The sequence below is a fragment of the Streptomyces sp. HUAS MS02 genome, assembly GCF_055702265.1.
Map to the genome: position 1 here is coordinate 9,348,622 of NZ_CM146747.1, position 115,343 is coordinate 9,463,964.

Consider the following 115,343-nt stretch of genomic DNA (forward strand, 5'->3'; position numbering starts at 1 on the left):
CGCAACCGGCCGCGAAGGAGCAATCGGATTTGGATCCAGGCGGTTTCACGAGAGGACCCCCGACGACACAGCACTACACGCCCTCCACCGGGAATCCCGACACTGGCAGCGGGACCGTCCCATTGGCTCCGCATCCGAGCGAAGCCCAACTGGGGCCACGGCCACCGCCGTGGGCGTTACGTACGACGATTACCTCGTGCCTGCGAATGCACTGATGTCGGGTGCTCTCACCCTCTGAGGAATGGACCGAACACAACGGGGCGCCAGAAAGTGGTACACGGCACAACATCTTCGACTCTGACGCTCGCATCAAAGACTTCAATTCTTTTGCCGACGCCGTGCTCGTCCCTGAGGGTGGGTGATGAGGCAGCAGGCGAGTTTGAGGTGGATGTCGGCTCGCCGTTCCCATCGGGTGCGCAGACGTGGGAAGCCGTGCAGCCACGCAAAACTTCGCACGACCACCCAGCGGTAGGTGCCCAGTCCCGTGTCGTGCAGGGTGCTGCGGGTGCAGGTCCTCCAGCGCTGCCTCCGCCCTGGGGTTGGGCCGAAGGGATGCCACAGGCGCCATCCCAGCATGGTGAGCGACTGGAGGGCTTCCCAACATGCCCTCGTTTTCCCGGTTGACGAGCTGCCGACCAATATCAGCATCCGACTGTGGCCTTTCGTGGCATCCCGCACGGCGACGTCCAGGGCCTGGTCGTGGGTACTGTCTGGCCCGAATACGCCGACCAGTACACCGCGCTTCCATCACCTGGTGACCCGGACCCCCACAGCAGGGTCCGAGCTCGGCAGGGGATTCCGAGCGGGCCGAGGCCCTGGCGCGACAGGCCGCCGACGCCGGCAGCGGTTGGGCCCTCGCCCGCCTGGCCAAGTGCAGGGCGAGCATCGAGGTATCGGCGTGCTCCTTGTCCGGGCCGGTCAGGGCGCCGTCCTTGCCCTACTGGAGCACCGTGTTCGCGCTGTTCCGGTTCTCCACGAACCGGAGGCCGCCGTGGATCTCGCGGCGCAGGTCGGGGCTGGCCGGGTGGTCGCATACGAAGGTCGTGCGCACGGCGGCGGACAGATCCCAACGTCGTCGGAGGAAGAAACGATTGAGCAGGTCGACACGTGTCCACGTAGTCCATACGGGTGATGGATCTTCCCTCAAGGCGACTCACCGTTCGAAGGTCGGGGTTGAGCGACTTCCCGCCATGTGCGCCGGACACCGGCCACGGGGGCCGACGCGCTTGACCTGGCTCGCGCGACGGAACGAGGATCGCGGCAGCACCTGGACGAAGGAGAGCGGGACATGACGGCTGGTCGCAGCGTGACGGTCGACGGGACGCTGCGGCGCAGCGCCCGGCGGACCCCCGCCCGCACCGCGATCCACTACGGCGAACGGTCCTGGACCTACGCCGAACTGGACGACGCCGTCTCCCGTGCCGCCCGTGCCCTGCGCGACGCCGGCCTCGCACCGGGCGACCGGGTCGCCGCCTACGGCCACAACTCGGACGCCTATCTGATCGCCTTCCTGGGTGCCGCCCGAGCCGGCCTGGTGCACGTCCCGGTCAACCAGAACCTCACCGGGGACGACCTCTCCTACATCCTCGACCAGTCGGGCAGCACCCTCGTCCTCACCGACCCGGACCTGGCCGTCCACCTCCCCGGCGGCACCCGCACCCTGGCGCTGCGGGACGCGGACGACTCGCTCCTCACCCGCCTCGCGGCCACCGAGCCGTACGACGGCGAGGAGCCCCGCGCCGAGGACCTCGTCCAGCTCCTCTACACCTCGGGCACCACCGCGCTCCCCAAGGGCGCGATGATGACGCACCGCGCCCTGGTGCACGAGTACCTCAGCGCGATCGCCGCCCTGGACCTCCAGGCGGGCGACCTGCCCCTGCACTCCCTACCGCTCTACCACTCGGCACAGATGCATGTGTTCCTGGTGCCGTACCTCGCGGTCGGGGCCACCAACACGATCCTCGACGGACCCGACGGCGACCGGATCCTGGACCTGGTGGAGGAGGGCCGCGCCGACAGCCTGTTCGCCCCGCCCACGGTGTGGATCGCCCTCGCGAACCGCCCCGACTTCGACACCCGTGACCTCGGCGGGCTGCGCAAGGCCTACTACGGGGCGTCGATCATGCCGGTGCCCGTCCTGGAACGTCTCAGGGAGCGTCTGCCGAAGCTGGCCTTCCACAACTGCTTCGGACAGAGCGAGATCGGCCCGCTGTCCATGGTCCTCGGTCCCTACGAGCACAAGGGCCGGATGGACTCCTGCGGGCGTCCCGTCATGTTCGTCGAGGCCAAGGTCGTCGACGAGGACGGCGAGGAGGTGCCCGACGGTTCTCCCGGCGAGATCGTCTACCAGTCGCCCCAACTCTGCGAGGGCTACTGGGAGAAGCCGGAGGAGACCGCCGCGGCCTTCCGCGACGGCTGGTTCCACTCAGGGGACCTCGCGGTTCGTGACGCCCACGGGTTCTTCACGGTCGTGGACCGGGTGAAGGACGTCATCAACTCCGGTGGCGTCCTGATCGCCTCCCGTCAGGTCGAGGACGCGCTCTACACCCACGACAGGGTGGCCGAGGTCGCGGTGATCGGCCTGCCCGACGACCACTGGATCGAGGCCGTCGCGGCGGTCGTCGTCCCCCGGGGCGAGGCGACCGAGGACGAACTGATCGCCCACGCCCGCGAGAAGCTCCCCCACTTCAAGGCACCGAAGCGGGTCTTCTTCGTGGACGAACTACCGCGCAACGCCAGCGGAAAGATCCTCAAGCGCGAGCTGCGGGACCGTTTCGCGCGCCCCTGACCGGACGCGCTCCCGACGGGGCCGCGACGAAGCAACGGCGCGGGGGCACCACCCGTGACCGTCTCACGGACGGGTCACGCGTCCGCCCCCCACGGACGGCCCAGGCGCCCCCCCAGGGGTGGCCGGCTCACGCGTCCGCCGCCACCGCCACCGAGCGCGCCCAGCGGTAGTCCGCCTTGCCGCTGGGGGAGCGCTGGATGGCGTCGGTGAGGACCAGCTGGCGGGGGATCTTGTAGCCGGCGAGCCGGGTGCGGCAGTGGGTCTGGATGTCCTCCAGCGACGGCCGGGCGGCCCCCTCGCGCAGCTGCACCACGGCGGCCACATGATTGCCCCACCGGACGTCCGGCACCCCGGCGACCAGCGCGTCGTAGACGTCGGGATGGGCCTTGAGCGCCTGCTCGACCTCTTCCGGATACACCTTCTCGCCACCGGTGTTGATGCATTGCGACCCCCGGCCGAGGACCGTGACGACACCCTCCTCGTCGACGGTCGCCATGTCGCCGAGGAGCACCCAGCGCTCGCCGTCCCGCTCGAAGAAGGTCTCGGCGGTCTTGCGAGGGTCGTTGTAGTAGCCGAGGGGGACATGGCCCCGCTGCGCCACCCGGCCGGGCACACCGACCGGGACCGGCTCGTACGTCGCCGGGTCCACGACCCGCGTACGGGAGTGCACGCGGATGCGGAAACCGTCGCCCGCGCCCGCGTCCTGGGTGGCCGTGCCGTTGAAACCGGACTCCGACGAGCCGAAGTTGTTCAGAAGCACCGCGTTCGGCACCAGGGCCTGGAACTGCCGCCGGACCGTCTCGGACATGATCGCCCCGGAGGACGACACACTGAACAGTGACGAGCAGTCGGTGCCCTTCAGCGGCCCGTCGAGCGCGTCGATCAGCGGGCGCAGCATCGCGTCGCCGACCAGGGACACACTGGTGACCTTCTCCCGCTCGATGGTGCGCAGGACCTCCTCGGGCACGAACTTGCGGTGGATCACGACCCGTTGCCCGAAGTTGAACCCGATGAACGCGGTGAGCGTGGACGTCCCGTGCATCAGCGGGGCCGTGGGGAAGAACGTGATCCCGTCGCCCCCGGCGGCGACCCGCTCGGCCAGCTCCTCCGGGGACTTCACCGGTTCCCCGGTCGGTGCGCCGCCGCCCAACCCCGAGAAGAACAGGTCCTCCTGACGCCACATCACCCCCTTGGGCATGCCCGTGGTGCCGCCGGTGTAGATGATGAACTGGTCGTCGCCCGAGCGGGCCGGGAAGTCCCGCCCGTCGGACGCGGCCGCCTCCGCCTCGGTGAAGGCGACGGCGTCGAGGGCGGACGCGTCCGGCGCGGGGGTCCCCACCCGCACCAGGTGCCGCAGCTTCTCCGTCCGCGGCAGCGCGGCCGCCACCCGCCCCGTGAACTCCGCGTCGAAGACCAGCCCGGCCAGGTCCGCGTCCCGGTAGAGGTAGACCAACTCCTCTTCCACATAGCGGTAGTTGACGTTGACCGGCACGATCCGCGCCTTGAGGCAGCCGAGCGCGGTCTGCAGGTACTCGACGCCGTTGTAGAGGTGCAGGCCGACGTGCTCGCCGGGCCGTATCCCGCCGTCGAGCAGATGATGGCCGATCCGGTTCGCCGCCGCGTCCAGTTCGGCATAGGTCAGCCGGCGTTCCGCGCCCGTACCGGGGATGTCGAGGTACGCGAGCGCCGCCCGGTCGGGGACGACGTCGACGACCGACTCGAACAGGTCGGCAAGGTTGTACTCCACCGCACTCCTCCTGACCTCGCTGCCCCTCGGTTGCCGGTCATCAGAGCAAAGGGCGGCACAACTGTGAAGAGTCCACGCACAGAAATCTGACTGTCTGTCAGAAAACCCTTGAAGTGCCGACCCGGCTCCTGCAACCTGTTCTCGTTTCCTGTGGACGGAGGACACCGGATGGGCGGCACCGAACACCTCACCGTGCGACGCGAAGGCGCCACACTGGTGCTCACGCTCAACAGGCCCGAGGCCAAGAACGCGCTCTCGCTGCCGATGCTGGTCGGCCTGTACGACGGCTGGGTCCAGGCCGACGAGGACGAGGAGGTCCGCTCGATCGTCCTCACGGGAGCCGGCGGTGCCTTCTGCGCCGGGATGGACCTGAAGGCCCTCGCGGGCAAGGGGATGGAGGGGCAGCAGTACCGGGACCGGCTCAAGGCCGACCCCGATCTGCACTGGAAGGCGATGCTGCGTCACCACCGGCCGCGCAAGCCGGTCGTCGCCGCCGTCGAGGGCCACTGTGTCGCCGGCGGCACGGAGATCCTCCAGGGCACGGACATCCGTGTCGCGGGGGAGTCGGCGACGTTCGGCCTCTTCGAGGTCAGGCGCGGGCTCTTCCCGATCGGCGGCTCCACGGTCCGCCTCCAGCGGCAGATCCCCCGGACGCACGCGTTGGAGATGCTGCTCACTGGTCGGCCCTACAGCGCGCAGGAGGCGGCCGGGATCGGTCTGGTCGGTCATGTGGTGCCCGACGGCACAGCCCTGGCGAAAGCCCTGGAGATCGCTGAACAGATCAACGCGTGCGGGCCGCTGGCCGTGGAGGCGGTGAAGGCGTCCGTGTACGAGACGGCCGAGATGACCGAGGCGGAGGGGCTGGCCGCCGAGTTGAAGCGGGGGTGGCCGGTCTTCGACACGGCCGACGCGAAGGAAGGGGCTCGGGCGTTCGCCGAGAAGCGGGCGCCTGTTTACAGGCGGGCGTAGGCGTACCGCCAGGTCGTGTTTCGGCTGCGGGTCCGTCGTGGCTGGTCGCGCGGTTCCTTGCGCCCCCGAAAACGTACGTGACCCTCTGTTCAAGGAGGCAAGCTTCGATGTCCGTGATCCTCAAGGCCCCCCTCACCGTCGAGTTTCCGTTCACCCGGTCCGTCGGCCCCGTGCAGAGCGCCTTTCTCACCGGGCTGCGGGAGCGGGTCGTCCTCGGGGTGCGCACGGGGGACGGCAGGGTGCTGGTGCCGCCCGTCGAGTACGACCCCGTCACCGCCGAGGAGATCCGGGACCTCGTCGAGGTCGCCCCCACCGGAACCGTCACCACCTGGGCCTGGAACCACGAACCCCGTCGCGGGCAGCCCCTCGACACCCCCTTCGCCTGGGTGCTGGTGAAACTCGACGGCGCCGACACGGCCCTGTTGCACGCCCTTGACGCGCCCGGCCCGGACACCGTCCGCACCGGTATGCGGGTCCGGGTGCGGTGGGCCGAGGAGCGGTCCGGCGCCATCACGGACATCGCCTGCTTCGAACCGTACGACGGCGGACCGGTGGAACCGGCGGGCCACAGTGGAGAGTTCCAGGAGGCGATCACGGGCATCGTCGCCGCCGCCCGCCTCGACTACACCTACTCGCCTGGACGCGCCCAGACCGGCTACATCGAGGCCCTCGGCGACCGGCGCATCGTCGGCGAACGATGCCCGTCCTGCCGCAAGGTGTACGTCCCGCCCCGTGGCGCCTGCCCGACCTGCGGGGTCGCCACGCGGGAGCGCGTCGAGGTCGGTCCCGGCGGCACGGTCACCACCTTCTGCATCGTCAACATCAAGGCGAAGAACCTGGACATCGAAGTCCCGTACGTCTACGCCCACATCGCCCTCGACGGCGCCGGGCTCGCCCTGCACGGCCGGATCGCCGGCATCCCCTACAACCAGGTGCGCATGGGGCTGCGCGTGGAGCCGGTGTGGACGCAAGGGGCCCGCTACCCCGACCACTACCGGCCCACCGGCGAACCCGACGCGGACTACGACATGTACAAGGAGCTGCTATGACGCGCGAAGAAGCCCCGGGAGCCCGTGACATCGCCGTCGTCGCCTTCGCCCAGACCGACCACCGGCGCACCACCGACGAGGTCTCCGAGGTGGAGATGCTCATGCCGGTGCTCCACCAGGTCCTGGAGCGGACCGGGTTGAAGACCGCCGACATCGGCTTCACCTGCTCCGGCTCCAGCGACTACCTCGCCGGCCGCGCCTTCTCCTTCACCCTCGCCCTCGACGGCGTCGGCGCCTGGCCGCCGATCTCCGAGTCCCACGTCGAGATGGACGGGGCGTGGGCGCTCTACGAGGCCTGGGTGAAACTCCGCACGGGGGACGCCGACACCGCGCTCGTCTACTCCTACGGCAAGTCCTCGCCGGGCTCCGTACGGGACGTCCTCACCCGGCAGCTGGACCCGTACTACGTGGCCCCGCTGTGGCCCGACTCCGTCGCCCTGGCCGCCCTCCAGGCCCAGGCCCTCATCGACGCGGGAGCCACGGACGAACCGGCCCTGGCGGCGGTCGGGGCGCGCAGCCGCGCGGACGCGACCGCCAACTCCCATGCCCAGCTGAGGGGTTCGGTGCCCCAAGGCGACTACCTCGTCCGGCCGTTGCGCACCGGGGACTGCCCGCCCATCGGCGACGGGGCCGCCGCCGTGGTCCTCGCGGCGGGGGAGCGGGCCAGGGAACTGTGCGAGAGGCCCGCCTGGATCCGGGGCATCGACCACCGCATCGAGGCTCATGGCCTTGGTGTGCGCGACCTGACCGACTCACCGTCCGCCCGGCTCGCCGCCGAGCGGGCCGGAGCCTACGAACGGCCCGTCGACACCGCCGAGTTGCACGCACCGTTCAGCTCCCAGGAGGTCGTCCTGCGCAGGGCCCTCGGGCTCGACGAGACCGTGCGCGTCAACCCGTCGGGCGGGGCCCTGGCCGCCAACCCGATCATGGCCGCCGGGCTCATCCGCATCGGCGAGGCCGCCGCCCGCATCCACCGGGGCGAGTCCGACCGGGCGCTCGCGCACGCCACCTCCGGCCCGTGTCTCCAACAGAACCTGGTCGCCGTACTCGAAGGGGATCCCCGATGAGCAAGGAGCCCGTGGCCGTCGTAGGGGTCGGCCAGACCAAGCACGTGGCGGCGCGCCGGGACGTGTCGATCGCCGGGCTCGTCCGGGAAGCCGCCCGCAGGGCCCTCGACGACGCCGAGTTGGGCTGGGCCGACATCGAGGCCGTCGTCATCGGCAAGGCGCCCGACTTCTTCGAGGGCGTCATGATGCCCGAGCTGTACCTCGCGGACGCGCTCGGCGCGGTGGGCAAGCCCATGATGCGGGTGCACACGGCCGGCTCGGTCGGCGGCTCGACGGCACTGGTCGCCGCAAGCCTGGTCGCGGCCCGTGTCCACGGCACGGTGCTCACCCTCGCCTTCGAGAAACAGTCCGAATCCAACGCCATGTGGGGGCTGTCCCTGCCGATCCCGTTCCAGCAGCCGCTGCTCGCGGGCGCGGGCGGCTTCTTCGCCCCGCACGTGCGCGCGTACATGCGGCGCAGCGGTGCGCCCGAGACCGTCGGTTCCCTGGTCGCGTTCAAGAACCGCAGAAACGCGCTGAAGAACCCGTACGCCCATCTCCACGAGCACGACATCACGTTGGAGAAGGTGCAGGCCTCGCCCATGCTGTGGGACCCGATCCGCTACTCGGAGACCTGCCCGTCCTCCGACGGGGCCGTGGCGATGGTCCTCACCGACCGGGCGGGCGCGGCGCGTGCCCCCCGGCCCGCCGCGTGGATGCACGGCGGCGCGATGCGCAGTGAACCCACCCTGTTCGCGGGCAAGGACAGCGTGTCGCCGCGTGCGGGGCGGGACTGCGCGGCCGACGTGTACCGGCAGGCGGGCATCGTCGATCCGCGCCGGGAGATCGACGCGGTGGAGATGTACGTGCCGTTCTCCTGGTACGAGCCGATGTGGCTGGAGAACCTGGGTTTCGCCGCCGAGGGGGAGGGCTGGAAGCTCACGGAGTCCGGGGTCACCGAGCTGGACGGGGACCTTCCGGTCGACATGTCCGGTGGGGTCCTCTCCACCAACCCCATCGGTGCCTCCGGCATGATCCGGTTCGCCGAGGCCGCGCTCCAGGTGCGGGGTCTCGCCGGAGAACACCAGGTCGAGGGCGCCCGACGGGTCCTGGGGCACGCCTACGGCGGCGGCTCGCAGTTCTTCTCGATGTGGCTCGTGGGCGCCGAGCCACCCGTCTCCTGAACCCTTCCCCTCGCACGGCCTGTGCGCGGTGGGGGCCGATCGCTAGTCTGGCGGGCGGACGACGAACCGGGAGGAGCACGGACGTGGCCGAGACCACCATGCAGCAGCGATCCCTCGATGGCTGGCACAAGCCGGCGGAACTGGACCTGAGCAACGCGGACTGGCGGTCGAGCAGCCAGGGGCGGGGAGATGTCCAGATCGCCTTTGTCGAGGGTTTCATCGCCATGCGCAACAGCGGCAGCCCCGAGAGCCCCTCGCTGATCTTCACCCCCGCGGAATGGGGCGCCTTCGTGTCGGGGGCCCGTGAGGGCGAGTTCGACCTGACCTGAGCCGCCGTACGTGCCGTGGGGTGGGCGGTCCGGCCGCCCACCCCACGGCGGCGTCAGCGCAGGGTGACCTCGCGCGGGCCGTTGTAGGGCGCCAGCGACAGCACGGTCCGCGGTGTCCGCAGCCCCTCACGTTCCGCGAACAGCTCGCGCGCCGCGGCGAAGCGCACCTCGTCGCCCACCACCGGGGCGACCTCGTCGTACAGTTCGCGGACCGGGTCGACGAGTTCCTGGCCCGCCTCCGTCTCGGTGCCCCAGATGTCCCACAGCAGCGTCTCGACCTTGTTCAGCGCCGCGAGATCGAGCCGGACGTTCCCGGCCACGAACCACTCCCCGTTCAGCGGCCCGTCCTCCGGCGGGTGCAGGCCGAACGTCCGGGCGTCCGCCTCACCCGCCCGGACGGCCCGCCACGCCTTGCCCGCCACCAGGAAGCGGTCGCGCGGTACGTCCATCGGGTCGAAGTCGATCCCCCACTCGTCGGCGACCAACGGCTCGGCCAACTGCGCGTCGGCGAACAGCCAGCCCCGCGCCGGGTCCCAGTACTCGGTGACCACATGGTCGCAGTGGAATCCGTTCTCCCCGAAGTACGTGGCGAAGCCCGAGCGCAGCCGGGCCGGCACGCCGAAGTGCCGCAGCAGCGAGCAGTGCAGCAGCGAGAAGTCGCGGCACACACCGACGAACCGGTCCCCGGGCTCACGGCGGTGCGTCAGCGGCGCGTCGTTGCGTTCGACGATGAGCCGCAGGATGTCGTCCAGGTAGCGCGTCTCGGCGTCGTCGTGCAGCCGCTCCCGCGCCACGGTGTGGCCGAACGTCCCGCCCTCGCCCCGATGGATCATCAGATCCCGTGCCACGCGGGCGAGTCGGGCCGGATCGCGCGGGAGGCCGGCGTAGAGCGGGGCGAGGTCGCCCGGGTCGGTGAACGCGCTCTGCTCGGTGTAGAAGGCGGCGACGTCCGGTGCGAGCTGTACGGGTGGCATGAGCGAACCCCCAGAAAGAATCGGCCGCGTGTTCGAATTACGGGCCGCTCCGCCTCACCGTGCCAAAATTCACCCGCAATTGTCCAGAATTCACGGGGGAATGCGGGGAAACGCGGGGAATGCGGGTGCGCGGAATTCTCCGCATGCTCCGCGCGCGTCACTCGGCAAGAATTAATGGATGTGGGCTCCTCTATCATTAGCGGCATGGAGTACTCGACCAGCGGGGACGCGCGGCTCGCCCTGGACCTCGCCCTGACCGTCCGCCACGACGGCAGCGGCGGTGTCGCCGACGACCTGACCGATGTCATGGCGCTCGCCACCTGGGTCCGCGCCCACACGGACGACCTCCCGGCCACCCTCGGCCCGGCCGTCGACGAGGCCATGCTCACCTCCGTCCGCGACCTCCGCGGCGCCGTCCGCGCCCTCTTCGCCCGCGCCGTCGCCCCCGGCGAGCCCAGCCCCGCCGACGCCACCCGCCTGCTGCCCGTCCCCGAGGCCCTGGCGCGCCTCAACGAGGCCGCCGCCCTCACCCCGACCGTCCCGGTCCTCACCTGGGGCCCCGGTGCCGACCCCGTCGTGCACCACCGGCCCGCCACCGGCGAGGACCCGCTCACCGCCGCCCTCGCCCGCGCCGCGCTCGCCTTCCTCGCGAGCCCCGAACGACATCGGCTGCGCGCCTGTCACGCACCGCGCTGCGTGCGCTACTTCCTCAAGGAGCACCCCCGCCAGGAGTGGTGCAAACCCGCCTGCGGCAACCGGGCCCGGGTGGCCCGCCACCACGACCGCCACAGGAAGACCTCGGCCTGACCGCACGGACGGTTCTCCCCGGCGCTCCCTCGGCTCCACCGTGGGACGACACGCCGTACCATTGCGGCATGTCCTTCCTCCGCCGCCGCAGCGCCACTCCCGCCGGGCCCGATTTCGACGTACTGGCCATGGATCCGGGCGACTGGCCGGGCAATCTCGGTGCCGGTCTGCTGCCCGCCCCCGACGGCAGCTGCCAGGGCGTCTTCCTGCGCTACGACCTCTACGGCGGCCGCGGCCCCGCGATGATCATCGGCAACCTCCCGGAGGGCTCCCCGGCGCGCGAGGTCGCCGACGGCGAGATCCCCTTCGAGGTCGCCCAGCTGCTGGTCGCCCTGGAGAACGAGGAGGACATCACCGTCGTCGGCTCCGAGGACCTCCCGGTGATGCAGGGCGACAACCTGCTGATCGTCCGCCGCCTCAAGCTCTCCGAGTCCCGGATCTCCTGCGTCCAGTTCGACCGCAGCGACAACGTCCTGGTGACCATCGCCGCCTGGGACCGCCCCATCACCGACGACCTCTACGCGCTGCTCAAGCCGCTCCCGGCGGAGCTGTTCCAGCAGGGCTGAGAGCGCGCACACGACGGACGTGCAACGCTCCGCCGGGCCGAAAACCCGGTGAGGACGAGCACGAGAAAGGGCCGGGTACGCACCCGGCCCCTCTTCGTGCCCTCGGGCGTCCCGCCGCTCACCCGGCCGGCAGCACCCGCACATCCGCCGCCTTGACGAACGCCACCCGGTGACCGAACTGGATCTCGTAGTAGAGGTCCTTGCCGACCACGACCCGGTGTCCGCTCGTGTCGAAGGTGACGGCGTAGTAGTACTCGCCGGGCACCAGGCCCCCGGTGACGTACTTCTGCCCCTTGAGGAGCTTGTACGGCCACGGGGACACCGCCTGCGCGGGCACCCCCGCCGGGTACGCGGACGCCTCCGGGTAGGCGCGGCCGTACACCGGGATGTCCGCCAGGCCGTCCCGGGGCGTCACGACCAGCCCGGTCGCGCCGACCGCCGTCGGCTTGCCCGGCGGGTTCTGGAACCAGGCCTTCTGCCCCAGGAACCAGATCGCCGTCCAGTCGCCCTGCCGCTCCGCCACCGCGTACTGCTGCCCGGTGGAGACCCGGGACCCGAGGTCGTTCACATTGGTCGTCGAACCGCTGCCGTCCGGCCGCAGCCCGATGTCCTTGATCAGGGGCGAGGTCACGTCGGGGCGGCTGTAGAGGCGTACGGCGCTGGAGCCGTGCACCGCGCAGGTCGCGCCGCCGGACCCGCAGCCGGTGAACACCGGCCGGTTGGCGGCGTAGTCCGGGAGGATCGTCACCATCGTGCTGTCGGCGCCGGACGTCGCTCCGAGCGGCTTGCCCAGCAGCTCGAAGTAGTGCCGCCAGTCCCAGTACGGACCCGGGTCGGTGTGCATCCCCGGGATCGTCGCCGTCGTCGGACCGGGCACGGTGTCATGGCCCAGGATGTGCTGGCGGTCCAGCGGGATGCCGTACCTGTCGGCCAGGTACCTCACCAGCCGCGCCGACGAGCGGTACATCGCCTCCGTGTACCAGGCGTCCGGCGAGGCGAGGAACCCCTCGTGCTCCAGACCGATCGAGCCCGCGTTGACGTACCAGTTGCCGGCGTGCCAGGCCACGTCCTTGTGCTTGATGTGCTGCGCGATGTGCCCGTCCGTGGAGCGCAGCGAGTACTGCCACGACACGTACGTCGGGTCCTGGACCAGTTCGAGCGTGGTGTCCCAATAGCCCTCGGTGTCGTGGACGACGATGTACCGGATGGGCTGCGAGTTCGGCCGGTCGGCCAGGTCGTGGTTGCCGTAGTCGTTGTCCCCGAACTCCTGGTACGGCGCCGGGATCCACTCACAGGCCACCGTGGTCGGGCACTCCGCCCCGGCGGCCGCCGCGCGCAGTCCGGACCGGGACAGCTGCCCGGTGTCGGGCGCGAGGTCCGGGTCGGCCGCCAGGGCCACCCGCTGACCGGCGTCCGTGACGCGCACGGCGCCGGCACGGATGACCGCGAACACCTCGTTCGCGTACGCCGCCGCCGTGGCCCGGTCGTCGGCACCCGAGAAGCGCGCCACCGCCCCGTACCAGTCCGCGGGATCGGCGCTCGGTTCCGCGCCGAGCTGCCGCTGGGCGGCGGCGAGCAGCGCGGCACCCCCCGCCACGTTCGCCTCGGCGTCCGTGCGCAGCTCCCGCGCGGGCAGACCGGTCAGCTCGGCCGCCTTCGTCAACGTCCGCAGCCGGTCCGGGAGTTCGGAGGGCTCCGGCAGCTTCGCCTCCGGCACGGTCAGCGGGCGCGACTCGTCGCCGCGCGCGTCCTCCGTGCCCTCGCTGTGGTGCGGGGCCTCGGCCAGGGCCGTGCGCGCGTCGGTGAGATGCATGGGTCCGTAGCCGCCGGTCACACTGGGCGCGCCGCCGTGCTCGTCCCAGCGGGACTGGAGGTACGAGACGCCGAGCAGGACGCTGCGCGGTACGCCGTACCTCTCGGCCGCGGCGGTGAACGCGCTCTGCAGACCGCCGGAGGAGGAACCGCTCTCCGGCGGGGCCGCGCCCAGCAGGGGCAGCAGCAGGACGGCGGGAGCCGCGGCGAGCGCCGCTCGGCGGACACGTCTGGGACGGGTGGTGGGCCTGCGATCGGTGGGGGATCCTCGCAAGGCGGCCTCCTCTGACGGTGGGGCGTTGGCGGAGTGGCAGACCAAAGGCTCCTCCCGCGGGCGAGGCCCGTGTGCGGAGGAGCGCTTCCGTGCTATCGGTCGGCCGACGATCCGTCAATCATGCCCCCGGAAGGCCGCTTCCCCGGTGATTGCCGGGCGCACGACCACCCCCGGGTCATGACGAAGGCCCGCGGCGCGGCCCTTGCGCAGGCACACCGCGGACCTTCGTATCCCCTCAGCGAGTACCGACCGCCGCCCGTACGGCCTTGCGGGCCAGCTGGCAGTCGTCGTGCAGCCGCCTGAGCAGCAGCCGCTGTTCCTCGCCGGACGGCGCAGCAGCCGGGTGGGCCTGACCCGGTGCCGCCGGGGTCGAGTCGTGCATCGAACGCTGCACGGCCGTCTCGTAGGTACGGATCTCACGGGTCAGTACGAGCATCAGGTTCACCAGGAACGCGTCCCGGGAGGCCGGACCCGCCGACTGCGCCAGCTGGCTGATCTGCCGCCGTGCCACCGGTGCGTCCCCGAGCACCGCCCACAGCGTCGCCAGGTCGTACCCCGGCAGATACCAGCCCGCGTGCTCCCAGTCCACCAGCACTGGACCGGCCGGTGAGAGCAGGATGTTCGACAGGAGGGCGTCGCCGTGACAGAACTGGCCCATGCCCTGACGGCCGGACGCGTGCGCGATGCCGTGCAGCAGCTTCTGCAGATCGCCCATGTCCCGGTCGGTGAGCAGGCCCAGCTCATGGAAGCGGGAGATCCGCTCCGCGTAGTCCAGCGGGGCGTCGAACGTCCCCACCGGCGGCCGCCACGCGTTCAGCCGGCAGATCGCGCCGAGCGCCGCCCGGATGTCGGCGCGCGGCGGCGCCTCCACCGGATGCCGCTGCAGGGCCGCCACCCGGCCCGGCATCCGCTCGATGACCAGGGTGCAGTTGTCCGGGTCCGCCGCGATCAGCCTCGGCGCCCGCACGGGTGGGCGGTGCCGGACGAACGAGCGGTATGCGGCTATTTCGTGCCGGAGCCGGTCCTCCCAGATGGAGGAATGATCCAGTAAACACTTGGCGACGGCCGTACTTCGCCCTGTGGTACCGACGAGCAGCACCGAGCGGCCGCTGCGGCGCAGCACCTGGACCGGAGTGAACTCCGGACAGATGCGGTGCACCGAGGCGATCGCCGTGCGCAGCTGCGCGCCCTGAGGGCCGGACAAGTCGATTCTCCCGCTGAGCGGTTGGGTGCCGAGCCCCGGCACGCGCCGCGGCCGGCCGCCGAGCACCGGGGCCGCCGTACGCGTGGGGTCGAGGTAGGGGCCGCCGCTGCCCGGCTGGCGGGGGTGCAGCGACCGGGGAGGAGCGGACACGGAGGACGATGCTGCGTACATGGGGGAGGACAGATCCCTTCGTGTGCCGGCAGGTCACGTGCCACCCGTCCCGGCCGTACCGGGGACACCCTGGGGAGTGCCCGTCGGGGCGACCGGGTCGGGGTGGCGCTTTCCTACCTGACACCGGATGGGCCCTGGCACACCATGTAGCGCACCCTGGCGAAGCCTGGCGAATAGTCCCCGAGCAACTGACAGCGGGCTACATTCAACTCAGCCGAGAACCTGGGGGCTTGACGTGAGCGGACAACCCAACACCCGACTCGCAGACCTGTTCGGCCTGGCCGGCTGGTCGAAGGGAGAGCTCGCGAGGCTGGTCAACCGGCAGGCGGCGGCCATGGGCCACCCCCAGCTGGCGACCGACACCTCACGGGTACGGCGGTGGATCGACATGGGAGAGATCCCGCGCGATCCCGTGCCACGGGTGCTGGCGGCGCTGTTCACCGAGCGTCTCGGCCGTGTCGTGACCATCGAGGACCTCGGTCTGGTCCGGCACGGGCGTACGGGGAAACGGCAGGGCGGCGGGAATGTGGAACATCCCGACGGCGTGCCGTGGGCGCCCGAACGGACTGCCGCGGTCCTCACCGAATTCACGGGAATGGACCTCATGCTCAACCGACGCGGCTTGGTGGGTGCGGGCGTCGCGCTCACCGCGGGATCCGCACTCAGCAGCGCCATGCACGACTGGCTGCACACCGACCCGGCCCTCGCGGCCGGCGCCCCCGACCTCGACAACCCCCTGCACGCCGACCCCGCCGGGTTCGACCGATACGAGGCCGCCCCCATCGGGTCGCAGGAGATCGAGGAACTGGAGCGCTCGGTCGAGGTGTTCCGGGCCTGGGACGCGGCCCGCGGCGGCGGGCTGCAACGCAAGGCTGTCGTGGGACAGCTCAACGAGGTGGGAGGCATGCTCTCCTACCGTCACCCCGAACACCTCCAGCGGCGCCTGTGGGGCGTCGCCGCCAACCTCGCCGTCCTCGCCGGCTGGATGTCGCACGACATCGGCCTCGAACCCACCGCCCAGAAGTACTTCATCATCGCCGCCCACGCCGCCAGGGAGGGCGGTGACCGGCCCCGCGCCGGCGAGGCCCTCTCCCGGGCGGCCCGACAACTGGTGCACCTCGGGAAACCCGACGAGGCGCTGGACCTCATGAAACTCGCCCAGTCCGGGTCGGGCGACCAGGTCCTGCCGCGCACCAAGGCCATGCTGCACACCGTCGAGGCCTGGGCGCAGGCCTCCATGGGCAAGGGCCAGGCCATGCGCCGCACGCTGGGCCAGGCCGAGGACCTGTTCGTCTCCGACCGTGGGGACGTGCCGCCGCCGAGCTGGATGCAGATGTTCAACGAGGCGGATCTGTACGGCATGCAGGCCCTGGCCTACCGCACCCTCGCGGAGCACGAACCGGCGGCGGCGCAGCACGCCCGGCACTACGCGGAGAAGGCGTTGGACCTCAGGACGAACGCCCAGGGGAGGTCGCAGATCTTCGACTACCTGTCGATGGCCTCGGCCTGCTTCATCGGCGACGACCCGGAGCAGGCGAGCGGGTACGCGCGTCTGGCGCTGGCGTCGATGGGCTCCAACTCCTCGCACCGCACCTGGGACCGGCTGCGTGAGATGTACCGGCTCACCGGTCAGTACGCCGGCTATCCGAAGATCCAGGATCTGCGGGAGGAGATCCAGCTCTCCCTGCCCAAGCCCCAGCCGAGGGCCTCGCTGCCGAAGAACAGGGGCGACATCGCCCCGGCGTGAGGGCATCACCCCCGGCGTGAGGGTGAGGGGCGGCGTGCGGGTGAGTGGCCCGTTCCTCAGGAGCTGACCCGGGCGACGAGCACGCACGCGTCGTCCATACGCTCCCTCTCGCCGAACTCCTCCACCACCGTCCGGACACATTCCTGGGCCGTACGCGCCTCGCCGAACCGGGGGGCCAGGTCCAACAGCCGCTGGACGGCTGCCTCTCCGTCCCGCCGGGGGACCAGTCCATCGGTGTGCAGGAGCAGCAGATCGCCCTGTTCGAGCGTCACTTCGGCCTGCCCGTAGACGGCTCCGGAGGTCGCTCCGAGCAGGACTCCGTCCGGCGGGGGCAGCACGCGCCCCGTCCCGTCGCGGAACAGCAGCGGGGCGGGGTGCCCGGCCTGCGCCCAGACGAGGGTGCGGGTCGCCGGCCGGTAGCGGCAGCAGACCGCGCTGCCGAGCGCCGGCTGCACGGTGGAGTCCAGTAACTGGTTGAGACAGGCCATCAGCCGGCCCGGTTCGGTTCCCGACATCGCCATGCCGCGGAGCGCGCCGATCAGCATCGCCATGCCCGAGGTAACGGTGACACCGTGACCGGTGAGGTCACCGACGCTCAACAGGCTGTCACCGCCCGGCAGTTCGAGGGCGTCGTACCAGTCGCCGCCGATCAGCGCGCTCGTCGAGCAGGGCAGGTAGTGGGCGGCCAGGTCCAGCATCTCGGGGCCCCGCTGCGGGAGCCGCAGAGGGCCGCGCCACGGCGGCAGCACGGCCTCCTGCAGCTCGACCGCGAGCCGGTGCTCGGTCTGCGCGATGTGCCGCTCACGGTGCAGCGAGTCACGGGTCTCGCTCACCGCCCGCTGGCTGCGCCGCAGTTCGCTGACGTCCCGCAGGACGGCCCACATGGAGGCCGTACCGCCGTCGTCGTCGAGCACGGGCTCGCCCATCATGTGCACGGTGCGCACCCCGCCGTCGGGGAGCACGATCCGGAACTCCCCGTCGATGCGCTTGGCGTCGATGAGGCAGTCCGTGACCATCGCCGTCAGCCGCGGACGGTCCTCGTCGTGGACCAGCGACGGCAGTTCGTCCAGGGTGAGCGGCGGGGCGGCCGGGTCGCGGCCGAGGATCTGGAACAGCTCACCGGACCAGCTCGCCTCGTCCGTCAGGAGGTTCCACTCGGCGCTGCCGACGCGGCTGAGCAGCGATTCGCGCCGGGAGGCCGGGGGTGGCGCGACCGGGAGACCGGCCGTGGCCGCGGGGGCGGGCGGCGGGGCAGGGCCGTCCCGCAGCTGCGCCAAGTGGTCGTCGAGGTCGCTCAGTTGATGCAGGGCCAGCTCGTAGAGCGCCCGCTGCCAGCGGATCTCGGGATCGGCTTCGTCGGCGGCCGCGTCGCGTCGTACGGCGTCCACGTCGCCCCGCAGCCGTCGCGTCTGCGAGATGAGCGCGTCGACCGTGCCGCGTCGGGGCGGCTGGGCGGCGGGACGATCCGCAGAGAGAGGGGACGGCATCACGTACTCCGATGGGGGACGGTACGACCAACGCTGACGTAAGGGCCGATTACGACTGTTGCACAGGCCCGCACGCGCTGTAAGGGATTTGGCAAGACACGATACGGCGGTGCTTCCGGCATATGCCACCGTCCTCGCGGTCGGGGGTGCCCACTGCGGTTCGATACGCGTCCCGAGGGTCCAAGTCGTAGGAATCGTAAGCGACTTGACGGGTCGTCGACCGCACTCACCTGTCTTTCATTCCCCTGTTCGAGGGGCGTATGTGCGAGCGCTTCCCCGGGTTCGCGAGTGACATGGGTCACAGAGATGAATCCAGGAGGTCGCGTCCTGCGAAACCTCTCGGCAGGAAGAGCTTCATCCGAAACGGAGACCGTTCATGACCGTCACGCTGGAACAGCCCGCCCGCGCGCTCCTCGTCACCGAGGAGGACCGGGAGATCCCGGTGCCCGCGAGCCTGCGCTATTCCTCCGACGATCCGCTGGCCGTGCACCTCGACTTCCCGGCCGACATCTCGCTGAACGGCTCCATGGTGACCTGGACGTTCTCCCGCGGACTGCTGGAGGAGGGCGTGCGCGCCCCCGCGGGCGCCGGCGACGTGCACATCCGGCCGGGCGGCCGGTTCCGCACGGTGGTGGAGCTGCACTCCCCGTACGGCATGGCGCTGCTCCGGTTCGAGAAGGCGGCACTGCAGCGCTTCCTGCTGCGCAGCTACACCGTCGTCGCCGCCGGGAGCGAGGAGGTGGGCCCCGCGCTCGACCGGGGACTGACGTCCCTCCTGCGGGGGGTCTGACATCCCTCCCGGTGGCGCCGCGGTGGACGCGGGGTGTGGCTCAGTAGCGCAGGACGCCCGCGATGCCCCGGGCGTCGCCGAGCGCGCCGTCGGGGACGAAGCGGACCTCGGCACCGGTGTCCAGACAGCGCTCGACGATCTCGTCCACGATGTCCTCGCGGACGTCGAGGTCGCCGCTCTCGGCCGGCACGAGATGCCCGTCCGTGCTGCCGCCGTCCGCGCGCACGGCCGCCTGGAAGTTCTCCTCGACGGCCAGGAGCTGGATCCGGCCCTGCCGCGCGTTCTGACGGACCTCGTCGACGCCCGCGGCGAACGTCTTGTGACCGCGCGCCGCTTCGAGCCGCCGTGCCACGGTGTCGACGCTCCTGCGGTCCTCGGCGGCGATCACGGGCCCCACCGCCTGCCACACGGCCTCCGGGGTGCCGTGCGCGAGACCGCCGTGGGGGACGTGGGTGGCGTCCCTGGTGACCGTGCCGATCTCGTCGAGCAGGGACAGCGCCGCCGTCTCGCCGGTGACGTAGAGGGGCCGCTGCCGGGTGCGCAGCACCCGGGCGAACGCGGTGTCGGCGTCGCGGAGGAAGTGCCGGGTGTCCTCGTCGCGGTAGGCGGACGGCAGGTCACCGATCCGTTCCTGCCGCTCGGCGTCGAAGTTGTCGCGGTCCCTGGTCATCGGGAACCCGCCGACGTGCGCCTCGGTGACACGGTCGCCGCCGCCGTTCCACAGGGTGACGCGGTCGGCGGAGACCGCGAGCACCCAGAACGGCCGCTCGGCGGCCTGCGCCGCCACCAGGTTCCGGGTGAGGAAGGTGTCCGAGAGCACCACGCGCTCCGGCACCGGGCGGGTCAGCGACCAGACCTGGTGCTCACCGGGCGCGGCGAAGATCACCAGGCCGTCCTCGGCGTGCGTCAGGTCCACTTCGGCCAGCGCCCGGTCCAGCTGTTCGACGACGTCGTGGCGCCGCTCCCGGGTGACGGCGGGATCGTGCTCCAGTCGCTTCTTGGCCTCGGCCACGACATTGCGCAGCCGGACCGGGTCCTGGGCGTTCTCGGGCTCTCGGCGGTGCGTCGGCGTCAGTACCGAGACCGCCGGGTAGGGCCGCGGGCGGCGCAGTTCGATGAGGGTCGCGGGGCTGAGGGCATGCTCCATTCCTTCACGATAGGACTGATTCGCGTATCGGGCATTTGGGGTATCGGATCCTCCGTCCGGACCTCCTCGACAGGCGCGGCGGAGCAGCGAACGAGCCCGCCGGAGCGCACCGGTGAGGGTGCGCGCCGACGGGCTCCGCGGCGCGGCGGCCGCCGTGCGGGTCAGCCCACTTCCTTCTTCAGTGCTTTGTCGGCGGCGGCCTTGGACGGCTTCCACCAGGTCGTCACCGGCTCCCAGACCTTCACCTTCCTGGTGGCGCCCAGCTGCTTCAGCGTGAACGTGCGGCCGTAGAGGTTGGGGTTGGCCGACACGGTGATCGTGCCGACGCGACGCGCCTCGGGGTCCTTGAGGTCGGCGATCGTGCGGACCGCGGCGTACACCGTCTTCCCCGCGCCGACCTTGTACGGGCCGCTCTGGCCGGACGGCACCGGCTGGGCCGCCCCGTCGAGGTCGCCGAAGTTGACGACGGGAAGGCGGTCGATCGTGCAGGTGCGGCTGCTGGTGTTCTTGACGCTGATGTGCACGATCCGCGTGTCCTTCGCCTGCTTGGCGCCCAGCTTGAGGACCTTCGACTTGCAGACCGGTGTCTTCGCGGCGGGCTGGGTGGCGAGCCCCTGAGGGGCGGCGGTGAGCAGGAGCGCGGCGCCGGCGGTGGCCACGGTGGAGACGGTGAGCAGGGAACGGATACGCATCGGTGGATTCCCCCAGGTTCGGTCACATACGGGTACGGCACGCGCAAACGTGACGTCTGCCCAGTGTGACGAGCAAGATGCGCCCGGGGTTGTACCGATTGCGCCCGTGTCGCGCGCCCGATGCTCAGTCGTCGACCCCGCAGGAACTTCCGTCGTCGGGCAGTGTCCCGAACAGCAGGAAGTCGTCGACCTTCGCGTGCACGCACTTCGACGACCCGTAGCCGGTGTGTCCCCTGCCCTTGTTGTCCAGGACGACCGCCGAGGGGCCGAGCCGCTTCGCCGTCTCCACGGTCCAGCGGTACGGAGTGGCCGGATCGCCCCGGGTGCCCACGAGCAGCATCTTCGGGGTGTCGACGTCCCGTACCTCCTCGCGGATGTAGTCGCTGCCCGCGGGGCGGCCGTAGCACATCAGCACCTGGGTGAGCCGGTACCGGCCGAACACGGGGGAGGCGTCCTCGTAGGCGGCGCGCAGGTCCCGCAGATTGGCGGTGATCTTTTTGGCGGAGGGCCGGTCGGGGTCGTCGGCGCAGTTGATCGCCATGAGCGCGGCGGGGAGGTTGTCCAGCGGGATCTCCTCGATGTCGACCAGCCCGTCGTGCGGGGTCGCGGAGGCGGACGGAGTGGGATCGGGGGGTTCGTGCGGGCGGCCCGGTGCCGCGACGCGGTACGGGGTGGCCGGCGCCGTGATGCTGTACGGGGTGGCCGGCGCCGTGACGCTGTACGGGGTGGCCGGCGGGGCGATGCGGTACGGGGTGGTGGGCGGGGCGAAGCCGCCGCCGGTGAGCGCCATGACGCCGCGCGTGTCGCCGTCGTGGACGAGCATGTTCAGCGCCTGGGTGAGCATGGGCCACAGCTGTTCGCTGTAGAGGGCGTGGCCGATGGCGCCCACCAGGTCCTGGCCCGTGAAGTCCGGCCCGAAGTCCGACGGCAGGGGATGCTCGTCCAGCGAGTCGACCAGCGCCACGACCTGCTCACGGGCGGAGCGGGCGTCCTGCCCGAACGGGCACGTCAGCTCCTCGGTGCAGGCGTCGAGGTAGTCCTCCAGCGCCTTCTGCTGGCCCTGGGCGCCCACCAGACCCTGCTCGGTCAGCGGTTCGCTCAGGGTGTCCACCCCGTCGAGCGCCATCCGGCCCACCCGCTGGGGGAACTGTGCGGCGTACACCGCGCCCAGCCGGGTGCCGTACGAGAAACCGAGGTAGTTGAGCTTCTTGTCGCCGAGGGCGGCGCGCATGACGTCGAGGTCGCGGGCGGCGTTGCGGGTGCCTATGTGCGGCAGCACCGGTCCCGAGTTCTCGCGGCACTCGGCGGCGGCCCGCCGCAGCCTTGCGAGCGCGGTCCCCGGGTCGTCGGCGTCCTCACCGCCGTCGGTGGCCTCCAGGGCCTCGTCGGTGCCGTCGCCGCAGCTGACCGGGGAGGAGCGGCCCACTCCGCGCGGGTCGAAGGTCACGACGTCGTAGCCCTTGGTGAGATCCATGAAGTCCTCGCCGCCGTAGGCGAGTTCGGGGACCCCCGGGCCGCCGGGGCCGCCGAAGTTCAGCAGCAGCGAGCCGCGTGCGTCGCCGGTGGCCCGATAGCGGGCCATCGCCAGGTCGAGGGTGCCCGCCTGGGGCCGGTTGTAGTCGAGCGGCACGGTGACCTTGCCGCAGCGCAGATCCCGGGGCATCTCCACGCCCTCGCACTTCGACCACTTGATCTTCTGGTCGTAGAAGCGGCTCAGGTCGGGCCGGGCGTCGTCCTGGTCGTCGTCGGCGCCCGCCGTCAGGGCGGGCAGCCCGGCGCCCAGCAGGGCGAGCACGGCGACCGCGGCTCCGGTGAGAGGGCGCCGTCTGTGCGTGGACCGCATGCGTGCCTCCAGGGAAGCCCGGCCGGGGCGGCCGGGGACGACCCCCGGATCACCATAGGCGGCCCCCCGGGGCCACGCCTCCCGGCGGGCGGACCGTCCGGGAGTGCCGTACTCTGCGCCGCGCCAGGAGGTCCCACCGGCGGTGCGCGGGGTCGCTCGTAAGCGTGAAACCGGCCGCCGGACCGGCCAAGCCGCGCCGCGAGGTCGGCCGTTTCCGGCGTCGCGGGCGTGAACGGGCTTCGGCGAGGATGCTGCGGGGCACGGCCGACCACCGTTGCCCGCGGTCGCACGGCGGCCGCGCACTCGCGACCTCAGCGAAGGAGCGCAGAGATGACCTCTCCGGGCCATCAGGACCTCGTCGTCACCCGGGCCGGCGTCGACGACTGGGCGGTGGTCGCCCGATGGGCGGGGGACGAGGGCTGGAACCCGGGTCTGTCGGACCCGGCGTGCTTCTTCGCACAGGACCCCGAGGGCTTCTTCATCGGCCGGCTCGGCGGGGAACCGGTCTCCGCCGTCTCCGTCGTCACCTACGGCGACGACTACGCCTTCCTCGGCTTCTACCTGGTCCGCCCGGACCTGCGCGGCCAGGGCCACGGCCTCACCACCTGGAAGACCGCGCTCGCCCACGCGGGCGACCGCACCGTGGGCCTCGACGGCGTGGTCGCGCAGCAGGACAACTACCGCCAGTCCGGCTTCGAGCCCGCCCATCGCACCTTCCGGTACTCCGGCGTGGTGCCGCGGACCGCCGTATCGGGCGATGTACGGCCCGTCGACGACGCCCGGCTCCTCGCGGCGTACGACAGCGCCTGCCACCCGGCCGACCGCCCCCGCTTCCTGGAGCGCTGGCTGACCGCCGACGGACACCGGGCCCTCGCGCGGATCGTCGACGGGCGGCTGACCGGCTACGGCGTCATCCGGCCCGGCCGGGACGCCCTGCGCATCGGACCCCTGTTCGCCGACACCGCCGCGGACGCCCGCGCGCTGTTCGCCGGGCTCGCCGCCGAGGCCGACGGCCGTGAGCTGGCCGTCGACGTGCCGGAGCCGAACAGGGCCGCCGTGGCGCTCGTCGAGGAGTACGGGCTGACGCCGTCCTTCGAGACGGCCCGTATGTACACCGGCCCGATCCGGCCGTACGCGGCGGAGCGGGTCTTCGGGGTCACGACCCTGGAGCTCGGCTAGGGGCCTCCTGCCGGGCCTCAGGGGAAGCCTCCCGCCGGGCCTCAGGGGAAGCCTCCGGTCGGGCCTCCGTGGAGGCGGGAGCGGCGTCGCCCGGCGGGGCGGCGTCGCTCTTCCTGAACGCCCACTCCATGCGTGGCTCGACGACACAGCGGAGCGCGGCCCGTACGGGGGAGGTGCACAGCAGCGTGATGCCGCCGACCGCCACCGCCGTGACCGTGAGTTCCCCGAGCGGGGTGTGCAGCCACTCGACGGCGTACCAGTCCCGGAAACGCGCCCACTTGATCACGAAGCCGTGCAGCAGATAGCCGTACATCGTGCCCGCGCCCAGCGCCGTGAACCACAGGTGCCTACCCGGCACCCAGGCCAGGAAGCATGCCGTCAGCAGCACCGCCAGAGCGAACAGGGCGGGCGTGGTCAGCAGGCCGGCCCAGCGGGTGACGCCCTGGCCGGTGACGCTGCCCCGGTGGTAGAACCAGCCCGCGTCGAACCACGGAGCCACCCCGTACGCCACCACGAGCGCCCCGAGACCGACCGGGAGCAGCGACAGCCGTACCCGGCGCGTGCGCAGCCGTTCGAAGTGCGAGGGCCGCAGGGTCAGGCCCAGCACGAAGAACGGCAGGAAACCCAGCACCCGCTGGATGGAGACGTCGCCGCCGAGATCCGGTGAGACCGCCGCCAGCGTCGCCAGGGCCAGCGCGACCGGCAGGGGGTGACGCAGCATCAGCCACAGCGGTGTGGTCAGCCGCCAGACGAAGAGCGCGACCAGGAACCACATCACGTACCAGGGGTCCAGCAGGCTCAGCGGATAGCCCGGGTCGTCCTGCGCCCACCGGTAGAAGAGCGTGTACGCCGTCTCGAACACGACGTACGGCAGGGCCACGCCCGTCAGCAGCCGTTTCAGCCGGCCGGGCGCCATGTCGAAACTCCGCGAGAAGTACCCGGAGATCAGGGCGAAGGCCGGCATGTGGAACGCGTAGACCGTCAGGTAGGCGGCCGTGGCCGCCCGACTGCCGTACGTCAGCGGCTCCCACGCGTGCCCGCAGGCCACCAGGACGATGGTGAGGTACTTCGCGTTGTCGAAGTACGGGTCCCGTGAGGTCCGCCCCGCCCGGGGTGCCTTCCCCTCGGGTGGGGCGGCGGGGGAGGGGCGGGGGTGCTGCACCACGTCTTCGGGCATCGCTGCGAGGTCTCCGGACGACGACGACTGAACCCGGACCGCCTGCCCCCTCCCGCCGGTCCCAGTCGTCCTCGACCGCATCACCGAGGGTTTTGGCGTGGAACCGCCGGTGGGATTCCCGCCCGCCCGACCGCCTCGGGCTCCGGGACCCGCCCCTAGCACCACCGAGTGGCGAGAAAGCGGATGAATTCCGTTGCCAGGGCGAACGACTGGTGATGGAGTGAGCACCATGGATCACGCTGCTGTGCTGGCACTGTTCGACCGGGACATGCGAGAGGGCGCCCGCCCCGACGGGCCCGGGGCCCGGATCGAGCGCGTGGGCGGGGTGGTGCGCCAGGTCGGTTCCGAGCAGGGCTGGAGCGGTGTCGTCTGGTCCGACCTGGACGAGACGGGCGCGGACGCGGCGATCACCGAGCAGATCCGGTACTTCTCCGGGCTCGGACGCGACTTCGAATGGAAGCTGTACGGCCACGATCTCCCCGTCGACCTGGGCAGACGCCTGCGCACGGCCGGTTTCACGCCCGCTCCGGAGGAGACGCTGATGGTCGCCGAGGTCGCCGACCTGACCCTCGACGTCGAGCCGCCCGAGGGCGTACGGATCCTGCCGGTCACCGACCGCGCGGGCGTGGACCTGGTGGCCGACGTCCACGAGAAGGCCTTCGGCACGGACAGCTCCCGGATGCGTCACCAGTTGCTGGCCCAGCTCACCGGCGACACCGAGTCGGTCGTGGCCGTCGTGGCGCTCGCCGGGGACGTACCGGTGAGCGCTGCCCGGATGGAGCTGCTGCCCCACACCCGTTTCGCCGGGCTCTGGGGCGGTGGCACCGTCGAGGGCTGGCGCGGCCGGGGTGTCTACCGGGCCCTGGTCGCGCACCGGGCCCGCGTCGCGGCCGACCGCGGCTACCGCTACGTCCAGGTCGACGCGTTGGCCCGCAGCCGCCCGATCCTGGCCCGCCTGGGGTTCGAGCCGCTCACGACCACCACGCCGTACGAGTACGCGGTGGGCAGCGCGGCCGCGGCCTGAGTACCGGTCACAGGTCGAGCTGGTACTCGATCGCCGAGTGCGTCGGCCGGTGGCCGAGCGCGTCGTTGACCTGGCGCATGGGGAGGTTCTCCTCGGCGGTGTCGGTGAGCAGAGCCAGGTCCGGGGCCAGGGCGTGGCCGATCGCCTCCGCCTTCATCCGCGGCCCGAGACCGTGGCCCCGGTGCTCGGGCAGCACGGCCGTGCCGTAGTGCTGCCCCTCGCCCTTGCCGTCACCCCAGGACCAGCTCCGAGAAGCCGACGACCGTGCTGCTCGACGTGTGCACGGCGGCCACCGGGTGCAGCGTGTCGCCGCGCCGCGTGATCGCCTCGGCGGCCGCCACGACCCCCTCGACGTCCCAGACGACCTTGCCGTAGTCGGTGTCGCCCATCGGCATGTTGTCCATAGCGCGGCGCGGGGCGGCGTAGGCGCGGGCGACCTCAGGCGGTACGACGCCCGGCCCCCGGGTCAAGTGGTGGCCCGGGCAGGGTTGTTCGAGGATCCGGGTGAGGTGGTCCGGGTCGATCCCGGCAAATTCGAGCCGGGCGTACGTCAGGGTCGGCACCCGGCGAAAGCCGCGCGCCGCGAGGAACGCGTCGCAGGGGGAGCCCCGTTCGGCCTGGGCGATGACGGCGCGGCGCCGGTCGTACCGGGCCGAGACGATCGCCGCGTCGAGCAGCGCCGTGCCGACGCCCCGCCGCCGCTCGGCCGGGTGCACGGAGACGTCCAACTCCGCGAGATGGGTCTGGCCCTCCTTGGTGAACAGCCGCAGGAAGGCCGTCCCGAAGGGAGTGCCGTCCTCGCCGGTCGCCAGCCAGGCGAGCCGACGGCTCGACGGCTCGACGGCTCGACGGGGTGACGGCTCGACGGGGTGACGGGGTGACGGGGTGACGGCGGGGTCGGTGAGGTGGGTGACGCCCGGGACAACGGGCCTCCGGGAAGGTCGGGGCGAACGGGCGGCGCCCGGCGACGCCAGCCGCCGGGCGCGATCACCCGCAACGAGATTCCGGGCGCCCGCCGTCGCTCCCGGGCCGCTCAGCGGCGAGCCCGGCCGCGGTCCAGTGCCACGATTCCCAGGGCCGCCAGGGCGATCTGGATCAGCCACTCGATCCAGTCGACGCCGCCGGTGTCGGCCACACCGATCCCCGCCGCGATCGCAGTGCCGATCAGCGCGGCGACGATGCCCACGAGGATCGTCAGCAGGATGCCGACGCGCTGCCGACCCGGTATGACGAGCCGGCCGAGCACGCCTATGACAATGCCGATGACGATGGCGCTGATGATGCCGTCGATCTCCATATGAACTCCGCCCCTTGTCGTCGGGATCCCCGCAACCGTGCGAGTGCCCTTCGAACGCGAGTGCAGTCCGTTTCCGTTTCACCTTCTTCACGGGCCCGGCACCCATCCCGTGACGGCGAGCGCCTCCGCCGCGATGTCCATGACGGTGCGCCCGTCCGTCGGGACGCGGACGGTGTCCGCCGGCGCCCGTTCGTCCAGCAGTCGTGCCTTGCGCGCGCTGCCGGTCAGCTCCCGCTCCAGCTCGGAGCCGATCTCCCGCCCCCGGAGCCGTCGCTCGGTCGTCTCGTCCGAGGCGGTCAGGAGCACCCGCATGATCCGGACGTCGGCGCCCATGGCCCGCCGGAACGTGTCCGCCGTCCCGGAGAGCACGCTCAGGGTGTTCGTGTAGACGAGCCGGCGGTGACCGAGGGCCGCGTAGTTGCCCCACACGGCGGTGAGGTTGCGCTCCACGATCGCGGCGCGCTGCGGATCGTCCGCGGGCGCCGGGTGCACCTGCCCCATGAAATCGCCCTCGATGAGGGCGTGCGGGACCTCGGCGACCCGCAGCCGGTCGGAGATCTCCCAGCCCACGGTCGACTTGCCGACCCCGGCCCGGCCGCCGATGAGCAGCACCTCGGCACGATCCATCTGGTCCACCATCTCCGTGAAGCCGAGGCTGGGATGCCTCTGGCAGTGCAGGGCCCTGCGGATCACCGCCGCCGGGTCGCCCTCGTGGTACGGCCGTTCCGAGGGCACGATGCCGTCGAGGACCTCTTGGTAGCGCACAGCTTACGGACGTCGACGGGGAAGGGGCCGGTGACGCCCAGCAGGTCCGAACCCGAGGTCACCAGGGCGCTGAAGGTTCGGCTCACGGCGACAGTGTGCGGTGGCCCTCGACGATTGACATGCAGGTAATTACCTGCATAACGTGGGGTGTGCGATCAGAGAGCGATCCCGGTATGGACAAGGTCTTCAAGGCGCTGGCCGACGAGACCCGCAGGAAGCTGCTGGACCGGCTGCACGAACACAACGGCCAGACCCTGGGTGAGCTGTGCGCGCGGATCGACATGGCGCGGCAGTCGGTGACGCAGCACCTGGGCGTCCTGGAGGCCGCCAACCTGGTCAGCACGGTGCGGCGGGGGCGGGAGAAGCTGCACTACCTCAATCCGGTCCCGCTCCACGAGATGCAGGAGCGGTGGATCGACAAGTTCGAGCGCCCCCGGCTGAGAGCGCTCGGTGCCGTGAAACGACGAGCCGAGGAAGCCATGACCGACAAGCCCGCATTCGTGTACGTCACCTACATCGCGAGCACGCCCGAGCAGGTCTGGGAGGCACTGACCAGTGCCGATCTGACCGCCGACTACTGGGGGCACCGCAACGAGTCGGACTGGCGGCAGGGCTCGCGCTGGGCCCATGTCCGCACCGACGGCTCCGGTGTCGAGGACGTCGTCGGCACGGTCGTGGTGAGCGAGCCCCCGACCCGGCTGGTCACCACCTGGGCCTCCCCGGAGAACGAGGGCAAGGAGGAGACCTGCTCACGGGTCACCTTCGACATCGAGCCGCACGCCGACATCGTGCGGCTCACCGTGACCCACGAGGATCTGCAGGACGAGGGCGCGCTCGCCGAGGTGTCCTTCGGCTGGCCCGCGGTGCTGTCCAACCTCAAGTCGCTGCTGGAGACCGGCCGTGTCCTGCCGCAGGAGCCGTGGAAGGTGCCGGCCCGAGGGTGAACGGCGACGGCCGGTCCGCCTGAGCGGATCGGCCGCCGTTACCCCTCGCGGGCGTTCTGGTCACCCCTACGGGGTGCGGCCCCCTCGGGTGCCGCCCTTGGCCGCGACGCCGGCGCACATCAGGCCCAGCAGCAGGGTCAGGCAGCCGATGATGATGTTGTTGACCACGACACCGGCGTCCGGGCTCTCGCCCACGATCCATGGCGAGATGATCATCCACACGCCCAGCACGCCCATGGCCCAGCTCAGGCCGTACATCCTCTCCGGCGCGGCGGTGAAGCCGAGGGCCAGCAGTCCGATCGCGATGCCCACGATGAGGTTGTGGGGCACGAGCGCGGGCTGGCTCGTGGTGAAGTGGAGTATCCACGGGGACACGGCGCAGTACAGACCGAGCAGGAACACCGGTCCGTCCACGAGCGCCACGTCGCGACCGCCGAGCATGCGGGCGTACCGGGCCTGCATTTCGGGTGCGTCGGGGTGACTGGAGATGTCACTCCTGTGTGAGAGGTTGGCCATGAGTCGACTCCTTTGAACTCCGCAGGCCTGACCGCGTCTGGTGGGGTATGCGGTAAGCGCCGCGTACGTTCATTCTGCGCTTATTTTGCCTTTATGTGTAGTGGTCGGGACGGAGTGGACCATGGGGATGACGGCCGTCCCCGAGGGGCGCCGACCGCACCTCGGGGACGGGCCTGGACGGGGCCGCGCCCTCGACCGGCAGTGGCCCGGTCGTTCGGCCCCGCCCGTTCACCACTTCCGTGGGAACCGGCCCTTCGGATGCAGGGGCGGCGATCTCGCCGTATCGGGCTTCAGTTCGCACCGCTTCTGCATCGTATAGTCGCCCGCATGGGTGCATACGGGGAGGAAAACCCTGCCGATCCGGGACTCACCAGCGGGGCCCTCGCCCGCAGGCTGGGCGTGTCGCCGACCACCTTGCGTTCCTGGGACCGCCGCTACGGCATCGGGCCCGCGGTGCGCGCCGACGGCCGGCACCGGCGCTGGAGCCCGCGGGACGTGACGGTCGTCGAGGCGATGTGCCGGCTCACCGCGGCGGGGGTGCCACCGGCCGAGGCGGCCCGCGCGGCGAAGGAGGGGGCCGGGGGCCGCAGTGCGGAGGAAGACCCCGAACGTACCCGGACGCCGGACGGCGGGCGGCCCCGGCCGTCCCGCGCCGCCGGCCCGCCCGCCCCGGGGGACCTCCGCAGGGAGTGCCGGGGCCTCGCCCGCGCCGCCGTACGCCTCGACGCCCCGGCGGTGGAGGAGCAGCTGGCCGAGGCCGTCGAACGGTACGGGCTGACGGTCGCCTGGCAGGAGGTGATGGTGCCGACCCTGCACGCGGTGGGCCGCAAATGGGCCTCCTCCGGGGACCGCTACGTCGAGGTCGAGCATCTGCTGTCCTGGCACGTCTCCACCACTCTGCGCCGCCACACCCGGCCGCCCGCGCCTCGGCACGACACCACCGCGCCCGGACCGGTCGTGCTCGCCTGCGTGCCCGGCGAGCAGCACACCCTCCCGCTGGAGGCCCTCAACGCCGCCCTCGGCGAACTCGGCCTGCCCACCAGGATGTTCGGCGCGGCCGTCCCCGCCGAGGCGCTCACCTCGGCGGTCGACCGGCTCGGCCCGGTGGCGGTCGTCCTGTGGGCCCAGGCCCGCTCCACGGCGAGCCTGCCCCTCGCCCGTCATGTCGCCGCCGCGCGCTGGGGCGTGAAGGGCGCCCGACGGCAGCCGCTCGTCGTGCTGGGCGGCCCCGGCTGGTACGGGCACCCCGCGCCCGGCACTGTCCGGCCGTCCTCGCTGGGCGACGCGGTGGAGGTGCTGTCGGGGCTGCGGGGACAGGTGGACCGGCCGGAGCGGCGGTCCTCCGGCGCCGGAGCGGCCGATCCGGAGCGCCGGGAGCCGGAGCCTCGGGAGCCGACGTCTCGTGATCCGGGCGCTCGTGATCCGGAGGCTCGGGAAGCGGAGCCTCGTGATCCGCGGCGTCAGGATGCGCGTCCCCGGAGGAACCGTTCCCGTCCCTCGGCCAACTCCACGATCGGCTCCGGATAGTCCAGCGCCGCACGGTCCAACCCGAGCAGCTTCCACGGCTCGTGCACCGCCGGCCCCGCGACGTCCGCCAGCTCGGGCACCCAGCGCCGTACGTACTCCCCCTCCGGGTCGTACCGCTTCGCCTGGGTGACCGGGTTGAGGATCCGGTTGGGGCGGGTGTCCGTGCCGGTCCCCGCGACCCACTGCCAGTTGAGCTGGTTGTTGGCCACGTCGCCGTCGACGAGAAGATCCAGGAAGTGCCGGGCGCCCACACGCCAGTCGACGTACAGCGTCTTGGCCAGGAAGCTCGCGGTCAGCAGACGGCCGCGGTTGTGCATCCAGCCCTCGTGGCGCAGCTGGCGCATGGCCGCGTCGACCACCGGATACCCGGTGCGGCCCTCCCGCCACGCCTCGACCTCGTCCGGAGCGGATCGCCAACGGTCGTGCCGGGCCCGGTAGTCCACGGACGCCGCCGCCGGCCGCACGGCCAGCACCTGACGGTTGAAGTCCCGCCACGCGAGCTGCCGTACGAACGCCTCGGCACCCGGGCCGCCCGCCCCGCGCGCCCGGTGGACCAGTTCGACGGGGGAGAGGGTGCCGAAGTGCAGATGCGGTGAGAGCCGCGAGGTCGCGTCGCCCGCCAGGTCGTCGTGCCGGTCCTCGTACGCCGCGATGCCGGACCGCAGCCAGGCGGTGACCCGCGCGCGGCCCTCCGTCTCACCGCCGGCCGCCAGCTCCGGCGACAGGCCGGACAGTTCCGCCCGCGAGGGCGGTTCCTCCGAACCGATCCCCTGCGGCACCCGTACCGTCCGCGGCGCGGCCAGCGGGTCGCGCAGCCGCTGCCGGGACCAGTGCCGGAAGTACGGCGTGAACACCGAGAAGTGGTCCGACGAGGCCGGAGTCACCGCCCCGGGATCCACGGCGGTCGTCACCGTCTCGTGCACGTGCAGCCGTACGCCCTCGGCCTCCAGGGCGCGCCGCAGCCGCTCCTCGCGCCGCTGGGCGTACGCGCCGGCGTCGGCCGCCAGATGCACCTCGTCGGCGTCCGCCTCGGCGGCCACCTTGCACACCTCCTCCACCACGTCGCCGGAACGCACCACCAGCCGGCCACCCCGCTCACGCAGTCCCGCGTCGAGGTCACGCAGACAGTCGGCGAGGAACGCGAGCCGGTTGGGCACGGCGAACCCGGCCGCGGCCACGGCCCGGTCGCGCACGAACAGCGGGACCACCTGCCGCGATCCGTCGAGCGCCGCGCGCAGCGGCGGATGGTCGTGCAGCCGCAGATCGGAGGTGAACAGGACGACCGAGACGTTCATGGACGGGCTCCGGAGAAGGGAAGCGGGAGAGGAAGAGGATCGAACGGGTTGGGCGCATCGGATGGATCGAATGGATCGGGTGGAATCGGATGGATTGGACGGATCAGGCGGATCGGATGGATTGGATGGATACGGATCGGGCGCTCACGGCCGTGCCGCCGCGCACGACTGCGTCGCGGGGGCGCGCCCCACCGGAGCGCGGTCGCGCGCCCCGCGTCCGGCGTCGCGGCCCTCGACATCACTTCCACCGCGACGGCCGACACGGATGCGCCCGGGGGCATCGCCGCGCGTTCGGGTGATCGGTACGGCGACTACGCTGACCGCGTGGCCACAGTGAACGATCCCGCTCGGCAGCCGGGGAACGACGGGGGCGCCGCCTCCGGGGCGCCGACCGACCTGCACGCCTTCGCCGTGGCGCTGCGCCGGATGAACGGCGAGATCAACCGGCTGGTGCACGCCTTCGCGGGCGACCACGGACTGCACGCGACGGACGTCCAGGCGCTCGCGGCGATCCTGGACGCGGAGGCGCCCATGACGCCGAAGCGGCTGCGTGAACACCTCGGGCTGACCTCCGGCGCGGTCACGGCGTGTGTGGATCGGCTGGAGCGCGCCGGGCACGTCCGCCGGGTCCGGGAGAGTGCCGACCGCCGGGTGGTCCACCTGTACTACGCGGCCGACGCGCGAGGGGCGGCCCGCACCTACTTCCGGCCCCTCGCGGCGGCGACCGAGGCCGCGCGTTCCCGGTTCACCGCCGAGGAACTGGCCGTCGTCCTGCGCTTCCTCGCGGCGATGAACGAGGAGCTGGGCGCGGGCGCCGAGCACTCCCACTGAACCGGCCCCCGCCGGGCCGACCACCCCCTGCTGAACCGGGCGACCGCCGGTGCCTCTACGATCAGGCCGCGAAGTAACTCAATGATTGAGATTGTTTTTCGTTGAGTCATCTGTTTGGGTCATTCGTCGAGGCAACACCGCCCGGACTCTGGAGCACCATGTCCCCCACCCCGCGACGCGCCCGTCGGCTCGTCCCCTTCCTGCTGATCGTCGTCTGGCTCGTCGTCGGAGGAGTCCTCGGCCCGTACGCCGGACGTCTCGGCGAGGTAGCCACCAATGACCAGGCCGCGTTCCTGCCGCACAGCGCCGAATCCACCGAGGTCGTCTCCGCCCAGCGGGCCTTCCGGCAGGACGAGACGCTGCCGGCGGTCGTCGTGTGGACGGGCGACGGCCTCGCGGAGCGGCGCGCCTCGGCCGACCGCGTGCTCGCCTCCCTCGCCGACATCCCCGGGGTCACGGGAGAGGTCTCGCCCGCCCTCCTCTCGGAGGACGGCGAGGCGATGCGGGCAGTGGTCCCGCTCAGGCCCGACCTCGGCGACAGGCTGCCCGAGACCCTCGACCGGATCCGTGCCGCCGCCGAACGCCTGCCCGGCACCACCGTCCACCTGGCAGGTCCCGCCGCGAGCCAGGCGGACCTGTCCGAGGCCTTCGCCGGCATCGACGGCCTGCTGCTCGCCGTGGCGCTCCTGACCGTGCTGGTGATCCTGCTGCTCGTCTACCGCAGCGTGCTGCTCCCCCTGGTGATCATCCTCGGCGCGGTGTTCGCCCTGGGCCTCGCCTGCGCGGTCGTGTACGCCCTCGCCGACCGGGGCGTGGTCCGCGTCGACGGGCAGGTCCAGGGCATCCTGTCCATCCTCGTCATCGGCGCCGCCACCGACTACGCCCTGCTCCTCACCGCCCGCTTCCGTGAGGAACTCGCCGACCGCGCCGACCGGTTCACGGCCATGCGGGCCGCGCTGCGGCAGTCCTGGGGCGCGATCGTGGCCAGTGCCGCGACCGTCGCGCTCGGCCTGCTCGCCCTGTTGCTCAGCGACCTCACCAACAACCGGGCGCTCGGGCCGGTCGGCGCCATCGGCATCGGCTGCGCCGTCCTCGCCACGCTCACCTTCCTGCCCGCCGTCCTGGTCGCCCTCGGCCGCGCCGCCTACTGGCCCGCCCGGCCGGGCGCCCGCACGGCCGCCGCGCGCCGCGGCGAGGGGGTGTGGCTGCGGGTCGCGGACCTCGTCGACCGCGCGCCGCGCCGGGTGTGGGCCGTGACCCTGGTCGTCCTCCTCGCCGGCGCCGCCTTCGCCCCGACCCTCACCTCCAAGGGCGTCCCCCTCGACGAGACCTTCGTGGGCGGCGCCCCCTCCGTCGCCGCCCAGAAGACGCTCGGCGAGCACTTCCCCGCGGGCTCCGGCAACCCCGCCGTGGTCGTGGCGGACGCGGACCGGCTGGAGCGCGTGCTCGTCGCCGCCCGCGACACCGACGGCGTCGCCGCGGCGACGGCCGTCGGCGGGTCCGGCCGCCCCGGCGGCGAGCCGCTGGTCGTCGACGGTCGGGTTCGCGTCGACGTCACCCTCGACGCCGCCGCGGACAGCGACGCCGCGAAGCGGACGGTGGCCCGGCTGCGGACGGCCCTGCACGCCGTGCCCGGCGCGGACGCCCTCGTCGGCGGCTACACCGCACAGCAGTACGACACCCTGCGCACCGCCGAACGCGACCGCACGCTCATCGTCCCGGTCGTCCTCGCCGTCATCCTCCTCATCCTGATCGGCCTGCTGCGCTCGCTGCTGCTGCCGGTGCTGCTGGTCGCCACGGTGGCCCTGAACTTCCTCGCCACGCTGGGCGTCTCCGCCCTCGTCTTCAAGCACCTGTTCGGCTTCACCGGGACCGACCCGTCCGTCCCGCTCTACGGGTTCGTGTTCCTGGTGGCACTGGGCGTCGACTACAACATCTTCCTCATGTCCCGGGTCCGCGAGGAGTCACTGCGGCACGGCGTACGCCAGGGCGTGCTGCGCGGGCTGGTCAGCACGGGCGGGGTCATCACCTCCGCGGGCCTGGTCCTGGCGGCGACCTTCGCCGCGCTGGGCGTGATCCCCCTGGCCTTCCTCGCCCAGATCGCCTTCATCGTGGCCTTCGGCGTCCTCCTGGACACCCTCGTGGTGCGCTCGCTGCTGGTGCCGGCACTGGTGCGGGACATCGGGGAGCTGGCCTGGTGGCCGGGGAGGGTGGGCTCCGGCGAGGCGGCCGACGGTGGCGGGACGACCGTCGACGGGGGTACGACCGACGGAGGCAGGACGCCCGACGACGGCAGGACGCCCGAGGACGGCGAGTCCGCGGACCGCGACGAGGCGGGTCACCACGCCGGCCGGTGAGACTGGATCGCGCCCGGGCGGGTCATGAGCCCGCCCCGGGCCGGGTCATGAGCTGGCCCGGGCGCCCAGCGTCCGCGCCCTCCGGACGAACGCCTCGTGCAGATCCCGCGCCCCCTGCGGTACGGAGTCCGCTCTGCGGCGCTGGAGCATCAGCAGCACCCGCGTCGTGTCGTCGGCGATCGGCCGGTGGACAAGGGCGCCGCACCGTTCCAGCGGGTCGCCGATCACGCTGAAGTCCGGCAGGACGGTCGCGCCGAGCCCTTCCGCGACCATCAGTTTGCCCATCTCGGCGCCGTCGGTGGAGTACGCGAAGGCGGGGTCGCGGCCGTCGAGGAGCCGGTGGACGTAGCGGTGCATGACGTACCCGGAGCGCATCCCGATCAGCGGCACGGCGAGCAGGTCGTCCACCGACACCGCCGCCCGGCCCGCCAGCGGGCTGTCCGGCCGGAGGACCACCACCGGCCGGCCCCGCAGCAGTTCGGTGGTCTCGAACGCGGCCGGTACGTCGTCACCGTCGAGGTGATTGACGAGCCCGAGGTCGAACGACCCCTCCAGCAACGCCCGTTGGATGTCGGTCTGCTGGGCCCCGACCACCTCGACCTGGGTCAGCGGGTGGTCGGCGCGGAAGTCACGGATCACCGGGATGAGCAGTGGCACGGTCGCCGCGTTGACCGTGCCCAGGCGGACCATACGGCTGATGCGGTGCTGCTCGCCCGCCGCGGCCCGCAGCCGGTCCACAGCGTCCAGCACCCCGATGATGTGCGGCAGCAGCTCCCGGCCCGAGGCGCTCATCGTCGCTCCGGACCGCTTGCGCTCCAGCAGATCGACCCCGAGTTCACGCTCCAGATTCCGTACGGTCTCGCTCAACGCGGGCTGGGAGAGCCGTAGTTCGTCGGCGGCCCGGCGCAACGAACCGAGCCTGGTCACCGCCGTGATGTATTCCAGCTGTTCCGTTCGCACGGCAGCAGAATGCGTGCCGATTTCCGGCGCGTTCAAGGGTTTCCCTGTCACACCTTCGTGAAATTCAATGGTCCGGGATACGAGACCGGTCGGGTTCTCCTTGACGGCCGTCGACGGCGGCTGCCACGATCGAGGGCATGAAGATGCGACTGGACCTCACGCGGCGACGCCATGTCGACCTCGCGCGCGTCTCCAGCGCCTCCTGTCGCGCCGCGGCCTGATCAACCTCCACGATCCGCCGCGCTTTTCCGCATTCCCCGCTGAATTCATCGCGCCCGCCCACCCCGTGCGGCGTCCGCGTGTTCACGGTATTTCCGTGCGCCCCCTGAATTCAGCGTGCCCGAAAACATTCCGCGACAGGAGTTCCGCATGCCCGCCGCGCCCGTGAAATTCGCCTACTGGGTCCCCAACGTCAGCGGGGGACTCGTCACCAGCAAGATCGAGCAGCGCACCGACTGGGGGTACGACTACAACCGCCAACTCGCCGTCCTCGCCGAGAACAACGGCTTCGAGTACGCCCTCAGCCAGGTCCGCTACATGGCCAGCTACGGCGCCGAGTACCAGCACGAGTCCACCGGCTTCAGCCTCGCCCTGCTGCTCGCCACCGAGCGGCTGAAGGTCATCGCCGCCGTCCATCCCGGTCTGTGGCACCCCGGTGTGCTCGCCAAGTTCGGCGCGACCGCCGACCACCTGTCCAACGGCCGCTTCGCCGTCAACGTCGTGTCGGGCTGGTTCAAGGGCGAGTTCACCGCCCTGGGCGAGCCCTGGCTCGAACACGACGAGCGGTACCGCCGCTCCGAGGAGTTCATCACCGCGCTGCGCCGGATCTGGACCGAGGACCACGCCGAACTCGCCGGAGACTTCTACCGGTTGCGCGACTTCTCGCTCAAGCCCAAACCCCTCAACACCCCCGAGCGACCCCACCCCGAGATCTTCCAGGGCGGCAACTCCACCGCCGCCCGCGCCATGGCCGGCCGGGTCTCCGACTGGTACTTCTCCAACGGCAAGGACTTCGACGGGGTCGTCGAGCAGATCGAGGACGTCCGCAAATCCGCCGCCGAGGCAGGCCGTACTGCGCCCAAATTCGGCCTCAACGGCTTCCTCATCGCCCGCGACACCGAGGCCGAGGCCCGCGACACCCTGCGGGAGATCGTCGCCAAGGCCGACACCGAGGCCGTCGAGGGATTCGGCGCGGCGGTGAAGCAGGCGGGACAGTCCACGGGCGACCGGAAGGGCATGTGGCAGGACTCCGGCTTCGAGGACCTCATCCAGTACAACGACGGCTTCCGCACCGGCCTCATCGGCACCCCCGAGCAGATCGCCGAGCGGATCGTCGCCTACAAGCGACTCGGCGTCGACCTCTTCCTCCTCGGCTTCCTGCACTACCACGAGGAGGTCGAGTACTTCGGCCGGCGGGTGCTGCCGCTGGTGCGCGAACTGGAGGCCCAGCTCCCCGAGTCCGTCCCCACCCAGGTCTGAGGAGGCCAACGAGATGAGCACCGCCACCCCCATCGACTGGAAGACCGGCCCCGCCCCGAAGACCGCCCGGGAGTGGATCGCCCGCGCCGGTGAGGTCGCCGCCGTCCTCGCCACCGACGCCGCCAGGCGCGAACGCGCCGGGGCCACCCCGTACGACGAGGTCCGCCTGCTCAAGGACTCCGGCCTGGTCACCCTGCTCGGTCCCACCGAGCACGGCGGCGGGGGCCAGGACTGGCCCACCGCCTACCACGTCGTCCGCGAGGTCGCCAAGGCCGACGGGTCCGTCGGTCAGCTCCTCGGCTACCACTACCTCTGGAACTGGGCCGCCCGTCTGGTCGGCACCCGCGAACAGTGGGAGCACGTCGAGGCCGAGGCCGCCCGGAACCGCTGGTTCTTCGGCGGCGCCGTCAACCCGCGCGACCGGGACGTCGTGGTCACCGAGGACGGCGACGATCTCGTCTTCACCGGCCGCAAGTCCTTCTCCACCGGCAGCAAGGTCTCCGACGTCACCGTCCTCGAAGGGGTCCTGGAGGGCACCGACAACCACGTCTTCGCGATCGTCCCCTCCGACAGCGACGGCCTGACCTTCCACGACGACTGGGACAACATCGGCCAGCGGCTCACCGAGAGCGGCGGGGTCACCCTCGACAGCGTCCGCACGCCGTGGTCCTCCGCCGCCGGGTACGTCGACAAGGAGTTCCGGCCGCGCACGTACAACACCCTCAACGTCCCCACCATCCAGCTCGTCTTCGTCAACTTCTACCTCGGCATCGCGGCCGGCGCGCTGGAGACGGCGGCGACCTACACCCGCACCAAGTCCCGTTCCTGGCTGCACGGCGGTCACGAGCGGGCGGTCGACGAGCCGTACGTCATCGACGTCTACGGTGATCTGACCGCGAAGCTCTGGGCGGTCGAGGCCCTCGCCGACACCGTCGCCGTCGAGGGGCAGCGGCTGCACGACGACCCCGACGCCGTCACCGAGCAGGCACGCGGTGACTTCGAGGTCCGGGTTGCCGCGGTGAAGGCCCGTGCCACCGATGTGGCCCTGGAGATCGCGACGCGCGTCTTCGAGGTGACCGGCGCCCGCTCCACCGCCACCTCCGAGGGCCTCGACCGCTTCTGGCGCGACATCCGCACCCACACCCTGCACGACCCCGTCGCCTACAAGCGCCGCGAGGTCGGCCGCTGGGTCCTCGAAGGCGAACTGCCCGAACCCACCTGGTACTCCTGACCGCTCCCCTCCGGGGTGCCCGTCCACACGGGCACCCCGGGTCCCCAGAAAGAGGATCCATGGCCACCGTCCTGTCCGTCTCCGGCAGCCCTTCCGTCTCCTCCCGCACCGCGAAGCTCCTGCGCCACCTGGACGCCCGTCTGATCGCCCAGGGCCACGAGGTCGTGCCGCTCGACATCCGCACCGTCCCCGCCCAGGCCCTGCTGGGCGCGGACTTCAACCACCCCGCCATCGTCGAGGCCACCGAACTCTTCGCGCGGGCCGACGGCGTCGTCGTCGCCACCCCCGTCTACAAGGCCGCGTACTCCGGGGTCCTCAAGGCCCTGCTGGACCTGCTCCCGCAGTACGCCCTCACCGGCAAGACGGTGCTGCCCCTGGCCACCGGCGGCACCACCGCCCACGTCCTCGCCCTCGACTACGCCCTGCGGCCGGTCCTCAGCTCCATGGGCGCCCGGCACATCGTCCCCGGCTGGTTCACCCTCGACAAGGACATCACCGTGGGGGAGGACGGCAAGGTCACGGTCGCCCCGGCCACCGCCGAGGCCCTCGGCCAGGTGGTCGACCAGTTCCTGACCGCGCTGGGGCCGGCACCGGTACTGGCCGCGGCGAGCTGACCCCATGACCGACATCCCCACCGACACCTTCACGGACGTCCTCGGCGGACCCCCGGCCGCGAAGGTCATCGCCGACGACACCGAGGCGCTGGCCGTCGCCGCCGCTCTCGCCCAGGAGTTCCGGCCCGGGGCCTCGGAGCGGGACGCCGAACGGCGCCTGCCGCGCGCGGAGGTGGACCGGCTGTCCGCCTCCGGGCTGCTCGCCGTCACCGTGCCTGCCGCGTACGGCGGAGCGGACGTGAGCCAGGAGACCCTCGCGGAGATCTTCCGTCTCCTCGCCTCCGCGGACGCGAGCCTCGCCCAGATCCCGCAGAGCCACTTCGCCTACGTCAATGTGCTGCGCCGTCAGGGCACCGCAAGGCAGCGGGAGTTCTTCTTCGGCGAGCTCCTCGCCGGGCGCCGCTTCGGCAACGCCCAGTCCGAGGCGGGCACCCGGCACGTCCAGGACATCCGCACCCGGCTGGAACCACGGCCGGACGGTTCCCACCTCCTCGACGGGGTCAAGCACTACGCGACGGGCGCCCTGTTCGCCGACTGGATCCCGGTGCTGGCCCGCGCCGAGCGGGACGCGCTCCACGTCGCCTTCGTGCCCCGGGACGCCCCCGGCGTCACGGTGATCGACGACTGGGACGGCCTCGGCCAGCGCACGACGGCCAGCGGCACCGTGCGCCTGGAGCGGGTACGGGTGCCGGGCGACCGGATCCTGCCGCATCACCTCACCTTTGAGGGCCCCCAACTGCACGGCGCCATGGCCCAGTTGCTGCACGCCGCCATCGACGCCGGTATCGCCGGGGGAGCCCTCGCGGAGGCGGCGGCGTTCGTGCGGACGAAGAGCAGGCCGTGGTTCGAGAGCGGTGTCGAGACGGCGGCCGAGGATCCGCTGCTCGTCCAGCGGTTCGGTGAACTCGCTCTCCAGGTGCGGGCGTCGGAGGCACTGCTGCGGGAGGCCGCGCGGGCGGTGGACAAGGCGGGTGACGCCCTGACGGACGACTCGGCGGCCGAGGCGTCCATCGCCGTGGCGGCCGCCAAGGTGCAGGCGGCCCAGGCCGCCCTGGAGGTGGCGAGTGCTCTGTTCGAGGTGTCCGGCACCCGTGCGGCACTCAACTCGCTCAATCTGCACCGGCATTGGCGGGACGCCCGCACCCACACCCTGCACGATCCGACCCGCTGGAAGCTGCAGCACATCGGCCGGTACGCGCTGAACGGCACCCGCCCGCCCCGCCACGGCCTCCTCTAGCGACCCCTCAGACAGGAGACCCCCGTGTCCCTCACCTTCCACTGGTTCCTGCCCACCAACGGCGACAGCCGCCATGTCGTCGGCGGAGGTCACGGCACCCCCGCCACCGAGTCCGGGCGGGACCGGCCGCCGACGGTCGGCTATCTGAGCCAGATCGCCCGCGCCGCCGAGGACCTCGGCTTCGTCGGCGCGCTGACCCCCACCGGTGCCTGGTGCGAGGACGCCTGGCTGACCACCGCGATGGTGGCCCAACACACCGAACGCCTGAAGTTCCTGGTCGCGTTCCGCCCCGGCTTCGTCTCGCCCACGCTCGCTGCCCAGATGGCCTCCACCTTCCAGCGGCAGACCGGCGGACGGCTCCTCCTCAACGTCGTCACCGGCGGCGAGAGCCACGAACAGCGGGCCTACGGCGACTTCCTCGACAAGGACGACCGGTACCGCCGTACCGGCGAATTCCTGGAGGTCGTGCGGGGGTTGTGGGAGGGCAAGACCGTCGACCTGAGCGGCGAGCACCTCCGGGTCGAGGACGCGAGGCTGGCCCGGCTGCCCGACCCGGTGCCCGAGGTGTACTTCGGCGGCTCCTCGCCGATCGCCGGGGAGATCGCCGCCCGGCACGTCGACGTCTACCTCACCTGGGGCGAGACGCCGGCCCGGGTCGCCGAGAAGATCGCCTGGATCAAGGGGCTGGCGGCGAAGGAGGGCCGCACGCTCCGCTTCGGGATCCGGCTGCACGTCATCACCCGCGACACCGCCGCGCAGGCGTGGGCGGAGGCGAACCGGCTGCTCGACGGCTTCGACCCCGAGACCGTACGGTCCGTGCAGGCCGGACTCGCCCGCAGCGAGTCCGAGGGGCAGCGGCGCATGCTGGCCCTGCACGGCGGCAGCCGCGACGGCCTGGAGATCCACCCCAACCTCTGGGCGGGCATCGGCCTGGTGCGCGGCGGGGCGGGCACCGCCCTGGTCGGCAGCCACGACGACGTCGCCGAGCGGATCAAGGAGTACCACGCCCTCGGCATCGACGAGTTCGTGCTCTCCGGCTACCCGCACCTGGAGGAGGCGTACTGGTTCGGCGAGGGCGTCCTGCCCCGCCTCGCCGCCCAGGGCCTGTGGCGCCATCCCGTCGTGGGGCCGGCGGTGCCCACGGCGCAGGTGCCGTTCGCGAGCTGACGCGTCGCGCGGACCCGGCCCGGTTCAGTACGCCGCCGACAGCGAGGCGAGGTGGGCGCGGCGAACCTCGGGGGTCTGGCCCTGCACCAGGAGGAACATCGCCTCGCGGGCCAGGCGCTGGGCGCGGCTGTCCAGGTCGATGGCGCGTCCGCCACCGGCGACGACCGCCGCGGTCGTCGCCGTGCGCATCAGGTCGAACGCCTTCGTCTTGAGGGCCAGCCGCTCCTCCATGTGCTCGTGCGGCGCCGGATGGTCGGCGAGCGCGTACGCCTGCCGCCGCACCTTGTCGAGCCGCAGCCGGAGCGCCTTGGTCGCGGGGTCGTCCTGGTCGAGCAGGCCGAGGGCCGACTCGGCGACCCCGAACACCGCCGGCGAGGCGTTCGTCGGCTTGGGGCGGTCGCTCGCGGCCCACGACTCGTACGGCGCGTGCAGGGCCACGGCGTCGTCGGGGACCCACAACCCGTCGAGCTGGAGCGAGACCGTACGGGCGGCGGTGAGCGCCGCGAGCCGCATGGGCGCGGAGGCCCGCAGCCCGGTCTGCGGACGGGCCTGTGTGAACGCGAACACCACCTCGTCCGCGTCCGTGACGCCGGCCAGCAGCATCACGTCGTTGAGCCCCCAGCCGGTGTACCAGGGGACCGTGCCGTGGAACCGCCAGCCGCCACGCCGGGGCACCGCCCGGACAGGGACCTGCGGATAGCGCCGCAGATGCGCGTACGCGACGCCGGACAGCAGCTCGCCGGTGGCCAGTTTCCCCAACAGGTTCTCCCGGGCCGGGAGTTCGCACTTCGCGAGGGTCAGGACGGGTGTGTGGTGCTGGGTCTGCACGAACCAGGTGGAGCAGCAGGCCCCGGCCAGGATCTCGGCGGTCTCCCGCGCCACCGAGCCGGGCGCGCCCGCCCCGCCGTACGCCACCGGCGCGCTCACCCCGAGCAGCCCGGACCGCTTGATCGCCTGGATGGTGCTCGCGGGCACGCCCTCCTGGTCGACGCGCTCCGCCTGGGGCGCGAGGACCTCGGCGGCGAGTCCGCGCGCCTGGACGACGAGAGGGTGCGGTGACGTGGTCATGGGGTGATTCTCCCCGGCCCGGGTCCCAAAGATCACATCTTCGGGACCGGAAGATCACACGTTCTCCATCCGCTTCGTATGGCGTGTGACCTGCGCCACGTCGGCCTGTCGTCGGGTCGTCGGGTCGTCGGGTCGTCGGGCGCAAGCGGTTCGGGCGGCTGCGTCTGCAAGTCTTCGTCGTCCCCGGCCCCGATGGGGTCGCCAGCCGTCCGGGTCGCCGAAGTCCTCGACCGCGCGCGGGGGATCGGGAGTTGACTGGTCTACACCCTTGACTGGTACAGACCAACGCGCTTGAGTGTGCCCCACACCCCCCACCACGGCCGCGCCCACGCCGTGGCCGGCTCCGCCGGCACGTGCGCGCGAGGTGCGTCCCAACCATGCCTCCGGGCCCTCGCCCGGGTGCGGCCGTGCTCCACGAAGGAGTTGGTCACGTGTCGAGGCGCCGTATATCCGCCCTGCTGACCGCGCTGGTCATCGGCGGTTCCACCCCCCTGTTGCTGCCCGCCCAGAGCGCGTCCGCGGCTCCCTGTTCGAGCTATGCGAGCTGGGTGGCCGGCCGGTCCTACGTCACCGGCGACATCGTGCGCTACACCGACGGCAGGGCGTACATCGCCGAGCACGACAACCCGGGGTACGACCCCACCATCAGCACCTGGTACTGGGAGCCGTACGCCTGCGAGAACGGTCCCACCAACCCCTCCGGGTTCGTGGTGAGCGAGGCGCAGTTCAACCAGATGTTCCCGAACCGGAATTCGTTCTACACGTACAGCGGTCTGCGGGCCGCCATGAGTGCCTACCCGGCGTTCGCCACCACGGGCAGCGACACCGTCAAGAAGCAGGAGGCGGCGGCGTTCCTCGCCAACGTCAACCACGAGACCGGCGGCCTCGTCCACATCGTCGAGCAGAACACCGCCAACTACCCCACCTATTGCGACTGGGGCCGGCCCTACGGCTGCCCGGCCGGACAGGCGGCGTACTACGGACGCGGCCCCATCCAACTGAGCTGGAACTTCAACTACAAGGCGGCCGGTGACGCGCTCGGTCTGAACCTGCTGGGCAACCCCTGGCTGGTCCAGAACGACGCGGCCGTCGCCTGGAAGACCGCCCTGTGGTACTGGAACACCCAGACCGGTCCCGGCACCATGACCGGCCACAACGCCATGGTCAGCGGTGCCGGCTTCGGGCACACCATCCGCAGCATCAACGGCTCGCTGGAGTGCGACGGCAAGAACCCCGCGCAGGTGCAGAGCCGGGTCAGCGCGTACCAGCGGTTCGTCCAGATCCTCGGCACGTCGGCGGGCGGCAACCTGTACTGCTGACGGGATCCGGTCGTGCACGCCCGGCTGCGTGGGAGACTGCGGCAGTCGGGCCACGACCGGGGCGGGCGTCCAGGCAAAGCGGCACCAACGGGTTCATATAGGCTGCCGGTTCTGTCCCTGCCGTTCGTCACCACCCGGGAGAGTCACCCGTGAGCGTAGCCACCGCCCACTCCGCATCGGCCGTACCACCCGCCGACGAGACACCCGCGACCGGCGCGGCGCCGACCGGGGACGACGGTTTCTGGGTCGAGCCCGGAGCGGCCGAGACGCGGACCCCCGAGGTCGCACCCGCACCCGAGGTGCCCGCACAGCCGTCCGGGGGAGCGGCTCCCGCGCGGCCCATGTCCGACGAGGCTGCGCCGTCCGGCCTCGACGTCCCCGTCGAGGAGACCGTCGACAACACCCCGGTCGACACCCCGGTCGACGTCGTGGATGAGCAAGTCGCGCGCGACGCACGGGAGTTCGGGGTGTACGCGCGCACCGGTGGCTGGGCCTTCGCGCTGAAGGTGGCGCGGAGTGTGCGGCCCGGCGGGGAGATGGCGGGCGAGACGCCGAAGGTGTCGGCGAAGCACTTCGCCGAGCTGGCGGGATGCTCGCCGGAGCGGGTCATGCGGTACTACAAGGCCTGGGACAAGGCGGCCGACGACGGCATGGTCCCGCACTTCGAGGCGCTGGCCCCCGGCGAGGAGGTCGACCTCCCGGACGCGGACGTGTGGCTGTCGTACTACAGCTCCCGGTCCAGCGCGACCTCCGACCGCGGCACCGCGATCACGGCGGCGGCCGAGGCCGAGGGCATCCGCCCGACCAAGGCGCTGGAGGTCGCCGAGAACCCCACCGCGCTGCGCGCCGCGATCCTCGCCGACCCCTCCACCGCCCAGGCGGCGCGCGCCGCGCTGCTGGACCGCCTCAAGGAGGACCCGGCCCTCCAGACCGAGCTGGCCCGCGACATCGCCCGCACCGACGAGCTGAAGAAGGCCGTAGCCAGCGAGACCCAGGCGGCCAGCCGGATCGGCTACGTCCGGCAGATCGTGGAGAACGGGCAGGTCAAGACCCCGGCCGGGCAGGTCATCGACGCCACCGCCGAACTGCGCGCCGAGGCCGAGCGGCACCTGTCCCTCATCGACGAGCTCGACGACGACGAGGACACCGGCGAGTGGGCGACTGAGGCCTACGACACCGTCAAGGAACTCGTCGTCCAAGCTGTGGAGTCCGACCCCGAACTGCGGGTCCAGGAGCGGCGGACCAAGTTCTACAGCAGCCTCCAGAAAGCGACGAAGGTCTTCGAGGAGCTGACCCTCGACGACGCCGTCGACCTCGACGCGATCTACGAGGACGACATGCTGGAGCGCCTGGAGGAACTGCAGCAGGCGCTGAGCACGTGCATCGCCGCCCTGCGCAAGGCGTCGCCCGGCGAGTGACCGCGGGCCGTCGCCCTTCTGAGCCCCGAGACCCCCTGCATCGCGGGGGGTCTCGGTCGTGCCGGGGGCCGCCCGGAGGCAGGGGAAGAATGCCACTTGCCGTCCGGTGGGTGTTACGTATAACCTCCCGGGAACCCCGAGCGACCCGAGAGGCCCCGATGAGACGCATAGCCCTGGTCACCCTCGTGGTCGACGACTACGACGAGGCCATTCGCTTCTACACCGAGGCGCTCGGCTTCCGGCTCGTGGAGGACGAACCGCGGCCCGACGGCGCCCGCTGGGTCGTCGTCGAGCCCGGGAGCGAGGGACAGGGCGGCGGACTGCTGCTGGCGCGCGCCAAGGACGAGGCGCAGCGCGGCCGGATCGGCGACCAGACCGGCGGACGCGTGGGGTTCTTCCTGCACACCGACGACTTCGCCCGCGACCACGCCCGCATGCGGGCCGCGGGCGTCACATTCCTGGAGGAGCCGCGCCACGAGCCCTACGGCTCGGTCGCCGTCTTCGAGGACCTGTACGGCAACCGCTGGGACCTCCTCCAGCCCGCCGCCGACTGATCCGTCCCACCTCTCGACCCACCCCACCCCGCCGCACCACCTGCCGAGGAACGAACGCCATGTCTGCTACGCGCATAGACACCGAAGTGATCCGCCGCCTGCCCAAGGCCGTCCTGCACGACCACCTCGACGGCGGCCTGCGTCCCGCCACCCTCGTGGAGCTCGCGGCGGAGGTCGGCCACACCCTCCCGGAGACCGACCCGGAGGGCCTCGCCGCCTGGTTCTACGAGGCGGCCAACTCCGGTGACCTGGTGCGCTACATAGCCACGTTCGAGCACACCCTCGCGGTGCTGCAGACCCGCGAGGGCCTGCTGCGCGCGGCCGAGGAGTACGTCCTGGACCTGGCCGCCGACGGTGTCGTCTACGGCGAGGTCCGCTACGCCCCCGAGCTGAACACGCGGGGCGCGCTCACGATGAGCGAGGTCGTGGAGACCGTGCAGGAGGGCCTGGCCGCCGGTATGGCGAAGGCCGCGGCCGCGGGCACCCCGGTCCGGGTCGGCACCCTGCTGTGCGGGATGCGGATGTTCGACCGGGTCCGAGAGGCCGCCGACCTGGCCGTGGCCTTCCGGGACGCCGGTGTCGTCGGCTTCGACATCGCGGGCGCCGAGGACGGCTTCCCGCCCGCCGACCACCTGGCCGCCTTCGAGCACCTGCGCCGCGAGAGCGTGCCCTTCACCATCCACGCCGGCGAGGCCCACGGGCTGCCCAGCATCCACCAGGCCCTCCAGGTGTGCGGCGCCCAGCGCATCGGCCACGGAGTGCGCCTGACCGAGGACATCGTCGACGGCAAGCTCGGCCGCCTCGCCGCCTGGGTGCGCGACCGCCGGATCGCCCTGGAGATGTGCCCCACCTCCAACCTCCAGACCGGCGCGGCGACCTCCGTCGCCGAGCACCCGATCACGGCCCTGCGGGACCTCGGCTTCCGCGTCACCCTCAACACCGACAACCGCCTGGTCTCGGGCACCACCATGACCCGCGAGATGTCCCTGCTCGTCGACGAGGCCGGCTGGACCCTCGACGACCTGCGCACGGTCACCGTCAACGCCCTCAAGAGCGCCTTCCTCCCGTTCGACGAGCGCAACGCCCTCATCGAGAACGTGGTGCTGCCCGGCTACGCCTCGGCGTCGTCCCGCTGAAGCAGTCCTCGTACGTACGCCGCCTGGCCGACATGCTGGAGATCGTCGGCCAGGACACTGACCAGGCGCACGCCGAGGGTGACGGGCGGGGTCCACCGCTCGTCCACGACACGGTCCAGGTCGGCGGGCCCGAGCCCGCGCACGTACTCCACCGTCCGGGCGTGCACGGCGTCGAAGTAGCCGGTCAGCAGGTCACCGGAGTCCACCCGGACCTCGGCGACCTGCTCCGGACCGTGCCCGTAGCCCGTGTCCCGGGCCGGCAGCGCGAGTCCGAGGCGTTTCTCCCAGCCCTGGGACAGCCAGACCTGGTCGAGACCGGCGGCTTCGGCCACATGGTCGTCCTGGATCCGGGTGAGATGCCAGACCAGCCAGGCGACGGAGTTGGCCTCGGGGGCGGGGCGGGCGTGGAGCTCCGCCGGGGACAGCCCGTCCACGGCGGCGTGGACCTCCTCCGAGATCCGGCCGTACGCGTCGATGAGAACGTCCTTCACATCCATACGTCCACCATCGAGCATCGCGGCCGCGCCCGCACCGCCCCCGCCCACCGGCGCCGGTCCCCTTCTCCGGCTCGCCGCGGCCCCCGTCAGCTCCCCGCGGCACCCTTCGTGCCGATGTGGAAGATCCTCAGATCGCCGGTCATGTCGACGACCAGCTCGGTCGTCCTGCCGTTGCCCCAGTGGACGTCGGCGACGCGGGTGATCGGGTCGGTCGGTTTGCCGGTGACCCCCCTTTTTTTCCGTGCTGAGTTCGCAGGTCGGTCCTCGCCCGTTGTCGTTCAGTTGTCGTTCAGTAGAGCTTGTTGACGGCCGTGGTCGTCGTCTTCTTGAAGGCCTTCACCGGCGCGTCCTTGAAGCCGCCCATCTGCCCCCAGTCCACGACGGTGACGGTCCGGCCGTCCCGGCCCACCGACAGGAGGCTGATGTCCATGGCTCCCCAGGACGTGACCGTGGCCACTCCATGGACGCGGGCGCCCTCCTCGACGGCCAGCGTCCCGAGGTCGCGGTACTCGGCCTCGACGTCCGGGTCGGAGGACTCGCTCACACAGTTCTTGAAGTCCTTGTTCAGCCGCGTGGCAAGGGCCTTGGCCTTGCTGTCACTGCCGGTGACGACGACCACCTGCCGGGCGCTGGTCTCCAGGTCCGTTCGGTAGGAGCGGTGGTTGACGTCGTACGCCAGGAACGCGTCGCCCAGGCAGTACCAGAGCTCCTCGGGGAGGCCGTCCTCGATCTTGCCGGCCGTCCAGGAGGACGTGGGGTGCGGCGGGAGCTCGGATGCCGACAGGTACTTCGGGGCGCCGCTCGCCTTCGCGGCGGCGGCCGGAGCGGCGCCGACGGCGAGTGCGGAGCCCGCGGTGACAGCCGCCAGGGCGAGTGCGGTGAGGGTGCGGGTCAGGGTGTGCTTGGGCATGGATGTCCCCCGTGAACGAGTACTGAGTCGTACATGGAATGAATGGGGCCGCTTCGCCGACGACGCCGGATGGTCCGTCCGGCCCTGGTCGGTGCGACACCAAGAGCATCGGTCGTCACGGGGCGTGAGCGCAACGGACTGACTCCGATCCCCGGTCATGGAACCATCCCAGCCCCTCTGACGTGCATGTATGGGGAGTCCCTGGGATGCCGTCCCGGGCGGGGAGGATGTGGAGAACAGTGTCGGCAGCACCGGACGAAGTACGGGAGTTCGCGGAAGCGCTCACGCGTCTCAAGGAACGCACGGACCGCAGTTACGGGCAGCTGGCCCGGCGCCTGGGCATGAACACCTCGACGCTGCACCGCTACTGCGCGGGCGACACCGTCCCGCTCGACTTCGCACCCGTCGAACGCTTCGCCGCGCTCTGCGGCGCGACCGGCGCGGAGCGGCTCGCGCTGCACCGGCTGTGGTTGCCGGCGGTGACGGCGCGGCAGCGGGCGCGGACGGGAGGGGGAGTGGCGGCCGCCGTGCCGGCACCGGAGTCGGCCGACTCGGCCGAGCTGGCCGAGCGAGTCGGTGCTGTCGAGGCGGCCGGTCCGGCCGAACCGGACCGATGCCTATACGCCGCTGGGCCCGCCGGGTCGGACGAGCCCGCAAAGCCCGTCGAGTGCGCCGAGCCGGCCGCAGAATCCGCAGAGTCGGCGGAATCCGCGGTGGCCGCCGGTTCGGCCGAGCCCACGGAGCTCTCGGACCCCACCCAGCCCACCGGGTCCAACGGTCCGGTCGGTCCGGTCGAATCGGTCGACGCGCTCGCGTCGGTGCCTCCGTCCCGGCGGCCCTGGCGCCGCCGTCGACGCACCCTCGTCAGCGCGGCCGTCGCCGCGGTGCTCGTCGCGTCGCTGGGCAGCCTCACCGTGCTCCCGTCCGGGAGGTCATCGGGTGACGACACCGCGGCGGCCAGCGAGCCGACCTCCTCCCGTACGACCTCTGCCGCCCAGCGTCCGTCCGCCGCGCCCACGAGCCCGTCCCCCACGCCGTCGGACAGCGGCGGCAGCACCAAGAGCCCGTCGGGAACCCCCTCGCCGTCGCCCACGCCCACCGAGACCGAGGACCGTCCCACCGAGGACGACGACACCCCCGAGCGGCAGCCACCGGCCACCGGGGTGCCCCTCACCTGGACGGTGAAGTCCCAGCTCTGGGGCCTCGGCTGCGGTCATGACTACGTTGTCGCCAAGCCGCCGAAGGAGGTGCCCCCGCCCCCGGCGCCCCAGGACGCGGCGGTCTGGGCCGCGACACAGCGGGGGGTGCACGGCCGGAACACGATCGTGGAGTTCACGGTCCAGGGACGGAAGTCCACGGACGTCCTCCTGACCGCGCTGCGGGTCCGCGTCGTCGAGCGCGCGGCTCCGGTCAAGGGCTACTCCTACCTCATGGGTGGGGGTTGCGGGGGTCGGGTCACGCCCCGGTACTTCGACGTGGACCTGGACCAGGACCGGCCGGTCGCCCGCTCGGTGGACGGCGCGGATCTGGACGTACGGATCCCGGCCGTGCGCTTTCCGTACCGTGTGTCGGCCGAGGACCCGGAGGTGCTGAAGGTCTCCGCCAAGACCGTGACCTGTGACTGCAGCTGGTACCTGGAGCTGGACTGGTCCTCCGAGGGCCGTACCGGCACGGTCCGGATCGACGACGAAGGCCGTCCGTTCCGCACGACCGGGATCGAGGGACTGCCGCGCTACGACTACGACACCCTGAACCGCCGGTGGACCCCCGTCACCGACTGACCTCGGGACGTTCCGCCGGTGGGTCGAGGAGTTCCATCAGGGCGCGCGCCGCGGGGCTCATGGTCTGCGGCGGCGGCAGCAGTGCGACCGTCTCGTACACGGTCTCGCCCGTGCCCTTGACGTCGAGCGCGACGAGCGAGTCGCGCTTGTGCCGGAAATGGCGCGGGACGACGGCGACACAGAGGTTCTCCCCGACGAGCTCCAGCAGGCTGTGCACGTCGTTGACCTCCAGGGCGACCGTGCGGCGGACCCCGGCGGCGGCGAACACCGCGTCGGTGGTCCGACGCGGACCCCAGTCCGGGTGGAAGTCGACGAAGACCTCGCCACCGAGTTCCTCCGGCGTCACCGGGGCGCCTGCGGTGGCGAGGGGATGGCTCGGGTGGCACAGGACGGTCATCGGCTCGCCGGACAGGGGGACGACGCGCAGCTGGTCGGTGTCCTTCTGCGCCGCCCGCACGGCGAACGCCAGATCGAGGCGGCCGCTCGCGACCTCCTCGGCCAGCGCGCCCGAGCCCGCCTGGCGCAGACAGATCTCCACATCCGGATGGCGGCGCCGGAACGAGGCCAGCAGTCCCGCCACGTTCAGCCCGGCAACACACTGCTCGGACCCCACCGCCAGCATGCCCCGCAGCACGCCCTGCACTGCGGCCACCGCCTCCCGCGCCGACCGCACCTGCGCGAGGATCCGCTCCGCCTCGCCCAGCAGCGCCCGCCCGGCGGGTGTGAGCATCACCCGGCGGGTCGTCCGCACGAACAGCGGCGTCTGCAGCTCCCGCTCCAGGGCCCGGACGGAGGCCGACAGACCCGACTGGGAGACCAGCAGCCGTTCGGCGGCCCGGGTGAAATGCTCCTCCTCGGCGACCGCGACGAAGTGCTGGAGATGACGGAGTTCCATGACTGAGAAGCGTAGGCGCTGAATCCCATCGGATTCTTCTGTTGGACCAATGCCTCCAGGTCGCGACAGAGTGGATACCGGTCCTCAGGGACTCCGGTCCCCCGTGCCCACCTCTCTGGAGTCGCGTTGTACACCGCACACCCCGACCGCTACGCGGACATGCCCTACCGGCGCACCGGACGCAGCGGCCTGAAACTGCCCGCACTCTCGCTCGGCCTGTGGCACAACTTCGGCCCCGACCGCTCCGTCGAGACGCAGCGCGCGATCCTGCGCCGCGCCTTCGACCTGGGTGTCACCCACTTCGACCTGGCCAACAACTACGGCCCGCCGCCCGGCTCCGCCGAGTCCGCCCTCGGCGAGGCCCTCAGGACCGACTTCGCCCCGTACCGCGACGAGTTGGTCATCTCCACCAAGGCCGGCTATCTGATGTGGCCCGGCCCGTACGGCGAGTGGGGCTCGCGCAAGTACGTGCTCTCCTCGCTCGACCAGAGCCTGAAGCGCATGGGCCTGGACTACGTCGACATCTTCTACTCGCACCGCCCCGACCCGGAGACTCCGCTGGAGGAGACGATGGGCGCGCTGCACTCGGCGGTCCAGCAGGGCAAGGCGCTGTACGTGGGTGTCTCCAACTACTCGGCCGAGCAGACCCGTGAGGCCGCCCGGATTCTGGGCGAGCTGGGCACCCCGCTCCTCATCCACCAGCCGCGCTACTCCATGCTCGACCGGCGCCCCGAGAGCGAGGGCCTGCTCGACGCCCTCGACGAACTGCAGGTCGGCTCCATCGTCTTCTCCCCGCTGGAGCAGGGCCTGCTGACCTCCCGCTACCTCGACGGCATCCCTGAGGGTTCCCGCGCGGCGAGCGACAGCCCGTTCCTGAACTCGGAGGCCGTCACCGAGGACCTGGTGGGCAGGCTGCGCGCGCTGGACGAGCTCGCCAAGTACCGCGGCCAGACCCTCGCGCAGCTCGCCCTGGCCTGGACGCTGCGCGGCGGCCGGGTCACCTCGGCCCTCGTCGGCGCGAGCAGCGCCCGCCAGATCGAGGACAGCGTCGGCGCCATCGCCAACCTCGACTTCGACCCGGAGGAACTGGCCCGCATCGACGCCATCATTGAGGGCAAGGGCTAGCCTCCGCCCCCGAACGCCTCGGCCGGTCCGTACGCCCCGGACCGGCCCGGGTCCGCCTACGTGGCGATCCAGGAGAGCATCGTCGCCGACCCGGCCCGAGGAGCCGCCGTCGGCGCATCTGCGTTCGGAGGGGAACAGTGGGGCGCCCAGGCGGGTGCGGCGCCACCACGGGGATTTCGTCGAGGTCGACTCCACCACGTACGCCGTGTCGTCGGGCAGTTCGTCCCGGAGGGAGGCGAATGCTTCCTCGGGATGCAGCCGCGTCCCCTGCCCGGTGGCCGACGCGGGGGCGGGCCGGCAGTCGCCCGTCGGCTCCGTCGCCGCGTCGAGTTCCTTGAGCAGCAGGTCGGCGGCGGCGGCCGGGTCGGCGACCAGAGTCTCGGCACCGCGCCGGAGTGCCCGGCGGGGAGCAGGGGCACCGGCTCGCCGTTCTGGCTGGTGGGAGCGGTGAAGACGGAGGGACGGACAGGGGTCGCGGGTTCTCGCGGACCGGTGTCTGGCGGGTTTCGTGAGGATTGCGCGAGGTATTGACACCCGCACCGCAGGCTTCTACTTTTCCTTCACGCGAACCGGTTCGACATCGAATTCGGTCATACGTCCACCTTCAGTCCAACCTCTGCAGCTGACTGCTCTCCTGCTCCTCCAAAGACAAGGTCGAACCGGTTCGAGTAGGGAGTCCTGTTGAACATCGGTGAGATCGCCAAGCGGGCCGGTGTCTCGCGGAGCACCGTGTCGTACGCGCTGAGCGGCAAGCGTCCGGTGTCGGACGAGACCCGCGCGAAGATCCAGCGGGTCATCGACGACCTCGGATACCGGCCCAACGCGAGCGCACGCGCCCTGGCCAACGGCCGGACCAGCACGATCGGTCTGGTCTTCCCGCCGGCCGGGGAGCACTACACCGGGATGCAGCTCGACTTCATCGGCAGTGTCGTGGAGGCCGCGGCGGCCCATGACTACGACGTGCTGCTGTCGCCGAGCGGTGTGGACAGCGACCGTTCGTTCCAGCGGCTGCTGGGTGAGCGGCGCGTCGACGGGGCGATCCTGATGGAGATCAGGTTGCAGGACGACCGGGTCGATCACCTGGCCGAACTGGACTTCCCCTCCATCGCCATCGGCCGCACGGCCCATCCGGAAGGCGGTTGGTGGGTGGGCCTGGACCACACCGCACTCGCGGCGGCGTGCGTCCATCATCTGGCGGACCTCGGCCACAGCCGCATTGCCTTCGTCAACCGGCCGGAGCAGCTCCTGCGGGCGGGCTACGAGTCCGCGCACCGGGGCCTGGACGGCTTCACCAAGGCCGCCGCCGAGCGGGGGCTGACGGTGCGGACGTACTGCTGCGGCGACGACCCCGCCTCGGGGCAGGCGTGCCTGGAGCAGATCCTGCACGACGATCCGGCCACCACGGGCCTGGTCACCCTGAACGAGGCCGCGCTCGGAGGCCTCTACCGGGGCCTGGCCCACGCGGGCCGCCATGTACCGCGCGACTTCTCCGTGACCGGAGTGGTGGCGTCCCGGTGGGCGGAGACGGTGACCCCGCAGCTCACCGCGGCGGACGTGCCGGCGGAGGAGATGGGACGGCGTGCCGTCGACCTGCTCATCGAGCGCCTCGACCACCCCGGCGCCGTTCCCCGCCATCATCTCCTCGCCCCGCCGATCTCCCTGCGGGCCAGCACCGGCCCCGCCGGCGGAGCCCGCTCCGCGGAAGCCCCGACCACGATCGCTCCGTCCTGAACCGCTCCTCATCTCTGAACCGCTCCTTTCTCTGAACCGCACCCTGCGTAGCCGCAACGTCCCGCCGTTACTTCCCGAGCCGGGACTCCCGGCGCCGCACCCCTTGAACCATGACCACAGACCACGGGCCTTCCCGTTCCCCCTCTCTGCACCGGTCACCCGGACCCGACACCCCCGACATGGCCGTCCGGTGTGCTCGTATGCCTCTCTTTCGCCCCTCTCACGGCACAGCCGTGCCTGGACCAAGGAACCCGCCATGCGTAGAACCGCCAGCCGCCGCCTCGTCGCCACGGCCCTGACGACCGTCGTCGCCGTCGTCGGCACCGCCTGCTCCTCCGGCTCGGGCAGCACCGGTGCCGCCAAGGACGCCGGCGGCACGTACACGATCTGGGACCCGTACCCGCAGTTAGACAAGGGCTCGGCCTGGGCGAAGCTGCTCGACGACTGCGGCACCAAGGCCGGGGTCAAGGTCAAGCGGACCGCCTTCGACACCAGCGACCTTTTGAACAAGGCGCTGCTGGCCGCGCAGCAGGACAACTCCGCCGACGTCCTCATCGTCGACAACCCGGTGGTCTCGACGCTGGCCGAGGCGGGCGTGCTGACCACGACCGACGAGAACAAGCTGGACACCTCCCAGATGGACTCCAACCTGCTTGCCGCCGGCCAGTCGGAGGGGAAGACGTACGGCATGCCCATCGGGGCGAACACCCTGGCCCTCTACTACAACAAGGAGGTGCTGAAGAAGGCCGGTGTGGATGTCGCCTCGGTGAAGGACTGGAAGTCGCTGACGGCGGCGCTGGCGAAGGTGAAGAAGGCCGGCAAGAAGGGCATCACGTTCTCGGCGATCGGCACGGAAGAGGGCAGCTTCCAGTTCCTGCCCTGGTTCTGGGGCTCCGGCGCGGACCTGGTGCACCTCGACTCCGCCGAGGCCGCATCGGCGCTGTCGCTGTGGAAGGACTGGCTGAAGAAGGGCTACGCCCCGAACTCGGTCATCAACAACACGCAGACGACCAGCTGGCAGGAGTTCGCCGGCGGCGACTACGCGTTCGCCGAGAACGGCACCTGGCAGCTCGCAGGCGCCGAGAAGGCGGGCTTCGACTACGGCGTCCTGCCCATACCGGGCGTCAACGGCGGCAACGCCGCGGCCCCGACCGGGGGTGAGTTCGTCACCGTCCCGGTTCAGAGCGACACGGGCCGCTACGCCACCGCGCGGAAGCTGGTCTCCTGTCTGACCAACGCGGAGAACCTGCTCGAGACAGACACCACCCTGTCCTACGTGGCACCCACCGCCGAGGTCCAGGACAAGCAGATCGCCGCGAAGCCCGAACTGGAGCCCTGGGTCCACGCGGTCAGGGCGGCCAAGGGCCGTACCAGCGACGACCTGGGCACCCACTACCCGAAGATCTCCGAGCAGTTGTGGAAGGCCGTGCAGTCCGCCCTCAGCGGTGCCCAGTCACCCAAGGACGCGCTGGCCAAGGCGCAGTCCGCCGCCCGGTGACCGGGAACGGCCGGTCCGCACATGAATCACGTGACACAGATGCCGGATCGCCGGCCCGCACAGGTCCGTAAGGGGGCGGCGGCCACCGCCGCCCCGCGACCGGCCGACGCGCGAGCACGGCGCCGCCCGACCTCCCCACAGTGGGCCGCCTGGGCGTTCCTCGCCCCGGTCACCGTCTACCTCGTCCTCTTCTACGCCTATCCGCTCTACCGCAACCTCGACCTGAGCCTGCGCAACTACACCGTCCGTTCGTTCGTCCAGGGCGACGCGCCGTTCACCGGACTGGACAACTACCAGAAGGTCTTCGACGATCCGGTCTTCGGCCCGGCCCTGACCCACACGGTGGTGTTCACCGTCGTGTGCCTGGTCTTCCAGTACGCCATCGGCCTGGCCCTGGCGGTCTTCTTCCACCAGAGTTTCCGGTTGTCGGCGACCTTGCGGGCCCTGTTCCTGGTGCCGTGGCTGCTGCCGCTGATCGTGTCGGCCTCCACCTGGTCGTGGATGCTCAACACCGACTCCGGTGTCGTCAACGCGGCTCTGCATGCCGTCGGCGTCGGTCCGGTGAACTGGCTGACCTCCCCGGAGTGGTCGCTGACGTCGGTGATCGTCGCGAACATCTGGATCGGCGTCCCGTTCAACCTGGTCGTGCTCCACAGCGGCCTGCAGTCCATCCCGCACAGCCTCTACGAAGCGGCCGCCCTCGACGGCGCGAGCGCCTGGCGACGCTTCTGGAGCATCACCTTCCCGCTGCTGCGCCCGGTGTCCGCGATCACCCTGCTGCTGGGGCTGGTCTACACGCTCAAGGTCTTCGACATCATCTGGATCATGACCAAGGGCGGTCCCGCCGACTCGTCCACCACCTTCGCCACCTGGTCCTACCAGCTCGGCTTCGGCAACCTCCTGCCCGCCTTCGGCCCCGGCGCGGCCGTCGGCAACCTGCTCGTCGCCGCCGCCCTGGTCTTCGGTCTGGTGTACCTGAAGGTCCAGCGAAAGCAGTACGCCTCATGACCAGCCTCACCACCAGCCGCCGGACCACTCCGGCCACACGCCACCCGCACCGCGGCCGGACCACCTGGTGGAAGACGGCCACGGGCCTGACGCTCACCGCCGTCATGCTCTTCCCGGTCTACTGGATGCTCAACGTGTCCTTCACCCGCGACCAGGACATGCGCAAGAGCCCGCCCGACATCTTCCCCGTCCACGGCACCCTGGACGGCTACCGCGCCGTCCTCGAGCAGCAGTTGCCGTACCTCGCAACCAGCCTGGTCATCGGGCTGGGCACGGTCGTACTGACCGTGGCGCTGGCCGCACCCGCCGGCTACGCGCTGGCGAAACTGCGCCCCCGTGGCGGTGGAGTCCTCAGTTTCCTCTTCCTGGTGGCCCAGATGATCCCCGGCATCATCATGGCGATGGGCTTCTACGCCATCTACCTCCAGCTCGGCCTGCTCCAGTCCGTGCCCGGCCTGATCGTCGCCGACTCCACCCTGGCCGTCCCCTTCGCGGTTCTCATCTTCACCGCGTTCATGTCCGGCATCCCCGGCGAACTGCTCCAGGCCGCGCAGATGGACGGAGCCGGGCCGTGGCGCACCTTCCGGTCCGTGGTGCTGCCGATGAGCCGCAACTCGATCGTCACCGTCTCCCTGTTCGCGTTCCTGTGGTCCTGGTCCGACTTCGTCTTCGCCGGCACCCTCGCACGCGGCGGCGCCCACGAGCCGATCACCCTCGGCATCTACCACTACATCGGCAACAACAACCAGGAGTGGAACGCCATCATGGCCACCGCCGTCGTGGCCTCCCTGCCGGCCACGGTGATCCTCGTCCTCGCCCAGCGCTACGTCGCCGCCGGCGTGACCGCCGGGGCCGTCAAGGACTGACCACCCTCACCCCCACCGCCGGTGACCCCCGCTGAAGAAACGAGTACCACTGATGACCGCCGCCCCGTCCGGCCCGGCCTTCTCCCTGCACGACATCCCGTTCAGCACGCACGGATCCTGGTTCGGCATCTCGCCCGTGCTGGGGGAGAAGACCCGCGCCGAGGACCTCCACCTCGTCTCGCACCAGAACGGCATGCACGCCGTCCTGCGCCTCACGCCCCTCGACGCGATGACGGGCGAGCGCGCGTGCACCCGCGTCGAGGCCACTCCGGGCCTGCTCAGCTGGACCGGTGAGCAAGGACGCATCCGCCTCGCCTACGCCTCACCGGACACCGTCCGTCTGCACGGCGAAGGACTGGGCCTGCGCATCAATGCGGCCGCCGACACGCTGACCCCCTTCACGGGCACCTACTTCTACCGCGACCCGGTGGACGGCGCGTACGTGTTCACCTCCTACGAGACCGGGCGCCGCTACCGGGTCACCGTGCTGTCGGGCACGGTCGCCGAGGTGTCCGGCAGCCAGGCCCTCGGTGCCGGGGAACGAGGCGTCACCGTCACCGCGGCACCCGGCGGAGTCTGGGACGCGGCGATCGAGGAACTGGACAGCGCCCGCCTGCCCCACACGTCCTCCGAGACGTTCGACGCCGTCGTGGCGAGGGCCGAGCAGGCCTTCGCCACGTTCGTCGACGCGGTGGCACCCTGGCGCTCGTCCGGCACCCCGGCCGCCGAACTCGCCGCGTACGTCCTGTGGTCGGCGACGGTCCGCCCGGCGGGGCTGGTCACCCGGCCCGCGGTGCTGATGTCCAAGCACTGGATGGACAAGGTCTGGAGCTGGGACCACTGCTTCAACGCCCTCGCCCTGGCACCCGGAGCACCGGCCCTGGCGTGGGACCAGTTCTCCCTGCCCTTCGACCACCAGGACGAGGCCGGCGCCCTGCCCGACTCGGTGACCCACTCCGAGGTCCTCTACAACTTCGTCAAACCACCCATCCACGGCTGGACCCTTTCCCACCTGCGCAGACGGCTACCCGAACCTCTCAGCCGGACCGAACTCGCCAAGATCTACGGCAGATTGGCACGGTGGACGGACTTCTGGCTCACCGCCCGCCGCGCACCGGGCGCCGCTCTGCCCCACTACCAGCACGGCAACGACAGCGGCTGGGACAACGCCACCACCTTCGACCCCGAACGCGTCGTCGTCACCGCCGACCTCGCCGCCTTCCTCACCCTCCAGCTCCGCGAACTCGCCCGCCTGGCCACCGAGCTGGACCTGCCCGACGCCGCCCGGCGCTGGACCGGCATCGCCGAGGCGACCCAGGCCGCGATGCTCGACGAGCTGTGGACAGGAGGGCGATTCGTGGCCCGCGGCGTCGACACCGCCGCGACCTGGGACAGCGCCAGTCTGCTGGACCTGATGCCGATGGCGCTGGGCGAGCACCTGCCCGAGCACATCGGCAAAACCCTGGCGACCCGGATCGAGGCCCACCTGACCTCGTACGGACTGGCCACCGAACTGCCCACCTCACCCCACTACCTCTCCGACGGCTACTGGCGCGGCCCGATCTGGGCCCCCGCCACCGTCCTCATCGAAGACGGCCTGCGCCGCGCCGGCCACCACCGCCTCGCCGACGAGATCAACGCCCGCTTCCGTGCCCTGTGCGAAACCCACGGCTTCGCCGAGAACTTCGACGCCCTCGACGGAACCGGCCTGCGCGACCGCGCCTACACCTGGACCGCCGCCGCCTACCTGCTCCTCGCCGAGGCCCACGCGCTCCGACCCACCGACCCGGCCCGAGCGGCCGACGGCTGACAGACCCACCGGGCGGAGCCGCGCCCGGGCAGTACCGCCCGAACGTCTGGGCATCGCCTCCATGGTCGGTGAACGCTTTGCCGTCGGCATACGTATGGACGGGAGCCGAAAGCCCCCGGTCGGAGGCCCCTTCGCAGCGTTTCGGCCAATCGCACCCTCGCATATGCCAGGAGACTGGCTGAATTGGCATGGTGACAGAGGGTCAGGAGTGGCGATACTCGACTGACAGGGCGATTGAGTCATGAACGAACGCGCACTGCCGCGCGCTCTTCACGTCACTGTGCGTGACATTCTCGTCGCCGGATACGCACGACCAGCAAGTCTGCGAGGCGAGAGCAAGCCCGCGCGGCGAGTGGGGCCGGGCGGGTCCGGCGGTGCGATCGGGGGAGCGAAGCGTGCACGACGAATTCCTGTGCCATGTCACCGCGTACGGCTGGTGCGGCGGTCAGCGCGTCGGGGTGCCCCTCGGCACCTACCGCGCCCCCACCCTGGCGCTCGCCCTGTGGTGGATGCGCGACCGTGCGTTATGGATCGCCGAACGCCTCGACCCACGTCCCGAGAACCCGAACTTCCCTCCCCACGCGGTCGTCCCGGTCGCCGACACCGTACCCGACGTACCCAGCCAGCTGCGCGCCTGGTCCGCCGACGACGTACAACAGGATCTCGTCGCCGAGGAGTTGGCCGCCGGGAACCTCGTCCGGATCGCCACCAACGACGACACGACGGAGTACGAACTGCTCGCGGAGTCCGTCGACGCCGTCCGCATGCAGCGCATCGCCCAGCGCATCGCCGCACCCGCCGCCTGACGCCGGGCTCGATCCGGTGCCGGATCCGCGCCCCACCGCGCCGGGCGCGCATATGGGGACCCATCGGTAGAATTTCTGGCATGGCAGAGCGGTCGATCGCCTCGACTGCGCCCGCACTCGTGCTGGAGACCGAGTCGGGCTCGACCGTGCTGGCCCCGTCCCACGACTACCACGTGGGGCGCGACCCGCTCAGCGACGTCGTCCTCGACGACGACCGGGTCTCGTGGCACCACGCGGTGCTGCGGGCCGAGGCCGGGCACTGGACCATCGAGGACGAGAACAGCACCAACGGAACGTACGCCGACGGCCACCGGATCCACGAGTGGGACGTCGGTCCCGGCACGGTCATCCACTTCGGGAGCCTGCCCGACGGCCCCCGCGCGGTGCTCACCGGCCTTGCCCCCGAACGCCCCTCCGGCATCCACAGCCCCGCCTCCACCGGCACCTTCCGACAGCCCACCAGCGTCCACCCGCTGCCCGAGCGGACCGTCCGCATCGGCCGCGCCGCCGACAACGACCTGGTCATCGACGACCTCGTCGTCTCCCGCCGGCACGCCGAGCTCCGGGCCCGGCCGGAGGGCACGTACGAGATCGTCGACCTCGGCAGCCACAACGGCACCTACCTCAACGGCACCCCCGTCGACCGGGCACCGGTCACTCCCGGTGACATCGTCGGTATCGGTCACTCCGCGTTCTGCCTGGTCGGCGACACACTCCAGGAGTACGTCGACACCGGTGAGGTCTCCCTCGACGTCCAGGAACTCACGGTCGCCGTCGACCGCGGCCGGAAGACGCTGCTCGACGGGGTGTCCTTTCCGGTCGGCGAGAAATGCCTCCTCGCCGTCGTCGGCCCGAGCGGCGCCGGCAAATCCACCCTCCTGAACGCCCTCACCGGCCAGCGCCCCGCCGACACAGGCACCGTCCTCTACGACGGCCGCGACCTGTACCGCGACTACGCGGAGCTGCGCCAGCGCATCGGACTGGTCCCGCAGGACGACATCCTGCACGCCCAGCTGACCGTCCGCAGAGCCCTCTCCTACGCCGCCGAACTCCGCTTCCCCCAGGACACCGCGAAGGCCGAGCGGCAGGCGCGGGTCGACGAGGTGATCCGCGAACTCGGCCTGGAACAGCGCGCCGGCCAGCCCATCCACAGCCTCTCCGGCGGCCAGCGCAAACGGGTCAGCGTCGCCCTGGAACTCCTGACCAAACCCTCCCTGCTCTTCCTGGACGAACCGACCTCCGGGCTCGACCCCGGCATGGACCGCTCGGTGATGCACATGCTGCGCGGCCTCGCCGACGACGGCCGCACCGTCATCGTCGTCACCCACAGCGTCCTCAGCCTCGACGTCTGCGACCGCCTCCTCGTCCTCGCGCCCGGCGGCAAGGTCGCCTACTACGGCCCGCCGGAGGACACTCTCGCCTTCTTCGGCTTCCAGCAGTGGCCGGAGGCGTTCGAGGCCTTCGAACGGGACCGGGAGAGGGACTGGGCGGGGGAGTACCGCGACTCGCCCTTCCGGAGCCGGTACGTCACGGCCGCCATGGGCCGGCCCTACCAGGCCGACCGGGAACCGGTCGCCGTGGCGCCGCCGCCCAAGCCGCAGAGCTGGGGCGCCCAACTGGGCACACTGGTCCGCCGTTACACGGCCGCGCTCAGCGCCGACCGCACCTTCCTCGCCATCATGATCGCGCTGCCGTTCGTGATGGGCGCGATGGCCAGGGCACTCGCGGGCGGCACCCTGGACCGTGAGACCGCCATGAACGCCCTGCTCATCCTCTGCGTGGGCGGCGTGCTGACGGGCGCCGCGAACGCCGTGCGCGAACTGGTCAAGGAGCGGGTCATCTACCAGCGCGAGAGAGCCGTGGGCCTGTCCAGATCCGCGTACCTGATGTCCAAGGTCGTCGTCCTCGGTACGGTCACCGTCCTCCAGGCGGTCGTCCTCACCCTGGTCGCGCTGCTCGGCGTCGACCTCAACGCCCCCGGCGGCGAAGGGGTGTTGCTGCCACCCCTGGTCGAGATCACGATCGCCGTGGCACTGCTCGCGTTCACCGCGATGATGCTCGGCCTGGTCGTCTCCGCGCTGGTCCGCAAGGAGGAGGTCACCATGCCGCTGCTGGTCCTCCTCGCGATCGTCCAGGTCGTGTTCTGCGGTGCCCTGCTGGACGTGCGGGGCACGATCGTCCTCGAACAGCTGGCGTGGCTGGTGCCGTCGCGGTGGGCGTTCGCCGCGATGGCCGGCACGATCGACCTGGAACGGATCGTGCCCGACACCTCGGACCCGCTGTTCGCGCACTCGGCGGGCGTCTGGCTGCTCGACCTCGGGATGCTCGTCGTCCTCTCGCTGCTCTGCGGCTGGGCCGTCGCCCGGCTGCTGCGCCGCCGTGAGCCCGCGGTGATGCGGAAGTAGCCGCCATGACGACCCCCGGCTTCCTGCCCACCCACGTCGTCCCGCCGGGCGGCCTGCCCGCCTGGGATAGCCCGGACCCGGCCCACCCGACCGTGGCCCTCGACGCGCTGCTGCCGGTCCAACTGCTGGAGCGGCGCGGTGACTGGGGCCGGGTCCTGTGCGCCAACGGCTGGTCCGCCTGGGTCGACGGCCGCCTCCTCGTCGCCGTACCGCAGGACCCGCCCGCCTCCGGTGCTGCATCCGCTCGCACGGCCGACCCGCGCCCGCTGCTGGCCCGCGCCGAGGAAGCCCTGACGCGCTACCGCACCGAGGCGGAGGCGCTGGCCGCCGGGCACCGCGACGGGGAGTCCTTCCGCGAGCACACGAAAGGGCTGCGGATCGGGGTCGTCGTCGACGGTGAGTCGCTGTGGCTGTTCGACGCGGCCCACGAGCGGTGGGTGTACTGCGACGGGACACGGCTGAGCACGTTCGCCGCGGCGGAGGAACCGCGCGATACCCCGGCCGCCCCCCGCTTCACACCGGCAGCCGCCCAGGCCCAGGCCCCGGAACCGACACGGGCTCCGGCTCCGGCATCGTCCCCGGCCCCGGAACCGACCAGGGTCGTGGGGGAGCCGGTGCGCGAACCGACGGACCGGCGAGCGTCCGAGCCCTCACCCGCCGGGCCTCGGCCCGCCGCCACCAGGCCGGCCGACCGGGGGCCGAGCGACGGCGAGCCCACGCGCGTGGTCCCGCCGGTGACCCGCGATGAGTGAGACACAGCCGTACGCCGGGCGCCCCTCCGAGCTGGTCGGACGGCGGATCGCCGGTTACCGCGTCGAACGCGAGATCGGCCGGGGCGGTATGGCCGTCGTCTACCAGGCGCGGGACCTCCGGCTGGAGCGGACGGTCGCGCTGAAGCTGCTCGCCCCGGAACTGGCCCGCAACGACACCTTCCGGCGCCGCTTCACCCACGAGTCACGGGTGGCCGCCGCGATCGACCACCCCCACATCGTGCCGGTCTTCGAGGCGGGCGAGACGGACGGCGTCCTCTACATCGCGATGCGGTACGTCGCCGGCAGCGATCTGCGACACCTGCTGGACCGGGAGGGGCCGCTGCCGGTCACGACCGCGACCCGCATCGCCGCCCAGGTCGCCTCCGCGCTCGACGCGGCGCACGACCACGGCCTGGTCCACCGGGACGTCAAGCCCGGCAACATCCTGGTCGCGCGGGGCACTGACAGCGACCACCCCGAGCACGTCTACCTCACCGACTTCGGCCTGACGAAGAAGTCGCTGTCCCTGACGGGCTTCACCACCGTCGGCCAGTTCGTGGGGACCCTCGACTACGTGGCGCCGGAGCAGATCTCGGGCAAGCCGGTCGACGGCCGCTGCGACGTCTACAGCCTCGCCTGTGTCGTCCACGAGACGCTCGCCGGCCGGCCGCCCTTCCAACGGGACGACGACATGGCCCTGTTGTGGGCCCACCAGTACGACCAGCCGCCGCCGCTGACCGGTGTGCGCACCGATCTGCCGCCCGCGGTGGACGACGTCATGGCGACCGCGCTGGCCAAGTCCCCGGACGACCGGTACGACTCCTGCCTCTCCTTCGTGGCGGCGCTCCGGGCCGCCGCCGGCACCGCACGCGGTTTCCCGCCGGGGCACGCACCGACCCGGACGGTCGCGCCGACCGCGTCCGGACCGCACGATGCCCCGCCCGAGCCGCCCCGGTGGGCCGCACCCGTGTTCATCCGGTCCGACCGGCACCCCGGCTGACGTCGAGCCGCTCGATGTGAGCCACGTTCTCCCGGTCGTCGGCGTCCGAGCCGGCCTCGGCGGCGAACCAGGCGTCCAGGATCTCCTTGAGCAGTGGCTCGGAGGTCAGCCGCAACCCGATCGCCAGCACATTGGCGTCGTTCCACCGGCGGGCACCGTCGGCCGTGTAGGCGTCCGTGCACAGGGCCGCCCGTACACCGGGCACCTTGTTCGCGGCGATCGACGCGCCCGTGCCGGTCCAGCAGCACACGACGGCCTGCTCGGACGCGCCGGAGGCGACCTCGCGCGCCGCCGCCTCGGAGCAGACGGCCCACCGGGGGTCGTCCCCGTCGCGCAGCGCGCCGTGCGTCACGACGTCGTGGCCCCGGCCGCGCAACTCCTCGACGAGGAGACGCGCGACAGGTTCGTCCATGTCGGAGGAGACGGAGATCCGCATGTCTCCGAGGCTACCGGGCTGAACCCGGCCCGTCGGCCCCGGCTACGGGCGTGGCCACGGCTTTCCGGCCAACCGCTCGATGCTGGTGTTGAAGCGCTGCAGATAGTCGGCGAACCCGGCGATGTCCTCGTCGGACCAGCCCTCCAGGACCAGGGCGAGCGTACGGACGTTGCCCTCCCGCTCCTCGTCCAGTCGGCGCTCGCCCTCCTCGGTGATGCGGAACTTCCGCGCCACCCCGCCCTCCGGGTCGAGGGTGTGCTCGACCAGCCCGGCCCGCAGCGCGGCGGCGGTCTGCCGGCGCAGGGTGGAGGCGTCGAGGCCGAAGGCGTCGCTCAACTCGCCGATCGACATCGGCCCCTCGATGCGGATACGGCTGAGGAGGATGTACGCGCTGCGCTCCAGCGTCGAGTCCTTGCGGCGTCCCTTGCTCTTGCTCAGGTGCTGGTAGCGCCCGAGCAGCATGTTCTCGTACTCGACCCGGCGCGTCGGCTCTTCCACGGTCGCCTGCCTCCTCGTTTGCGGATTCCGCCACGGCGATCCTTCCATCCCGGCAGGCCCGCACCGCCGGGCCGTTCAGGATCTCCATGTGCATCATGCATGTGAAGTGCGTCGTGCACAGGACGTGCTCCATGCATGTGACAGGTATGCTGCACGCCAGGTGCATGACGTATGCCCGGTCACCGGTTCATCGCACGGAGGAATCCCTTGACGGCCAACCCCCCGACCGCCGCCCGCCCCGGCGGTGTCATCGCGACGCTGGCGCTCGCCGGCATCGTCGCCGCGATCATGCAGACACTGGTGACACCGCTGCTCACCGAGCTGCCCGCGATCCTCGACACCAGCGCGGCCAACGCCTCCTGGGTGATCACCGCGACGCTGCTGACGGGAGCGGTCTTCGGCCCGATCGGCGGACGCCTCGGCGACCTGTACGGCAAGCGCCGCATGCTCCTGGTGTGCTGCGCCCCGCTGATCATCGGCTCGGTGGTCTGCGCGCTGTCCTCTTCCGTCGTGCCGATGATCGTGGGCCGAGGACTCCAGGGCATCGGGATGGGCGTGGTGCCGCTCGGCATCAGCCTGCTGCGTGACGTCATCGCACCGGAGAGGCTCAGCGGCTCCATCGCCCTGGTCAGCGCCTCCCTGGGCATCGGCGCCGGCCTCGGCCTGCCGATCGCCGCCGCCGTCGCCCAGTACGCCAGCTGGCGCGTGCTGTTCTGGGGCGCGGCCGGTCTGGCCGTCGCGGTCACCGCCATGGTCTGGTTCCTCGTCCCCGAGACCCCGGCCGGTGCCAGGGGCCAGCGTTTCGACTTCGTCGGCGCTCTCGGTCTCGGCGGCGGTGTGGTGTGCCTGCTGCTCGCCGTGTCCAAGGGCGCGGACTGGGGCTGGGGTTCGGCGACCACACTGGGCCTGTTCGTCGGCGCCGCCGTGCTGCTGCTGTCCTGGGGCTGGTGGGAGCTGCGCACCCGCGAGCCGCTGGTGGACCTGCGCACCACCGCGCACCCGCGCGTGCTGCTCACCAACGTCGCCTCGGTCCTCGTCGGCTTCGGTATGTACGCCCAGTCGCTGATCACTCCGCAGCTGCTGAGGTTGCCTGAGGCCACCGGCTACGGTCTGGGCCAGTCGATGCTGGCGATGGCGCTGTGGATGGCCCCGGCCGGGCTGATGATGATGGCGCTCTCCCCGCTGGGCGGAAAGCTCACCAACGCTCGCGGCCCCAAGTTCACGCTGGTCACCGGTTCCCTGGTGATCGCCGCCGGCTACGGTCTCTCGCTCGCGCTGATGGGCTCCACCTGGGGTCTGCTGATCGTCTCCCTCGTCGTCAGCTCCGGCGTCGGCCTCGCCTACGGGTCCATGCCCGCACTGATCATGAGCACGGTGCCGCTGTCCGAGACCGCCTCCGCCAACAGCTTCAACACGCTGATGCGCGCCCTGGGCACCTCCACCGCGGCGGCCGTGGTCGGGGTGGTGCTCGCCCAGATGACCACCACGCTCGGCGGCTTCAGCCTGCCCTCCGAGGCCGGGTTCCGGACCGGTCTGATGATCGGCTGCGGTGCCGCGCTGGTCGCCGCGGCGGTCGCCGTGTGCATCCCCGGCGCACGGGCCGCCGCCGACTCCGACCCTGCCCCGGAGGACAGGGAGACGAGCACGGTGGAGGCGTCGGCTTCCACCACGTGACAGGGGTAGGGGCGGGCCGGGGCGTCCGGGGCGGTCAGCCCGTGCGGCGCTGCGCCTCGACGACGTGCGCGTGCCGCGCGAGTTCGGCCTCCCGCGCGACGGGAGGGCCTCCGTTCTCCGGTACGGGCACCGCGGTCGTGCGTGCCGTTTCCCCTCCGCGTACGGTCCGGCATCCCCTGGCGCATGCTGGGCCCTGGAGATCGTCCGGGCAACCCTACCGAAGTGAAAGAGGGTGATCCGCTTGCGTGATCGGGGGTGTTGACCGGCCCGGACGCGCCGGTGGTGCCCTCAGGGCGAGGCGGGCGGATCCAGGTGCCGGACGACGATCGACCACGGTCCGTCGGAGCGGGCGTAGAGGAGACAGGGGCCGGTGAGCACCGCTTCGCCCTGCCAGGGACCCACGTGGTTGGCCAACTCGTCGAGGAAGCCGGTGCCGTCCGGTTCGAAGGTGTCCACGAGGAAGTACCCGCCGTCGTCGGAGCGCGGATCGCCCTCGTACCGCAGCGTCGCGATCCCGGGCCCGCCGGTGTGGCGCAGCACGTCCGAGGCGGGACGCCGCGTGCGGCCCGCACAGGGCAGCGCGCTCGACAGCGGGCTCACGTCGACCGTCCACGGTCCGTCCGCCTGGACGCGGAGCGCCCGCACCGGCCGGTCGTCGGCGTTCACCAGGGCGCGGCACGAGAAGGGGCCGCCGGTGTAGACGAGTTGGCTCTGCGAGTGCAGCCTGCCGTCCAGGGCGTCCACGACGAAGTGCCCGTTCCCCGAGTGGGTGATGTCGAGGATGACCGGACCCGTCCCGGTGGTGAGCCGGGCGACCGTGTCGCCGTCGCCACCGATCCGCTGGAGCGCCGGGTCGCCTGCGGTCAGCAGCGGGGGCGCCTGCCGGGGCGGCTCGTCGCTCCCGCCGACCTCGGAAGGCGGCACCACAGGGGCCTGCCGCCGCGCACGGCCGTGTCGGAACCACTTCATGGAGCCCCCCGGTGACGTCTGCGCACAGTATTGGGCGTCCGACTCTCCACGTATACAAAAAGGCCCGCACTTCACCAACCGGCTACCTGGCTCCGACCAGGCGCCCACCGGTCCGGCCGGGCACCCGCCGGTCCGTCAGTACGCGTCCTCGCCCTCGACGAACGTCCGCACCACCTCGATGTCCCCGATCCGGGACACGTCCACCCGGCGCGGATCGTCTCCCAGCACGACGAGGTCGGCCCGCCTGCCGGGGGTGATGCTGCCCGCGTCGCCGTCCCAGTGGCAGGCGCGGGCGGCCTCGACGGTGTACGCGCGCAGCGCCTCCTCGACCGTGATCGCCTCCCCGGGGCCGATGAGGCGGCCGGACTCCGAGGCCCGCTCCACCATGAACTGGATCGCCCGCAGCGGCGCGCCGTTCGCGACCGGGCGGTCCGAGCTGCCGGCGACCCGGACACCATGGTCGAGGAAGCCCCGGCCCCGGTACAGCCAGCCCGCCCGGTCCTCTCCCATGACCGTGGCGTAGTCGTCGCCGTAGTAGCGCAGGAAGCTCGGCTGGATGACGACGGTGACCCCCAGCGCGGCCAGCCGGGGCAGCTGGTCGGGGCGGACCAGTCCGGCGTGCTCGACGCGATGGCGTGCCTCCGGGCGGGGGCTCAGCTTCCGGGCCTTCTCCAACGCGTCCAGGGCGACGTCGAGGGCCCGGTCGCCGATCGCGTGCACGGCCAGCTGCCAGCCCGCGAGGTGGCCCTGGACGATCGTGCTCTCCAGGACCTCGGGATCGTGCATGAGCTGACCGGAACCGCCGGGGCCTTCGGGTGTCAGGTACGGGCTGGTGAGGGCCGCCGTACGGGCCATCATGCCGCCGTCGGTGAAGATCTTGAGCGAGCCGAGCGAGAGAGTGCCCTCGCCGAAGCCCGTGCGCAGGCCGAGGTCGATCGCCCGGCTCGTGGTGTCCTCGGCGTCCGCGCGGACCGGGCGCAGCGCGTCGGCGGCCACCATCAGCCGTACCCGCAGCGGCAGTCGGCCCGACTCGTGGGCGAGCTGGTACGCGGCGCCCTCGATGGGGCTGTGCCCGAACAGCCGCGCCCCCACGCCCGCTTCGGCGCACCCCGTGATGCCCTCGGAACGGCAGACACGGGCGGCGTGCTCGATGGCGGAGGCCAGTTCGGTGAGCGAGTGCGGCGGCCGGGACCGTAGCGCGGCCCCCATCGCGCCCTCCGCGAGGAAGCCGTCCGGCCGGGCCACCTCCGCCGGAAGCCCCGCGAGGACCGCCGAGTTGACGAGGCAGGCGTGCCCGGAGAGATGACCCAGGTACACCTTGCGACCGGCGCTGACGGTGTCGAGGTCGCGCGCCGTGAGCGGGCGGTCGAGGGTGCGCTGGTCGTAGCCGCCGAAGTCCACCCAGCCGCCGGCCGGGGCCTCGGCCACCGCCTCCGCGACCACCCGGAGCACGTCGTCGGCGCGCCGACTCGGCGCGACACCGGGCGCCTTGGCCTTCAGGCCCGCCCACGCCAGGTGCACATGGGCGTCCACGAAGCCGGGGAGCACGGTGGCGCCGTCCAGGTCCAACGTCCGCCGCGCCGGAAGGCCCGCCACGTCCTCGTCCAGGCCGACGACGTGCCCCCGCCAGATCCCGAGCTCCCGGGCTGCCGGGCGGTCCGGATCCATCGTGACGATACGGGCGTTGGTGATCCTGGTGCTGAGCACGGACGGGTCCTTCCGGTCGGGGCGGTGCGCCCGGTGTGTTCGCGTATCGGTGAAGTGGCTTGATGTGTGGGCGAGTTGACGTCGGTTCGGCTGATGTCCCCGCTGTCGGGGAGGCCGCTCAGGTCTCGAAGACGTCTCGGGGCTGGTCCAGGACGGCGAATGTAGTTAGCCTTACCTAAGTTTGCTTGTACGTATCCTGTGTTGGCGAAACCGGTCCGGAGTGTTGCGTGAGAAAAGCGGACCCACCGGGACGGAACGTCCTGTGGCGCACGGTCGGCGGACAGCGTCGGGACGTCGTGCTCGGCGCGGTCCTGGGGATGGGGCACCAGACGGGCGAGGCCCTGGTGCCGGTGCTCGTCGGACTGGCCATCGAACGCGGGGTCGTGGACGGCGACATCCCCGGACTGCTGCTGTGGCTGCTCGTCCTGGCCGCCGTGTACGTCGGGCTCTCCCTCAGCTTCCGGTTCAGCGCGAGGGCCGGTGAACGTGCCGCCGTCACCGCCGCGCACCACCTCAGGACCGCTCTCGTCGGCCGTGTCCTCGCACCCGAGGGCGGCGCCGAAGAAGGAAGGCTCCCGGGCGAGTTGACGAACATCGCCACCGAGGACGCCAAGCGGGTCGGCGCCGTCGCCATGGCCCTCATCGTCGCCTGCGCGGCCACCGCCGGGCTCGTGGTGAGCGCGGTCGCCCTGCTGCGCGTCTCGCTCGTCCTCGGCCTGCTCGTCCTCCTGGGCACCCCCCTGCTGCTGTGGCTGGGGCACCTGTTGAGCAAGCCCCTGGAACGGCGCAGCGAGACCGAACAGGACCGCGCCGCACAGGCCTCCGGTGTCGCCGCCGACCTGGTGGCCGGACTGCGCGTCCTCAAGGGCATCGGCGCCGAGCAGGCGGCCGTCGCCCGCTACCGGCGCGTCAGCCAGGACTCCCTCGCCGCCACCCTGCGCGCCGCCCGCGCCGAGGCCTGGCAGAACGGCGTCGTCACCATCCTCACCGGTGCCTTCATCGCCCTGGTCGCCCTCGTCGGCGGACGGCTCGCCGCACGCGGTGACATCGGCCTCGGCGAACTCGTCTCCTCCGTGGGGCTCGCCCTGTTCATCGTCGGCCCGCTCTCCGAGTTCGCCTGGATCAACACCGAACTCGCGCAGGGCCGCGCCTCCGCCGCCCGTATCGCCGAGGTGCTTGACGCCCCCGGCGCCGTACCCGCGCAGGGGCCCGCCGAGGCCCTCCCGGCGGCCGGCGTCGAGGGACGGCTGACCCTGCGCGGCCTCACCTACGGCCCCCTGCGCGGGGTCGACCTCGACATCGCCCCCGGCGAGACCGTCGGCGTCGCCACCACCGACCCCGCCGACGCGACGGCTCTGCTGCGCTGCCTCGGCCGCCACACCGACCCCGACGACGGCTCCGTGGAACTGGACGGCACCGCGCTGACCGCGCTCGGGCCGGACGACGTCCGCGCCGCGATGCTCGTCGCCGAGCACGACGCCGACCTGTTCGAGGGCACGGTCCTGGACAACGTGACGGCGGCGATCGGCACCCACTCGGCGATCGCGGCCCCGGAGCTCCGGGAGCTCCCGGAGCCGAGAGGTACCGCCGAGACGGGGGCGGGAGTCGTGGCCGCCCCGGCGACCGTCACCGCCGCCATGGCCGCCTCCGGTACCGACGAGGTCGCCCGCGCACTGCCCGACGGCGTGCACACCGCCGTCACCGCGCGCGGTCGTTCACTCTCCGGCGGCCAACGCCAGCGCGTGGCCCTGGCCCGCGCCCTGGCCGCCGACGCGCCGGTCCTCGTCGTGCACGAACCGGCGACCGCCGTCGACGCCGTCACCGAGAGCCGCATCGCCGCCGGCATCCGGGACGTCCGCGGCGGACGCACCACGCTCCTGGTGACCAACAGCCCCGCCCTGCTCGCCGTCACCGACCGTGTCGTCCTCCTCCACGAAGGCCGGGTCACCGCGACCGGCGACCACGAACGCCTCGTGCACGAGCGCGCCGACTACCGGACGGCGGTCCTCACATGACCGATCACGCCGCATCCGCGGAGACCGACGAGGCCGCGGAGGCCCCTCGACCCGCCGAGCCCGCGCGAGCCGGGGAAGCCGGGGGAGCCCTCCGGGGCCGAGACGCGGCAGCGCTCGCCGAAGCCGGCCCGCCCGCCCAGGGCGCGGACGCGGGGAAAGCCGTCCGGTCGGTCGTGGCCGTGGATGACGCCGGAGCCGTCCGACCCGCCGAGACCGGGGATGGCGCTGGAACCGTCCCGTCGGTCGTGGCTGCGGAGGATGCCGGAACCGTCCGGCCCGACGAGGCCGTGGACGTCGCCGAAGCCGGGGAAGCCGGCCACGGCGTCGGAGCCGACGAGCCCCACTCCCGGGGCCGTGACCGAGCCGGACCCGTGCTGCTGCCCGTCGCCACGCCCGCCCGTACGCGTGCCGCGGTCGCCGAACTCCTGCGGCCGCAGCGGCGGTTGGCGGTGTCCGCGTTCGCCGTCATGGTCGGGTCCACCGCCCTCGGCCTGCTCGTGCAGCCCCTGCTCGGCCGGATCGTCGACCTGGCCGCCGACCGGGGGTCCGCCGACGCCATCACCGTCACCGCCGCGCTCCTCGTGGCCGTCGCCGTCGCCCAGGGCGTCACCGCCGGGTTCGGGCTGTCCCAGATCGCGCGGCTCGGCGAGACGACCCTGGCCCGGCTGCGCGAACGCTTCGTCGAGCGCGCCCTGGCCCTCCCCCTGGATGGCGTGGAGAAGGCCGGCGCCGGCGACCTGACCGCCCGGGTCACCGCCGACGTCTCCCTCATCGCCGACGCCGTGCGCAACGCGCTGCCCGCGCTCGGCCGGTCGGTGCTCACCATCGTCCTCACCTTCGGCGCCCTCGCCCTGCTCGACTGGCGGTTCCTGCTGGCCGCGCTCCTCGCGGTCCCCGTGCAGGCGGCCACCGCACGCTGGTACGTCGCCCGCGCCATCCCGCTCTACGCCGAGCAGCGGGTGGCCGCCGGCGCCCAACAGCAACAGATGCTCGACACCATCGGCGGCAGCTCCACCGTGCGGGCGTTCCGGCTGGGCCGCGAGCACACCGAGCGGGTCACCGAACGGTCGTGGTCCGTGGTGGCGCTGACCATGCGGGGCGTACGACTCGTCCTCGGCTTCTACAGCAGGCTGCACATCGCCGAGTACATCGGGCTCGCCGCCGTCCTCGTCACCGGCTACTGGCTGGTCCGCGACGGCTCCGCGAGCATCGGCACGGCGACCGCCGCCGCCCTGTACTTCCACAGCCTGTTCGGCCCCGTCAACGCGGCCCTCGCCCTCCTCGACGACGCCCAGTCGGCCACGGCGGGCCTCGCCCGGCTGGTCGGCGTCACCGACGAACCCGTGGCGCCGCCCCCGACACGCACCGTCGCGTCCGGCGGTGTCGACGTGACCGTCCGGGGCCTCGGCCACGCCTACCGGCCGGGCCACCCCGTCCTGCACGACATCGACCTGACGATCCGCCACGGCGAACGCGTGGCCCTCGTCGGCGCCAGCGGAGCCGGCAAGACCACCCTGGCGCGACTCGTCGCGGGCATCCAGCCGCCCACCACCGGCAGCGTCCTGGTGGGCGGGGTCCCGCCCACCGAACTCGGCTCCGCCGCCTCCCGCACGATCGCCCTGATCACTCAGGAGACCCATGTCTTCGCGGGCCCCCTCGCCGACGACCTGCGGCTTGCCAGGCCCGACGCCACCGACGACGAACTGCGCGCCGCGCTCGACCGGGTCGACGCCCTCGCCTGGGCCGAGGCCCTGCCCGACGGCCTCGCCACGGTCGTCGGCGACGGCGGCCACCGGCTCAGCGGCGAGCGGACCCAGGCCCTCGCCCTGGCCCGGCTGATCCTCGCCGACCCGCCCCTGGTGATCCTCGACGAAGCCACCGCGGAGGCGGGCAGCGCCGGAGCCCGCACGCTGGAGAAGGCCGTCGCCCGCGCCGTCGACGGCCGGACCGCGCTGATCGTCGCCCACCGCCTCAGCCAGGCGGCGACCGCCGACCGCGTCGTCGTCATGGAGGACGGCCGCGTGGTCGAGGCCGGCACCCACGACGAACTCCACGCCGCGCGAGGCCCCTACGCCGCCCTCTGGGCGGCCTGGTCGGACGCCCGCGACACCGGCCCACGGCCGGCCCCAGAGCCCCCCACACGCACCGCTCCGCAGAAACCCGAACCGAAGGACCGCTGATGTTCCGCTCCCGCAGAGCGCCACGGCTCGCCGTCGTGCTCGCCTCCGCCACCCTGCTCCTCGCCACCGCGTGCGGCGGCGGCTCCGACTCCGACGACGCGTCGGGCGCCGGAGCGGAGGCGAGCACCTCCTCCGGCGACTCCGCCTTCCCGGTCTCCCTCGACCACAAGTACGGCAGCACCACGATCAAGGCCGAACCGAAGCGGATCGTCACCGTCGGCCTCACCGACCAGGACGCGGTCCTCGCCCTCGGCAAGGTCCCGGTCGGCACCACCGAATGGCTCGGCGGCTACAAGGGCGCCATCGGCCCCTGGGCCGAGGACAAGCTCGGCTCCGCCGAGGCGCCGACCGTCCTGAAGGACACCGGCACCGGCCCCCAGGTGGAGAAGATCGCCGCCCTCAAGCCCGACCTGATCCTCGCGGTGTACAGCGGACTGACCAAGGAGCAGTACGAGTCGCTGTCGAAGTTCGCGCCCGTGGTCGCCCAGCCGAAGGCGTACAACGACTACGGCGTCCCGTGGCAGGAGCAGACCGAGACGATCGGCAAGGCGCTCGGCAAGCCCGAGGAGGCCGCGAAGGCGGTCGCCGACACCGAGGCGAAGATCAAGGCCGCCGCCGACGACAACACCGGCTTCAAGGGCGCCTCGGCGGTCATGGCGACCCCGTACGAGGGCATGTTCGTCTTCGGCAGCCAGGACGCCCGCTCCCGTCTGCTGACCGGCCTCGGCTTCTCCCTGCCGACGGACCTGGACAAGGCGATCGGCGACAAGTTCGGCGCGAACATCAGCAAGGAGCGCACCGACCTGCTCGACCAGGACGCCGTCGTGTGGATCGTCGGCGACCCCGCCAAGGACGCCGCGAAGCTCCACAAGGACGCCTCCTACAAGGACCTGAAGGTCGTGAAGGAGGGCCGCGAGGTCTTCGTGAACGAGAGCAGCGACTACGGCAACGCCACGTCCTTCGTCTCGGTCCTCAGCCTGCCGTACGTGGTCGAGCGGCTGGCCCCGCAGCTGGCGGCGGCCGTCGACGGCAAGACGGACACCGAGGTGGAGCAGCCCGCCTCCTGACCCGGTCGGAGGATGCGCCACGAGGAGGGGGGCCGGTCACCGACCGGCCCCCCTCCGCATGTCGGCGGCCGTCCCCGGCCGTCAGCCGTCCATCGACTCCGCCAGACTGCGCGGCCGCATGTCCGTCCAGTGCGTCTCGACGTGCTCCAGGCAGGACTGCCGCGAGTCGGGCCCGTGGACCACCCGCCAGCCGGCGGGCACGTCCACGAAGTCCGGCCACAGGCTGTGCTGGTTCTCGTCGTTGACCAGCACCAGGTAGGTGCCCTCGGGGTCCTCGAACGGGTTGCTCATGCCACTCCTCTTTCTACTTCGGGTTCCGCTCGGCCCACGCGACGAGCCCCCGTAGGGCCCGGAACCAGGTCTCGGCGAGATCCTGGACCGTGTCACGCGGCAGCAGTCCTTCCAGATACGACCAGTGCGCGGCCAGCACCGGCCCGTCCGCCCGGTCCTCGGCCACCACGTTGATCTCCAGCGCGTGACCCTCCCGCATCGAGTCCTCCGACCCGATGTCCGCCGCGTCCTCCTCCGGCGCGTACGACCAGTCCGTCTCCTCCGGGATGCCGAAGCGGCCCAGGTAGTTGAACTCGACGCGCGGCGGCTCGTAGGCCGCCAGCACCTCGCGGGTACGGGGGTTGAGGTGCCGCAGCATCCCGTAGCCCACCCCGTTCGCGGGCAGCGCCGCCAGGTGCTCCCGCACCCGGCGCACGGCCTCGGCCGCCGCCGGGCCCCCGGCGAAGGCCTCGGCGGGGTCGGCCGGTCCCGGATCCAGCCGGACCGGGTAGACGCTGGTGAACCAGCCGACCGTACGCGACAGGTCGATGCCGTCGCCGCCCAACTCCTCCTCGCGGCCGTGCCCTTCGAGGTCGACGAGAACCGAACCGTCCCCGCTGCCGTCCCGGCGCCGCCGGTCCGCGAAGGCGAGCGCGAGCCCGGCGAGCAGGACGTCGTTGACGGCGGCGCCGAACGCGGCGGGCACCGCCGACAGCAGGGGGCCGGTGTGCTCGGCGGGCAACCGGAGGACGACCTCGCGCCGGGTGGCGCTGGTGTCGCGGTCGGGGTCGCGGTCCCGGGACAGCGGCAGGGAGGCCGCGCCGTCGGCGAGAACCGCCTCCCACACGGGGAGTTCGGCCTCCCGCTCGGGCCGCTGGGCCAGCTCCGTGAGCAGCCTCGACCAGCGGGCGAAGGAGGTCTCGACGGGCAGCAGCCCGACGGGCCGTCCGGCCGACACGTCCTGCCAGGCCGCCGCGAGGTCCGGCAGCAGCACCCGCCAGGACACACCGTCCACGACGAGGTGGTGGCCCATCAGCAGCAGTCGTCCCGGGGCGTCGCCGGCGTCGAACCACACGGCCCTGACCATGATTCCGGCATCGGGGTCGAGCAACGCCCGTGCCGCGACGGTGTGTTCCCGTACGGCCTCGCCGAGCGCGGTCGCGTCCAGACCGCGGACGTCGACCCGTTCGAGCCAGTCGGCCGGGTCGACCGTGCCGACGCGCGGCACGTGCAGCGACCACTGCTCCGTGTCCTCGGCGGAGGGCCGGACCAGTGTGGCCCGCAGCAGGTCGTGCCGGTCGGCGAGCGCCCGCAGTACGGCGGTCAGACCGGGCAGGTCCAGGGCCGCCGGAGTGCGGACCAGGGCCGCCTGGTGGTAGGAGGCGAAGGGGCCGCCCAGTTCGCGCAGCCAGTGCATGACCGGGGTGAGCGGCACCGTGCCGGTGCCGTCGTCCGCCGGGCGCGACGCCGAGACGTCGGCCGCCTCGGCGACCGTGCCCAGCGAGGCCGGCGTGCGGTGCCGGAAGACCAGCCTCGGGCTGATCCTCAGTCCCGCCGCGCGGGCCCGGCCCACGAGCTGCATGGCGACGATGCTGTCACCGCCGAGGGCGAAGAAGTCGTCGTCCGCACCGACCCGTTCGAGCCCCAGGACCTCCGCGAAGACCGTGCACAGCACCTCCTCCACGGGCGTCGAGGGTGCTCGTCCCGAGGACAGCGCGGAGAAGTCCGGCGCGGGCAGGGCGGACCGGTCCAGCTTGCCGTTGGCCAGCTGGGGGAACCGCGCCAGGGCGACCACGGCCGCCGGGACCATGTGGTCGGGGAGCCGTCCGGCGACATGGGCGCGCAGCGCCGCCGGGTCGGGCACACGACCCGGGGCCGGCACCACATGGGCCACGAGCAGCTTGCGCGACCCGTCCTGATGGACCGTCACCAAAGCCTGAGCGACCTCTGGATGGGCGGTCAGCGCGGCCTCGATCTCGGCGGGCTCGATCCGGAAACCGCGGATCTTGACCTGGTCGTCGGCGCGGCCGAGGTAGTCGATCCGTCCGTCGCCGGTCCAGCGGGCCAGGTCGCCGGTGCGGTACAGCCGTGATCCGGCCGGACCGAACGGGTCGGCCACGAACCGCTCCGCCGTCAGACCCGGGCTGCCCAGATAACCCCGGGCGAGACCGCCACCCGCCAGATACAGCTCACCAGGGACGCCGGGCGGCACCGGCCGCAGCCGGTCGTCGAGGACGTACGCCCGGGTGCCGGCCACCGGCCGCCCCACGAGCGGCCGTTCGCTGTCGCGGACGCGTCCCACGAGGGCGTCCACGGTCGACTCGGTCGGCCCGTACAGGTTGAACGCCTTGGTGCCCGGCAGTTCGGACAGCCGCTCCCACAGGGCGACGGGCACCGCCTCGCCGCCCACGCCGACGACCGCGAGCGGGCAGTCGCCGCCCCGCAGCAGCCCGCTGTCGGCCATCTGCGCGAAGAACGACGGCGTGACCTCCAGGAAGTCGAAGCGGTGCCGGAGCACGGCCTCGGTGACCAGCTCCGGGTCGCGCCGGACCTCCTCCGACAGCACATGCACGCAGTGCCCGTCCAGCAGCCACAGCTGCGGCTGCCAGGACGCGTCGAAGAAGAACGACCAGGCGTGACCGACCCGCAGATGGCGCCGCCCGGCCGCCTCGATCGCGGGCGCGTACAGCGTCTCGCGATGGCTGTGGAAGAGGTTGCCGAGCGTCTCGTGGGTGATCACGACACCCTTGGGGCGGCCGGTCGAGCCCGAGGTGTAGATGACGTACGCCGGGTGGCGGGGCGTCAGCGGGGCACGGCGGTCTGCGTCGGTGAGGTCGGCCGGGTCCTGGGCCGCGAGCCGCTCCCGGATACCGGGATCGTCCAGCCGCAGCGCGGCGATGCCGGGCGGCAGTCCGGTACCGGACTCGCGGGTCGTCAGGGTGAGGACCGGACCGGCGTCGGCGAGGACGTCGGCCGTACGCTCGGCCGGGGCGTCCGGGTCGAGCGGCAGATACGCCGCTCCCGCCTTGTGCACCGCGAGGACGGCCGTGAGGAAGTGCGCGGTGCGCGGCAGCGCGAGCGCGACGAACCGTTCGGGTCCGGCGCCCGCCTCGACGAGCAGCCGGGCCAACCGGTTGGCGTCCGCGTTGAGTTCGGCGAAGGACAGCTCCACACCGTCGGAGGCCGCGGCGGGCAGGTCGCCGTGGCGGTGCGCCCGCTCCTCGAAGAGCGCGGGCACCGTGGTGGGCCCACCGGCGACCGGCGTGCTGTGCCAGCCGCCGACCAGCCGGACCCGCTCGTCCGGGGCGAGGATGTCGATGCCGCCGAGCGGGGTGTCCGGATCGCCCGTCACGGCGCGCAGGACGCGCCGCAGCCGGTCCGCGAACGACTGGGCGGTGGCCGGGTCGAACAGATCGGCGCTGTACTCCAGGACGCCGTCCACGCCGGTGCCGTCGCCGCGCTCGACGAAGTCGAAGGACAAGTCGAACTTGGCGGTCGTCTGCGGCACGTCGTCCCGGCGGGCGGTCAGCCCGGCCAGGCCGGACAGCCCCGTCTCGTCGCCGGAGGCGAGATACACGACCATCACCTGGAACAGCGGGTGACGGGCGAGCGAGCGGGCCGGGTTGAGCACCTCCACCAGCCGCTCGAAGGGCACGTCCTGGTGGTCGAAGGCGGCGAGGTCCGCCTCCCGGACACGCCCGAGCAGCTCCCGGAACGTCGGGTCCCCGGAGGTGTCGGTGCGCAGCACCAGCGTGTTGAGGAAGAACCCGACCAGGTCGTCCAGTCCCGCGTCGGTGCGACCGGAGATCGGGCTGCCGATGGGGATGTCGTCGCCCGCGCCGAGCCGGGACAGGAGCGTCGCCACGGCCGCTTGGAGCACCATGAACACACTGACCCCGCTTTCCCGGGCCAACCCGTCCAGCGCGGCGGCGAGTTCGGCGTCCAGCGACAGATCGGCGGAGCCGCCCCGGTAGGTGGACTCCAGCGGACGCGGCCGGTCCACGGGCAGCGCCAGCTCCTCGGGCAGCCCGGCCAGCGCCTGCTTCCAGTACGCGACCTGCCGTGCCGCGAGACTGCCCGCGTCCTTCTCGTCGCCGAGGACGTCGCGCTGCCACAGCGTGTAGTCGGCGTACTGGACCGGCAGCGGCTCCCACTCGGGCGCGCGCCCGGCCGTCCGGGCGGCGTAGGCGAGCCCGAGGTCCCGGTGCAGCGGTCCCTCGGACCACTCGTCCCCGGCGATGTGGTGCAGGAGCAGCAGGACGGTCCACTCCTCCTCGCCGGTGCGGAACACATGGACCCGCAGCGGGAGTTCACGCTCCAGCGCGAAGCCGTACGCGCCGGCCTCCGCCAGCAGCTCGGGCAGCAGCTCGTCGTCCGTGTCGACGACCTCGAACGGGACCCGGACGTCCCCCGGCGCCAGGACCAGCTGGTGGGCCCGGCCCTCGTCTTCGGGGAAGACCGTGCGCAGCGTCTCGTGCCGGACGACCAGATCGTGCACGGCCGCCCGCAGCGCCTCGACGTCCAGCGCGCCCGTCAGCCGCCAGGCCGAGGGGATGTTGTACGTCGCGCTGGGGCCCTCCACCTGGTACAGCACCCACAGACGCTGCTGGGCGGAGGACAGCGGCAGCCGCTCGGGGCGCTCCCGGACCGTCAGCGCCGGGCGGGCCGTACCCGCCGCGTCCGCCGTGTCGGCCAGCCGCCGCGCGAGCCGGGCCACCGTGGGCGCGTCGAACACCGTGCGCAGCGACACCTCGGACCCGAAGGCGGCCCGGACCCCGGCGACCAGCCGCATGGCCAGCAGCGAATGGCCGCCCAGGGCGAAGAAGTCGTCGTCGACGCCGACCCGGTCCACGCCCAGCACCTGCGCGAACAGACCGCGGAGGATCTCCTCCCGCGGACTCCCCGCCCGGCCGGCGCCGGCGCCGCCCGCCGTGAAGTCGGGCGCGGGCAGCGCGCGCCGGTCCAGCTTGCCGCTGGACGTCAACGGCAGCGCGTCGAGGACGACGACCGCAGCGGGCACCATGTGCTCGGGCAGCGCGGCGGCGATGTGGGCCCCCAGGAGCGCCGGGTCGGCGGCCCCTCCCGCGGCGGGGACGACGTACGCGACGAGCCGCTGGTCGTGGGGGACGACGACCGCGTGGGCGACGGACCCGTGCCGCGAGAGCACGGCCTCGACCTCCCCGGGCTCGACGCGCACACCACGGATCTTGACCTGGTGGTCGGTGCGGCCGAGGAAGTCGAGCGTGCCGTCGGGCAGCCAACGGGCCAGGTCGCCCGTCCGGTACATCCGCGCGCCCGGCCCGCCGTACGGGTCCGCGACGAACCGCTCGGCCGTGAGCCCGGGACGGTCGAGGTAGCCCCGGGCGAGCTGGACGCCCGCCAGATAGAGCTCGCCCGCCACACCGGGCGGCACCGGCCGCAGCGCCGCGTCGAGGACGTAGGTCCGGGTGTTCCACACGGGACGCCCGATCACCACCCGGTCGGCCCCGGGCAGGACCCGGCCGGCCGTGACGTCGACCGAGGCCTCCGTCGGCCCGTACAGGTTGTGCAGCTCCGCCGGGAGCACCTCGTGGAAGCGCTCGGCCACCGCCGGCGGCAGCGCCTCGCCACTGCACATCACCCGGCGCAGACCCGTGCAGCGCACGGCGGTCGGCTCCTCCAGGAACACCTGGAGCATCGACGGCACGAAGTGCGTGGTGGTCACGCCCTGCTCACGGATCACCCGGGCCAGATACGCCGGGTCCCGGTGGCCGTCCGGCCGGGCGACCACCAGCGCGGCGCCGGTGATCAGCGGCCAGAAGAACTCCCACACCGACACGTCGAAGCCCGACGGCGTCTTCTGCAGCACCCGGTCGTCGGGACCGAGCCCGTACGCGTCCTGCATCCACAGCAGCCGGTTGACGATGCCCTCGTGCGGCACGACGACCCCCTTGGGGCGGCCGGTCGAACCGGAGGTGTAGATCACGTAGGCCGGGCTCGCCGGGTCGTGCCCGGTGGGGAGTTCACCCTCGGGGCCCTGCGGCAGCGCCTCCTCGACGACGCACACCGGCCGGGCCTCCTCCAGCATCAGCGCCCGCCGATCCCGTGGCTGGTCCGCCTCCAGGGGCAGATAGGCGCCACCGGCCCGGTGCACCGCCAGCAGGGCGACCACCAGGTCCACCGAACGCGGCAGCGCCACCGCCACCGTGCGCTCGGGACCCACGCCCATCCCGGCCAGCACCCGCGCGGTCCGCTCGACCCGCTCGTCCAACTCCGCGTACGTCAGGCGCTGTTCGTCGTGCACGAGCGCCAGGGCGTCGGGGGTCCGCCCCACCTGGGCGCGGAACAGCTCCGGCAGGGTGGTCGCGGGCACCTCGCGGCCGGTGTCGTTCCACCGGACCAGCACCGACTCCCGCTCGGCCTCCTCCAGCACCTCCAGCTCCCGGACGGGCGTGTCCGGCGCGTCGGCGACCTGCTCCAGCAGCCGCGCCAGCCGCCCGGCCGTACGCCGGGCCGTCTCGTCGTCGTAGAGGTCGAGCGCGTACTCCAGCAGCAGGGTGAGACGGTCCCGTCCCACCTCGTCGACGAAGGTGAAGTGCAGGTCGAACTTGGCCATGCCGGTGTCCATGTCGAACCACTCGGTCGGCATGCCCAGCACGTCCGGGTCGCCGTCGGGCCGGTAGTGGTAGCCGAGCATCACCTGGAAGAGCGGGTTGCGACCGGTGACCCGGCGCGGGTTCACGGCCTCCACCACGTGGTCGAACGGCAGATCCTGGTGCTCGAACGCTTGGAGCGCCGACTCCCGCACCCGGCCCAGGAGCTGAGTGAATGTCAGGTCGGACCGGCCGTCCGCGGCGTCCGACAGATCGGTGCGCAGCACCAGCGTGTTGACGAAGAAGCCGACCAGGTCGTCGAGCGCGTCGTCCGTACGTCCCGCGATGGGGGCCCCGAGCGGAATGTCGTCCCCGGCGCCCAGCCGGTGCAGCAGCGCCGCCGTGGCCGCCTGGAACAGCATGAACATACTGGTGTTCGTGGCGGCGGACAGCTCGCGCAGCGCCCGCCCGGTGGCGGGGGACAGCTCCAGACGCACCTTGCCGCCCCGCCCGGTGGGCGCGTCCGGCCGGGGCCGGTCCTGGGGCAGCGACAGCTCCTCGGGCAGCTCCCGCAACGTGTCGGTCCAGTGGGCGAGTTGAGCCGCACTGACCTGCCCGAGCAGTGCGTCCTGCCAGAGGGCGTAGTCGGCGTACTGCACCGGAAGCGGCGCCCACCCCGGCGCGTGGCCCGCGGCCCGTGCCCGGTACGCGGTGGTGAGATCGGCGAGGAAGGGCCGGTCCGACCACTCGTCGGTGGCGATGTGGTGCAGGACCAGTGCCACCACGTGCTCGGCGGGTCCGAGCCGCAACACCTCCGCGCGAATCGGTAGTTCGGTGCTCAGGTCGAACGGCCGCCGCTGTGCCGCCTCGATCCGGCTCGCCAGGTCCTCCTCGCTGGCCTCGGCGACCTGGAAGGCGGGTTCGGCAGCACCTGGAGCCACGATCCACTGGTAGGGCTCGCCGTCCTCCTCCAGGAAACGGGTGCGCAGAGCCTCGTGACGGTCCGTCACATCACTGAGGGCCGCCCGCAGCGCGTCGAGGTCCAGCTGGCCGCGCAGCCGGAAGACGAGGGGGAAGTTGTAGGCCACCCCGCCGCCGGTGAGTCGCTCCACCAGCCACAGCCGCCGCTGCGCCGCCGACAGTGGGACGCGCGCGGGCCGCTCGGCGCCCGTCCGCAGAGCGGGCCGCGTGGGACGTCCGGTGCCCGCCCGCAGCGCCAGCGCCTCCGGGGTGGGCGCCTCGAACAGGTCACGGATGGCCAGCTCGGCGCCCAGGTCGGTGCGGGCGCGGCTGATCAGCCGGGTCGCGAGCAGCGAGTGGCCGCCCAGGTCGAAGAAGTTGTCCTCGGCGCCGGTGCGGGGCAGCCCCAGCACCTCGGCGAAGAGCCGGCACAGCACCTCCTCGACGGGGGTGCGCGGGCCGCGCCCGGCCGACAGGGCGACCGCCGGCTCGGCGTCCGGCAGGGCGCGCATGTCCAGCTTGCCGTTGTCGTTCATCGGCAGGCCGGGCAGTACGACGAACGCGGCGGGCACCATGTAGCCGGGCAGCCGCTGTCCGAGGTCGTCGCGGAGCCGCCGGACGAGCGCGGTGTGGCCGCGTCCGGCCGCCGGGGTGTTGGCGTACGGAGCGGCGGCGTCGCGGTCGGCGCGCGGCCGGTACAGGCCGGCCGTGCGGGCGGTGTCGGTGCCCGGCACGAACACGGCCTCGTAGGCGCCGGGTTCGGCGGACCAGGTGGTGAGCAGCCGGTAGCCGCGCGCCGCCGCGGTCTCCCGCAGATCCTCCGGTTCCACGCCCGTCGCGGCGACGGGCGACGGGCGGCCGGTGTCCAGGGCCCGCAGCCCGGCGAGGTCGCCGGCCGTACGGGCGTCCGGGACGCCCCGCACCCGCAGCGGTCCGCCGCCGTCGAGCCGGGCGAGGAGCGCGTCCCGTCCGGTCCAGTCGACGGCCGGGACACCGTCCAGCGAGAGGCCGGCGGCTCCCTCGTAGAGCACCACGTCGTACCGGTAGCGGGTCAGCTCGTTGTGGTGGCGGCCCGCCTTGGTGCGCAGGTCCACGCCGACACCGAGCGTGGTGAACCAGTCCGGGTCGACGAGGAGTTCCTTCTCCAGCGCCAGGCCCCGCTCCACGGCCCGGCGCAGGGCCTCGGGCTCGGTGTCCGCGTCGGCGCGGGCGGCCTGGATGCCGGACTGGAACACCCGGGCCTGCCGCAGGTCGCGGACGTCACCGAGGAACAGGGCACCGCCGGGCGCGAGCAGGCCGAGGGCGCCCCGGATCACCTGGTGGAGGTGGTCCAGGCTCGGGAAGTACTGGACGACGGAGTTGATGACGATCGTGTCGAAGAACCCGGTGGGCAGGCCGTCGGTCACCTCGGCCGCCTGGCAGCGGAGTTCGACCTTGCCGGCCAGCAGCGGGTCGCCGGCCACGCCTTCGGTGAGCTTGCGGATCACGGGCGCTGCGAAGTCGGTCGCCCAGTACGCCTCCGCCTCGGGTGCGAGTTTCGACAGCAGCAGACCCGAGCCGACGCCGATCTCCAGGATGCGGCGTGGCCCCAGCTCGCGGATGCGTTCCACGGTGGCCTCGCGCCACTCCCGCATGTGTTCCACGGGGATCGGCGTGCCGTCGTAGGAGCTGTCCCAGCCCGCGAAGTCCTCGGTGAACAGGGCGGTGCCGATCTCGGTGTACTCGGCGGAGTAGATCTCCCGCCACTCACCGATCTGCTCCCGCTCGGCCGAGTCCCGCGCGTCCTGGTCGAGTTCGGCGGGAACGACGTAGCCCACGAGCCGCTTCGTACCCGGTGCCGAGGTGTCGTCGCGGGCGATCACGGCCGCCTGGGACACCTCGGGGTGCTGGGTGAGCGCGGTCTCGATCTCGCCCAGCTCGACCCGGTGGCCCCGGATCTTGACCTGGTCGTCGGTACGGCCGAGGAAGTCCAGGTTGCCGTCGGCGCGCCGGCGTACCAGGTCGCCGGTGCGGTACATGCGCTCACCCGGCAGCCCGTAAGGGTCGGCCACGAAGCGCTCGGCGGTCAGGCCCGGCCGGTCGAGATAGCCGCGCGCCAGACCGACACCGGCGATGTACAGCTCGCCCGCCACCCCGTCCGGCACCGGACGCATCCAGGTGTCGAGAACGCGGGCCCGGGTGGCGCGGATCGGCCTGCCCACGGTCGGGGTCGCGCTGTCCTCCGTGCCGCCGCCGAGGGTGTTGATCGTGTACTCGGTCGGGCCGTACAGGTTGTAGCCGTACGTGCCCTCGGTGTCCCGCAGGGTGTTCCACACCGTCTCGGTGACGGCCTCGCCGCCGAGCAGCACGAGCGGCGGCCGGTGCCCCTCCAACAGGCCCTCCTCGATGAGGAGATGGGCGTAGGTGGGGGTCACGTTGACGACGTCGACCCGGTGTTCCTCGCAGTACGCCACCAGCGCGGTCGCGTCCCGCCGCAGCTCCTCGTCGCAGATGTGCACCTCATGCCCCTCGACGAGCCACAGCAGCTCCTCCCAGGACATGTCGAACGCGAACGACACGGTGTGCGCGATCCGCAGCCGCCGGCCGCCCGCCGACGCGATCGCCGGCGCGAAGATCTCCTTCTGGTGGTTGAGCTGCATGTTCGTCAGACCGATGTACGGCGTGACGACACCCTTGGGGCGGCCCGTGGAGCCCGAGGTGTAGATGACGTACGCCGGGTGGTCCAGGCTGAAGGAGACCGACACCGGGCCCGCCGGGAAGGCGGCCAGCTCGGCCGCCACCGCCGGGTTGTCGAGCAGGACGCGCGGCGTGTCGCCCGTCAGCGTCCGCGACACGGCCTCGGTGGACAGCAGGAGCAGCGGCCGGGCGTCGGCGAGCATCAGCGACAGCCGGTCGGCGGGGTGGTCCAGCTCCAGCGGCAGATACGCCGATCCCGTGCGCAGCACCGCGAACAGCGCCACCACCATGTCGATCGAGCGCGGCAGGCCGAGCGCGATCACCTGCTCCGGTCCGGCGCCCCGCGCGAGCAGCAGCCGGGCCATCCGGTCGCAGCGCGCGTCGAGTTCGGCGTACGTCAGGGTCCGCGCGCCGAAGACCAGGGCGGTCGCGTCCGGGGTGCGGGCGGCCTGGGCGGCCAGCATGTCCGCGACCGTCTCGTGCGGAACGGGCTGCCGCTGCTCGGCCTCCTCGCGGGCCAGCGCGGCGGCCTCGGCCGGCAGCAGGGCGTCCAGCGAACCGACGGGAGCGGTCGGGTCCGCGACCAGCCGGTCGACCAGCAGCACGAAGCGGTCCAACAGGCCCTGCGCGTACGTGTCTTCCAGCAGGTCGGGCCGGTAGGCCAGGGTCACCCGCACCCGCTCGCCGGGGGTCACCACCAGGTTCGCCGGATAGTGCGTGGCGTCCACATTGGCCACGGCCGTCGCGCCGTGCCGTGCGCGCAGCTCGGCGAGCCGCTCGTCCGTGTCGGCGTTGCGCAGCACGAACAGCGTGTCGAACAGCCGCCGGTGGCCTGTCTCGGCCTGGAGCACACCGAGGCCCAGGTACTCGTACGGCATGACCTCCAGCCGCTCACCCTGGACCCGGCGCAGCAGGTCCAGGACCGGCTCGCGCGGGTCGAAGGCGATGCGCGCGGGCACCGTGTTGAGGAACATGCCGATGACGTTCTCGACGTCCGGCACCTCGCTGGGCCGCCCGGCGACCGTCGTACCGAAGGCGATGTCGGTGCGGCCGGTCGCGCCCGCCAGGACCAGACCCCAGGCGGCGTTGAGCACGGTGTTGAGGGTCAGACCGTGGGCGCGCGCGGTGTCGCGCAGCCGCCGCGCGACCGCCGCGTCCAGCACGGCGTCCAGCTGCCGCGGGATCACCGGCTCCCGGCCCCGGTCGGAGGCGGCCGGCACCAGCAGCGTCGGCTCCTCGAAGCCGGACAGGGCCGCCCGCCAGGCGCGGGTCGCCCCGGTGTCGTCCTGCCGCTCCAGCCAGGTCAGGTAGTCGCGGTACGAGCCGGGGCGGTCCAGGCCCGCCGGGTCGCCCCCGCTCTCGTACAGCGCGAACAGCTGGTCCAGGAACAGCCAGGCCGACCAGCCGTCCCACAGGATCAGATGACGGCCGACGACCAGCCGGTCGCCGCGCTCCGCACCGAGCCGCACCAGCAGCATCCGGAAGAGCAGGGGGCGGGTGAGGTCGAACCGCTCCGCCCTCGACTCCTCCAGCAACTCGCCCATCCGCAGGTCCTGTTCGGCCGCCGGGAGCCCCGCCAGATCCACTTCCCGCAGCGGGACGTCGGCGTCGCGCACGATGAACTGCACCGGCTGGCGCAGCCCCTCGCTGGTGAATCCGGCACGCAGGCTGGGGTTGCGGCCCAGCAGCGTACGCACGGCGGCCGACAGCCGCTCGGCGTCGACGCGTTCGGCGAAGTCGAAGGACTCGTGGACGGTGTAGACGTCCAGGGAGCTGTCGTCGAAGTTCGAGTGGAAGAACAGGCCCTCCTGGAGCGGGGCGAGGGGCCACACGTCCTCGATCCGGCCCGGCGCGAGCCGCTCGACGCGTTCCCGCTCCTCCTCGGTCAGCGTGAACGCGGACTCGGCGGGACCCTCCCCGGCGGCCGACTCGTCGAGGCCCGCCGTCGCCGCGAGCGCCGCAGGCGTGCGGTGCTCGAACACCTCGCGTGGGCCGATCACCAGACCCGCGCGGCGGGCCCGGCTGGAGACCGCGATCGAGCTGATGCTGTCACCGCCGAGGTGGAAGAAGTCGTCGTCGACCCCGACCTCGGGGAGCTTCAGCACGGCCGCGAAGATCTCGACGAGCACCTGCTCCCGGGGGTTGCCCGGGGCCCGGGTGACGGTGCCGCGCACGGCCCGCGGGGCGGGCAGCGCGGCCCGGTCCAGCTTGCCGCTCGGGGTGAGCGGCAGCGCGTCCAGGGCCACCCAGGCGCTCGGCACCATGGGGGAGGGGAGGGCGCCGCCCAGGGCCTCGCGCAGGCCGTCCACCTCGCTGGTGTCTGCGGCGGGCACGACGTACGCGACCAGGGTGTCGTCCCGTACCGTCACGGCGGCCTGCGCCACCTCCGGCAGCCGCACCAGCGCGGCCTCGATCTCGCCGAGCTCGATCCGGTTGCCGCGCAGCTTGACCTGCCGGTCCGTACGTCCCAGGTACTCGATCACCCCGTCCGCGCGTCGCCGGACCAGGTCACCGGTGCGGTACATCCGGCTGCCGGGCGGCCCGTACGGGTCGGCGGTGAACCGCTCGGCGGTCAGCGCAGGCCGGGCGTGGTAGCCGCGGGCGAGCTGGACGCCCGTCAGGTACAGCTCGCCGGGGACGTCGTCGGGGACGGGCCGCAGACAGGTGTCCAGGACCCGGAGCCCGGTGTTCCACACGGGCCGCCCGATGGGCACGGACGCGCCGGTCGGCTCCTCGTCGGAGACATACGGGTGGTACGTGACGTCGACGGCCGCCTCGGTCGGGCCGTAGAGGTTGTGCAGCGGCACACCCGTCAGCGCGTGCCAGCGGCTCGCGGCGGTGACCGGGAGCGCCTCGCCGCTGCTCAGCACGCGGCGCAGCGACGCCGACCAGGTGGGGGCGCCGGTGACCTCGTCGTGTCGGAGGAAGGCCTCCAGCATCGACGGCACGAAGTGCATGGTCGTGATGGACCGCGCCCGTACGAGTTCGGCCAGATAGGCGGGGTCGCGGTGGCCGTCCGGGCGGGCGAGCACCACGGTCGCGCCTTCGAGGAGCGGCCAGAAGAACTCCCAGACGGACACGTCGAAGCTGGAGGGCGTCTTCTGCAGCACCCGGTCGTCGGGGCCGAGCCCGTACTCGCCCTGGGCCCACGCCAGCCGGTTCACGACGGCCCGGTGGGTGACGACGACACCCTTGGGCAGTCCGGTCGAGCCGGAGGTGTAGATCAGGTAGGCGGGATCGTCGGGGCGAGCCGGGGCACCGCTGCCGGCGGGGGAGGCCTCGGTCGGCGCGCTGTCGGCGGCGTCCAGCAGCAGGACGGAAGGAACGTTCCCCCCGGCGGACCGGCTCGCTCCGGGCAGTCGGGCGGCCGTCGCGGCGAGCGTGACCACCGTCGTGGCGCCCGAGTCGGCGAGCATGTGCGCCACCCGGTCGGCCGGGTAGTCGAGGTCCACCGGCAGATAGGCGGCGCCCGACTTCAGGACGCCCAGCAGTGCCACCATCAGCTCGGCCGAGCGCGGCACGGCGACCGCCACGAACGCCCCCGGGCCCGCGCCCCGGCCGCGCAGCCGTACGGCCAACGCCTCGGCGCGCGCGTCCAGTTCGGTATAGCTCAGCCGCTCGTCCTCGAAGACGACGGCCGTCGCGTCCGGTGTCCGGGCGACCTGCGCGGCGAAGCCCTCCGCCAGGGTGGACTCCGGGGTGACGCGTTCCTCTCCGGCGGGGTGGGCCCGCAGGGCCTCGTCGGGGGAGAGCAGTTCGACGGAGGCGGCGGCCCGGTCCGGTGCCTCGGCGATGGCCTCCAGGACGCGGACCAGCCGGTCGCCGAGGGCACGGACGGTGTCGCCGTCGAGGCGCTCGGCGTGGTGCTTCAGGCGCAGGTCCAGCCGCCGACCGGGCTTGACGACGAGGGCGAGCGGATAGTGCACCGCGTCGTGGAAGGCGTCGCCGGTGATGCGTACGGTGCCCGAGGCGTCCCCGAGGTCCGACTCGGCGGGGTAGTTCTCGAACACGACGAGGGTGTCGAAGAGTTCACCGGAGCCCGCGTGCCCGGTGAGCCGCTGGATCTCGGCGAGGCCCAGGTGCTGGTGGTCGAGCAGCCGGGCCTGTTCCTCCTGGAGGCGCGCGAGCAGGGTCCCGAGGGACTCGCGGGGTGTCCAGCGCAAGCGTGTCGGAAGGGTGTTGATGAACAGGCCCACCATGGAGGCGATGCCGTCGACCTCGCCGTCGCGCCCGGAGACCGTGGTGCCGAACACCACGTCGTCCCGGCCGGTCAGCCGGCCCAGCAGCAGACCCCAGGCGCCCTGCACCACCGTGCCGAGGGTGACACCGTGCTCACGGGCCCGCTCGGCGAGCCGCGCGGTGGTCCGCTCGGACAGCTCCACCCGGACGTGCTCCGGTCGCACGGGTGCCCCGTCGGCCGGGGGGCCGACCAGCCGCGTGGGCTCCTCCAGCCCGGCGAGCGCGTCGCGCCAGACCTCGCGTGCCGCCTCACGGTCCTGCTCGGCGAGGCGGCGCAGGAAGCCGCGGTAGGGGGCGACCTCGGGCAGCGCGGGCGCGTCGGTGCCGTAGTACGCCATCAGTTCCCGGTGCAGCACCGGCAACGACCAGCCGTCCGCGACGATGTGATGGAACGTCAGCAGCAGTCGGCTGCGCTCCTCGCCGAGCCGGACCAGGGCGCAGCGCAGCAGCGGCGGCGCGGCCAGGTCGAAGCCCCGGGCCCGCTCGTCGGCGGCCACCGCGTCGCCCAGCGACTCGCGGACCTCGCCGTCCTGGGACGAGAGGTCGACCTCCCGCCAGGGCAGTTCGGCGTCCCGCGTGATGATCTGCACCGGGGTGCCGTCCGGGCGCTGGCGGAACGCGGCCCGCAGCGGCGCGTGCCGGTCCAGCAGGCGCTGCGCGGCCCGGCGCAGCACGTCGGCGTCGACCGGTCCGGCGAGGTCCAGGACCTGCTGGACGACATAGGTGTCCCCGCCGGCGCCGCCGGTGAGGGCGTGAAAGAAGAAGCCTTGCTGGAGCGGGGTGAGCGGCAGCAGTTCGGCGACGGGCAGCGGATGTGTGCCCTGGATCTCGGCGAGTTCGGCCGGGCCGACCTCGATCAGGGGCTCGTCGGCGGTGTGTTCGGCGACCCGTTCGACGGCGGCCTCGGCCAGCGCCTCGACCGTGCGGTGCCGGAAGACGTCACGGGTGGTGAGCCTGAGACCCGACTCCCGGGCACGGATGAGGAGTTGGATGGCGCTGATGCTGTCGCCGCTGAGCGCGAGGAAGTCGTCCTCGGCGGTCACCGCGTCCAGGCCGAGCACCTCGGCGTACAGCGCGCACAGCAGCTTCTCGCGCGTGGTGCGCGGCGCCCTTCCGGAGCTCATCGTGGTGTAGTCCGGGGCCGGCAGCGCTCGCGCGTCGATCTTGCCGCTGGGGGTGACGGGCAGGGCGTGCAGCGGGACGAACGCCGAGGGGACCATGTGGTCGGGCAGCCACTCGGCGGCGTGCCCGCGCAGGGTCCGCATCAGCGCGGCCACGTCACGGAAGGGCGCGGGTCGGTTGGCGCGCGGATGGACACCGGCTGTCCGGTACAGCGGGCCGAAGGGGCCGGCGAGGACGAATACGGCGTCGAACGCGCCGTCGTCGGCGTTCCCGTTCCAGGTGAGCGCCACCCGGTAGCCGTGCTCGGCCGCCAGCGCGTGCAGGTCCTCGGGATCGGCTCCGCCCGCCGCCTGCCTGCTGCTGCCCTCAAGCCGTCGCAGGTCTGCCAGGTCGTCCGCGAGGCGCGCGTTGGGCACACCGGTGACGCGGAGCCCGTCCGGCCGCCCGGCGAGCAGATCCGCCAGTCCGCCGAGGCCGCCCACCTGCGACCAGTCGGCCTCCGCCATCTCCCGGGCCGCCGTCGGAGCCCCCGGGCGCAGTACCACGTCGTAGCGGTAGCGGCTCAGCTCGTTGTGGTGCGCGGCCCGCTTGAGACGGATATCCGCGTCGAAACCGTCGAGTGCGGCGAAGAAGTCCGGGTCGAGCAGGAGCTCGCCCTCCCAGCGCACCGACCGCTCGACGGCCGCCCGCAGCGCGCTCTTGTCGTCCTCGTCACCGCCGGTCGCCCGACGGGTCTCCACGGCGGCGCGCAGCGTGCGCAGCAGACGCAGGTTGCGGACGTCGCCGACGAAGATCCGGCCACCGGGGGCGAGCAGCCCCGACACCTGACGCAGCACGTCGGCGAGGTACTCCCCGCCGGGGAAGTACTGGGCGACGGAGTTGATGACGACGGTGTCGAAGTACCCCTCCGGCAGGCCCTCGGTGTCGTGGGCGGGCGCGGTTCGCAGCTCGACCTTCGCGGCCAGCTCCGGATCGGTGTCGACCTGTGCGCGCAGGGCCGCCACGGCCTCGGCCGAGAGGTCGGTGCCCCAGTAGGCCTCGCAGTCCGGCGCGATCCGGGACAGGATCAGCCCGCTGCCGACACCGATCTCCAGCACCCGCCGGGCCGGGCCGAGTTCACGGATCCGCTCGACGGTCGCCGCGCGCCACTCGCGCATCTCCTCGACGGGGATCGGCGTGCCGTCGTACATGCTGTTCCAGCCCGCGAAGTTCTCGCGGAGGCCGGATCCCCCGGATCCGCCGGATCCATGAGAACCCTCGGATCCCTGAGAACCCTCGGCGCCCTCGGTGCGCGAGTCCTCGGAACCGGCCGCCCCGTAGAGGAGTTCGTGCAGCTTCTTCCACTCCTCCACCCGTGCGTCCGGGTCCGCGTCACGCGGTGTGTCGAGGGCCGGGACGACATAGGCGGCGAGACGGCGGTCGCCCGGGCGGTCCTCACGGACGACGACCGTGACCTGGTCGACGGCCGGATGGCCGCGCAGCACCGACTCGATCTCGCCCGGCTCGATACGGAAGCCGCGGATCTTGACCTGGGCGTCGGCGCGCCCCAGGAACTCCAGCCGCCCGTCCGCCCGCCAGCGCACCAGGTCACCGGTGCGGTAGAGCCGCTCGCCGGGCTCCCCGAACGGGTCGGCGACGAACCGCTCGGCGGTCAGGTCCGGCCGCCCGAGATAGCCCCGCGCCAGGCCCGCGCCGCCCAGGTACAGCTCGCCGGTGACTCCGGCGGGCACCGGCCGCAGGAACGCGTCCAGGACGTACGCCCGTGTCCCCGGGTCGGGCACCCCGATCGGGACGATCGCCCCGGCCGGGATGTCCGGATCGCACAGCCCGAGCGTGGAGTTGGTGGTGGCCTCGGTCGGGCCGTAGGCGTTGAACATCATCCGCCCGCGCGCGTACCGGCCCACCAGCTCGGGGGAGACACGCTCGGTGCCCGCCAACAGGGTCGCGGTGGGCGGCAGTTCGATGTCCTCGGGCATGGCAGCCAGCAGCGCCGGCGGCAGGATCATGAAGGTGATGCCATGCGCGTTCGCGTAGTCGGCGAGCGGCGCCCCGGGCACCCGGCGCTCCGCCGGGACGACGACCAGCCGGCCGCCGGACAGCAGTCCGAGGCACAGGTCCCAGAAGGCGACGTCGAAGCTGGGTGAGGCGAACTGCAGCACCCGGCTGTGCGGGCCGATCCCGAACCGCTCGCTCTGCGTGGCCACCAGCTTCGCCACACCGCCGTGGGCGAGGACGACACCCTTGGGGCGGCCGGTCGAGCCGGAGGTGTAGATCACATAGGCGGCGTTGAGAACCGTGAGGGGCGCCCCCCGGTCCGCCTCGGTCGGGTCGTGGACCGGGCGGCCCGCCAACTCGGCCGCCGTGGCGGGCGAGTCCAGCTCCAGGACGGTCATCCCCCGCACCGGGTCGGGGAGGTCGCGCGCGGTCTCGGCGGTGGTCACCATGCAGACGGGCCGTGCGTCGCCCAGCATGTACGCGATGCGGTCCGCCGGGTAGTCGTGGTCGATCGGCAGATAGGCGGCGCCCGACTTGAGGACGGCCACCTCGGCCACGATCAGCTCGGCGGACCGCGGCAGCGCCAGCGCGACGATCCGCTCGGGACCGGCACCCCGCGCCATCAGCGCGTGCGCCAGGCGGTTGGCACGTTCGTCCAGTTCGGCGTAGGTGAGTTCCTCGTCCTCGAAGACCAGCGCCACGGCCTCGGGGCGCCGGCGCACCTGCTCGGCGAACATGGCCGGCCAGGTGTCCGCCGGCACCGAGTGCGCGGTCGCGTTCCAGTCGAGGACGACCTGCTCGTACTCGTCCCGGGACATCAGGTCCAGCCGGGCCACCGGCGTCCCGGGCCGGGCCACGGCGTCGGCGAGCAGGGTGCGGTAGTGGCCGAGCAGCCGCTCGATCGTCGTGCCGTCGAAGAGGGCGGGGGAGTACGACGCGCGGGCCGTGTCCCCGTCCACCTCCAGCAACACGTCCACCGGCGCCGGGAGTTCACCGGCCGGGCGGTCGGCCGTGCCGAACGCCGTGTTGCAGAACAGCCCGCCGCCCCGCAGAGGCCGGGGGCGCAGCTCCTCCACCAGCAGGCCGACCGGCACCCGGTGGGTCTCCGCGTCCTCCCACGCCTCGGTCACCCGCCGCACCAACTCGGCGAACGTCGGCTCGTGTGCGACGGACACCCGCAGCGGGAGCCCGCCATGACCGACCGTCAGGTCCGTCGCCCCGGTGTAGCGGTGCAACAGCGCGACGAACGCCGCGAGTCGGACGGTGTCGGGGGCGTCGGGGAGGTCCGGAACCGTCCGCGCGTCCCGTTCGGGCAGCGGATGTGGCGGATGCGGCCGGTCGGCGGGCAGCGAGATCTCGAGCGGGAGCGGTGTCAGCAACCGCCGCCAATGGGACAGAACTTCCTCGGAACCGCACACAGCCGCGAGCCTCCCCAGCGGGTCGGGGTCCCGGACCGGGGCCGGGGTCGCCGACATACTAAGGTAAGGGTTACCTAATTCACAGGGTCCGCAGAGAGAGGTACCCGCCGGGCCCGGACGGCATTCGACGGAAGACCTACAGTTCACCCCGTGCTCGCCCTACAGTTAAGGCAAGCCTCATCAAAGAAAGTTGAAGACGTGGGGACCTCGACGGTCCGGGCGGCGAAAGGCCCCCGCGCGGTACTGCTGCTGACGCTCTCCGGCGTCCTCCTGCTCGCACTGTGCGCCCTGTCGATGGCGTTCGGAGCCCTGGGCGTCCCCCTCGACCAGGTGTGGCACACCCTGGTCGGCGACGCCCCCAGCACCCGGATCGACAACGTCATCTGGTCCGTACGCCTGCCACGCACCGCCCTCGGCCTCGCCACCGGCGCCGCCCTCGGCCTGTCGGGCTCGCTCATGCAGGCACTGACCCGCAATCCGCTGGCCGACCCCGGCATCCTCGGGGTGAGCGCGGGCGCGGCCTTCGCCGTGGTCCTGTCGGTCGGGGTGCTGGGCATCGGTTCGGTGTACGGCTACATCTGGTTCGCCTTCGGCGGCGCGTTCGCCGCCAGCGTCCTCGTGTACCTCCTCGGCGGACTGGGCCGGTCCGGCTCCACACCGGTCAAACTCGCGCTGGCCGGTGTGGCGGTGACCTCCCTGCTGTTCTCGCTGACCAGCGCCATCGCCCTGACCGACCCGGACGCGCTCAACCGCTACCGCTTCTGGAGCGCCGGCTCCCTCGCCAACCAGGACGAGGCCGTCCTGCTCCGCGTGCTGCCCTTCCTGGCCGTCGGCGCGATCCTCGCCCTCGCCTGCGCCCCCGCCCTCAACAGCCTCGCGCTCGGCGACGACGTCGCGAAGTCGCTCGGGCTCAAGCTGGGCCTGGTCCGCGTCCAGGGTGTCGTCGCCGTCACCCTGCTCACCGGGGGAGCGGTCGCCGTCATCGGGCCCGTGGTCTTCGTCGGCCTGGTGGTCCCGCACATCGCCCGGGTCCTCGCCCAACTGGCCGGGATCGGCCCGGACCACCGCTGGCTGCTCCCGCTGTCGGCCGTCCTCGCCCCCTGCCTCCTGCTGGCCGCCGACATCGCGGGCCGCCTGCTCGCCCGCCCGACCGAGATCCAGGCCGGTGTCCTCGTCGCCTTCGTCGGCGGCCCCTTCTTCATCGCGCTGGTCCGCCGCCGACGTCTCGCGGAGCTGTGAACCATGACCTCACGACCGGGCGTACGCGGGCCCGTGAGAACCGAATCCGTGGAGCTGTGAGCCGATGACGACCGAACTCGCCCCCGTGCCGCCCCCGAAGGGCGGCGGGGACCCCACGCCGAAGCGGCGTACGGCCGACCGCGTCGCCTTCCGGCTGCCCGCCCCGCCCGTCTCCGGCGTCGTACGGCCCCGGCTGCTGGTGGTCGGTCTGCTGCTCGCGGCGGCCGCGTTCCTGGCGTTCTCCGTGGAGACCTCCGTCGGGGACATCGCCCTCCCGCTCGGCGACGTGATGAAGGCCCTGGTGGGCACGGGCGATCCCGGTACCGAGCTGATCGTCCACGAACTGCGGCTGCCGCGGGCCCTGGCCGGGCTGCTCGTCGGCATCGCCTTCGGCATCTCCGGCGCCCTCCTGCAGACGGTGACGCTCAACCCGCTGGCCAGCCCCGACATGATCGGCATCACCCAGGGCGCCGGCACCGCGGTGGTCGCCGGGATCGTCCTCGGCTGGGACGCGGGCCTGGGCACCCAGGCCCTGGGCCTGCTCGGCGCCGCGGTCACCGGCCTGCTGGTCTACGCCCTGGCCTGGAAGCGCGGCACCACCGGCTACCGCATCGTCCTCGTCGGCATCGGCGTGGCCTGGATCTGCACCAGCCTCACCGACTACCTCATGGCCCGCGGCCAGCGCTTCCAGGCCCAGGCCGCCCTCGGCTGGCTCGTCGGCAACCTCAACGGCCGTACCTGGGACCAGATCGGCCCGCTCGCCGTCACCCTGGCCGTGCTCGTCCCGCCGGCGATCCTGCTCGGCCGGCAGATCCGTGTCATGCAACTCGGGGACGACGTCGCGAAGGGCCTCGGTACCCGGGTGCAGCTCGTCCGGGTGGCCGTCCTGCTCATCGCCGTCGGCCTGGTCGCCTTCGGCACGGCCACCGCCGGACCCATCGCCTTCGTGGCGCTCGCCGCGCCCCAGGTCGCCCAGCGCCTGGCCGGCACCCCGTTCCCGCCACCCGTCGCCGCGGGGCTCACCGGCGCGGTGATGGTCCTCGTGTCGGACCTCGCCGCCCGCAAGCTCGTCCCGGACACGGAGCTTCCGGTCGGGGTCGTCACCGGGGTGCTCGGCGCCCCCGTACTGCTGTGGCTGCTCATCCGCGCCAACCGCGCCGGTTCAGGAGGCTGAAGACGTGTCATCGAAGGACGAGCCGACCACGAAGCGCGACGTCCGCGCCGACGCCCTCGGCGATTCCCTCGCCGATTCCCGTGCGGGCGGTCCCGTCGACGGTCCCGAACTGCGTGCCGAGGGTCTGTGCCTCGCCTACGACGACCGGATCGTCGTGGAGGACCTCGACCTGGTGATCCCGACGGGCCGGGTCACCGCCATCGTCGGCGCCAACGCCTGCGGCAAGTCGACCCTGTTGCGTGCGCTGGCCCGTCTGCTGACCCCCAAGGCGGGCACCGTCCACCTCGACGGCCGCTCGGTGCACTCCATCCCCACCCGGGTCCTCGCCCAGCGGCTCGGCATCCTCCCGCAGACGCCCGTGGCGCCCGAGGGCCTGACCGTCATCGACCTGGTGGGGCGCGGACGTTCGCCGCACCAGACCTGGTGGCGGCAGTGGTCCCGGAGCGACGAGGAGGCCGTGCACGAGGCCCTGAGGGCCACCGCCATGAGCGACCTCGCCCACCGTCCCGTCGACGAACTCTCCGGCGGACAGCGGCAACGCGCCTGGATCGCCATGGCCGTCGCCCAGGGCACCCCGGTGATGCTGCTGGACGAGCCGACGACCTACCTGGACCTCGCCCACCAGATCGACGTCCTCGACCTGGTCACCGATCTCAACCGGCACCAGGGCCGCACCGTCGTCATGGTCCTGCACGACCTCAACCAGGCCTGTCGGTACGCCGATCACATCGTCGCGATGAAGGGCGGCCGGATAGCGGGTCAGGGAGCCCCCGCCGACGTCATCACCGCCAGGACGGTCGAGGACGTCTTCGGGCTGCGCTGCGTGGTCGGGGAGGACCCCGTCAGCCGCACGCCCATGGTGATCCCGATGGGCCGTCACCACGAGGGTGCGGAGGCGGACGCGGTACCCGTCGCGGGCACCGCCGGCTGACACCGGGCACCGTCGGCCGACGCGGCCGGCGGTGCCCCGAGCTCACGGACGGGCCGTCAGATAGCCGCCCATCGTGCGGAAGTAGTCCGTCGCCGCGAGTTCCGTGCCGTCCTCCGTCCGCACCCGCTTGACCACCAGCCCCGGCAGCCGCCCGGAGCGCGCCTCGGCACCGGCGACGATCACGACACCGTCTCCCTCCCGGATGAAGATCCGCCCCGGCGTGCCGCCGTAACGGCCCTCGGACACGGCGGCCGAGACGATCCGGAGGCGCTGACCCCGATGGTGGGTGAAGGCGTTCGGATACGGGTCGGACTGGGCCCGTACGAACCGCTCCAGGTCCTCGGCGGGCCAGGTCCAGTCGATCCGGCTGTCCTCCAGGGACCGCTTGTGGAAGAAGCTCGACCGCGAGCGGTCCTGGGGCGTCCACACGGCCTCGCCGGAGGCGATGAGATCGAGCGACTCGGTGACGAGCGGGCCGATCAGATCGACCGTGCGGTGGAACAGATCCGTCGCCGTGTCCTGCGGCCCGACCGCCACCGAACGCTGCAACAGCACATCGCCCATGTCGAGTTCGGCGTCCATCCGGTGGGCCGTGACACCGACCTCGGGCTCGCCGTTGATGAGCGCCCAGATGAGCGGGGAGAAGCCCGCGTAGGTGGGGAGCAGCGAGTCATGGATGTTGAGCGTGCCGTGCGGCGGCAGATCGAAGATCTCCGGCGGCAGCCAGGTGCGCCAGTTGTTCGCCACGATGAGGTCCGGCTCGGCCTCCTTGAGCACGCGCAGCAGCTCGTCGTCGTCCGGCCGGTTGCGCAACAGCACGGGCACGTCGTGCTGTTCGGCGAGATCGGCCACCGAGTCGTTCCAGATCTTCTCGTACGCGTGGTCGCTCTTCGGATGGGTGACGGCCAGCACCACCTCGTGTTCGGAATTCAGCAGTGCCTGCAGCGTCCGGTGTCCCCAGGTCTGGTACCCGAACATGACGACCCGCATATGAGCCCTCCTCAGCCGTTGCTAGGTAAGGCTTACCTTATCTAACATGGCTCTGCTTGGGGGAGGCTGTGTTCCGGCTTGGAGACTCTGTGACCCCTTCTATGAAAGGCAGATGACGCGGTGACGACGCTGCACACCGGGGCGGATTCCATCTACGACGTACTGGGGATCGGGTTCGGCCCGTCCAATCTCGCACTCGCCATCGCACTGCACGAACACTCCGTGGCCTCCGGTACGCAGGACGCACTGCGGGTCGGATTCCTGGAGAGACAACCCCGGTTCGGATGGCACCGGGGCATGCTCATAGACGACGCCACCATGCAAGTGTCCTTCCTCAAGGACCTGGTGACGATGCGTGACCCCACCAGCGACTTCAGCTTCCTGTGCTACCTGCGCGACCGCGGCCGTCTCGTCGACTTCCTCAATCTGAAGACGCTCTTCCCGCTGCGCATCGAGTTTCACGACTACTTCGAGTGGGCGGCCGCCCGCGTCGCGCACCTCGTCGAGTACTCCTCGGAGGTCGTCTCCGTACGTCCGGTCACCCGGGACGGCGAGATCCGCTACTTCGACGTCACCAGCCGCGTCCCCGGCGACCCCGACAGCCTGACCGTCCGCCGGACCCGCAGCATCTGCGTGGCCACCGGCCTGGAGCCGCATCTCCCGCCCGGCGCCGACCTGTCCGAACGGGTCTGGCACAACAGTGAGTTGCTGCCCCGCGTCGACCAGGTCGTGCGCACGGGACGGCCGGTGCGCCGCGCAATCGTCCTCGGCGCGGGCCAGAGCGCGGCGGAGGCCGTGGACTACCTCCACCGCAACTTCCCCGAGGCCGAGATCTGCTCGGTCTTCGCCAAGTACGGCTACACGCCCGCCGACGACAGCCCCTTCGCCAACAAGATCTTCGACCCCGAGGCCGTCGACCTGTACTACGGCGCGCCCCGCGAGGTGAAGCAGTCGCTGTTCGACTACCACCGCAGCACCAACTACTCCGTCGTGGACATGGATCTGATCGAGTCCCTGTCCCGGTCCATGTACCAGGAGAAGGTCCAGGGCCGGGAGCGGCTGCGGATGATGAACGTCTCCCGGTTGCGCGAGGTCGAGGACGGCCCCGAGGACGTCAAGGTGACCGTGGAGTTCCTGCCGACGGGGGAGCGCGAGGTCCTCTCCTCCGACCTCCTCGTCTACGCCACCGGCTACCGGCCCCGGGGCGTCGGCGACGACCTGGGCGAGATCGGCAAACTCTGTCTGCGCGACGACGAGGACGCCCTCATGGTCGGCCGCGACCACCGGGTCACCACCAACTCCAATGTCACCGCCGACATCTATCTGCAGGGCGGCACCGAACACACCCACGGCCTCACCTCCACCCTGCTGTCCACCACCGCCGTACGCGCCGGGGAGATCTGCGCCTCCCTCCTCGCCCGCCGTGCGGCGGTCCCGGCGGCAGCGGAGGGGTGAGGACCCGTCGCGACGCGCCCCCGATGCCGGGGGCGGCCGCTCGCCGCAGCAAACCGGTCATTTGCTTGGCGCGTTGGCGCCGCGCACCCGCAGATCCGGACGATCGACCTCCAGGGCGCGTTAGCATCACGGTGTGATGACGGTTCGGCCACTTCGACGCATGGCTCGGGCCCGCGCTCTCGCGGGCCCGCTGCTGCGCGTGCTCGGCCTCGCCGTGGTGCTCTTCGCCGTCGCCCTGACACACGGGGCGACCCCGGAGAGCGCCGGTGGACACGGGACGACCAGCGCCGTGACCCCCGCGACCGGCACGAGCGAACTCCCGCCCCACGGTGGGGACGTGCCGTCCACCGTCTCCCCGGCCGCGGTCGTCGAGGCCCTCGTCGGGCCTCCCGCCGACCCGCACGACCGGCCCGGAGGGCACGGCGGCCACGGCGTCGACAGCCCTGCCGAACACTGCGCCTCCGCGCAACCGCAGCAGGGTCCGTCCCTGGCGCAGCCCAGATTCGCGGTGTCGGTGAGCGAAGTCGTCGCACCGGGCTGTGCCCCGTCCACGCGCGACGCCGGCGAGGCGCATCCGTCCGACCGGTCGTCAGCCGCCGTGAGAGCACTGGTCGTCCAGCAGATCTAGGCCCCGGGCTCCTCCGTCCCGTCCTGTTTTCTCCCCGTTCCGCATCAGCGCGCGCTCGTCCGCTCCCGGCCCACCCGCCGCCGAGCCGGGCCTGCCGTGCGCGCGCCCGGAGGACCCCCGTGCCGCTCCACTTCCGCGTGCCCGCATCCCGTCGGCGGGCACCGGCCTCCTCGCCCCGGCCGAAACCGCTCGCCGCCCTCGTGCACGGTTTCCTGCTGGTCGCGTTCGTCCTGTGCGCCCTCGCGCACGGGCCGTCAGACGAGTCGCACCGCTCGTCCGAGGCGAACGCCCCCGTGGTCACCGCGATCCCGGCGGCCGGGGTCACGCTCGGAGCGCCCCCGGCGATCCCGGCGACCCGGGCAACCTCAGCAACCTCGGTGATCCGGGCAACCCCGGCGGCACCCGAGGCCCCGCACGGACCCCATGGCCACCACTCGGCCGAGGAGTGCCTGACCGGCGGCGTCCTCCGGACACCGAGCGCCCAGACCTCGCACCAGCCAACGCCCGCCACCGATCCCGTGCCCCTGTTCGCCGCGATCACGGCCGCGACACTGGGCCCACCGGGGCCGGCGCGCCGCAGCCCGCACCGACGCCGACACTCCCGTACGGGCCGGACCGTGTTGGTGCGCACCTCGCGGTGGCGGATCTAGACCTCTCGCCCGCGGCCTCCCCCTACGGCGGCCGCCACGTGCACGCGACCATCAACGTCCAGCGAGAGCGACACCATGCGATCCATCAACGCCACCTCCCACGCCCTCCCCGAGGCGGTCCCCCTCACCTCACCCGCCTCGACCGCACTCACCGACCGAACAGCCGCGAACGGCCGGTCGGCCCTCCCGGCGCTGGTCGGCAACACGCCCCTCCTGCGCGTGTCCGAGCCGCTGACCCCGGCCGGACACGGCTTCTGGGCCAAGCTGGAGGGCTTCAACCCGGGCGGTATCAAGGACCGCCCCGGCCTGTACATGGTCGAACGGGCCCGCGCACGGGGCGAGTTGCGGCCCGGCGCGCGGATCATCGAGTCCACCAGCGGCACCCTCGGCCTCGGCCTCGCGTTGGCCGGAATGGTGTACGGCCACCCCGTCACGCTGGTCACCGACCCCGGCCTCGAACCGTCCATGACCCGGCTGCTCGGTGTCTACGGCGCAGCCGTCGACATCGTCACCGACCCGCATCCCACGGGCGGTTGGCAGCAGGCCAGGCGCGACCGGGTCACCGAACTCCTCGGCCGGTACGACGGCTCCTGGTGCCCGGACCAGTACAACAACCCCGACAACACCACCGCGTACACCCCGCTCGCCCTCGAACTCGCCTCCGCGCTGGGCCACATCGACACCCTCGTGTGCAGCGTCGGCACCGGCGGACACTCGGCGGGCGTCGGCCGGGTCCTGCGACAGCTCTACCCGGACATCCGGATCGTCGGTGTCGACACCGTCGGCTCGACCATCTTCGGCCAGCCCGCCCGTACCCGTCTGATGCGCGGCCTCGGCTCCAGCATCCACCCGCGCAACGTCGCCTACGACACCTTCGACGAGGTCCACTGGGTCGCCCCGGACGAGGCCGTACGGACCTGCCGTCTCCTGGCCGCGTCCCACTACGCCACCGGCGGGTGGAGCGTCGGCGCGGTCGCTCTCGTCGCGGGCTGGGTGGCCCGCACCGAGGCCCCGGACACCCGTATCGCGGCGATCTTCCCGGACGGCCCCCAGCGCTACCTCGACACCGTGTACGACGACGAGTACTGCGCCCGGCACGGGCTGCTCGCCGGACCACCGGCACTCGAACCCGAGGTGATCGGCCGCGCGGACGAGAAGGAAGTCACCCGCTGGACCCGATGCACCGACGTGGTCGACCCCCTCGCCCTGCCCGCCGCCCGTGAGGAGGACGGCGCGTGAAAGGGACGCTCTCCCAGGTACGGTCCTACGACCCCGCCGTCCAGCTGTTGATGGTCAACCAGTTCACCATCAACCTCGGCTTCTACATGCTGATGCCCTACCTGGCCGCCCACCTCTCCGGCACCCTCGGGCTGGCCGGCTGGATCGTCGGACTCGTCCTGGGCGTACGGAACTTCAGCCAGCAGGGCATGTTCGTGGTCGGCGGCGCACTCGCCGACCGCTTCGGCCACAAGCCGTTGATCGTCGCCGGCTGCCTCCTGCGCACCGTCGGCTTCGCGGCCCTCGGCTTCGTCGACTCCCTGCCCGCCCTGCTGGCGGCCTCGGCCGCCACCGGCCTCGCGGGCGCCCTGTTCAACCCGGCCGTACGGGCCTACCTCGCGGCCGGGGCGGGGGAGCGCAGGGTCGAGGCGTTCGCCCTGTTCAACGTCTTCTACCAGGCGGGCATACTCCTCGGCCCGCTGGTCGGCATGGTCCTCACCGGCGTCGACTTCCGCGTCACCTGCCTCACCGCCGCCGGCATCTTCGCCGTGCTGTCGGTGGTGCAGATCCGCGCGCTGCCCTCCCGGGACCGCGAGGACGACGGGGCCCGGCGGGACGAGAGCCGGGGGAGCCTGCTCGCCCAGTGGCGCGGCATCCTCGCCAACCGGCCCTTCCTGCTCTTCGCCGCCGCGATGACCGGCTCGTACGTCCTCACCTTCCAGGTCTATCTGTCCCTGCCGCTGGAGGTGCGACGCCTGGGCGGGGACGGGGAGTTCGGCACGGCGGCCGTGGCGGTGCTCTTCGCGGTGTCCGGGCTGAGCACCGTCCTCGGCCAGACCCGGGTGACGGCCTGGTGCAAGGCCCGCTACGAGCCGGGCCAGGCGCTGGTCCGGGGACTGGCGGTCATGGGCGCCGCCTTCGTGCCCCTGCTCGTGCCGGCACTGCTGCCGGTGCCCGACGCCGGGCCGGGACGGTGGCTGTCGGCGGCCCTCCCGCCGACGCTGGCCGCGCTGCTGCTGGCCGTCGGCACGATGATCGCGTACCCCTTCGAGATGGACACCATCGTCCGCCTCAGCGGAGACCGGCTCGTCGCCACGCACTACGGGCTGTACAACACCGTCTGCGGTATCGGCATCACCGTGGGGAACCTGCTCACGGGTGCCGCGCTGGACGCCGCCCGGGAAGCCGGGCTGCCCGCGCTGCCGTGGCTCGCACTGACCGCGCTCGGCCTCGGCTGCGCCGCGTCCGTGCACGGCCTGCACCGCGGGGGCCGGCTGGCGCCACCCGCGCCGGAACCGTTGACGGTCCGGACGGCCTGACCCTCGGACGGCGCCGACCGTCCGACCGGCCCGACCGCTCGACGCCCTGAGCCGCCGACAAGGGGCGGACACCGCACGGCGTCCGCCCCACCTAGACCGCCGTATGGCGGCCGCCCGCCTCGGGCGGTCGACGGCAGCCCCACCTACAGGCGGTCGGCGGCCACCGGGCCTGGGCCGGGGACATGCCTAGGCCGCTCCCGAATGCTCGGCAGCGCGGTGTCCGGCGGCGGGCGGCGGCGACGGCCCGTCCCCGCCCCAGGAGCCCCCGAGGGCCCGTGGCGGGCCGCGCCCGCTCGCCCGCCCCCTGGTCGCCGCCGCGGGAGCGGGCCGGGGCGCCGCCGCCCCGCCTACGGGCGGTCGGCGTCCGTGTCGACCTTGCCCCGCCGTCGTACGCCCTTCGCCAACACCCCGCCCAGGAACCCGGTCCCGAGCCCCCACAGCACGGCGAGTCCGAGCGCGGACCACAGATGGGGCCGCAGGTACAACTCCCCGCCCAGGTCGCCGCCGAGGTCGCCGATGCCGAGGACCGACAGTCCGTAGTGCGCGGAGATACGGCCCACGAGGCAGATCATCAGCACGGTGAGGGCGAGCGCGGCCGCCATGTGCACACCGTGCTGCCACAGCCGCACCCGGGCCGGGGAGCGGGCCGCCATCACGAACGCGGCGGCGGTCAGCAGCACGGCGTCGACGACCACCAGCCACCAGACCCGGCCGTCGTACTCGGCGAGGGATCCCAGGTTCAGCGTCGACACATCGGGTCCGCGCACGACCTCGTCCAGGATCTTGGGCATCGGCAGCCCGAAGGGCCCCTCCACCTGGCTGTCCCAGGTGACGCCCAGGCCGATCGTGAGGACCAGCCACATCACGTTCGGCAGCCCCAGCAGGATCACCGCGGCCGTCTCGGCGGCGTGCCCTCGGGTCAGCGCCACCACCACCGCGATCACCAGCCCGATGCCGACGTACGCCAGCAGCAGACCCACCATCGCGTACGCGGCGGGCCGCACCGACTCCTGGAACCGCAGCAGCCGCGCCGGGAGCGGCGCCCCGCGCGAGACCAGCAGTGCCAGGACGAGGACACCGGCGAGCCACAGCAGCCCGAAGAACAGGGTCGGAGCCACGGCGGTCTCGAACCCCACCTGGGCGGAGGCGCCGAAGAAGTCGCCCACCTCGCCGAGCGGGACGTCGAAGCTCTGGCGCGCCGCGACCGTGAGGCCGATCAGCGCCGCGAGCCACAGGACGGCGATCCGGGCGGCCCAGCCCGCGAGTTCGCCCGCTCCCGCGACCGCCCGATGCCGCAGCGGACGCAGGAATCCGGCGGCGATCACCAGCGCACCGACCAGGGTCACCGACAGCGGGACCACGGTCAGGCCCGCCCGCGTCTCCGCGAGGGGTCCGGCGTCGCCGGAGAGTTCGACGGTGCCGCCGACCGCCGTCACCACGGTGGCCGCGACCACTCGGGGGAACGCGCCGTCAGGGAGGTCCGTGGCGCCCGCCGCCCAGAGTCCGAGGGACGCCGTCACGATCATCGCGATCAGCCCGGCCAGCACGGTGGCGAGGGCGTGGAGCCAGCCGTGGCGGGCGACCGCCCGACCGGATGACGCCGTTCGCCTCGGACGCAGGGTCTGGGGACTCACTCTTGCCACGCTAAGCACGGCCGGGGCACTCCGCGCGGCGAGCAGGCGGGACCCGTCGCCGACACCCCTCGGCTTGCGGGGTGCACGGGACCAGGGCACACAATGGGCCTGTTGTGGAGCAGAACGCCATCATCGGCGTGAATCGCCGCAGATCCCTACGGCGGGAGAAGCCCTGTGAGCGCCGACCAACCGTCCTCCGGCCGCCCGACCGGCCCGCCGTCCGGCCCGCTGTCCGGACCGTCGCAGCCCGGCCCCACCCCACCCGACACCTCCCATCCGAGCGGCGGGGGACCACCGCAACCCCCGAGCGGACCCTCGGGCGCAGGCGGAACAGGTGACTCCGGCGGAGGACCCGGCGGGCCCTGGGGACCTGGTGGTCCCGGCGGTCCTGAGGGGCCGGGCGGGCCCGGCGGGTCCTCCGGCGGCTCCGGGGCAGGGCCCGCGGGCCCCGGTCGTCCGTGGTGGCGGTCCGCGCCCCGCATCGCCCTCCTGGTCGCCGCGGCCGTCGTCGCCGTGGTCCTGGTGGTCGTCCTCACCCGCTCCGACGACTCGGGCGGCTCGGCGGACGGCGAGGTGTTCCTCCAGGCCGCCGGCAAGTCCGGCCCCGACCCGTTCACCGAGTCGACGGCGACGGACAGCTCCACCCCGCCCGAGACCCCCACCACCACACCGACCCGGTCCGAACCGGCCAACGTGACCCGCGCCGTGGACGGTGCGTCCGCCGGCCTCTACGGCGGTACCCGCAACGTCGCCAGCTGCGACGTCGAGAAGCAGGTCGAGGTGCTCAGGGCGAACCCCGCCAAGAACGACGCGTTCGCCGCCGTGGCCGGCGTCGAGTCCGCCGACGTACCCGCCTATCTGCGGTCGCTCACCCCGGTGCAGCTGCGCATGGACACCCGGGTCACCAACCACGGCTACCGCGACGGCGCCGCCACCAGCTACCAGGCCGTCCTCCAGGCGGGCACCGCGGTCCTCGTCGACGACCGGGGAGTGCCCCGGGTGCGCTGCGCCTGCGGCAACCCGCTGAAGCCGCCGGTCGCGCTGAAGAGCACACCGGAGCCGAAGGGCGACTCCTGGCCGTCGTACCGGGCCGGGAACGTGGTGGTCGTCGAGCCCTCGACGGTGATCATCAACGTCTTCGTCCTCTACGACCCCGACCACGACGAATGGTTCACCCGTCCCGCCGGCGACACCGGTGGCAAGGACAAGAAGACCAGCCCGCCGGTCGACCAGCCCTCCCCGTCGGCGTCCACGTCGTTCTCCGAGGAACCGCCCACCGAGTCGCCCGAACCGTGCGACTCCACCGGGGCCGACGCGACCGCCAGCCCGTGCCCCTCCTCGTCCGCCGTGACACCGTCCACATCCACATCCGCGCCCGAGCCTGAGCCGGAGAGCCCCGAGACCTACGACTCGGCGCCGGACGACACCACGACGACCGGCACGGCGGTCCTCCGCGGTGGCCCGGAGCCGGTCACCCCGAACTCGTGACAGGTCCGCCGACCGGCCCGGGCCGTCCGACTCACTCGTCGATCGCCGCCCCGAACAGCGCGTCCACGGCGGATGCCCCGAGCGAAGCGGCGTGGTGCGTCCACGACCCCGACGCCGTGATGCCGCCCGCGCCCGCCGAAAGCACCCGGACATGCCCGTCGTTCGTGTTCTCCCCGGGCGCTGCGGCCGGCAGCCCGAAGCGGCCGTCGCCGTTCGGGTCGGTCAGCCGGACCTGGGCGCCCACTTGTCGCCCTTCTCCGCCGCGCCCGGCACGCCCGCCGAGCCCTGGTCCCACGACCTGGCGCCGGTCGAGATCAGTCCGGCGGCGGAGCCGCGCTTGTGTCTCCTGACGGAAAACGGGTGGCGGACCGACGCGCGGACGGCCGATGCTCCTCCGCATGACCGACCATCGTGGGACACGGATTGACGAACAACCGCTGCCGGAGCGGGTGACCGGGTGGGGCGACCGATTCGTCGGCCCCGACGAGGATCCGCGCGGCGACGGCGGCTTCGACGGGGAACGGGCCACGCTCGTCGGGTACTTGCGCAACCAACGGCTCACCCTGGAGCTGAAGTGTTCCGGCCTGGACGCCGAGGCGCTGGCCCGGCGCGCGGTGCCGCCGTCGAACATGTCGCTGCTCGGGCTCGTGCGCCATCTGGCCGGCGTGGAACAGTACTGGTTCCGCGAGGCGTTGGCGGGCCGGCCGGAGCCTCGCCACTACCGCGCCGGCGAGAACCCCGACGCGGACTTCGACGATGCCGTGGCCGACCCCGAGGCCGTCGCCGACGCCTGGCGGACCTGGCGCGCGGAGGTCGACTTCTCCGAGCGTTTCGTGGCCGCGGCCCCCGACCTGGCCGTCACCGGACGCCACGACGGCGAGCCCATCGCCCTGCGGGAGGTACTGGTCCACCTGATCGAGGAGTACGCCCGTCACAACGGCCACGCCGACCTCCTGCGCGAACGCATAGACGGCCGCATCGGCCAGTGAGTACCGGCGCGGACCCGGATTTCCCTCAGGGCGGAACGCCGCCCCCTTGCCCTCCCGTGCGCCGTTCCTAGGCTGGAGAAGTGAGCCAACACGCGTCGAACGAAGCCCGAGTCATCCCCCTGCGCCCGGTCCCGCCGGCCGGCCCGGCCGCCAAGGAACCCCTGTGGCGCGACCTCGTCGGCGACGTGCTCCGCCGGGAGCGCCTGGCCCAGGAGCGCACCCTGAAGGACGTCGCCGACGCGGCCCGCATCTCGATGCCGTACCTCTCCGAGGTGGAACGCGGCCGCAAGGAGGCCTCGTCGGAGGTCCTGGCGGCCGCCGCCCAGGCTCTCGGCCTGGGCCTGGGAGACCTGCTCTCGCTGGCCCAGCGGGAACTGACCCGCGGCACACCCAAGGCCTCCTACGACGGCCTGTGCCTCGTCGCCTGACGGTCCGTGGGGGTCTCAGACCCCCACGGGCCGTCGGCTCAGCACCTCGTCCGCCAGCCCGTAGCCCACCGCCTCCTCCGCCGTGAACACCTTGTCCCTGTCCATGTCGGCCCGCAGTTCCGCGACCTCACGCCCCGTGTGCCGCGCGAGCACCCGCTCGACCTGAGCCCGGATCCGCACCATCTCCTTGGCCTGCAGGGCGAGGTCGGAGACCGTGCCCTGACGGCCCCCGCTGGCCGGCTGCCCCAGCAGCACCCGCGCGTGCTCCAGCACGAACCGCCGGCCGGGGTCCCCGCCCGCGAGCAGCACCGCCGCCGTCGAGGCCGCCTGCCCCACACAGAGGGTCGAGATCGGCGCCCGTACGTACGACATCGTGTCGTAGATCGCCATCAGCGAAGTGAACGAGCCCCCGGGGGAGTTGATGTAGACGGAGATCTCCCGGTCCGGCATCGCCGCCTCCAGATGCAGGAGTTGGGCGATGACGACGTTCGCCACCCCGTCGTCGATCTCCGTGCCGAGGAAGACGATGCGCTCGGACAGCAGCCGGCTGAAGACGTCGTAGGACCGCTCGCCCTGCGCGGTCCGCTCGACCACGTTCGGAATCGTGTACGTCCCCATCACTGCAGTCCCATCCGTCGACGCGAGGAGGCCGGCCGCACGTCGTCGAGCGACTCGACGACCCGGTCGACCATCCCGTACTCCCGGGCCTGTTCGGCCGTGAACCAGCGGTCGCGGTCGCCGTCCCGGGAGACCGTCTCCTCGGACTGCCCGGTGTGCTCGGCGGTGATCCGCTCGATGGCCCGCTTGGTGAACTCCAGGTTCTCCGCCTGGATCTCGATGTCCGCGGTGGTGCCGCCGATGCCCGCCGACGGCTGGTGCATCATGATCCGCGCGTTGGGCAGCGCGAACCGCTTGCCGCGCGTGCCGACGCTCAGCAGGAACTGCCCCATGCTCGCGGCGAAGCCCATCGCCAGCGTGGACACGTCGTTCGGGATCAGCCGCATCGTGTCGTAGATGGCGAGACCCGCCGTCACCGAACCCCCGGGGCTGTTGATGTACAGGCTGATGTCGGTGCGCGGGTCCTCCGCCGACAGCACCAGCAGCTGGGCGCAGACCCGGTTCGCGGAGACCTCGTCGACCTGGGTGCCGAGGAAGACGATCCGCTGGGCGAGGAGCTGTGCGGCGAGATGGTCGTCGAAGCGCGAGGGCGGGGTGTCGCCCTCCTCCGAGCGCGGGGCGAGCAGCGGGGGCCGGCCGGTGATCAGTGGAGCCACGGTTCCTCCCTATGGGTGAACGCGGCCGCGGTGGCCGCTGACTCCACCCTCCCCGTGAACCACCCCTCACCTGGCCTTTCTCTGCCCATGGCAGATTCGCCGACAGCAGAGCACCCCCGGCGCGCCCTCACCCGGCGCATCTCGCGTCCGCGCCACCGATGAGTTTCGGGACCAGGATCGGTCGACACAGGAGACGACACACCCCGCCGGAGGAGGCGCACATGTCCAGCGAAGGATTCACCACCTGCCTGTGGTTCGACGGCCAGGCCGAGGAGGCGGCCGCCCACTACGTCTCGATCTTCAAGAACTCCCGGCTCGGCCGGGTCACCCACTACGGTGAGGGCGCGCCCCAGCCGGCCGGCTCCGTGCTGACCGTGGAGTTCACGGCCAACGGCCAGCAGTTCGTGGCACTGAACGGCGGCCCGGAGTTCAAGTTCACCGAGGCCATCTCCTTCCAGATCCTCTGTGCCGACCAGGACGAGATCGACTACTACTGGAACAGCCTCACCGAGGGCGGCGAGCCCGGCCCCTGCGGCTGGCTCAAGGACCGGTTCGGCGTCTCCTGGCAGGTCGTGCCCGCCGAACTCATCGACATGATCAGCGACTCCGACCCGCAGAAGGCGGCCCGGGCGACCGCGGCTTTCATGGCGATGGGGAAGTTCGACCTCGCCGCCCTGCGCAAGGCGTACGCGGGCGAGTAGCTCGAAGCAGCAGGAGGCGGAAGCGGGCGCCACGGCGGCGGAGGCGGCCGCCACGGCGGCGGAGGCGCCGCACGGGAAGGACGCGGGCGACCACGAGCCCACGTCCCAGCGGGTCTGAGAGGGCGGTCCGGGCCGGGCCGGGGCGAACCGGGTCCGGCCTACGGCCTGTCGGTACGCGCGTCGGCGATGGCCCGGGAGATCTCCCGGGCCATCCGCGTGATCCCCGGGGACCGGACCGGGCACGGCCTGGGCTTGGACGTCGTCGGGGCCAGACAGAAGTGCAGGTAGTCCTCGTCGTGGTGGAGCGCGGTGCGGCCCCGGCCGGGCTGGGTGCAGTAGCCGTCGTGCTGGCGTTCGTAGGCGGTGCACGGCAGGTACTGGGCCCAGGCGTAGCGGTCGGCGGCCGGGCTGACGGCCTTGCCGGCGTCCGCGACCAGGTCACCGGAGGCCCTGGCCTGCTTCGTGTACAGGGCGTTCACCCGGCGCACCCGGTCCGGGGTCATCGGGTCCGGGCCCTGGAGCACCCACACGATCGTCGGCCGGTGTTCGCCGCCCGCGTTCGCGATCTGGTCGGTGAGCTGCTCGGCGGCGGCCGTGTACCGCCGGAAGTACTCGGCGCGGGCCTTGCCGTAGGTGACGCCGTCCATGCAGGGCGTGTAGTCCCAGGCATTGCCCCAGAACTGCAGGACCACATAGTCCGGGCGCAGCCGCCGCACCAGCGCGGCCGCCTTGTCCCGCGGCGGGACGAGCGACCGGTCTGCGGTGCCCTCCAGGTAGTCGCACAGGGTGGTGCCCGAGTAGGGGGCGCTGGTGTAGCGGGCGTCGAGGTCGTCCTTCAGCAGGTCGCCGAGGACGGTCTGGTTCTCCGTGGCGAGGGAGTCCCCGAGGTAGAGCACCCCGGGCGCGGGCTTCGCCGTGCCGGTGTCGGTGCCTGCGTCGGTGCCGCCCGTGCCGCCGTCGTCGCCGGGGGACCCCGTGGCGGCGCGCTGACGGGTGGTGGACGACGGCTCCGGTGCCGCGGCCGACGGCGGCGCCTGGTCCGGTGCGGACTCCGGATCCCCGCACGCGCCGAGCAGCAGCCCGGCGAGCACCGCCCCCGCCACTCCCACGCTCCACGGCTTGCGCATACGGCGACTCCCGCCCCGACCACCGAAACGGTTCCCCAGGCAAGCACAGCCCGACCCGGGGCGGAAGACCCGTGTCGGCCACGAGGGCGCCCGTTCGTGCGGACGCCCCCGCTCCGTCAGGTCACGGGGTCATGCCACCCGTGCAGGCGGCCCCCGGCTCCGGTGTCTGCTCGCCCTGCACGTACTTGTCGAGGAACTTCCGCACCCGCGGGTCGGACGCCTTGTCCACCTTCAGCTGGTGCTCCCAGGCGCTCAGCACGATCGGCGACGACTGGTCCTCGTAGGGACTCATGAAGGTGTACGTCGTCTTGTTCACGAGGCCGGTCAGCGACTCGACGTCCGCCTTGGCGGCCTTGTCGTTGTACGTGATCCAGACGGCGCCGTGCTCCAGCGCGTGCACCGCGTTCTCGTTCGGCACGGCCTTGGTGTACACCTGCTTGTCGCAGTTGACCCACACCTGGTTGTGGTCGCCGCCCACCGGCGGGCTCATCTTGTAGTCGACGGTCTCGGTGACGTGGTTCTGGGTGAGCTTCGACCAGCTCTTCACGCCTTCGACGGGCGCGGCCTTCGCCTCCTCCTTCTCCTGCGCGGCGTCGATCAGGTACCAGCCGCCGCCGACCAGCCCGGCGAGGATCACACCGGTCACACCGAGGGTGAGCAGCCGCATGCGCCGCTCACGGGCCTGCTCCGCCTTGCGTATCTCCTCGACGCGGGCACGCCGCGCCGCCTCTCTGGCCTTGGGGCTGTTGTTCCTGCCCTTCGGCGCACTGTTCTTGGCCTTGGACTTTGATGAAGCCATGGGGTGTCCTTCTCCCGGCCCTGCCCGCACGGGGCACGGCGGTCCTGCGAGTCGTCTGAGGGGGTGTCGTCACGGCCGGTCCCCGGCCTAGACGCGGAGCAACTGCAGTTCGTGCAGATCGGGAGGACGGGCCCGCCCCGGCTCCCCCGCGCCGGACGGCGCGAGCGCGGCCGGATCCGGCGCGGGCTGCCAGGGCGCGGCCGTGTGATCGGCGCCCGGCAACGGCATCTGGCCCAGCACCGCGGCCGGGTCGGAGGAGTGGCAGTCGTGCTCGCCGGGACTGTGCCCGCAGGGGTCGCGCTCCACAAGGCCGGTCCGCGCGGTGACCGACCGGCCCGCCGCGGACCGGTCCTTCACCGGCGGCTCCTGAGTCGGCCCCGCCGAGACCGGGTGCGGCCGGCGCTCGGACGCCTCGGCCGGGGGCGAGCCCGCGCAGAACAGGAGGAACGTGGTCAGCGCCAGCGCGGCCACGAGCAGCAGGTGCGCCCTCCGGCCCCGGGCGCACGGCAGCGCCGTACGTCGGAACGGTCGGCCGGACATGGCGGCACCTCACGAGTCGAGTCACGAGTCGAGGCGAACGGGAGTGCGAGCGCCGCTGAAATTATCAGACGCCGCACGGCCGTGGCCCCGCCCCGCGGAACTCGTGCCGGTTTCACGCGGTCCGTCCCGCTCGGCGCGCGAGCGGGTCCCGTCCTGGCTAGCGTGAGAGCCGGGAGACCACCCGTCGAACCTAGGAGAGTGGCAGCCATGGCCGCACAGCCCGAGGGAACGCCCTGTTGGGTCGACGCGATGTTCGGCGACGTCGAGGGCGCCAAGAACTTCTACGGCGAGGTCCTGGGCTGGACCTTCGGAGAGTCGTCCGCCGAGTACGGCAACTACACGCAGGCGTACGCGGACGGCAAGGCGGTGGCCGCGGTCGTCCCGCCGATGCCCGGCCAGGAGGGCCAGTCCGCCTGGTGCCTGTACCTCGCCACGTCCGACGTGGACGCCACCGCGGCCAGGATCCGTGACAACGGCGGCGACGTGCTGATGGAGCCGATGCGGGTCGGCGAGTTCGGCTCCATGCTGCTGGCCCGGTCCCCGGACGGCGTCGTCTTCGGCTGCTGGCAGGCCGGCGTCCACGAGGGCTTCGAGGCGATGGGCGTGCCCGGCGCGTACACCTGGGCCGAGATCTTCACCCGGGAGCCGGAGAAGTCCGACGCGTTCTTCCCGGCCGTCTTCTCCTACCGGTCCAAGCAGATGGAGGACCCCGACGACCCGCACATGGACTTCCGCGTCTTCGACCTGGGGCAGAACCCGCTCCTCGGCCGGATGAAGATGACCGCGGAGGACTTCCCGCCCGAGATGCCCTCGTACATCAACGTGTACTTCACCGTCCCCGACTGCGACGACGCGGTCGCCAAGGCGACGAAGCTCGGCGGTGTCCTGCGCTTCGGCCCGATGGACACCCCCTTCGGCCGCTTCGCCGTGCTCAGCGACCCGCAGGGCGCGTCGTTCTCGGTCATCGACGTCACCAACACCCAGGGCGAGATGCCGGAGCTCAAGGACGTCGACTGAGCGGGCACAGGAACCGACGGGCACGCGCGGCATGGCATGATCGAGCGCATGTCGGAACGTGTTGTGGCCGCCTGTGACGGAGCCTGCAAGGGAAATCCCGGACCGGCGGGCTGGGCCTGGGTGGTGGCCGAGGACGATGAGATCCCCGCGCGCTGGGAGGCCGGCCCGCTGGGCAGGGCCACCAACAACGTCGCCGAACTCACCGCGCTGGAGCGGTTGCTGGCGGCCACCGACCCGGCGGTCCCGATCGAGATCCGGATGGACTCCCAGTACGCGATGAAGGCGGTCACCACCTGGCTGCCCGGCTGGAAGCGCAACGGCTGGCGCACGGCCGCCGGTAAGCCGGTCGCCAACCAGGAACTCGTCGTCCGCATCGACGAGTTGCTCGCCGGACGCTCGGTGGAGTTCCGCTACGTCCCCGCCCACCAGGTCGACGGCGACCGCCTCAACGACTTCGCCGACCGCGCGGCGAGCCAGGCGGCCACCGTCCAGGAACCCGCCGGCACCGAGCTGGGCTCGCCGGAGCCGCCGGCCGCGCCCGACACGGTCCCGGCCCGCCGCGCACCGGCGAAGAAGTCCGCGAGGTCCGGCAGGGCGGGCGGCCGCACCGGCTCCTCCGCCTCCTCGTCCCGCACCATCAAGGCGAAGTTCCCCGGCCGCTGCCAGTGCGGCCGCCCGTACGCCGCGGGTGAGCCCATCGCGAAGAACGACCAGGGCTGGGGCCACCCGGAGTGCCGTACGGGGGCGACGGCCGGGGCCGAGTAACCGGCCCGGCGGGACGCTCCGGGAGGGCGTGCGCGTCACACGACGGCGCCGCGCCACTCCCCGGTCTCCCGGCCGCGCGCCTCGATGAACTTCTTGAAGCGCGCCAGGTCGCCCTTGGTCTGCCGCTTCACGACGCCCAGCTTGTCGGCCACCTTCTCGGCGGTGCCCTCCGGCTGGAACTCCATCTGCAGCATCACCTTCGTGCGCCCCTCGGCGAGGTGGTGGAAGGTGACGACGCCGGCCTGCCGAGCCTCACCGGAGACGGTCGTCCACGCGACCCGCTCGTCGGGGATCTGCTCGGTGATCTCCGCGTCGAACTCCCGGTGCACACCGTCCACCTCGGTCACCCAGTGCGTCAGTGTGTCCGACCGCTG

The 115,343-nt window shown here is 72.3% G+C and carries 88 protein-coding genes and 3 pseudogenes (1 of these 91 running past the window's edge); 55 read left to right on the plus strand and 36 right to left on the minus strand.

The window, feature by feature from the left end:
* Positions 1-318 precede the first annotated feature (318 nt).
* Positions 319-504 (minus strand): annotated as a pseudogene (locus ACZ9QC_RS40385) (IS5/IS1182 family transposase); the annotation flags it as partial.
* 784 nt (positions 505-1,288) lie between these two features.
* Here ACZ9QC_RS40385 and ACZ9QC_RS40390 point away from each other — a divergent pair.
* Positions 1,289-2,788 (plus strand): acyl-CoA synthetase, encoded by a 1,500-nt coding sequence (locus tag ACZ9QC_RS40390; RefSeq protein WP_472917659.1) that lies wholly within the window; start codon positions 1,289-1,291, stop codon positions 2,786-2,788.
* Between the two features lie 127 nt (positions 2,789-2,915).
* On the opposite strand, the gene ACZ9QC_RS40395 is transcribed toward ACZ9QC_RS40390, so the two are convergent.
* Positions 2,916-4,535: an acyl-CoA synthetase gene (locus ACZ9QC_RS40395; protein WP_472917660.1), complete on the minus strand. Its 1,620-nt coding sequence runs from the start codon at positions 4,533-4,535 to the stop codon at positions 2,916-2,918.
* A gap of 168 nt (positions 4,536-4,703) precedes the next feature.
* Between ACZ9QC_RS40395 and ACZ9QC_RS40400 the strand changes: the two genes are divergently transcribed.
* The 5 genes from ACZ9QC_RS40400 to ACZ9QC_RS40420 all read left to right on the plus strand — a co-directional run bounded on the left by ACZ9QC_RS40400 (position 4,704) and on the right by ACZ9QC_RS40420 (position 9,112).
* The gene (locus ACZ9QC_RS40400) at positions 4,704-5,504 is read left to right on the plus strand and encodes a crotonase/enoyl-CoA hydratase family protein (RefSeq protein WP_472917661.1); all 801 of its coding nucleotides are present in this window, start codon (positions 4,704-4,706) and stop codon (positions 5,502-5,504) included.
* Between the two features lie 107 nt (positions 5,505-5,611).
* Positions 5,612-6,553 carry a Zn-ribbon domain-containing OB-fold protein gene (locus tag ACZ9QC_RS40405; protein ID WP_472917662.1) on the plus strand — a complete coding sequence of 314 codons (942 nt, stop codon included), beginning with the start codon at positions 5,612-5,614 and terminating at the stop codon, positions 6,551-6,553.
* Positions 6,550-7,620 carry a thiolase domain-containing protein gene (locus ACZ9QC_RS40410; protein ID WP_472917663.1) on the plus strand — a complete coding sequence of 357 codons (1,071 nt, stop codon included), beginning with the start codon at positions 6,550-6,552 and terminating at the stop codon, positions 7,618-7,620. The genes ACZ9QC_RS40405 and ACZ9QC_RS40410 overlap by 4 nt, the downstream gene beginning before the upstream one ends.
* Positions 7,617-8,783: a thiolase domain-containing protein gene (locus tag ACZ9QC_RS40415; RefSeq protein ID WP_472917664.1), complete on the plus strand. Its 1,167-nt coding sequence runs from the start codon at positions 7,617-7,619 to the stop codon at positions 8,781-8,783. Before ACZ9QC_RS40410 ends, ACZ9QC_RS40415 begins: the two co-directional genes overlap by 4 nt.
* Before the next feature lie 83 nt (positions 8,784-8,866).
* Positions 8,867-9,112: a DUF397 domain-containing protein gene (locus ACZ9QC_RS40420; protein WP_033526253.1), complete on the plus strand. Its 246-nt coding sequence runs from the start codon at positions 8,867-8,869 to the stop codon at positions 9,110-9,112.
* Positions 9,113-9,165: 53 nt separating this feature from the next.
* Here ACZ9QC_RS40420 and ACZ9QC_RS40425 read toward each other — a convergent pair whose 3' ends face one another.
* Positions 9,166-10,086, minus strand: a complete 921-nt coding sequence (locus ACZ9QC_RS40425; protein WP_472917665.1) for a transglutaminase-like domain-containing protein — start codon at positions 10,084-10,086, stop codon at positions 9,166-9,168.
* 204 nt (positions 10,087-10,290) lie between these two features.
* Between ACZ9QC_RS40425 and ACZ9QC_RS40430 the strand changes: the two genes are divergently transcribed.
* Positions 10,291-10,893, plus strand: coding sequence for a CGNR zinc finger domain-containing protein (locus ACZ9QC_RS40430; RefSeq protein WP_472917666.1), 603 nt, complete (start codon positions 10,291-10,293; stop codon positions 10,891-10,893).
* A 68-nt stretch (positions 10,894-10,961) separates the two neighbouring features.
* Positions 10,962-11,459 carry a hypothetical protein gene (locus ACZ9QC_RS40435; protein ID WP_472917667.1) on the plus strand — a complete coding sequence of 166 codons (498 nt, stop codon included), beginning with the start codon at positions 10,962-10,964 and terminating at the stop codon, positions 11,457-11,459.
* 118 nt (positions 11,460-11,577) lie between these two features.
* Here ACZ9QC_RS40435 and ACZ9QC_RS40440 read toward each other — a convergent pair whose 3' ends face one another.
* Positions 11,578-13,545 carry an N-acetylmuramoyl-L-alanine amidase gene (locus ACZ9QC_RS40440; RefSeq protein WP_472917668.1) on the minus strand — a complete coding sequence of 656 codons (1,968 nt, stop codon included), beginning with the start codon at positions 13,543-13,545 and terminating at the stop codon, positions 11,578-11,580.
* A gap of 235 nt (positions 13,546-13,780) precedes the next feature.
* Positions 13,781-14,920 (minus strand): aminoglycoside phosphotransferase family protein, encoded by a 1,140-nt coding sequence (locus tag ACZ9QC_RS40445; RefSeq protein ID WP_472917669.1) that lies wholly within the window; start codon positions 14,918-14,920, stop codon positions 13,781-13,783.
* A gap of 235 nt (positions 14,921-15,155) precedes the next feature.
* On the opposite strand from ACZ9QC_RS40445, the gene ACZ9QC_RS40450 reads away from it, so the two are divergent.
* Entirely contained in the window at positions 15,156-16,667 is a 1,512-nt protein-coding gene (locus ACZ9QC_RS40450) for a DNA-binding protein NsdB (RefSeq protein ID WP_472917670.1), read from the plus strand.
* 56 nt (positions 16,668-16,723) lie between these two features.
* Here the strand turns inward: ACZ9QC_RS40450 and ACZ9QC_RS40455 are convergent, their stop codons facing one another.
* The gene (locus ACZ9QC_RS40455; RefSeq protein WP_472917671.1) at positions 16,724-18,154 is read right to left on the minus strand and encodes a PP2C family protein-serine/threonine phosphatase; all 1,431 of its coding nucleotides are present in this window, start codon (positions 18,152-18,154) and stop codon (positions 16,724-16,726) included.
* Positions 18,155-18,530: 376 nt separating this feature from the next.
* Between ACZ9QC_RS40455 and ACZ9QC_RS40460 the strand changes: the two genes are divergently transcribed.
* Positions 18,531-18,944, plus strand: a complete 414-nt coding sequence (locus tag ACZ9QC_RS40460) for an SsgA family sporulation/cell division regulator (protein ID WP_472917672.1) — start codon at positions 18,531-18,533, stop codon at positions 18,942-18,944.
* Positions 18,945-18,984: 40 nt separating this feature from the next.
* Here ACZ9QC_RS40460 and ACZ9QC_RS40465 read toward each other — a convergent pair whose 3' ends face one another.
* The 3 genes from ACZ9QC_RS40465 to ACZ9QC_RS40475 all read right to left on the minus strand — a co-directional run bounded on the left by ACZ9QC_RS40465 (position 18,985) and on the right by ACZ9QC_RS40475 (position 22,626).
* Complete coding sequence (locus ACZ9QC_RS40465) at positions 18,985-20,091, minus strand: baeRF3 domain-containing protein (protein ID WP_472917673.1); 1,107 nt, start codon at positions 20,089-20,091, stop codon at positions 18,985-18,987.
* A gap of 161 nt (positions 20,092-20,252) precedes the next feature.
* On the minus strand, positions 20,253-20,783 hold the full coding sequence (locus ACZ9QC_RS40470) for a DUF4232 domain-containing protein (protein ID WP_472917674.1): 531 nt from the start codon (positions 20,781-20,783) through the stop codon (positions 20,253-20,255).
* Between the two features lie 124 nt (positions 20,784-20,907).
* Complete coding sequence (locus ACZ9QC_RS40475) at positions 20,908-22,626, minus strand: alpha/beta hydrolase (RefSeq protein ID WP_472917675.1); 1,719 nt, start codon at positions 22,624-22,626, stop codon at positions 20,908-20,910.
* Positions 22,627-22,956: 330 nt separating this feature from the next.
* On the opposite strand from ACZ9QC_RS40475, the gene ACZ9QC_RS40480 reads away from it, so the two are divergent.
* Positions 22,957-23,805: a GNAT family N-acetyltransferase gene (locus ACZ9QC_RS40480; RefSeq protein WP_472917676.1), complete on the plus strand. Its 849-nt coding sequence runs from the start codon at positions 22,957-22,959 to the stop codon at positions 23,803-23,805.
* Here ACZ9QC_RS40480 and ACZ9QC_RS40485 read toward each other — a convergent pair.
* A complete protein-coding gene (locus tag ACZ9QC_RS40485) occupies positions 23,783-24,982 on the minus strand; it encodes an acyltransferase family protein (RefSeq protein WP_472917677.1) in 1,200 nt (399 codons plus the stop codon). The genes ACZ9QC_RS40480 and ACZ9QC_RS40485 overlap by 23 nt on opposite strands.
* Positions 24,983-25,211: 229 nt before the next feature.
* Here ACZ9QC_RS40485 and ACZ9QC_RS40490 point away from each other — a divergent pair, with 229 nt between their 5' ends.
* On the plus strand, positions 25,212-26,006 hold the full coding sequence (locus ACZ9QC_RS40490) for a GNAT family N-acetyltransferase (RefSeq protein WP_472917678.1): 795 nt from the start codon (positions 25,212-25,214) through the stop codon (positions 26,004-26,006).
* A 7-nt stretch (positions 26,007-26,013) separates the two neighbouring features.
* Here the strand turns inward: ACZ9QC_RS40490 and ACZ9QC_RS40495 are convergent.
* The 3 genes and pseudogenes from ACZ9QC_RS40495 to ACZ9QC_RS40505 form a co-directional block, all read right to left on the minus strand.
* A pseudogene (locus tag ACZ9QC_RS40495) lies at positions 26,014-26,980 on the minus strand (GNAT family N-acetyltransferase).
* Positions 26,981-27,039: 59 nt separating this feature from the next.
* Positions 27,040-27,303 (minus strand): GlsB/YeaQ/YmgE family stress response membrane protein, encoded by a 264-nt coding sequence (locus tag ACZ9QC_RS40500; protein ID WP_472917679.1) that lies wholly within the window; start codon positions 27,301-27,303, stop codon positions 27,040-27,042.
* An 87-nt stretch (positions 27,304-27,390) separates the two neighbouring features.
* Entirely contained in the window at positions 27,391-27,930 is a 540-nt protein-coding gene (locus tag ACZ9QC_RS40505) for a nucleoside/nucleotide kinase family protein (RefSeq protein ID WP_472921948.1), read from the minus strand.
* Positions 27,931-28,241: 311 nt separating this feature from the next.
* Between ACZ9QC_RS40505 and ACZ9QC_RS40510 the strand changes: the two genes are divergently transcribed.
* On the plus strand, positions 28,242-29,012 hold the full coding sequence (locus ACZ9QC_RS40510) for an ArsR/SmtB family transcription factor (RefSeq protein WP_472921949.1): 771 nt from the start codon (positions 28,242-28,244) through the stop codon (positions 29,010-29,012).
* Between the two features lie 66 nt (positions 29,013-29,078).
* Here ACZ9QC_RS40510 and ACZ9QC_RS40515 read toward each other — a convergent pair whose 3' ends face one another.
* Entirely contained in the window at positions 29,079-29,528 is a 450-nt protein-coding gene (locus ACZ9QC_RS40515; protein ID WP_472917680.1) for an SPW repeat protein, read from the minus strand.
* Between the two features lie 327 nt (positions 29,529-29,855).
* On the opposite strand from ACZ9QC_RS40515, the gene ACZ9QC_RS40520 reads away from it, so the two are divergent.
* Positions 29,856-31,055, plus strand: a complete 1,200-nt coding sequence (locus ACZ9QC_RS40520; protein ID WP_472917681.1) for a MerR family transcriptional regulator — start codon at positions 29,856-29,858, stop codon at positions 31,053-31,055.
* On the opposite strand, the gene ACZ9QC_RS40525 is transcribed toward ACZ9QC_RS40520, so the two are convergent.
* Positions 30,989-32,350, minus strand: coding sequence for a cryptochrome/photolyase family protein (locus ACZ9QC_RS40525; protein ID WP_472917682.1), 1,362 nt, complete (start codon positions 32,348-32,350; stop codon positions 30,989-30,991). The genes ACZ9QC_RS40520 and ACZ9QC_RS40525 overlap by 67 nt on opposite strands.
* Positions 32,351-32,683: 333 nt before the next feature.
* On the opposite strand from ACZ9QC_RS40525, the gene ACZ9QC_RS40530 reads away from it, so the two are divergent.
* Entirely contained in the window at positions 32,684-33,181 is a 498-nt protein-coding gene (locus ACZ9QC_RS40530; protein WP_472921950.1) for a MarR family winged helix-turn-helix transcriptional regulator, read from the plus strand.
* A gap of 158 nt (positions 33,182-33,339) precedes the next feature.
* Positions 33,340-35,538 carry an MMPL family transporter gene (locus tag ACZ9QC_RS40535; protein WP_472917683.1) on the plus strand — a complete coding sequence of 733 codons (2,199 nt, stop codon included), beginning with the start codon at positions 33,340-33,342 and terminating at the stop codon, positions 35,536-35,538.
* 45 nt (positions 35,539-35,583) lie between these two features.
* Here ACZ9QC_RS40535 and ACZ9QC_RS40540 read toward each other — a convergent pair whose 3' ends face one another.
* Positions 35,584-36,498 carry a LysR family transcriptional regulator gene (locus ACZ9QC_RS40540; protein ID WP_472917684.1) on the minus strand — a complete coding sequence of 305 codons (915 nt, stop codon included), beginning with the start codon at positions 36,496-36,498 and terminating at the stop codon, positions 35,584-35,586.
* Between the two features lie 143 nt (positions 36,499-36,641).
* Between ACZ9QC_RS40540 and ACZ9QC_RS40545 the strand changes: the two genes are divergently transcribed.
* The 6 genes from ACZ9QC_RS40545 (at position 36,642) to ACZ9QC_RS40570 (ending at position 42,226) form a co-directional block, all read left to right on the plus strand.
* Positions 36,642-36,719, plus strand: a complete 78-nt coding sequence (locus ACZ9QC_RS40545) for a putative leader peptide (RefSeq protein ID WP_351405193.1) — start codon at positions 36,642-36,644, stop codon at positions 36,717-36,719.
* A 148-nt stretch (positions 36,720-36,867) separates the two neighbouring features.
* Positions 36,868-37,977: a dimethylsulfone monooxygenase SfnG gene (gene sfnG, locus ACZ9QC_RS40550; RefSeq protein WP_472917685.1), complete on the plus strand. Its 1,110-nt coding sequence runs from the start codon at positions 36,868-36,870 to the stop codon at positions 37,975-37,977.
* A gap of 13 nt (positions 37,978-37,990) precedes the next feature.
* Positions 37,991-39,208, plus strand: a complete 1,218-nt coding sequence (locus ACZ9QC_RS40555; RefSeq protein ID WP_472917686.1) for an acyl-CoA dehydrogenase family protein — start codon at positions 37,991-37,993, stop codon at positions 39,206-39,208.
* A 59-nt stretch (positions 39,209-39,267) separates the two neighbouring features.
* The gene (ssuE, locus tag ACZ9QC_RS40560; protein WP_472917687.1) at positions 39,268-39,822 is read left to right on the plus strand and encodes an NADPH-dependent FMN reductase; all 555 of its coding nucleotides are present in this window, start codon (positions 39,268-39,270) and stop codon (positions 39,820-39,822) included.
* Between the two features lie 4 nt (positions 39,823-39,826).
* Positions 39,827-41,059, plus strand: coding sequence for an SfnB family sulfur acquisition oxidoreductase (locus ACZ9QC_RS40565; RefSeq protein WP_472917688.1), 1,233 nt, complete (start codon positions 39,827-39,829; stop codon positions 41,057-41,059).
* Positions 41,060-41,083: 24 nt separating this feature from the next.
* On the plus strand, positions 41,084-42,226 hold the full coding sequence (locus tag ACZ9QC_RS40570; RefSeq protein WP_472917689.1) for an LLM class flavin-dependent oxidoreductase: 1,143 nt from the start codon (positions 41,084-41,086) through the stop codon (positions 42,224-42,226).
* Positions 42,227-42,250: 24 nt separating this feature from the next.
* Here the strand turns inward: ACZ9QC_RS40570 and ACZ9QC_RS40575 are convergent, their stop codons facing one another.
* Complete coding sequence (locus ACZ9QC_RS40575) at positions 42,251-43,294, minus strand: acyl-CoA dehydrogenase family protein (protein ID WP_472917690.1); 1,044 nt, start codon at positions 43,292-43,294, stop codon at positions 42,251-42,253.
* 431 nt (positions 43,295-43,725) lie between these two features.
* Here ACZ9QC_RS40575 and ACZ9QC_RS40580 point away from each other — a divergent pair, with 431 nt between their 5' ends.
* The 4 genes from ACZ9QC_RS40580 (at position 43,726) to ACZ9QC_RS40595 (ending at position 47,721) form a co-directional block, all read left to right on the plus strand.
* Complete coding sequence (locus ACZ9QC_RS40580) at positions 43,726-44,613, plus strand: glycoside hydrolase family 19 protein (protein WP_472917691.1); 888 nt, start codon at positions 43,726-43,728, stop codon at positions 44,611-44,613.
* A gap of 149 nt (positions 44,614-44,762) precedes the next feature.
* Positions 44,763-46,031, plus strand: coding sequence for a hypothetical protein (locus tag ACZ9QC_RS40585; protein WP_472917692.1), 1,269 nt, complete (start codon positions 44,763-44,765; stop codon positions 46,029-46,031).
* Between the two features lie 158 nt (positions 46,032-46,189).
* On the plus strand, positions 46,190-46,585 hold the full coding sequence (locus ACZ9QC_RS40590) for a VOC family protein (protein WP_472917693.1): 396 nt from the start codon (positions 46,190-46,192) through the stop codon (positions 46,583-46,585).
* A 59-nt stretch (positions 46,586-46,644) separates the two neighbouring features.
* Entirely contained in the window at positions 46,645-47,721 is a 1,077-nt protein-coding gene (locus ACZ9QC_RS40595) for an adenosine deaminase (protein ID WP_472917694.1), read from the plus strand.
* On the opposite strand, the gene ACZ9QC_RS40600 is transcribed toward ACZ9QC_RS40595, so the two are convergent.
* On the minus strand, positions 47,697-48,218 hold the full coding sequence (locus tag ACZ9QC_RS40600) for a mycothiol transferase (protein WP_472917695.1): 522 nt from the start codon (positions 48,216-48,218) through the stop codon (positions 47,697-47,699). The genes ACZ9QC_RS40595 and ACZ9QC_RS40600 overlap by 25 nt on opposite strands.
* 289 nt (positions 48,219-48,507) lie before the next feature.
* Positions 48,508-49,128: a hypothetical protein gene (locus tag ACZ9QC_RS40605; RefSeq protein WP_472917696.1), complete on the minus strand. Its 621-nt coding sequence runs from the start codon at positions 49,126-49,128 to the stop codon at positions 48,508-48,510.
* A 206-nt stretch (positions 49,129-49,334) separates the two neighbouring features.
* On the opposite strand from ACZ9QC_RS40605, the gene ACZ9QC_RS40610 reads away from it, so the two are divergent.
* Positions 49,335-50,909 carry a helix-turn-helix domain-containing protein gene (locus ACZ9QC_RS40610; RefSeq protein WP_472917697.1) on the plus strand — a complete coding sequence of 525 codons (1,575 nt, stop codon included), beginning with the start codon at positions 49,335-49,337 and terminating at the stop codon, positions 50,907-50,909.
* Here ACZ9QC_RS40610 and ACZ9QC_RS40615 read toward each other — a convergent pair.
* Positions 50,899-51,804 carry a LysR family transcriptional regulator gene (locus ACZ9QC_RS40615; RefSeq protein ID WP_472917698.1) on the minus strand — a complete coding sequence of 302 codons (906 nt, stop codon included), beginning with the start codon at positions 51,802-51,804 and terminating at the stop codon, positions 50,899-50,901. The two genes, ACZ9QC_RS40610 and ACZ9QC_RS40615, sit on opposite strands and share 11 nt — an antisense overlap.
* A 126-nt stretch (positions 51,805-51,930) precedes the next feature.
* On the opposite strand from ACZ9QC_RS40615, the gene mgrA reads away from it, so the two are divergent.
* The 10 genes from mgrA to ACZ9QC_RS40665 all read left to right on the plus strand — a co-directional run bounded on the left by mgrA (position 51,931) and on the right by ACZ9QC_RS40665 (position 64,805).
* Entirely contained in the window at positions 51,931-52,929 is a 999-nt protein-coding gene (mgrA, locus tag ACZ9QC_RS40620) for an L-glyceraldehyde 3-phosphate reductase (protein WP_472917699.1), read from the plus strand.
* A gap of 681 nt (positions 52,930-53,610) precedes the next feature.
* Positions 53,611-54,660 carry a LacI family DNA-binding transcriptional regulator gene (locus ACZ9QC_RS40625; protein ID WP_472917700.1) on the plus strand — a complete coding sequence of 350 codons (1,050 nt, stop codon included), beginning with the start codon at positions 53,611-53,613 and terminating at the stop codon, positions 54,658-54,660.
* 256 nt (positions 54,661-54,916) lie between these two features.
* Positions 54,917-56,158, plus strand: coding sequence for a sugar ABC transporter substrate-binding protein (locus ACZ9QC_RS40630; protein ID WP_472917701.1), 1,242 nt, complete (start codon positions 54,917-54,919; stop codon positions 56,156-56,158).
* A gap of 39 nt (positions 56,159-56,197) precedes the next feature.
* Entirely contained in the window at positions 56,198-57,166 is a 969-nt protein-coding gene (locus ACZ9QC_RS40635; RefSeq protein ID WP_472917702.1) for a carbohydrate ABC transporter permease, read from the plus strand.
* On the plus strand, positions 57,163-58,032 hold the full coding sequence (locus ACZ9QC_RS40640) for a carbohydrate ABC transporter permease (RefSeq protein ID WP_472917703.1): 870 nt from the start codon (positions 57,163-57,165) through the stop codon (positions 58,030-58,032). The genes ACZ9QC_RS40635 and ACZ9QC_RS40640 overlap by 4 nt, the downstream gene beginning before the upstream one ends.
* Before the next feature lie 52 nt (positions 58,033-58,084).
* Positions 58,085-59,842: an amylo-alpha-1,6-glucosidase gene (locus ACZ9QC_RS40645; RefSeq protein ID WP_472917704.1), complete on the plus strand. Its 1,758-nt coding sequence runs from the start codon at positions 58,085-58,087 to the stop codon at positions 59,840-59,842.
* Between the two features lie 395 nt (positions 59,843-60,237).
* On the plus strand, positions 60,238-60,648 hold the full coding sequence (locus tag ACZ9QC_RS40650) for a hypothetical protein (protein ID WP_472917705.1): 411 nt from the start codon (positions 60,238-60,240) through the stop codon (positions 60,646-60,648).
* An 80-nt stretch (positions 60,649-60,728) separates the two neighbouring features.
* Positions 60,729-63,053 carry an FHA domain-containing protein gene (locus tag ACZ9QC_RS40655; protein ID WP_472917706.1) on the plus strand — a complete coding sequence of 775 codons (2,325 nt, stop codon included), beginning with the start codon at positions 60,729-60,731 and terminating at the stop codon, positions 63,051-63,053.
* A gap of 5 nt (positions 63,054-63,058) precedes the next feature.
* On the plus strand, positions 63,059-63,805 hold the full coding sequence (locus ACZ9QC_RS40660; RefSeq protein WP_472917707.1) for a hypothetical protein: 747 nt from the start codon (positions 63,059-63,061) through the stop codon (positions 63,803-63,805).
* Positions 63,798-64,805 (plus strand): serine/threonine-protein kinase, encoded by a 1,008-nt coding sequence (locus ACZ9QC_RS40665; protein ID WP_472917708.1) that lies wholly within the window; start codon positions 63,798-63,800, stop codon positions 64,803-64,805. The genes ACZ9QC_RS40660 and ACZ9QC_RS40665 overlap by 8 nt, the downstream gene beginning before the upstream one ends.
* Here ACZ9QC_RS40665 and ACZ9QC_RS40670 read toward each other — a convergent pair.
* Both ACZ9QC_RS40670 and ACZ9QC_RS40675 read right to left on the minus strand, forming a co-directional pair.
* Positions 64,777-65,241, minus strand: coding sequence for an RpiB/LacA/LacB family sugar-phosphate isomerase (locus ACZ9QC_RS40670; RefSeq protein WP_472917709.1), 465 nt, complete (start codon positions 65,239-65,241; stop codon positions 64,777-64,779). The two genes, ACZ9QC_RS40665 and ACZ9QC_RS40670, sit on opposite strands and share 29 nt — an antisense overlap.
* Before the next feature lie 42 nt (positions 65,242-65,283).
* Positions 65,284-65,739 carry a MarR family winged helix-turn-helix transcriptional regulator gene (locus ACZ9QC_RS40675; RefSeq protein WP_472917710.1) on the minus strand — a complete coding sequence of 152 codons (456 nt, stop codon included), beginning with the start codon at positions 65,737-65,739 and terminating at the stop codon, positions 65,284-65,286.
* 207 nt (positions 65,740-65,946) lie between these two features.
* Here ACZ9QC_RS40675 and ACZ9QC_RS40680 point away from each other — a divergent pair, with 207 nt between their 5' ends.
* Positions 65,947-67,413 (plus strand): MFS transporter, encoded by a 1,467-nt coding sequence (locus ACZ9QC_RS40680; protein ID WP_472917711.1) that lies wholly within the window; start codon positions 65,947-65,949, stop codon positions 67,411-67,413.
* Between the two features lie 288 nt (positions 67,414-67,701).
* Here the strand turns inward: ACZ9QC_RS40680 and ACZ9QC_RS40685 are convergent, their stop codons facing one another.
* Positions 67,702-68,382 carry a hypothetical protein gene (locus ACZ9QC_RS40685; RefSeq protein WP_472917712.1) on the minus strand — a complete coding sequence of 227 codons (681 nt, stop codon included), beginning with the start codon at positions 68,380-68,382 and terminating at the stop codon, positions 67,702-67,704.
* 135 nt (positions 68,383-68,517) lie between these two features.
* Positions 68,518-70,089, minus strand: coding sequence for an amidohydrolase (locus ACZ9QC_RS40690; RefSeq protein ID WP_472917713.1), 1,572 nt, complete (start codon positions 70,087-70,089; stop codon positions 68,518-68,520).
* 227 nt (positions 70,090-70,316) lie between these two features.
* On the opposite strand from ACZ9QC_RS40690, the gene ACZ9QC_RS40695 reads away from it, so the two are divergent.
* On the plus strand, positions 70,317-72,104 hold the full coding sequence (locus ACZ9QC_RS40695; protein ID WP_472917714.1) for an ABC transporter transmembrane domain-containing protein: 1,788 nt from the start codon (positions 70,317-70,319) through the stop codon (positions 72,102-72,104).
* Here ACZ9QC_RS40695 and ACZ9QC_RS40700 read toward each other — a convergent pair.
* Positions 72,080-72,448 (minus strand): hypothetical protein, encoded by a 369-nt coding sequence (locus ACZ9QC_RS40700; protein WP_472917715.1) that lies wholly within the window; start codon positions 72,446-72,448, stop codon positions 72,080-72,082. The genes ACZ9QC_RS40695 and ACZ9QC_RS40700 overlap by 25 nt on opposite strands.
* Before the next feature lie 27 nt (positions 72,449-72,475).
* On the opposite strand from ACZ9QC_RS40700, the gene ACZ9QC_RS40705 reads away from it, so the two are divergent.
* The gene (locus ACZ9QC_RS40705) at positions 72,476-74,284 is read left to right on the plus strand and encodes an ABC transporter ATP-binding protein (protein ID WP_472917716.1); all 1,809 of its coding nucleotides are present in this window, start codon (positions 72,476-72,478) and stop codon (positions 74,282-74,284) included.
* The gene (locus tag ACZ9QC_RS40710; RefSeq protein WP_472917717.1) at positions 74,284-75,351 is read left to right on the plus strand and encodes an iron-siderophore ABC transporter substrate-binding protein; all 1,068 of its coding nucleotides are present in this window, start codon (positions 74,284-74,286) and stop codon (positions 75,349-75,351) included. The genes ACZ9QC_RS40705 and ACZ9QC_RS40710 overlap by 1 nt, the downstream gene beginning before the upstream one ends.
* An 81-nt stretch (positions 75,352-75,432) precedes the next feature.
* Here ACZ9QC_RS40710 and ACZ9QC_RS40715 read toward each other — a convergent pair whose 3' ends face one another.
* A complete protein-coding gene (locus ACZ9QC_RS40715; protein ID WP_149830609.1) occupies positions 75,433-75,642 on the minus strand; it encodes an MbtH family protein in 210 nt (69 codons plus the stop codon).
* 13 nt (positions 75,643-75,655) lie between these two features.
* Positions 75,656-94,603, minus strand: coding sequence for an amino acid adenylation domain-containing protein (locus ACZ9QC_RS40720; RefSeq protein WP_472921951.1), 18,948 nt, complete (start codon positions 94,601-94,603; stop codon positions 75,656-75,658).
* Between the two features lie 198 nt (positions 94,604-94,801).
* On the opposite strand from ACZ9QC_RS40720, the gene ACZ9QC_RS40725 reads away from it, so the two are divergent.
* The 3 genes from ACZ9QC_RS40725 (at position 94,802) to ACZ9QC_RS40735 (ending at position 97,947) form a co-directional block, all read left to right on the plus strand.
* Positions 94,802-95,842, plus strand: coding sequence for a FecCD family ABC transporter permease (locus ACZ9QC_RS40725; RefSeq protein WP_472917718.1), 1,041 nt, complete (start codon positions 94,802-94,804; stop codon positions 95,840-95,842).
* A gap of 64 nt (positions 95,843-95,906) precedes the next feature.
* The gene (locus ACZ9QC_RS40730) at positions 95,907-97,016 is read left to right on the plus strand and encodes a FecCD family ABC transporter permease (RefSeq protein WP_472917719.1); all 1,110 of its coding nucleotides are present in this window, start codon (positions 95,907-95,909) and stop codon (positions 97,014-97,016) included.
* 4 nt (positions 97,017-97,020) lie between these two features.
* Positions 97,021-97,947, plus strand: coding sequence for an ABC transporter ATP-binding protein (locus tag ACZ9QC_RS40735; protein WP_472917720.1), 927 nt, complete (start codon positions 97,021-97,023; stop codon positions 97,945-97,947).
* A gap of 42 nt (positions 97,948-97,989) precedes the next feature.
* Here the strand turns inward: ACZ9QC_RS40735 and ACZ9QC_RS40740 are convergent, their stop codons facing one another.
* A complete protein-coding gene (locus tag ACZ9QC_RS40740; protein WP_472917721.1) occupies positions 97,990-98,937 on the minus strand; it encodes a methionyl-tRNA formyltransferase in 948 nt (315 codons plus the stop codon).
* 120 nt (positions 98,938-99,057) lie between these two features.
* On the opposite strand from ACZ9QC_RS40740, the gene ACZ9QC_RS40745 reads away from it, so the two are divergent.
* The 5 genes from ACZ9QC_RS40745 (at position 99,058) to ACZ9QC_RS40765 (ending at position 104,207) form a co-directional block, all read left to right on the plus strand.
* Positions 99,058-100,392, plus strand: a complete 1,335-nt coding sequence (locus ACZ9QC_RS40745) for a lysine N(6)-hydroxylase/L-ornithine N(5)-oxygenase family protein (RefSeq protein WP_472917722.1) — start codon at positions 99,058-99,060, stop codon at positions 100,390-100,392.
* Positions 100,393-100,552: 160 nt separating this feature from the next.
* Positions 100,553-101,020, plus strand: coding sequence for a hypothetical protein (locus tag ACZ9QC_RS40750; protein WP_472917723.1), 468 nt, complete (start codon positions 100,553-100,555; stop codon positions 101,018-101,020).
* 137 nt (positions 101,021-101,157) lie between these two features.
* Positions 101,158-101,670 carry a hypothetical protein gene (locus ACZ9QC_RS40755; protein ID WP_472917724.1) on the plus strand — a complete coding sequence of 171 codons (513 nt, stop codon included), beginning with the start codon at positions 101,158-101,160 and terminating at the stop codon, positions 101,668-101,670.
* A 75-nt stretch (positions 101,671-101,745) separates the two neighbouring features.
* Positions 101,746-102,909, plus strand: a complete 1,164-nt coding sequence (locus ACZ9QC_RS40760) for a PLP-dependent cysteine synthase family protein (RefSeq protein ID WP_472917725.1) — start codon at positions 101,746-101,748, stop codon at positions 102,907-102,909.
* Positions 102,906-104,207 (plus strand): MFS transporter, encoded by a 1,302-nt coding sequence (locus tag ACZ9QC_RS40765; RefSeq protein WP_472917726.1) that lies wholly within the window; start codon positions 102,906-102,908, stop codon positions 104,205-104,207. The genes ACZ9QC_RS40760 and ACZ9QC_RS40765 overlap by 4 nt, the downstream gene beginning before the upstream one ends.
* Before the next feature lie 347 nt (positions 104,208-104,554).
* On the opposite strand, the gene ACZ9QC_RS40770 is transcribed toward ACZ9QC_RS40765, so the two are convergent.
* On the minus strand, positions 104,555-105,841 hold the full coding sequence (locus ACZ9QC_RS40770) for a streptophobe family protein (RefSeq protein WP_472917727.1): 1,287 nt from the start codon (positions 105,839-105,841) through the stop codon (positions 104,555-104,557).
* Between the two features lie 174 nt (positions 105,842-106,015).
* Between ACZ9QC_RS40770 and ACZ9QC_RS40775 the strand changes: the two genes are divergently transcribed.
* Positions 106,016-107,329: a DUF6777 domain-containing protein gene (locus ACZ9QC_RS40775; RefSeq protein WP_472917728.1), complete on the plus strand. Its 1,314-nt coding sequence runs from the start codon at positions 106,016-106,018 to the stop codon at positions 107,327-107,329.
* A 31-nt stretch (positions 107,330-107,360) separates the two neighbouring features.
* On the opposite strand, the pseudogene ACZ9QC_RS40780 reads toward ACZ9QC_RS40775, so the two are convergent.
* Positions 107,361-107,665, minus strand: a pseudogene (locus tag ACZ9QC_RS40780) (esterase); the annotation flags it as partial.
* Positions 107,666-107,727: 62 nt separating this feature from the next.
* On the opposite strand from ACZ9QC_RS40780, the gene ACZ9QC_RS40785 reads away from it, so the two are divergent.
* Together ACZ9QC_RS40785 and ACZ9QC_RS40790 are read left to right on the plus strand one after the other, a co-directional pair.
* The gene (locus tag ACZ9QC_RS40785; RefSeq protein WP_472917729.1) at positions 107,728-108,318 is read left to right on the plus strand and encodes a DinB family protein; all 591 of its coding nucleotides are present in this window, start codon (positions 107,728-107,730) and stop codon (positions 108,316-108,318) included.
* A gap of 80 nt (positions 108,319-108,398) precedes the next feature.
* Entirely contained in the window at positions 108,399-108,746 is a 348-nt protein-coding gene (locus ACZ9QC_RS40790; RefSeq protein ID WP_472917730.1) for a helix-turn-helix domain-containing protein, read from the plus strand.
* A gap of 15 nt (positions 108,747-108,761) precedes the next feature.
* Here ACZ9QC_RS40790 and ACZ9QC_RS40795 read toward each other — a convergent pair whose 3' ends face one another.
* Both ACZ9QC_RS40795 and ACZ9QC_RS40800 read right to left on the minus strand, forming a co-directional pair.
* Positions 108,762-109,364 carry a ClpP family protease gene (locus ACZ9QC_RS40795; protein ID WP_319235579.1) on the minus strand — a complete coding sequence of 201 codons (603 nt, stop codon included), beginning with the start codon at positions 109,362-109,364 and terminating at the stop codon, positions 108,762-108,764.
* Entirely contained in the window at positions 109,364-110,020 is a 657-nt protein-coding gene (locus ACZ9QC_RS40800) for an ATP-dependent Clp protease proteolytic subunit (RefSeq protein WP_472917731.1), read from the minus strand. The genes ACZ9QC_RS40795 and ACZ9QC_RS40800 overlap by 1 nt, the downstream gene beginning before the upstream one ends.
* Before the next feature lie 221 nt (positions 110,021-110,241).
* Here ACZ9QC_RS40800 and ACZ9QC_RS40805 point away from each other — a divergent pair, with 221 nt between their 5' ends.
* Positions 110,242-110,721 (plus strand): VOC family protein, encoded by a 480-nt coding sequence (locus tag ACZ9QC_RS40805; RefSeq protein WP_472917732.1) that lies wholly within the window; start codon positions 110,242-110,244, stop codon positions 110,719-110,721.
* Positions 110,722-110,879: 158 nt separating this feature from the next.
* Here the strand turns inward: ACZ9QC_RS40805 and ACZ9QC_RS40810 are convergent, their stop codons facing one another.
* The 3 genes from ACZ9QC_RS40810 to ACZ9QC_RS40820 all read right to left on the minus strand — a co-directional run bounded on the left by ACZ9QC_RS40810 (position 110,880) and on the right by ACZ9QC_RS40820 (position 113,187).
* Positions 110,880-111,848 carry an SGNH/GDSL hydrolase family protein gene (locus ACZ9QC_RS40810; protein WP_472917733.1) on the minus strand — a complete coding sequence of 323 codons (969 nt, stop codon included), beginning with the start codon at positions 111,846-111,848 and terminating at the stop codon, positions 110,880-110,882.
* A gap of 121 nt (positions 111,849-111,969) precedes the next feature.
* Complete coding sequence (locus tag ACZ9QC_RS40815; protein WP_230217680.1) at positions 111,970-112,647, minus strand: DUF3105 domain-containing protein; 678 nt, start codon at positions 112,645-112,647, stop codon at positions 111,970-111,972.
* Between the two features lie 87 nt (positions 112,648-112,734).
* Positions 112,735-113,187 (minus strand): DUF6153 family protein, encoded by a 453-nt coding sequence (locus ACZ9QC_RS40820; protein ID WP_472917734.1) that lies wholly within the window; start codon positions 113,185-113,187, stop codon positions 112,735-112,737.
* Positions 113,188-113,394: 207 nt separating this feature from the next.
* Here ACZ9QC_RS40820 and ACZ9QC_RS40825 point away from each other — a divergent pair, with 207 nt between their 5' ends.
* On the plus strand, positions 113,395-114,204 hold the full coding sequence (locus ACZ9QC_RS40825; RefSeq protein WP_472917735.1) for a VOC family protein: 810 nt from the start codon (positions 113,395-113,397) through the stop codon (positions 114,202-114,204).
* A gap of 36 nt (positions 114,205-114,240) precedes the next feature.
* Positions 114,241-114,969 carry a ribonuclease H family protein gene (locus ACZ9QC_RS40830; RefSeq protein ID WP_472917736.1) on the plus strand — a complete coding sequence of 243 codons (729 nt, stop codon included), beginning with the start codon at positions 114,241-114,243 and terminating at the stop codon, positions 114,967-114,969.
* 35 nt (positions 114,970-115,004) lie between these two features.
* On the opposite strand, the gene ACZ9QC_RS40835 is transcribed toward ACZ9QC_RS40830, so the two are convergent.
* A protein-coding gene (locus tag ACZ9QC_RS40835; protein ID WP_472917737.1) for an SRPBCC family protein crosses the window boundary here: on the minus strand, positions 115,005-115,343 show its 3' portion. The gene runs 114 nt beyond the window's last position; the window shows 339 of its 453 coding nt (coding positions 115-453); its start codon lies beyond the right edge, outside the window; it ends in the stop codon at positions 115,005-115,007.

What these genes read in the sequence shown, in the direction of transcription:
- ACZ9QC_RS40505 (WP_472921948.1), bottom strand. Translation starts at nt 27,930, where the DNA reads ATGGATCGTGCCGAGGTGCTGCTCATCGGCGGCCGGGCCGGGGTCGGC.
- ACZ9QC_RS40390 (WP_472917659.1), top strand. Translation starts at nt 1,289, where the DNA reads ATGACGGCTGGTCGCAGCGTGACGGTCGACGGGACGCTGCGGCGCAGC.
- ACZ9QC_RS40710 (WP_472917717.1), top strand. Translation starts at nt 74,284, where the DNA reads ATGTTCCGCTCCCGCAGAGCGCCACGGCTCGCCGTCGTGCTCGCCTCC.
- ACZ9QC_RS40715 (WP_149830609.1), bottom strand. Translation starts at nt 75,642, where the DNA reads ATGAGCAACCCGTTCGAGGACCCCGAGGGCACCTACCTGGTGCTGGTC.
- ACZ9QC_RS40750 (WP_472917723.1), top strand. Translation starts at nt 100,553, where the DNA reads ATGGCTCGGGCCCGCGCTCTCGCGGGCCCGCTGCTGCGCGTGCTCGGC.
- ACZ9QC_RS40430 (WP_472917666.1), top strand. Translation starts at nt 10,291, where the DNA reads ATGGAGTACTCGACCAGCGGGGACGCGCGGCTCGCCCTGGACCTCGCC.
- ACZ9QC_RS40660 (WP_472917707.1), top strand. Translation starts at nt 63,059, where the DNA reads ATGACGACCCCCGGCTTCCTGCCCACCCACGTCGTCCCGCCGGGCGGC.
- ACZ9QC_RS40635 (WP_472917702.1), top strand. Translation starts at nt 56,198, where the DNA reads ATGCCGGATCGCCGGCCCGCACAGGTCCGTAAGGGGGCGGCGGCCACC.
- ACZ9QC_RS40545 (WP_351405193.1), top strand. Translation starts at nt 36,642, where the DNA reads ATGCGACTGGACCTCACGCGGCGACGCCATGTCGACCTCGCGCGCGTC.
- ACZ9QC_RS40600 (WP_472917695.1), bottom strand. Translation starts at nt 48,218, where the DNA reads ATGGATGTGAAGGACGTTCTCATCGACGCGTACGGCCGGATCTCGGAG.
- ACZ9QC_RS40630 (WP_472917701.1), top strand. Translation starts at nt 54,917, where the DNA reads ATGCGTAGAACCGCCAGCCGCCGCCTCGTCGCCACGGCCCTGACGACC.
- ACZ9QC_RS40510 (WP_472921949.1), top strand. Translation starts at nt 28,242, where the DNA reads ATGGACAAGGTCTTCAAGGCGCTGGCCGACGAGACCCGCAGGAAGCTG.
- ACZ9QC_RS40785 (WP_472917729.1), top strand. Translation starts at nt 107,728, where the DNA reads ATGACCGACCATCGTGGGACACGGATTGACGAACAACCGCTGCCGGAG.
- ACZ9QC_RS40795 (WP_319235579.1), bottom strand. Translation starts at nt 109,364, where the DNA reads ATGGGGACGTACACGATTCCGAACGTGGTCGAGCGGACCGCGCAGGGC.
- ACZ9QC_RS40555 (WP_472917686.1), top strand. Translation starts at nt 37,991, where the DNA reads ATGAGCACCGCCACCCCCATCGACTGGAAGACCGGCCCCGCCCCGAAG.
- ACZ9QC_RS40655 (WP_472917706.1), top strand. Translation starts at nt 60,729, where the DNA reads ATGGCAGAGCGGTCGATCGCCTCGACTGCGCCCGCACTCGTGCTGGAG.
- ACZ9QC_RS40685 (WP_472917712.1), bottom strand. Translation starts at nt 68,382, where the DNA reads ATGAAGTGGTTCCGACACGGCCGTGCGCGGCGGCAGGCCCCTGTGGTG.
- ACZ9QC_RS40500 (WP_472917679.1), bottom strand. Translation starts at nt 27,303, where the DNA reads ATGGAGATCGACGGCATCATCAGCGCCATCGTCATCGGCATTGTCATA.
- ACZ9QC_RS40740 (WP_472917721.1), bottom strand. Translation starts at nt 98,937, where the DNA reads ATGCGGGTCGTCATGTTCGGGTACCAGACCTGGGGACACCGGACGCTG.
- ACZ9QC_RS40615 (WP_472917698.1), bottom strand. Translation starts at nt 51,804, where the DNA reads ATGGAACTCCGTCATCTCCAGCACTTCGTCGCGGTCGCCGAGGAGGAG.
- ACZ9QC_RS40605 (WP_472917696.1), bottom strand. Translation starts at nt 49,128, where the DNA reads ATGCCCAAGCACACCCTGACCCGCACCCTCACCGCACTCGCCCTGGCG.
- ACZ9QC_RS40590 (WP_472917693.1), top strand. Translation starts at nt 46,190, where the DNA reads ATGAGACGCATAGCCCTGGTCACCCTCGTGGTCGACGACTACGACGAG.
- sfnG (WP_472917685.1), top strand. Translation starts at nt 36,868, where the DNA reads ATGCCCGCCGCGCCCGTGAAATTCGCCTACTGGGTCCCCAACGTCAGC.
- ssuE (WP_472917687.1), top strand. Translation starts at nt 39,268, where the DNA reads ATGGCCACCGTCCTGTCCGTCTCCGGCAGCCCTTCCGTCTCCTCCCGC.
- ACZ9QC_RS40760 (WP_472917725.1), top strand. Translation starts at nt 101,746, where the DNA reads ATGCGATCCATCAACGCCACCTCCCACGCCCTCCCCGAGGCGGTCCCC.
- ACZ9QC_RS40595 (WP_472917694.1), top strand. Translation starts at nt 46,645, where the DNA reads ATGTCTGCTACGCGCATAGACACCGAAGTGATCCGCCGCCTGCCCAAG.
- ACZ9QC_RS40730 (WP_472917719.1), top strand. Translation starts at nt 95,907, where the DNA reads ATGACGACCGAACTCGCCCCCGTGCCGCCCCCGAAGGGCGGCGGGGAC.
- ACZ9QC_RS40435 (WP_472917667.1), top strand. Translation starts at nt 10,962, where the DNA reads ATGTCCTTCCTCCGCCGCCGCAGCGCCACTCCCGCCGGGCCCGATTTC.
- ACZ9QC_RS40455 (WP_472917671.1), bottom strand. Translation starts at nt 18,154, where the DNA reads ATGCCGTCCCCTCTCTCTGCGGATCGTCCCGCCGCCCAGCCGCCCCGA.
- ACZ9QC_RS40410 (WP_472917663.1), top strand. Translation starts at nt 6,550, where the DNA reads ATGACGCGCGAAGAAGCCCCGGGAGCCCGTGACATCGCCGTCGTCGCC.
- ACZ9QC_RS40575 (WP_472917690.1), bottom strand. Translation starts at nt 43,294, where the DNA reads ATGACCACGTCACCGCACCCTCTCGTCGTCCAGGCGCGCGGACTCGCC.
- ACZ9QC_RS40465 (WP_472917673.1), bottom strand. Translation starts at nt 20,091, where the DNA reads ATGGAGCATGCCCTCAGCCCCGCGACCCTCATCGAACTGCGCCGCCCG.
- ACZ9QC_RS40460 (WP_472917672.1), top strand. Translation starts at nt 18,531, where the DNA reads ATGACCGTCACGCTGGAACAGCCCGCCCGCGCGCTCCTCGTCACCGAG.
- ACZ9QC_RS40830 (WP_472917736.1), top strand. Translation starts at nt 114,241, where the DNA reads ATGATCGAGCGCATGTCGGAACGTGTTGTGGCCGCCTGTGACGGAGCC.
- ACZ9QC_RS40610 (WP_472917697.1), top strand. Translation starts at nt 49,335, where the DNA reads ATGCCGTCCCGGGCGGGGAGGATGTGGAGAACAGTGTCGGCAGCACCG.
- ACZ9QC_RS40400 (WP_472917661.1), top strand. Translation starts at nt 4,704, where the DNA reads ATGGGCGGCACCGAACACCTCACCGTGCGACGCGAAGGCGCCACACTG.
- ACZ9QC_RS40480 (WP_472917676.1), top strand. Translation starts at nt 22,957, where the DNA reads ATGACCTCTCCGGGCCATCAGGACCTCGTCGTCACCCGGGCCGGCGTC.
- ACZ9QC_RS40810 (WP_472917733.1), bottom strand. Translation starts at nt 111,848, where the DNA reads ATGCGCAAGCCGTGGAGCGTGGGAGTGGCGGGGGCGGTGCTCGCCGGG.
- ACZ9QC_RS40515 (WP_472917680.1), bottom strand. Translation starts at nt 29,528, where the DNA reads ATGGCCAACCTCTCACACAGGAGTGACATCTCCAGTCACCCCGACGCA.
- ACZ9QC_RS40525 (WP_472917682.1), bottom strand. Translation starts at nt 32,350, where the DNA reads ATGAACGTCTCGGTCGTCCTGTTCACCTCCGATCTGCGGCTGCACGAC.
- ACZ9QC_RS40475 (WP_472917675.1), bottom strand. Translation starts at nt 22,626, where the DNA reads ATGCGGTCCACGCACAGACGGCGCCCTCTCACCGGAGCCGCGGTCGCC.
- ACZ9QC_RS40665 (WP_472917708.1), top strand. Translation starts at nt 63,798, where the DNA reads ATGAGTGAGACACAGCCGTACGCCGGGCGCCCCTCCGAGCTGGTCGGA.
- ACZ9QC_RS40815 (WP_230217680.1), bottom strand. Translation starts at nt 112,647, where the DNA reads ATGGCTTCATCAAAGTCCAAGGCCAAGAACAGTGCGCCGAAGGGCAGG.
- ACZ9QC_RS40805 (WP_472917732.1), top strand. Translation starts at nt 110,242, where the DNA reads ATGTCCAGCGAAGGATTCACCACCTGCCTGTGGTTCGACGGCCAGGCC.
- ACZ9QC_RS40535 (WP_472917683.1), top strand. Translation starts at nt 33,340, where the DNA reads ATGTCCCCCACCCCGCGACGCGCCCGTCGGCTCGTCCCCTTCCTGCTG.
- ACZ9QC_RS40485 (WP_472917677.1), bottom strand. Translation starts at nt 24,982, where the DNA reads ATGCCCGAAGACGTGGTGCAGCACCCCCGCCCCTCCCCCGCCGCCCCA.
- ACZ9QC_RS40470 (WP_472917674.1), bottom strand. Translation starts at nt 20,783, where the DNA reads ATGCGTATCCGTTCCCTGCTCACCGTCTCCACCGTGGCCACCGCCGGC.
- ACZ9QC_RS40825 (WP_472917735.1), top strand. Translation starts at nt 113,395, where the DNA reads ATGGCCGCACAGCCCGAGGGAACGCCCTGTTGGGTCGACGCGATGTTC.
- ACZ9QC_RS40445 (WP_472917669.1), bottom strand. Translation starts at nt 14,920, where the DNA reads ATGTACGCAGCATCGTCCTCCGTGTCCGCTCCTCCCCGGTCGCTGCAC.
- ACZ9QC_RS40640 (WP_472917703.1), top strand. Translation starts at nt 57,163, where the DNA reads ATGACCAGCCTCACCACCAGCCGCCGGACCACTCCGGCCACACGCCAC.
- ACZ9QC_RS40425 (WP_472917665.1), bottom strand. Translation starts at nt 10,086, where the DNA reads ATGCCACCCGTACAGCTCGCACCGGACGTCGCCGCCTTCTACACCGAG.
- ACZ9QC_RS40405 (WP_472917662.1), top strand. Translation starts at nt 5,612, where the DNA reads ATGTCCGTGATCCTCAAGGCCCCCCTCACCGTCGAGTTTCCGTTCACC.
- ACZ9QC_RS40670 (WP_472917709.1), bottom strand. Translation starts at nt 65,241, where the DNA reads ATGCGGATCTCCGTCTCCTCCGACATGGACGAACCTGTCGCGCGTCTC.
- ACZ9QC_RS40820 (WP_472917734.1), bottom strand. Translation starts at nt 113,187, where the DNA reads ATGTCCGGCCGACCGTTCCGACGTACGGCGCTGCCGTGCGCCCGGGGC.
- ACZ9QC_RS40520 (WP_472917681.1), top strand. Translation starts at nt 29,856, where the DNA reads ATGGGTGCATACGGGGAGGAAAACCCTGCCGATCCGGGACTCACCAGC.
- ACZ9QC_RS40565 (WP_472917688.1), top strand. Translation starts at nt 39,827, where the DNA reads ATGACCGACATCCCCACCGACACCTTCACGGACGTCCTCGGCGGACCC.
- ACZ9QC_RS40645 (WP_472917704.1), top strand. Translation starts at nt 58,085, where the DNA reads ATGACCGCCGCCCCGTCCGGCCCGGCCTTCTCCCTGCACGACATCCCG.
- ACZ9QC_RS40415 (WP_472917664.1), top strand. Translation starts at nt 7,617, where the DNA reads ATGAGCAAGGAGCCCGTGGCCGTCGTAGGGGTCGGCCAGACCAAGCAC.
- ACZ9QC_RS40490 (WP_472917678.1), top strand. Translation starts at nt 25,212, where the DNA reads ATGGATCACGCTGCTGTGCTGGCACTGTTCGACCGGGACATGCGAGAG.